Below are 114247 nucleotides of genomic sequence, written 5' to 3'. Positions count from 1 at the left end.
CTCCTGCTCGCGCCGGGCCTTCGCGGCTTCGGCGGCGGCACGTTCCTGCTCCGCCCGGCCGACCGAGACCTCGACGTGTGCGAGCAGCTGGCGCGCACCGGCGGCGACGGCCTCCGCGACCGCCGCCTCGTGGCGCAGCCGGGCCCGGCGCTGTTCGGCACGCGCGCGTGCGTCGCGTTCCGCGCGGGCGGCCCGGTCGAGGGAGTCGGCGCGGCCGGCGAGCCCCTTGACCCGCTCCTCATGGGTACGGACCTGGAGGCGGGCCTCCATCTCGGTCTGGCGGGCGTTGGCGCCGTCTGCGGCCAGGCGGTCCCGCACCGAGGTGTCGGGCTCCTCCTCGACGGGCATCTCCTCGGCCACGGCGAGCCGCTCGGCCAGGATCTCGACCTCTTCCAGGGCCTTGTCGAGGGAGTCCTGGGCACGGGCGGCGGCGGCCGTGGAACGTTCCGCCTCGCCTGCCGCGCCGCGGGCCTGTCCGGCGAGGCGGCCGAGCTGCTGGGCCACGGCCGACTTCTCGCGGTCGGCGGCACGACGCCGCTCCCCCAGTTCCTCGACGAGGGCCGCGCACTCCTTGCGCCGCTCCCCTGCCCCGTGCTGTGCCTCGGACAGCTCCTCGCAGCGGACGGCGAGCTCTTCCAGCTCGGCGGCGGCCTCGTCCACGGAGGCCTGCACTTCGAGCAGGCTGGGTGCGCCGGCGGAGCCGCCGTGCGCGAAGTGGGCGCCGAGGAGGTCGCCTTCGGCGGTCACGGCGGTGAGGTGGGGGTGGCGGTAGACGAGGTCCTCGGCGGCCTCGAGGGTGTCGATGACGACGATGTCCCTGAGGAGCCGTCGTACGGCGGGCATCAGGTCGGACGGGCCTCGCACCAGGTCGGCTGCGAAGTGCCCTGACGGGGGTGCCGTGGGGGGTCGTCGGTCGGGTGCGGCGCCGTCGTGGCCGGTCGCGCCGTTCCCCGCGCCCCTATGGGGCGCCGCCCCGGCGGCGTTTTCAGCCGCGGGTGCTTCGTGGCCGGTCGCGCCGTTCCCCGCGCCCCTTTGGGGCGCTTCAAACCGGGGCGCTTGAGGCAGGGGGGGTTCGGACGGAGGCGCTTCGGGGGCTCCCGCCAGCAGCAGTGCTGCCCTGCCGCCGTCCTGTTTGCGCAGTAGGCGGATCGCGTCGGCCGCCGAGGACGGGGTCGTCACCGCGATCGCGTCCGCCGCTGTGCCGAAGGCCGCGGCCAGGGCGACCTCGTGGCCCGGGGTCACCGTGAGCAGTTCCGCCGCCGGGCCCAGGACTCCGGTGAGGCGGTCGCGGGCACCGAGCAGTATTCCTGTGCCGTCCTTGCGGCGCAGGCCCAGTGCCAGCGCCTCGTGGCGGGCCTGGGTCGCGGCGCGCCTGCGTTCCACTGCCGTGACCGCCTCGCGGGCCGCGGTGAGGGCGGCCTCCGCCTCGGCGAGCCGGTGCTTGGCGTGGTCGTGCTGCGCGGCCAGTTCCTCGTCGCCGGCGTCGAGGCCGTCGACCTCGGCCTTGAGCACCTCGTACTCCTCCTGCGCCGAGACCGCCCGCTCCTGGGCCTCGTCACGGGCGGCGGCCAGCCTGTCGATCTCGGCCTGGGCGGACGCGGCGCGTGAACGGGCTGCGCCCACCTGGCCGTTCAGCCGGGCCAGGCTTTCGCGGCGGTCGGCGATGGACCGGGCCACGTCCTTCAGGCGCCGCTCTTCGAGGGCGAGTTCGCGCTCCAGCTCGGCCCGGTGGGCGACGGTGTCGTCCAGGGCGTGCTGGGCCGCCTCCAGGGAGGCTTCGAGTTCGGCCTCCTGCTCACGGATGCGGTGGGCCTCGCGCTCCATGTCCTCGGGGTCGCGGCCGCGCCGTTCCTCGGGAGGCGTGGAGGTGGCGCTCTTCACCCGGGCGTCGGCCAGCGAGATGGTGCCGCGGACGCGTTCGGCGAGCTGGGAGAGCTCGTACCAGGTCTGCTGGGCCCGCTGCAGGCGCGGGGTGAGCTGCCGTACCTCGTCCTCCAGGAGCGCCTCCCGCTGGAGGGCCTTCTTCAGCTCCTGCTCGGCGGCTTCCTTGCGTTCCTTGAGGGCGGCCTCGTCGGCGACCTCGGTCTGGAGTGCCTGGCGCAGTCGCACGAGATCGTCGGCCAACAGCCTCAACCTCGCATCCCGCAGATCCGCCTGGATGACGGCGGCCCTGCGGGCGACCGCGGCCTGGCGGCCGAGGGGCTTGAGCTGGCGGCGGAGTTCGTCGGTCAGGTCCTGCACGCGCGCGAGGTTGGCCTGCATCGCGTCCAGCTTGCGCAGCGCCTTCTCCTTGCGCTTGCGGTGCTTGAGGACGCCGGCCGCCTCCTCGATGAAGGCGCGGCGGCCCATCGGGTCCGCGTGCAGGACGGAGTCGAGCTGGCCCTGGCCGACGATGACGTGCATCTCGCGGCCGATGCCGGAGTCGGAGAGGAGTTCCTGGATGTCCAGGAGGCGGCAGGTGTCGCCGTTGATCTGGTACTCGCTGCCACCGTTGCGGAACATGATCCGCGTGATGGTGACCTCGGCGTACTCGATGGGCAGGGCGCCGTCGGAGTTGTCGATGGTCAGGGACACCTCGGCGCGGCCCAGCGGGGGGCGGCCGGTGGTGCCGGCGAAGATGACGTCCTCCATCTTGCCGCCGCGCAGCGACTTGGCACTGTGCTCGCCCATGACCCAGGTGAGTGCGTCCACGACATTGGACTTGCCCGAGCCGTTCGGACCGACGACGCACGTGATCCCCGGCTCGAACCGGAGCGTGGTCGCCGAGGCGAACGACTTGAACCCGCGAAGGGTCAGGGCCTTGAGGTGCACGCCGTCGGACTTTACCCGGCGCCGCTACCGCACTCCACGACCCCTCGCAACCTCGCGGTTTCGCGCATGAACATGCAGGGCACACCAGACGTTAAAGAAGGTGAAAGGATGCGCGGGGCTGGAAGGGCCGGGCTCGGGGGCAGGTCGGGGGCAAGAAAGAAGGGACGCCGGGGCGTCCCTTGCAAATCTTGACAACTTAAGCGGTTGAAAGGGCTGCCCAACCGCCGCATGTGCTGTTGTGGAGCGATGCAGCGATCAGGTGAGCGCAGGCTCCGCCTGGTGTGCGTCGATGCTCTCCATGATCCTGTCGGGAGAAGCGGCAGCCGTCAGCTCGTCGTTCTCGGCCTGAATCCGTACCAGCTCGGATTCGAGGTCCTGGACTCGCTGCTGGAGCCGTCGCATCTCGGCGAGGAGTCGCGGGTCGGAGCCGCCGACGTAACCGAGAAGCGCCTTTGCCATGATGGATGGTCCTCCACACTGAGTGACCGACCGAAGCGGTGTGGGTCGTGAGGGATTCGCACCCGCGGTGCTTGACACATCCGAGTGTTGCTCGACTGTTGCGCCATGCCAAACAGCTAAGGTGCGCGGGGCTTTCAGCGTCTCACCAAAAAGTTTGACGGTCAACACGATCACGCCCTGTATTGGCGGGCGAACCCGGGATCGGGCGACCCTGGACGGGCGGCGCTGCGACTCCTGCGGGGCCCTCAGGGCGTGGCGATCATCTGTAAGTGCGGAGCCTGCCACGACACGCACTTCTTGGCAACCACCAGGCCATTTCTGCTCGGGGCACATGCCGGTGGCAGATCGCTCCGCTTCCGCCTGCTCGCTTCACAGAGCGGTCTCAGCGGATGGCGAAGCCGTCGTAGCCACCCCTGGGTGTGTCCCAGATCTCGGTGACACCCTCCACCCGCCCGGGCGTGTCATCGCCCTGGAGCCAGTCGAGCAGCCCTTCGCAACCCGCCCGGGAGCCCTCCGCGACCACCTGGACGCGACCGTCGCCCAGATTGAGAGCAAAACCACTCAGGCCCCCGATCTCCAGCGCCTTGGCCCGCGTGAACCAGCGAAATCCCACGCCCTGCACGCGTCCACGGACCCAGGCGACCAGTCGCACATCCTCGCTCATGCGTGCAACCTAACCGGCCAATGTCACTCGGGACACTTCCTCCCTCAGCGGCATGGGGTACCGTCCCCACCCAATGAATCTCATATGAAACTCACTCGATCGAGTGAGTCTGGTTGACCAGAAGGAGTCATTGGCCACACCGGCCCCTGGTCGACCCCGACCGCGAGGACGAGGGAAGAAGGCAAGGACATGGGACGCCACCGACGCCACGCCGCCGGCCGCGCCGCCACGGGCCACGCCACGGGGGTCACTGAGAACGACGGCCCGTACCCGGGCGGCCACGACCCGCAGGACTCGTACGCGGGCCTCCGCTACGGCACGGGCACGGCGGCCTACCTGCGCCAGGAGGAGTACGCCGACACCAACGCGCGCAGCTCGGCCTACCTGTTCGCGACCGAGGGCGACTACGCCCGCTTCATGAACACCGCCGACTTCCCGGCCGAGGAGTTCGCCCCGGCCGGCAGCTCCCCCTCGGGCGGCGGGCACCGGCGCCGGAAGAAGGCGGGGCGGCCCGTGGCCACCGGGCTGCTCGGGGTCTCCGCCGCGGTCGCCATCGGCACGGTGGCGGTGGCCACCGGCATGGTGCCGGGCCTGGAGAACTACAAGCTCGGCGGCAGCAGCAGCACGACCGGCGGCGAGCGGGTGCAGGCCGACGGCGCGCCCAGCAACACGGCCAGCGAGCAGGGCGGCACCTCCGGCAGCGCCGAGAGCCGCGGCACCGGCTCCTCGACCAGCCGGGACACCCAGCGCTCCGCCTCGCCGACCCCGACGGCGTCCACCTCGAAGTCCGCGTCGGCGTCCGCGTCCACCTCCGCCTCCGCGTCGCCCACCCCGACGAAGACGGCGACCGAGAAGCCCACGCCCACCGCCACGCCGTCCAAGAAGGCGACGGCCACCCCGAGCAGGACGGCCACCAAGGCGCCGGTGAAGACCGCCGCGCCGATCACCTCGTCCGAGGAGGCCGTCGTCGAGGCCGAGGTGCTGAAGCTGGTGAACGAGGAGCGGGCCAAGGTCGGCTGCAGCGCACTGTCGGCGAACTCCTCGCTGACCAAGCTGGCCGAGGGGTTCAGTGACGACATGGCCGCGCGGGACTTCTTCGACCACACCGACCCGGACGGCAAGACGCCGTGGGACCGGGCCGCGGCGGCCGGCATATCCAACCTCGGCGGCGAGAACATAGCCCGCGGCCAGGCCACCGCCCAGGCCGTCATGGACGCCTGGATGAACAGCGAGGGCCACCGCGCCAACATCCTGAACTGCGACTTCAAGACCCTCGGGGTCGGGGTGCACTTCGGTTCGGGCGGCCCCTGGTGGACGCAGGACTTCGGCTACTGAGGTCTCTTCGGACGACAGGGTGCGCTAACCAATAGTTAGCGCACCCTGTCGGTTAGCGCTGTGCTCCCGTACTCTTGACGCATGACCATCACCCAGGACAGCGTCGCGGAGCCGCAGCCTCCGTACGACGTCTTCGCCCGGGCCTGTCCCTCGCGCACCACCCTCGAGCACGTGATGGGCCGCTGGGGCGGGCTCACGCTGAGCGCGCTGCACGAGGGGTCGTTCCGGTTCAACGAACTGCGCCGGCGCGTGGACGGCGTCAGCGAGAAGATGCTCTCCCAGACGCTCCAGGCCCTGGAGCGCGACGGCCTGGTGCACCGCGAGGCGCAGCCGACCAACCCGCCGCGCGTCGACTACGAACTCACCCCGCTCGGCCGCGGGGTCGCCGAGCACCTGCTGGCCGTCGTCCACTTCGTGGAGAGCCGGATGGGCGAGGTGCTGGCCGCCCGCGAGCGCTACGACGACTCGCGCGGCGCCCGCTGACACTTCGGGCAGAAGTAGCTGGACCGGTTCATCCAGGGCCGCCTGCGCATCGGCGTACCGCACCGGCGACAGGGCAGCCCTTCCCTGCCGTAGGCGTCCAGCGAGCGGTCGAAGTACCCCGACTCGCCGTTGACGTTGACGTACAGGCTGTCGAAGCTGGTGCCGCCGACGGCCAGGGCCGCGTTCATCACGTCCCGTACATGGCCGAGGAGTTCGGCGGTGCGCGGGCGGGTGAAGCCGGCGGTCGGCCGCTCGTAGTGGATGCGGGCACGCCAGAGGGCCTCGTCCGCGTAGATGTTGCCGACTCCGCTGATCAGCGACTGGTCGAGCAGTGCCCTCTTGATGGTGGACCGCTTCCGGCGCAGCGCCTGGTGGAAGGCCTCGTCGTCGAACAGCGGGTCGAGGGGGTCACGGGCGATGTGCGCGATGACGTCCGGCAGTCCGTCGGGGGTGTTGTCGTGCAACGACAGTCCGCCGAAGGTGCGTTGGTCGACGAAGCGGAGTTCCGTGCCGCCGGCCGCGATGGGGGTCCCCCCGCGCGAGCCGCATTCGAGCGTGGGGGAGGCTGATGTCAGCGTGTCGGCGAACCGGACCCGGATCCGCAGGTGCTTCTCGTCCGGTGCCTCGTGTGGTTGGACCAGCAGCTGGCCGCTCATGCCGAGGTGGGCGAGGATCGACTGGTCGGTGTCCTCCAGCGGCAGCCACAGGTACTTGCCGCGCCGGCTCGGGGTGCCGATGCGATGGCCCTTGAGCCGGTGCGTGAAGTCGTCGGCGCCGGCGAGGTGCCGTCGTACGGCACGTGGGTGCAGGACCTCGGCCTCGGCCACGACGCGATGGGCGACCCATCGCTCCAGGCCGCGCCGTACGACCTCCACCTCGGGCAATTCAGGCATCGGGACTCCCGGGAAGGACCGTGGACGATCCGAGCGCCCGCCTCCGTGGAAAGGTGGCGGGCGCTCGGGCTGCGCTGTTCGTCAGGCGGAGGCGGCGGACGACGGCGGGCCGTCGTCCTCCTCGGCTTCGGCCTGGGCTGCCTGTTCGGCTGCCCTGGCCTCGGCTCGCTCGTCCGCCGCGGCGCGGATGGCGCGCCAGGCGGACTCGGCGGCTTGCTGCTCCGCCTCCTTCTTGCTGCGGCCGGTGCCGGTGCCGTACGAGACGCCTCCGACGCGGGCGGCAGCAGTGAAGGTCTTCTCGTGGTCGGGGCCGGTCTCCGTGACCAGGTACTCGGGCACGCCGAGGCCCTCCGTCGCGGTGAGCTCCTGGAGACTGGTCTTCCAGTCCAGGCCGGCTCCGAGGTTCGAGGACTTCTCGATCAGCGGGTCGAAGAGCCGGTGCACCAGCTCGGACGCCGAGTCGAGGCCCTGATCGAGATAGACCGCGCCGATCACCGCTTCAAGGGTGTCGGCGAGGATGGACGCCTTGTCCCGGCCGCCCGTGCCCTCTTCACCGCGGCCGAGCCGGATGAAGGAGCCCAGGTCGAGACCGCGACCCACTTCCGCGAGCGCACGCGAGTTCACCACCGCGGCCCGGAGCTTGGCCAGCTGGCCCTCGGGCAGATCGGGGTGGGTGTTGTACAGCGTGTCCGTGACGACGAGGCCGAGGACGGAGTCACCGAGGAACTCCAGCCGCTCGTTCGTCGGCAGGCCGCCGTTCTCGTACGCGAAGGAACGGTGGGTCAGCGCACGCACCAGAAGGGCGGACTCGAGCTTGTAGCCGAGCCGCCCTTCCAGAAGCGTGTGGGACGAGGCCGTGCTGTCCGCCTTCTTCTTGGCGGTTGGGTCCGCCTTGGGCTCTTCGCCCTTCTTGGGACTGGACACAGTGCCTCTCACCTGGCCGCTCAGACTTCGAGGACCTGGCGCTTGTTGTAGGTGCCGCAAGACGGGCACGCGATGTGCTGCAGCTTGGGCTCGTGGCAGCGCTCGCACGCAACCAGGGTGGGGACCGCAGCCTTCCACTGCGACCGGCGGTGGCGCGTGTTGCTGCGCGACATCTTCCGCTTCGGAACAGCCACGGCTACTTCTCCTGCTTCTCGTCGACGCCCGCTTCCGCGTCAGCGCCGCTCATCTCGTCCTTCTCGCCGTCCTTGGTGGAACTGGCGAGTCCCTGCAAAGCCGCCCAACGGATGTCGACGGCGTCGTGGTGGTGGTCCGGGTCGTCCGTGAGCCGGGCTCCGCATTCGGAACACAGGCCCAGGCAGTCGTCCTGGCACACCGGCTGCATCGGCAGTGCGAGCACCACCGCATCACGCAGCACTGGCTCGAGGTCGAACAGGCCGTCCTCGATGAAGAACCTGTCCTCGTCGTCCTCGGCGTCGTCGCCCGGTTCCGCGATCACGCGGCCCCGGTCGTCGGCGTCAGGGTACGAGAACAGTTCCTGGAAGTCCGCTTCGAGCTCCTGCTCGACCGGCTCCAGACACCTTACGCACTCCCCCTCGGCCTGTGCACGGGCGGTGCCTGTGACGAGCACACCTTCCATGACCGACTCGAGCCGGAGTTCGAGCTCCACCGGGGCGCCTTCCGGCACTCCGATGACCCCCTTGATACCGAAGTCCTGGGGAGCGTCGATCATGCGGGTCAGGCGCTGGAGCGCGCCAGGACGCCGCCCCAGCTCGTGCGTGTCGAACACGAACGGGTTGCGGTGGTCAAGGCGCGCGTGAGGAGCCATTCCTGCTTTCGATCTTCGAGCTCAGAGGGACGCTGTCCTGAGGTTTCTCCGGGCAGCGTGGATCGCGGACGTAGACGCGACCGAAGAGCCAGGATACTGGACCTTTCGCTGTCGGCCCAATCCGCCTGCTTTCCGGCTGCCTTCCGCCGGGTTTCTACAGGCCCCGGCCCTGTTCGTACGCCCGCAGCTGCTCCGGCGTGATCATGCCGGTGTCGAAGAGGCTGGTCTCGTCGAGGGCGTACGACTGGTGCGGCTGGTGCTGGGCCGCCGGCTGCTGCTGAGGGTCGTAGACGGGCTGCTGGCCGGTGTCGTAGCCCTGGTAGGCGGCGGCGTACGGATCGGCCTGCTGGTAGCCGTAGGGGTCCTGCTGGTAGCCGTACGCGTCCTGCTGGGCGTAGACGGGCTGCTGCTGGGGGTAGCCGTACGGATCCTGCGCCACGGGCTGCTGCGCGGGCTGCTGGTCGTACTGCGGCTGCTGCTGGGGCTGCTCGGCCGGGGCCGTCTGCGCCTGTGCCGCCTGGGCGTCCCGGTCGGCGAGGGCCGCGAGGTCGGCGAGGTAGTCGGCGTCGCTGGAGTGCTGGAAGGTCGTGTCGTCGTCGGCGAGGGCGCCGAGGGCGTCGGAGGCGATCCGGCCGTGCAGCTTGGCACGGCCCTTACCGACCGCCTCCAGGGTCTTGGCGAGGACCGCCTCGAAGGCGCCGAGCTTGACGTCCACGTAGGCGTCGGCGTCCCGGCGCAGGGTCTCGGGGTCGTGGCTGCGCTCGGGGGCGTCCTCGTCCTCGTAGCCCTGCTCGTCGAGGCCGGGGCCGGTGCCGAGCAGCTTCTCGCGGCCGCGGCCGACCGAGCCGAGGGTCTTGGTGAGGACGACCTCGAAGTTCGCGAGCTTGGAGTCGACGTAGTCGTCGGCGTCGGCGCGGACCTCCTCGGCCTCCTGGCGGGCCTCGGCGAGGATCCGGTCGGCCTCGGCCTGGGAGCGGCGGGCCACCTCGGTGTCGGAGATCAGCGAGCCGCGCTCGGCGTGCGCGGTCTCGATGATCCGCTCGGCCTCCATGCGGGCCTGCTCGACCATCTGGTCCCGGCCGCCGATCAGCTCCTCGGCCTGTGCGAGCGAGCCGGGCAGCGCCTGGCGCAGCTCTTCGAGCATCGCGAGCAGGTCGGCGCGGTTGACCACGCACGACGCCGACATGGGCATGGACCGGGCGCCGGTGACCGAGGTCACGATCTCGTCGAGCTTCTTCTGCACGTCCACCTGTGCTCGCCACTCTCTACAGCTGGGTTGGAGACGGACGGGACGACTGTAGCCCCATCAGTCCCTGCCGAGACGCTTGTTGAGGGCCTCCAGAACGGCCGGCGGAACCAGGTGGGCGATGTCGCCGCCCCACTGGGCCACCTCCTTGACCAACGAGGAGGAGAGGAAACTGTAGGTCGGGTTGGTCGGCACGAAAAGCGTCTCGACACCCGACAGACCGTTGTTCATCTGGGCCATCTGCAGCTCGTAGTCGAAGTCGCTGACGGCCCGCAGGCCCTTGACGATGGCCGGGATGTCACGCTGCTTGCAGAAGTCGACGAGGAGGCCGTGGAAGGCCTCGACCCGGACGTTTCCGTAGTCGGAGGTGACCGTGCGGATCAGGTCGATCCGCTCGTCGATCTCGAACAGGCCCTTCTTGGACTTGTTGATCATCACCGCGACGTAGACCTCGTCGTAGAGACGGGACGCGCGGGCAATGATGTCGAGGTGTCCGTTGGTGATCGGGTCGAACGACCCGGGACAGACGGCGCGGCGCACTTGTGATCCCTCGCTCTCCGGTCCGGTCATCGTGCGTCTTCGCACGTAGAGGCGGCGCGACCGTACCAAAACGTTCCCTCGCCGTAGCGACGGGACCGGAGGGCCTCGAAGCCGGTCGGCCAGTGGAAATCGCCGCCTCTGGTGCTGCGCTCCACGGTGACGAGAGCATCGGGCGTGAGCCAGCCCTCCGAGCGGAGTGTGAGGAGAATCTCCCGAAGATCGTCGTCCGTGACGGCGTACGGAGGGTCGAGGAACACCAGGTCGTACGGCTGTGCCGGGGGCGGTGTCCTGATGATCTGTTCCGCTTTGCCGGCCCTGACCTCGGCACCGGGGAGGCCGAGGTTCTTCACGTTCTCCCGTACGACGCGGGCGGCTCTCGGGTCGGCCTCGACGAGAAGGGTGTGGGCCGCGCCCCGGGAGAGGGCCTCCAGGCCCACCGCGCCGGAACCGGCGTAGAGGTCGAGGACGCGTTCGCCGTCCAGGGGGCCGCCCAGGAGGGACTGCCAGGTGGAGAAGAGGCCTTCGCGTGCGCGGTCCGAAGTGGGCCGGGTTCCTGTGCCGGGCGGCACCGAAAGGCGCCGTCCGCCTGCCTGGCCGGCGATCACGCGGGTCATGGGGGGTCCTTCTTCGGGGGCGGCTTTACGGCTTCAGTCTGGCAGGCCTACAGGGGTGGGTGCCTAGTCTGCGACGGCGGCTGCCGGTCCGACGTGGCTTGTCGCGCCCGCGCGGCGCCAGCCGCATATCGATACAGCCCCGCGCCCCTGACGGGGCGCTTCGGCTCAGCCCTTTTCCAAGTACTGCTCCCTCTCCTCGTCCAAGAGGGCGTCCAGGGCCGTGCGGAGACCGGTCAGGTTGGTGAGCTCCGGGTCCTCGGCCACCAGCGCCGTCGCCTCCTCCCTCGCCTCCGCGATGATCTCCTCGTCCTCGATCACCGCGAGGACGCGGAGGCTGGAGCGGGCTCCCGACTGGGCCTGGCCCAGGACATCGCCCTCTCTGCGCTGTTCGAGGTCGATGCGGGAGAGCTCGAAGCCGTCCAGAGTGGAGGCGACCGCCGTGAGGCGCTGGCGGGCCGCGCTCGCCTCCGGCATCTCCGTGACCAGGAGGCAGAGGCCGGCGGCCGACCCCCGGCCCACCCGGCCGCGCAGCTGGTGGAGCTGGGAGACGCCGAAGCGGTCGGCGTCCATGATCACCATGGCGGTGGCGTTGGGGACGTTCACGCCGACCTCGATGACTGTCGTGGCGACCAGGACGTCCGTGTCGCCCGCGGCGAAGCGGCGCATCACCGCGTCCTTGTCGTCGGGGTGCATGCGGCCGTGGAGGACCTCGACCCCGAGGCCGTTCAGCGGGCCCTTGGCGAGGTGGCCGGCCACGTCCAGGACGGCGAGCGGGGGGCGCTTCTCCGCCTCGTCCTCCGCGGACTTCTTCGCCTTCTTGGGGTCGTCCTCCTCGTCGCCGATGCGGGGACAGACGACGTAGGCCTGATGGCCGTTCCCGACTTCCTCTCTGACCCGTTCCCAGGCGCGGGCCAGGAAGTGGGGCTTGTCGGCGGCGGGGACGACGTGGGTGGCGATCGGGGAGCGGCCGGCCGGGAGCTGGTCCAGGACCGAGGTCTCCAGGTCGCCGAAGACCGTCATCGCGACCGTGCGGGGGATGGGGGTCGCGGTCATGACGAGGAGGTGGGGTGGCTGCTTGCCCTTGCCTCGGAGGGCGTCCCGCTGTTCGACGCCGAAGCGGTGCTGTTCGTCCACCACCACCAGGCCCAGGTCGTGGAACTGGACCTTGTCCTCGATCAGCGCGTGCGTGCCGATCACGATCCCCGCCTCGCCCGTGACCAGGTCCAGCATCGCCTGGCGGCGGGCCGCGGTGCCCATCGAGCCGGTGAGGAGGACGACCTTGGTGGCGTGGTCCGCGCCGCCGAGCATGCCGCCCTCGGCCAGCTCGCCCATCATCTCGGTGATCGAGCGGTGGTGCTGCTGGGCCAGCACCTCGGTGGGGGCGAGCATGGCGGCCTGACCGCCCGCGTCGACGACGGCGAGCATGGCGCGGAGGGCGACCAGCGTCTTGCCGCTGCCCACCTCCCCCTGGAGGAGCCGGTGCATCGGGTGTTCCGTCGCCAGGTCGTCGAAGATCTCCTTCGAGACCTTCTGCTGGCCGTCCGTGAGGGTGAAGGGGAGGCGGTCGTCGAAGGCCGTCAGGAGGCCGTCGGGGGCCGGTTTGCGGGCCACCGCGGGGAGCAGGGCGTCCGCGTGGCGGCGGCGGGCCAGGGCCACCTGGAGGACGAAGGCCTCGTCCCACTTGAGGCGGTCACGGGCCGCCGCGATGTCCGCCTTGGTGTGCGGGCCGTGGATCTTGAGGAGGGCTTCGGGGAGGGGGAGGAGACCGCGTCCTTCGCGGAGGGCCGGGGTGAGGGGGTCAAGGGCCTCCTGGGCGCCGGGCAGGACCGTCTGGATCGCCTTGCCGATCTTCCAGGACTCCAGCTTGGCGGTGGCCGGGTAGAGCGGGATCAGGGCGCCCGCCCAGGTTTCCACGGATTCGGCCGGGTCGTCGCCGCGTAGCAGTTCATAGGCCGGGTGCGCCAGTTGGAGGCGGCGGTTGAAGACCGTGACCTTGCCGGCGAACATCGCGCGGGTGCCCGGCAGGAGTTCCTTGTGGGGTTTGTGCACGCCGTTGCCGAAGAAGACGAGTTGGAGCCGGCCGCTGCCGTCGGTGATCGTGACCTCCAGGCGCTGGCCCTTGCCGCGGGGCGCCTTGGCGGAGGCGAACGTGTGCAGGCGGGCGTCGGCGACCATGGCGACCACCGTCACGTGTTCGTCCATGGGCAGGTCGGCGAGGTGGGTGAGCTGGCCGCGCTCCTCGTATCTGCGGGGGTAGTGGTGCAGGAGGTCGCCGACGGTGTGCAGGCCGAGATGCTCGGCCATCACCTTGGCGGTGGCTGGGCCGAGCACCTTCTTCAGTGGTTCTTCCAGTGCGGGCACGAGATCCATTGCACACCACACCACTGACAATGCCGTATATGTCTCGGGAAACCCCTGGTCAGGCGGCCGTTTTGAGTCATAGGATGGCGCGCTCCGGCCATCCTTCCGCGGTCACCACCCCACCAGGGACCGCCCGACCCCGCGCCGACCACGTCTTCCCCCCTCCGGCGCAGCGACGATGGACTCCCAGACCTCACAGTCATCCCAGGCATCACAGTCACCTCATACGTTCCAGGTCGACCTGCGTGGTTTGGTGGACCTGCTCTCCCATCACCTGTACTCCAGCCCCAAGGTCTACCTGCGCGAACTGCTGCAGAACGCCGTGGACGCGATCACCGCGAGACGGGCCGAACAGCCCGACGCCCCGGCGCGGGTGCGGCTGTACGCCGACGGCAGTGCCCTTCGGGTGGAGGACAGCGGCGTCGGGCTCACCGAGTCGGACGTGCACAGCCTGCTCGCGACCATCGGGCGCAGCTCCAAGCGGGGAGACGGGCTGCAGGAGGCCCGTTCCGACTTCCTGGGCCAGTTCGGCATCGGGCTGCTGGCCTGTTTCGTGGTAGCCGAGCGGATCCGGGTGGTCAGCCGCAGCGCCCGGACGCCGGACGCGCCGCCCGTGGAGTGGACGGCCCGCGACGACGGGTCGTACACCGTACGGACGTTGGCGCCCGAGGCCCGTCCCGAGCCCGGTACCACCGTGCATCTGGTGGCGCGGGCGGGTGCGGCGGAGTGGCTGGACGAGCGGCGGGTGCTCGCGCTGGCGCGGGACTTCGGTTCGCTGCTGCCGTACGACGTCCGGGTGGGCGACGAGGCGGTCACCGATCTGCCGGCGCCCTGGGACCGGCCGTACCCCTCCCCCACCACCCGGCGGGTGGCGCTGGCCCGGCACTGTCACGAGCTGTTCGGGTTCACACCGTTGGACTCGATCGCGCTGGACGTGCCGCTGGCCGGGATCCGGGGCGTGGCGTACGTGCTGCCGTCGGCGGTGAGTCCGGCGCAGCGGGCCACGCATCGTGTGCACCTCAAGGGCATGCTGCTCACGGAGCGGGCCGAACAGCTGCTGCCGGACTGGGCGTTCTTCGTGCGCTGTGTCCTGGACACGGACAGTCTGCGGCCGACCGCCTCGCGCGAGTCGCTGTACGAGGACGAGACGCTGGCCGCGGTACGGGAGGCGCTCGGCGAAAGGATTCGGTCCTGGCTGACCGGGCTGGCGGCCGGTGATCCGGAACGCCTTGCCGCGTTCCTGTCCGTGCATCACCTCGGTGTGAAGTCGCTGGCGCGGCACGACAAGGAGATGCTGCGGACCATGCTGCCGTGGCTCCCCTTCGAGACCACCGACGGGCAGCTGTCCCTGGAGGAGTTCGCGCAGCGGCACCCGGTGGTGCACTTCACGCGGACGGTCGAGGAGTACCGGCAGGTCGCGCCGATCGCCTCCGCGCAGGGCGTCGGGGTGATCAACGGCGGTTACACGTACGACAGTGAGCTGGTCGAGGCGCTGCCGTCGGTGCGGCCCGGGACGGTGGTCGCGGAGCTGGACGCGGACACCGTGACCGCGCATCTCGATGCCGTGGATCCGGCGGAGGAGCTGGCGGTGGCGGGGTTCCTGGGGGTGGCGCGGACGAAGCTGGACCCACTGCAATGTGACATTGTACTGAGAGCGTTCCACCCCCTCTCGGTCCCCGCCCTCCACCTCGACGACCGCGCCGCCCGTCACGAACAGGCCCGTGCGGAGGCCGAGGAGCAGGCCGACGACCTGTGGGCGGGCATCCTGGGCTCGCTGCGCGGCAGCACGCCCCGCGCCCGTCTGGTGCTCAACCACCTCAACCCGCTGATCCGGCGGATCAGTGCCCTCAAGGACCCGGAGCTGATCGGCACCGCGACCGAATCGCTCTACGGTCAGGCGCTGCTGATGGCCCAGCGCCCGCTGCGGCCGGCCGACTCGGCGCTGCTCAACCGCTCGTTCATCGGCCTCCTGGAGTGGGCCACGCATGGGGAAGGCGATCGCTGATGGAGATTGCTGACTTCGACTCGCTGCGCCGGGCGATGGCGGAGAACTCCGAGGAGCCGGAGGGGCCCGCCCGCAACGCGCGCGCGGAGCAGCTGCTGGTGGAGGCCGAGAAGCTGAACATCCCGCTCGCCGTGATCGAGGCGCTCGGGCACCAGCTGAAGGTCTACAACTACAGCTCCGAGAAGGACAAGATGTTCGTCCCGTTCGCGCGGCTGCTGCGGATGTGGGACGAGCGGCCCGAGGACTTCGACGAGTACGAGACGCATTCGCTGCACTGGGTCTTCAAGTGGATGTCGGCCGGCATGCTCGACCAGCCGCACATCCCGCTCGCCTCCATCGAGAAGTGGCTGGGCGAGATGGAGCACCGTTACCGGCTGGCCGGGCACTCCGAGCGGGCGGTGCGCAGCGCCGAGTTCAGTGTCGCCGGGCACATCGGTGACCTACCGCGCGCGGAGCGGGCGTACGCGGCCTGGCTGGCGGCGGACCGGGACCGGATGGCCGACTGTCATGCGTGCGAGCTGCACGGGCAGGGCGGCTGGCACCTGAGGAACGGCCGGGACGCGGAGGCCCTGGAGGTGTGGGGACCGGTGCTGGACGGGGAGTACAGCTGCGCCCACGAGCCGCACACGGTGCTGGCTTCCTCGTTGGTGCCGCTGCTGCGCCTCGGCCGCGTCGAGGAGGCCCGCGCGCATCATCTGCGCGGTTTCCGTCTCGTCCGCCCGATGGAGAGCATGCGGGGCGCCTACGCGGACCACGTCGAGTTCTGCGCGCTGACGGGCAACGAGGCGCGCGGTCTTGAGCTGCTGGCGGAACGTCCCGCCTACTTCACGGACACCGGGCAGCCGCGCAGCCGGATGGACTTCCTGGCGGTGGTGGCGCTGCTGATGGACCGGCTGACCGGGCTGGGGCTCGGCGGGCAGCGGGTGCCGGGGCCCGCCGGACGGGCGTGGACCGCCGGGGAACTCGCCGGGCACGCGCGCGCGGAGGTCCTGGAGCTGGCCGCGCGGTTCGACGCCCGCAACGGCACCTCCTACATCGGCGACCAGCTGCGCGAACGGATGGTGCGGCAACCGCTGGCGGACCGGCTGCCGCTGGGCGTGCGGGGGGCCCGGACGGCGCCCGCCGGTGCCGTCACGCCGGTCGCCCCGGCGCCCGCGCCGGAGCAGCCGTCGCTGCCCGCGCTGCTGGCCGAGGCACGGCGGCTGTCGGACACGCTCCAGCCGCACGCGCTGGAGGCCTGGGCAGCGGTCGCGGAGGCCGCCGAGGAGACCGAGGTGGACACGTACGTCCGCGCGGAGATCGCCGACCACACGGCGATGGGACGCGGCCCCGAGGGCGTCGAGCTGTTCGAGCGGGCGGCGGAGCTGTACGCGGAGGCGGGTGACGAGGGCGAGGCGATCGCGGCACGCGCGCGTGCCGCGTACGTGCGTGCGTTGTCCGGGGAGCTGGACGAGGCGCTGGCCGGGATCGGCGAGCCGTACGACCGGATCCTCGCGCTGTACGCGGAGGACGCGACCGGGGTGCGGCAGACGGCGTCCGTACTGATGAGCCGGGCGCGGATCCTGATGCGGCGGGTGCACGAGCGGTCCGCGGGCGCCGGGGACGCCGGGGACGCCGTGCGGGAGCTGCTGGCGCTGGTCGGCGGACGCGGCGGCTCCGACGTGCGGCTGGTGTCCCGGGCGGCCGAGGGGCGGGCGATGCTCGCCGAACTGGCCGAGCACGCCGGGGACGCAGAGCGGGCCGGCGAGCTGTTCCGGCAGGCGACGGCGCAGTTCGTGGGCGCCGAGCTGCCGTGGTTCGCGGTCGAGTACGAGGTGCGGGTGGCCGCGCTCGCCCATGAGCAGGGCGACCCGGCGGAGGCGGAGCGGGCGCTGCGCGCGGCGCTGGAGCACGGCGGGCCGTACGTGGAGCCGGTCGGGCGGGCGCAGCTGCATCTCCAGCTCGCGGAGGTCGTCGGCGGCCGCGGGGCGGCCGAGGAGGCCGCCGAGCACGCCCTGGAGGCCGCGCACTGGGCCGACGAGGCCGGGGAGAGCGGCACGCTGGGCGCGTGGGCCCGGCACCAGCTGGGCGGCTTCCTGTTGCGGCAGGGGCGGTTCGCGGAGGCCGCCGAGGTGCTGGAGTCGGCGCTGGCCGACCTGAGCGCCGAGACGCACGGCGACGGCGCGGTCGTCCAGACCCAGTGGTGGCTCGGGGACTGTCTGAGCGAGCTGGGCGAGCACCATGCGGCGGCCGAACGGCGGCTGCAGGCGGCCGAGATCGCCCGGCACTGGCCCGAGCAGCACGACCACGCCACCCTGGCCCACCTGGCCGCCGAGTCGCTGGCCAACGCGGGGCTGCCCGCCGAGGCGGACCAGGCGTACACGCGCGCGGGCGAGTTGTGGCGGGCGATGGGCAATGTGCACTTCCTGGTGCGTTCGCAGCGTGCCCGCGCGTGGCTGGCGCTGCGGACGGAGGCGGGCACGGAGGGCGCGCGGAAACTGATGGCGGACGCGGTCCGGGAGTGCGAGTCGGCGCTGGAGGCCGTCGGGGACCCGGCCGCCGCGGAGCGGCTCGCCGGTGAGCTCGGGCACACCCACCGGCAGTTCGGTGACCTGCTGGCCCGTTCCGTGCCGGAGGACGCCGACGACCCGGCGATCCAGGAGGCGTTCGAGGCGGCGCTCGCGGAGATGTCGGCGGCGATCTCGGTGTTCGCCGCGCTGGGCGAGGAGGGGATGCACGGCCGTACCGGCGCCGAACTGGCCGCGGGCTGGCTGGAGGCGGACCTGAGCCGGCCGGCGGACGCGGCGGCACGCGCGCGTGCGGTACTGGACGCCTACGAGGGCGCCGACCCGGCCGACGAGACGGTCCGGGCCCGGCGGGCGGAGGCCCGGCAGCTGCTGGAGCCCACGGAGGAGTGAAAGAGGTCGGGAAAGGGGCTCACTCGACGCCGATGAGGAGCGGAGCCCCCTGCCGGCCGCCCCGGTAGACCACCGTGTCGACGGCGAGGTACGCCTCGCGTACGCGTGCCTCCAGGCGGTCGGCGACGCCGTCGGGGGCCTCGTCGCCGAGGACGAGGGTGACCAGTTCGCCGCCGGCCTGGAGCATGCGGTCCAGGACGGTCTCGGCGGTGGCCGTGACGTCCGAGCCGATCACCGCCACGTCGCCGTCTATCAGGCCCAGCACGTCCCCGGCCTGGCAGATCCCGGCCATGGTCCAGGACTGCCGCTCCGCGACCACGACCTCGGCGTAGCGGGTGGCACCGGCCGCCGAGGTCATCTGGACGACGTCCTCGTCGAAGCGGCGGTCCGGCTGGTGCACCGCGAGCGCGGAGATGCCCTGGACCGCCGATCGGGTCGGGATGAGGGCGACCCGGATGCCCTCCGCGCGGGCCTGCTCGGCCGCGGCGGCCGCCGTGTGCCGCAGGTCGGCATCGTTGGGCAGCAGCACCACCTCGCGCGCGTGGGCGCGCCGTACGGCGTCCACCAGCTCTCCGCTGGCGGGCGGTTCCCCGGGGCGGGCGAGCACGGTGGTCGCGCCGGCCTCGGTGTAGAGCCCGGCCAGCCCCTCCCCCGGTACGACGGCCACCACGGCCCGCTGCACCCGCTCGCGCGGCGGCCGTTCCCCGCCGGTGTGCACGTCCCCGGCGCCGAAGTGCGTGATCCGGATCCGGTAAGGGCGTCCGGCCTCCACACCCGCCTCGACGGCGGCGCCCGCGTCGTCGACGTGCACATGGACGTTCCACAGGCCGTCGCCGCCGACCACCACCAGGGAGTCGCCGAGGGCGTCGAGCCGGGCCCGCAGCCGGTCCACGGAGGCGTCCTCGGCCTCCAGGAGGTAGATGACCTCGAAGGCGGGTCCGCCGGCCGGCTCGGCGCAGCCGGCGTCCCGGGCGTCGGAAACGGCGTCCACGCGTGCGTGCCCGACCGGGCCCGCCATGGGCGCGTACACGTCGAATGCCGTCGGCGTCTCCCCGGTGAACGCCTCGACCAGCGCCCCGAGCACCGCGACCAGGCCCCGCCCGCCGGCGTCCACGACCCCGGCCCGCTCCAGCGCGGCCAGTTGTCCCGGAGTCGCCGCGAGTGCCTTGCACGCACCCTCGTAGGCGGCCCGCGCGATCGCCCCGCAGTCGCCCTCTCCCTCGGCCGCGTCCGCGGCGTCCGCCGCGGCCGCCGCGACCGACAGCACCGTGCCCTCCACGGGGTGGGCGACGGCCTGGCGGGCGGCGTCGGCGGCGTGCCGCAGGGCGAGCCGAAGCGCATCGGCGTCGATGTGAGTCGCGTCACCCTCGGTGAGGACGTGGGCCATGCCGCGCAGCAGCTGCGCCAGGATCGTGCCGGAGTTGCCGCGCGCGCCTATGAGCGCGCCGTGCGCCATCGCGCGGACGGCGTCGGCCAGGGTCGGCACCTCCTCGCCCAGCTCGTAGCCGGCGAAGACGGCCTCCACGGCCCCCGCGGCCGACTCCACCGTCATGTAGAGGTTGGTACCGGTGTCGCCGTCGGCCACCGGGTAGACGTTGATCGCGTCGATCTCCTCGCGCGCCCGGCCGAGCGCCCCCAGCGCCAGTCCGCACCAGGTGCGTACCGCGAGAGCATCGAAGAATGTCTGCGGCACCTGCGCCACCTGCGCCTCCCTGAGCCGGCCGAACGTGGACGCAGCGTAGACCCCGGAGGGGTGTCTGCCGGAAGAGGGCCGGGGCGGGCCCCTGAGCTGCCATGCTAGTTTCGTCTAACGGACGCAGCCGTTGTATGCTGCTCCGGTTGCCCGATCTGATCGGGCCGTTCCCCTGGCAACGCCACTCAAGATCTTCGTTCCGTAGGATCTCGATCCCGGCACGCCGGGATCCAACCGTAAGTGCATCTGAAGTCTTTGGAGTGACCCGTGGCTGCCAACTGCGACGTCTGCGGCAAGGGGCCGGGCTTCGGCAACAACATCTCGCACTCGCACCGCCGTACGTCCCGCCGCTGGAACCCGAACATCCAGCGTGTGCGTACCGTGGTCGGCGGGACGCCGAAGCGCGTGAACGCTTGCACCTCGTGCATCAAGGCCGGCAAGGTCTCGCGCTGACGCACTGTCGCTGAGCGCGCGGCCAACGCTGGTTCGCTGCACAGAGCCGGTCCACCTCACGGTGGGCCGGCTTTTTGCCATGCCCGGCACCAGGCCTGACAAGCTGATCCCATGCGCTTCGGCATCCTGGGCCCCCTGGACGTACGCACCGACGACGGCACCCCTCTCGATCCCGGCGGCCCCCGCCCCCGCGCCCTGCTCACCCTGCTGCTCCTGGACGCCGGCCGGTCGGTCTCCACCCGGCGCCTCACCGACGGGCTGTACGGCAGCGAGCCGCCCGCCGGGGCGGCCAACGCGCTCCAGTCGCAGATCTCCCGGCTGCGCAGGCGGCTGGCCCCGCACACGGAGATCGAGGCCACCGCGACCGGGTACCGGGTCGCCGTCGCCCCCGACACCGTGGACGCACACCAGTTCGAAGCCTGGTCCGCGGCCGGACGCGCCGCCCTCGCCGCCGGCGACCACGGGAGGGCTGCGGCCCGGCTCCGCGAGGCGCTCGCCCTGTGGCGCGGCCCCGCACTCCCCGACCTCCCGGACGCACAGGCGGAGGCCGGGCGGCTCGAAGAGCTGCGGCTGGCCGCCGTACAGGACCGGATCGAGGCGGACCTGTCGCTCGGCGGCGGCTCGGAGCTGGTGCCGGAGCTGCGGGCGCTGCTGGCGGCCAGGCCGCTGAGCGAGCGGCTGTACGGGCAGCTGATGCGGGCCCTGCACGCCGGCGGGCGGCCCGCCGAGGCCCTCACGGTGTACGAGGAGGCCCGCCGCACGCTCGCCGACCAGTTGGGCGCCGATCCCTCCCCCGAGCTGTCCGCGCTCCATCTGGAGCTGCTGCGGGGCGCGGCACCCGAGCGGCCCCGCCTGCCGGTCCAGCTCACCCGCTTCGTCGGCCGCGAACCCGAACTCGCCCGGATCGCCGCCGACCTCGCCGAGTCCCGGCTGCTCACCCTGACCGGCCCGGGCGGCGCCGGCAAGACACGGCTCGCGATCGAGGCCGCCCAGCAACGCCCCGCCGCCTGCTTCGTGGAACTCGCGCCCCTCACCGACGGCTCCCGGATCCCGTACGCCGTCCTGGCCGCCCTCGGCGTCCGCGAGGGCCTGCGCAGTCCCGCCGCCGACACCACGGACCGGCTGCTGGCCGCCCTGGAGGAGCGCGAGCTGCTGCTCGTCCTGGACAACTGCGAACACCTGGTCGAGGAGGCCGCCAGGGTCTGCGCCCTGCTCCTCGCCGCCTGCCCGGGGGTGCGCGTGCTCGCCACCAGCCGGGAGTCGCTGGGCATCACGGGAGAGATCCTGGTCCCGGTGCCCCCGCTGCCGCCGGAACCCGCGATGCGGCTCTTCCTGGACCGGGCCCGCGCGGTACGCCCCGGATTCGCCGGCCACGCGCGCGTGGCCGGCATCTGCACCGCCCTGGACGGGCTGCCCCTGGCCATCGAGCTGGCCACGGCCCGGCTGCGCACCCTCACCCCCGACGAACTGGCCGACCGACTCGACGACCGTCTCGGCGACCGTTTCCGCCTGCTGTCCCGCGGCGACCGTTCCAAGGCGCCCCGGCACCGCACCCTGCGCGCGGTCGTGGAGTGGAGCTGGGGCCTGCTGGACGAGGAGGAGCGGGAGCTGGCGCGGCGGCTGACGGTGTTCTCCGGGGGCGCGACCCTCGCGGCGGTCGAGGCGGTGTGCGGACTGCCGTACCCCGAGGACGTGCTGGCCTCACTGGTCGAGAAGTCGTTCCTGGAGGTGTCGGAGGGCCGCTACCGGATGCTGGAGACGATCCGGGCCTTCGCCGCCGAGAGCCTGCCGGACCCCGAGGATCTCGGGGACGCCCACGCCGGCTACTTCCTGCGGCTGGCCGAGGAGGCCGAGCCGCGGCTGCGCGGCGGCGGGCAGCTGCCCTGGCTGGCCCGGCTGGCCGCCGAGCAGGCCAACCTGGACGCGGCCCTGCGCCACCTCGTGCGCCGCGACACCGGCGGAGCGCTGCGCCTCATGGGCCCCCTCTCCTGGTTCTGGCGGCTGCGCGGAGTGCACGGCGAACGGGTCGCGACGGCACGCGAGCTGCTGACCGCCGTCGGGGACGCGCCGCCCTCCGGGCTGGAGGAGGAGTACGTGCTGTGCGCGGTCAACGCGCTCTCCGGTGAGGGCGACGAACCGGAGCTCGTCGCGCGCGTGGACGCCGTCCTGGACGCGTACCGGGGGCCGTTGCGGCTGCCGTACATCCTCGTGCTGTGGGCGGTCGCGGCCGGGCCGCGGCCCGCCACCGACGCGCACGCGCTCACCCTGGCCGGCGGCTCCCCCTGGGCGTGTGCCCTGCTCGACGTGGGCCTCGGCTTCCGTGCGCAGTTCGCGGGCCGCCCGGGGGAGGCCGAGGAGTGCTTCGCCCGGGCCCTGGCCGGATACCGGGTCACCGGTGACCGCTGGGGCATGGCCAACTGCCTCGACCCGCTCGGCATGCTCGCCCACACCCGCGGTGAGTCCGGGCGCGCCCTGGAACTGCTCGACGAGGGACTGGCACACGTGCGGGAACTGGCCGCACCGGAGGAGACCGCCGACCTGCTGCGCACCCGGGCCACCGTGCTGCTGCACCGGGGCGACACGGCCGCCGCCGTGGCCCACTTCGACGAGGCGCTGGCACTCGCGCGGGGCGCCGGGCTCCCCGACAAGGTGGCGGCCGCCCGGCGTGGCCTCGGCGACGCGGCCCGGCTGTCCGGGAACACGGCACACGCGCGCGTGCACTACGAGAACGCCGTCCGGGAGTGCGCCGCCAACTGGTTCAGCATCGGCGAGACCGTCCGCAGCCTCATCGGGCTCGGCCGCACGGCCGCCGCCGAGGGGCACCCCGAGGAGGCCCGCGACTGGTTCCGGCAGGCCGCCGAGCTGGCCGTGGAGGGGCCCGGCGACCTGGAACTCGCCGACGCGGCCGAGGCGCTGGCGTCCGCCGCCCGCTCCGCCGAGCGGGCCGCGGTGCTGCTGGGCGCGGCGACGGGCCTGCGGGGCGGCCGCACCGAGGGGGACCCGGACGTCGTACGCGTCGAGCGGGAGGTACGGGCGAAGCTGTCCGCCGAGGCGTACGAGCAGGCCTTCGAGCAGGGCCGACGGCAACGGTCAGCGGCGGTCAGCGAACGGTAGGGGGACGGTCAGCGCCCTCGCCGAAGCTCACCGCATGACGAAGAACACGACACGGAACACGACGGACAACCCGCCGAAGAACCCGGTGCAGAACCCGGTGCAGAAGCCGGTGCAGAAGCCGGTGCAGAATCTCGCGCACCTCAGCATCCTGATCTCCGGCGCCAGCGTCGCCGGACCGGCCCTCGCCCTCAACCTCGCCCGGCTCGGCGCCCGCGTCACCGTCGTCGAGAGGGCCCCGGACCTGCGCGGGGGCGGCTTCGCGGTCGACTTCCGCGGCCATGTCCACCGCACCGTCCTGACCTCCATGGGCATCTGGGACGACATCCACGCCCGCCAGACCCACATGGGCCGCCAGACGGTCGTCGACGCCGACGGCACCCCGCGCGTGGACCTGCCCGCCGAGCTGATGAGCGGTGACGTGGAGATCTTCCGCGGCGACCTCGCCCAGATCATGTACGAGCGCACCAGGAACGACGTCGAGTACGTCTTCGGCGACTCGATCGCCTCCGTCGAGGAGGACCCGCAGGGCGTCGACGTCACCTTCGAGCAGGGCGCGCCCCGCCGCTTCGACCTGGTCGTCGGCGCCGACGGGCTGCACTCCGACACCCGCCGGCTCGTCTTCGGCGACGAGTCCCGCTACCTGCGCTTCTTCGACCACTACGTGGCCGGCTTCGACGTCCCCAACCACCTGGGCCTGGACCGCACCGGCCGCGTCTACAGCGAGCCCGGCCGCGCGTTCGTCATCGGCAACTACGACGGGGACCCGGACCGCGCCGGCGCGCTGCTGGTCTTCCGGTCCGAGGAGCTGTCGTACGACCGCAGGGACGTCACGGCGATCAAGCGGATTCTGACGGACCGCTTCGCCGGGATGGGCTGGGAGACCCCGGCCGTCCTCAGGGCCCTCGAAGACGCCGACGACCTGTACTTCGACGCGATCGCCCAGATCCACGTCGACCGCCTCGTCAAGGGGCGGGTGGCGCTGCTCGGGGACGCCGGGTACGGGGCGACGATGGGCGGGATGGGGACCGGCGTCGCGATCGTCGGCGCGTATGTCCTCGCCGGTGAACTGGCGCTCGCCGGCGGTGACTTCCGCACCGCCTTCGCGGAGTACGAGTGCCGGATCCGGGACTTCGCCAAGGGCTGCCAGAAGATCTCCGGGAACGCGGGCCCGTTCTTCGCCCCGCCGACCGAACGGCGCATCCGCAGCCGGGACCGGATGTACCGGGTGCTCGCCTCGCGCCCGCTGGCCCGGTTCTTCAAGAAGATGACCGAGAAGGCGGCCACGGACATCAGGCTGCGGGAGTACCCGGCGCTGTCCGCGGCCTGAGGGCCCAGCCGTGGTCCACGGGCCCGATCCCGGCGCCCAGCGCGAACCCGGCGGCGATCGCGCCGGTGACGTACTCCTTGGCCGCCGTCACCGCCTCCGGCACGGACTGCCCCTTCGCGAGCTGCGACGCGATCGCGGAGGCGAGGGTGCAGCCGGTGCCGTGGGTGTGCCGGTTGTCGTGCCGGGGCGCGCGCAGCAGGAGCTCGTCCGTGCCGTCCGTGAGCAGGTCGACGGCCTCGCCGGGCAGGTGCCCGCCCTTGATCAGCACCCAGGTCGGGCCGTACGACAGCACCGCCGCCGCGGCTCGGCGCAGATCCGTCTCCGACTCGACCCGCACCCCGGTGAGTTGGGCCACCTCGTCGAGGTTCGGGGTGGCGACGGTGGCCAGCGGGAGGAGCTTGGTGCGGACCGGGTCGAGGGCGGCGGCGGCGAGGAGCGAGTCGCCGTGCTTGGAGATCCCGACCGGGTCGACGACCACGGGGACGTCGGTACCGGCGAGCAACTCCGCGACCGTCTCGACGAGTTCGGCCGAACCGAGCATCCCGGTCTTCACCGCGTCCACGCCGATGTCGTCGACCACGCTCCGGTACTGGGCGCGGACGGCCGCCACCGGCAGCTCCCAAGCCCCCTGCACACCCACCGAGTTCTGCGCGGTCACCGCCGTGAGCACGCTCATGCCGTGCACGCCGAGCGCGAGCATGGTCTTCAGGTCGGCCTGGATGCCGGCCCCGCCGCCCGAGTCGGAGCCCGCGACGGTCAGTACGCGCGGCAGGCTCACGACTCGATGTCCCCGAAGTGGTCCCAGCCGCCCTTGCTGGTCCAGGGCGCCCCGTCGACGGTCACCTGGGGCAGCGCGGACGGGTTGAGGACCTCGCCGATGACCTTCCAGCGGGCGGGCAGCTTCACGTCCGGCGGGAAGGTGGCCACGATCGCGTGGTCCTCTCCCCCGGTCAGCACCCACTGGATCGGATCGACGCCGACGGCCTGGCCGATGTCGTTCATCTGGGTCGGGATGTCGATCGCGCCGGAGCGGATGTCGATCCGCACCTTGCTGGCCTCGGCGATGTGCCCGAGGTCGGCGATCAGCCCGTCGCTCACGTCGCACATCGCGGTCGCACCGAGGGCGGCCGCGGCCGGGCCCGCGTGGTACGGCGGCTCGGGGCGCCGGTGTGCCTCCACGAACGCCCGCGGTGAGCGGAAGCCGCGGGAGAGCACCGCGTAGCCGGCCGCGGACCAGCCCAGCCAGCCCGTGACGGCGATCAGGTCGCCGGGCTGGGCGCCGGCCCGGGTGACCGGCTCCTGGTTGCGCAGATCGCCGAGCGCGGTGATCGACACCATGATCGTGTCGCCGCGGACCACGTCGCCGCCGACCACCGAGGCGCCGGCCACCTGGCACTCGTCGCGCAGGCCGTCCATCAGCTCGCTGGGCCAGGTCACCGGGAGCTCGGCGGGCACCACCAGGCCGAGCAGCAGGGCGGTCGGCACGGCGCCCATGGCGGCGATGTCCGCGAGGTTCTGCGCGGCCGCCTTGCGGCCGACGTCGTAGGCCGTGGACCAGTCCCGGCGGAAGTGCCGGCCCTCCAGCAGGATGTCGGTGCTCGCCACCACCCGGCGGTCGGGCGCGGCGACCACCGCGGCGTCGTCGCCGGGACCGACCCGGACCGCCGGAGTGGTGGTGAGACGGGAGGTGAGCTCCCTGATGAGCCCGAACTCCCCCAGCTCACCAACAGTGCCCTTCATTGCCCTTACGCCCCTTCTCTGCCTTGCCGTGCCCGCTCGCGCGTCACCGTGGTCGTGGATACGGTCGAGGTGACCGTCAACATCTGTCGTGCCTGCACCCCGGCGCGCAAGCCCCTGTCCGCGCAGGTCTCCCCGCGGTGAGCGGCGACGCGATACCGTGGCGTTCCTTTTCCCCACATGATCCTCGTGGCCGCCCTGGAGGTTCCGTGGTACAGGCGTACATCCTGATCCAGACGGAGGTCGGCAAAGCGTCGACCGTCGCCGAGACGATCAGCAAGATCCCCGGCGTCATCCAGGCCGAGGATGTGACAGGACCGTACGACGTCATCGTGCGCGCGCAAGCCGAAACCGTCGATGAACTCGGTCGCATGGTGGTCGCGAAGGTCCAGCAAGTGGACGGCATCACGCGCACCCTGACCTGCCCGGTCGTCCATCTGTAGCCCCCGTCTACCCTTGGCCGGTGAACTTCTTCCGTCACCGGCCATCCGGTCTGCCCGTGCTCGCCGCGCTGATGGTCGCGGCAGCGGGCTGCTCATCAGCAGACGATGCCCCGTCGGCGGCGGTTCCCAGTCCGGGCGGGGCGGTTGCGAAGCTCTGCGATCGCCTGGACCGGGTGCTGCCGACGAAGGTCGACAAGCTGGGCCGACGGGATCCGGAACCGGCCTCTCCGCTGACCGCCGGTTGGGGCGGCGACCCGGCGATCATACTGCGGTGCGGGGTTTCGCGACCCGCGAAGATGGCCGACCCGGAAGCCGACGGGGTGGAGGTGAACGGGGTGGGGTGGCTGCTGGAGCAGCGGGCCGACAAATCGTTTCGGTTCACGACGACGTTGCGGAAGGCGTATGTCGAGGTGACGATTCCCGCGGGGCGGACCGGGGATGGCATGGCGCCGTTGGTGAGTCTGGCGCCTGCCATCAAGAAGGCGGTTCCGGAGGGGATTGCCGACTAGGCGCCGTGCGTGGAGCCGTTGTGTGTCGAGTGCCGGTGCGCTGTGGCTTGTCGCGCAGTTCCCCGCGCCCCTAAAAGGGGCGCTTCAGCTCGGGGCGTTTTCTAGCGAAGCCCTGTCGAACGGTTCAGGGCTGCCTGGATCAGGCGGTCGATCAGGTCCGGGTAGGCGATGCCGGTCGCCTGCCACATCTGGGGGTACATCGAGATCGGGGTGAAGCCCGGCATGGTGTTGATCTCGTTGATGACGAAGTCGCCGTCCTCCGTGAGGAAGAAGTCGGCGCGGACCAGGCCCTCGCAGGACGCGGCCTCGAAGGCGTCCACCGCGAGTTTCTGGACCTCGGCGGTCTCCTCGGGGGTGAGGGGGGCCGGGACGATGCCGGGGGTGGAGTCGATGTACTTGGCGTCGAAGTCGTAGTACGCGTGCTCGGAGGGCGGCGGGATCTCGGCCGGGACCGAGGCGCGCGGGCCGTCCTCGAACTCCAGGACGCCGACCTCGATCTCACGGCCGCGGATGCCCGCCTCGACGAGGATCTTCGGGTCGTGGGACTGGGCCTCGGCGATCGCCTCGTCCAGGCCGGACAGGTCGTCGACCTTGGTGATGCCGATCGACGAACCCGCGCGCGCGGGCTTCACGAACAGCGGCCAGCCGTGCTCGCCGGCGAAGTCGACGATCCGCTTGCGGGCGGCGGACTCCTCCTGCTGCCACTCGCGGGGGCGGATCACCAGGTACGGGCCGACGGCGAGACCGAAGGAGGTGAACACCCGCTTCATGTACTCCTTGTCCTGGCCGACGGCCGAGGCGAGCACGCCCGAGCCGACGTACGGGACACCGGAGAGCTCCAGGAGGCCCTGCAGGGTGCCGTCCTCGCCGTACGGGCCGTGCAGCATCGGGAAGACCACGTCGACCTCGCCGAGCGCCTTGGGCACCGAGCCGGGCTCGCTGTAGACGACCTCGCGGCTGGCGGGGTCGACGGGGAGCACCACGCCGCCCTCGGTCGACTCGGCGAGGTCGCCGACCTCGGGGGTGCGTCGCTCGGCGATGGCCATGCGTTCGGGCTCGTCGGCCGTGAGCACCCAGCGGCCTTCCCTGGTGATGCCGATCGGCAGGACGTCGTACTTCGTCCGGTCGATGGCGCTCAGGACGGCTCCGGCGGTGACCGTGGAGATCCCGTGCTCGGAGCTGCGGCCGCCGAAGACGACGGCCACGCGCGGCTTGCGAGCGGGCTGCTCAGGGCTCTGGGGGAGGTTCTGGGTGCTCATATCGCGTTGAGAGTACCCGGTGGTAGGGCCCCGAGGCAGCGTCGGCAGGGCGGGTTCGCTCAGCGTCGCTCGGGCTTCGCGCTGCGCGACATCAGCTCCTTGAGGGCGACCACCGGCGGCTTGCCCTCGTGCACGATGTCGACGACCGTCTCGGTGATCGGCATCTCCACGCCGTGCCGGCGGGCCAGATCGGCCACCGACTCGCAGGACTTGACGCCCTCGGCGGTCTGCTTGGTGACCGCGATGGTCTCCTCCAGGGTCATGCCCTTGCCGAGGTTGGTGCCGAAGGTGTGGTTGCGGGAGAGCGGGGAGGAGCAGGTGGCCACCAGGTCGCCGAGCCCGGCGAGTCCCGAGAAGGTCAGCGGGTCGGCGCCGAGGGCGATGCCGAGCCGCGCGGTCTCCGCGAGACCGCGCGTGATGAGCGAACCCTTGGCGTTGTCCCCGAGCCCCATGCCGTCGGCGATGCCCACGGCGAGGCCGATGACGTTCTTCACCGAGCCGCCCAGCTCGCACCCGACCACGTCGGTCTCGGTGTACGGCCGGAAGTACGGCGTGTGGCAGGCGGCCTGGAGCCGCTGGGCGACCGTCTCGTCGGTACAGGCGACCACGGCGGCGGCCGGCATGCGGGCCGCGATCTCCCGGGCGAGGTTGGGGCCGGTGACGACGGCGACGCGGTCCGCGCCGACCTTGGTGACGTCCTGGATGACCTCGCTCATCCGCATGACGGTGCCGAGTTCGACACCCTTCATGAGGGACACGAGGACCGTCTCGGGCGCGAGCAGCGGCGTCCATTCGGCGAGGTTGGCCCGCATCGTCTGGGAGGGCACCGACAGGAACGTGAAGTCGGCGCCGGCGGCCGCCTCGGCGGGGTCGGTCGTGGCCCGCAGGTTCTCGGGGAGTTCCACGCCCGGCAGATAGTCGGGGTTGGTACGGCCGGAGTTGACGGCCTCGGCCACCTCCGCCCGCCGCGCCCACAGGGTGACCTCGCACCCCGCGTCGGCGAGCACCATCCCGAAGGCCGTACCCCACGAACCCGCGCTGAAGACCGCCGCCTTGGCAGGCTTGCTCACTTGCCGCTCTCCTCTTCCAGACCGCTCTGCGCACGCGTCCGGCGCCGCTGCTCGATCCGCACCTGGCGTGGATCGTAGGGGGTCTCGGGAGCCTTCTCGCCGCGGATCTCCTCCAGCTGGCGGGTGATGGCCGCCATGATGACCTCGGTCGCCTCCTTGAGGACGTCCTGGGTCATCTCCTTGTCGTAGAAGCGGGTGAGATCGACCGGCGGGCCCGCGAGCACGTGGTGCGTCTTGCGGGGCAGCAGGCTCAGCTTCTTCGCGTACGGCGGGAGCACCTCGTTGGCGCCCCACTGGGCGACCGGGATCACCGGGCACTTGGTCTGCAGGGCGACCCGGGCGGCACCGGTCTTGGCGGTCATGGGCCACTGGTCCGGGTCGCGGGTGATCGTTCCCTCAGGGTAGAAGGCGACGCACTCGCCGCGCTCCACGGCGTCGATCGCGGCACGGAAGGCGCTGAGCGCGTCGGTGGACTCGCGGTAGACGGGGATCTGGCCGGTGCCCCGCATGGCGGCACCGATGAATCCCTTCTTGAAAAGCCCGCTCTTCGCGAGGAATCTCGGAACGCGGCCGGTGTTGTACTGATAGTGGGCGTACGCGAAGGGGTCGATGTGGGAATTGTGGTTCACCGCGGTGATAAATCCGCCCTCGGCCGGAATGTTCTCCATTCCGCGCCAGTCCCGCTTGATCAGAACCACCAGCGGAGGTTTGCAGAGAACCGCAGCGAAGCGGTACCAGAAGCCGATTCTCCGGCGGGGCACGCGGACACCTTCCTCTAGGACTTCTTCCCGGCCTGGGATCGGGAAGAAGTGTGGCCCCGGCCCGCCGGCCTGTCGAGAACACCGTACGCCTCGGCATCGCGACCACCCCGTGAGCCCGGGTGACAATGAGGCAACAAGGGAGGGACGGTACGACGGTGCAGTGGACCTTGGTCATACCCCTCAAGCCGCTGGCTCGGGCCAAGAGCAGGCTCGCGGACACCGCGGCGGACGGTTTGCGTCCGTCACTGGCTCTCGCCTTCGCCCAGGACACCGTGGCCGCGGCGCTGGCCTGCCAGGCCGTGAAGGATGTGGCGGTCGTCACGGACGACGAGCTGGCCGGGCGCGAGCTGTCGGCGCTGGGCGCGCGCATCGTCCCGGACACGCCGGCGAGCGGCCTGAACGCGGCGCTGCGGCACGGCGTGGCGGCCGTCCGGGCATCGCGTCCGGAAAGCCCCGTGGCGGCCCTGAACGCCGACCTGCCGGCGGTGCGCCCGCTGGAATTGGCCCGGGTGCTCGATGCGGCCGCGGAATTCCCGCGCGCTTTTCTCCCGGACGCGGCGGCAATCGGCACCACCCTGTTGGCGGCGACCCCCGGTCATGAATTGGCGCCCGCATTCGGCCTGGATTCCCGCGCCCGCCACGCCGCCTCGGGCGCCGAGGAACTGCGACTGGTGGGCGTGGATTCGGTACGCCAGGACGTGGACACCGGCGCCGACCTGCGAGCGGCCCTGGCCCTGGGCGTGGGCCCCCGCACGGCCACGGTGGCGGCCCGCCTGCTGATCCCGGACCAGTAGGCTGCGCTCATGCAGGCGACCGCATACACGTACGACCCCGAGACCCGCAGTGGCCAGGTGCTGCTGGACGACGGGACCCCGGTGCCCTTCGACGGCCCGGCGTTCGAGGCGGGGGGCCTGAGGCTGCTGCGCCCCGGACAACGGGTACGGATCGAAACGGAGGGGACCGGGGACAACCTCCGGATCACCCTGGTGACGTTGCAGACGCTCTGAGGTCGGAAACTCAGGGGCGCGGGGAACTGCGCGACCAGCCCCCACCGACCGGCACCCGAAACACAACGCATCTCCTGAACACACCGCGGGCCGGACTCCCCCAAGGGAATCCGGCCCGTCGCGTGAGTACCTCGACGCTCCCCGCGTCAGCGAGCCGTGGCCTTCTTGGCGGGAGCCTTACGCGCCGTCGACTTCTTGGCCGGCGCCTTCTTGGCGGTGACCTTCTTGGCCGGCGCCTTCTTCGCGGCCGTCTTCTTCGCCGTCGCCGTGGTCTTCTTCGCGGTGGTCTTCTTCGCCGCCGCCGTGGTCTTCTTCGCGGCAGCGGTGGTGGTCTTCTTCGCCACCGTCTTCTTCACGGCGGTCTTCTTCGCCACCGCAGCCGTCTTCCTGGCAGTGGTCTTCTTCGCCGCCGCCTTCTTGACCGTCGCCGAAGCGCCGCCGGTCAGGCTGCCCTTGGGCGCCTTCTTGACCGCGACCTCACCGCCGCGCGGCAGCTTCTTGGAGCCGCTCACCAGGTCCTTGAAGCCCTGACCGGCACGGAAGCGCGGCACGGAGGTCTTCTTGACCCGAACCCGCTCGCCCGTCTGGGGGTTGCGGGCGTAGCGGGCGGGGCGGTCCACCTTCTCGAAGGACCCGAAGCCGGTGACCGAGACCCGCTCACCCGCGACGACCGCGCGGACGATGGCGTCCAGGACATGGTCGACAGCCTCGGCGGCCTGCTGGCGGCCGCCCATCTTGTCGGCAATCGCTTCTACGAGCTGCGCCTTGTTCACGTCTTCCCCTTCGGAGACATCGCCAGAACGAATGTGTTCAAGCTTTTTCGCACGTTAGGCAGATATATACCGCAAATCAAACACGAAACGGGCTTATCACCCTTGTGCCGCAACGGACTCGGCCTGCTCGTACGGTCCGGTCAGCGGTCCTCTTCGGGGATTCGACCCGCGTCGAGGTCCGCGTTGAACCGTTCGAGCCGCCTTGCCGCGTCGGCGACGTCGTGTTTGGCCGCGGCCGTAATGACCAGCAGCTTCCGGGTCAGCGCCATCCGTACGCCCTCCGGGACTTGCAGTGCGCGCACTCTTGTGTGCGCTTCCTTGAGTTGGCCCGCGACCGCCGCATAGAGCTGGAGTTGGCCGTCGTGTTCCATGCACAGATTGTGCCATCTGGGGCGAGTTGTCGCCTGCGCAGGGTGCAACTGGCGCCTCAAATGGCCTTCCGGGCACTTGCGGAAGCCACGGACACAGCACTCACGTACCCCGACAACATCCGCCCTAACGTGGGAAGTTGGCAAGACCTGCGACAACGCGAGCGCCCGTTCGGGTGCAGACATGGCTGTACCCCCAATCGTGGCGATCGGGGGTACAGGCGGGGCGTTGCGGTGGCTGAAACCAGCCGTATTCAGATGTGCCGATCATGCCCGAAGCGGGCTCGGGATCAGACCTGGAGCGTCCGCGGCTTGTACGACGGCCGCTTGGCCTCGTACTCGGCGATGTCCGCCTCGTTCCGGAGGGTGATGGAGATGTCGTCCAGGCCGTTCAGCAGCCGCCAGCGGGAGTTCTCGTCCAGCTCGAAGGAGGCGGTGACGCCCTCGGCGCGCACCTCGCGGGCCTCCAGGTCGACCGTGATCTCGGCCTGCGGGTCGTTCTCCGACAGCTCCTGCAGCGCCTCCACGATCTTCTGGTCCAGGACCACCGTGAGCAGGCCGTTCTTCAGCGAGTTGCCCCGGAAGATGTCGGCGAAGCGGGAGGAGATCACGGTCTTGAAGCCGTAGTTCTGCAGCGCCCAGACGGCGTGCTCACGGGAGGAGCCGGTGCCGAAGTCGGGGCCGGCGACCAGGACGGTCGCGCCCTGCCGCTCGGGGCGGTTGAGGATGAAGTTCTCGTCCTTGCGCCAGGCCTCGAACAGACCGTCCTCGAAGCCGTCCCTGGTGACCTTCTTGAGCCAGTGAGCAGGGATGATCTGGTCGGTGTCGACGTTGGAGCGGCGCAGCGGGACGGCCCGGCCGGTGTGCGTGGTGAATGCTTCCATGGCTGATCAGACTCCAGCGGGCGTGCGGACGTCGGCGTCGGACAGGTCGGCGGGCGAGGCCAGGTGGCCCAGGACGGCCGTGGCGGCCGCGACCTGCGGGGACACCAGATGGGTACGGCCGCCCTTGCCCTGCCGCCCCTCGAAGTTGCGGTTGGAGGTGGACGCGGAGCGCTCGCCCGGGGCCAGCTGGTCGGGGTTCATGCCCAGGCACATCGAGCAGCCCGCGTGCCGCCATTCGGCGCCGGCGTCCTTGAAGACCACGTCCAGGCCCTCGGAGACGGCCTGCAGGCCGACCCGCGCGGAGCCGGGGACGACCAGCATCCGTACGCCGTCGGCGACTTTGCGGTCCTTGAGGATCTCGGCGGCGGCGCGCAGGTCCTCGATCCGGCCGTTGGTGCAGGAGCCTACGAAGACGGTGTCCACGTTGATCGAGCGCAGCGGCTGGCCGGCCTCCAACCCCATGTACTCCAGGGCCTTTTCGGCGGCGAAGCGCTCCGAAGCGTCTTCGTACGAAGCCGGGTCGGGGACGTCCGCCGAAAGCGGCGCACCCTGCCCCGGGTTGGTGCCCCAGGTGACGAACGGCGAGAGCGCGGCGGCGTCGATGTGCACCTCGGCGTCGAATTCCGCGTCCGCGTCCGTCTTCAGGGTCTTCCAGTACGCGACCGCCGCGTCCCAGTCCTCGCCCTCGGGGGCGTGGGCACGGCCCTTGAGGTACGCGAAGGTGGTCTCGTCCGGGGCGATCATGCCCGCGCGGGCGCCGGCCTCGATCGACATGTTGCAGATGGTCATCCGGGCCTCCATCGAGAGCTTCTCGATGGCGGAGCCGCGGTACTCCAGGATGTAGCCCTGGCCGCCGCCGGTACCGATCTTGGCGATGATCGCCAGGATCAGGTCCTTGGCGGTGACGCCGTCGGGCAGCTCGCCGTCGACCGTGATGGCCATGGTCTTCGGGCGGGCCAGCGGCAGCGTCTGGGTGGCCAGCACGTGCTCCACCTGGGAGGTGCCGATGCCGAACGCCAGCGCGCCGAAGGCGCCGTGCGTGGAGGTGTGCGAGTCGCCGCAGACGACGGTCGTGCCGGGCTGGGTCAGGCCCAGCTGCGGGCCGACGACGTGCACGACGCCCTGCTCGACGTCGCCCAGCGGGTGCAGGCGCACCCCGAACTCGGCGCAGTTCTTGCGCAGCGTCTCCAGCTGGGCGCGGGAGACCGGGTCCGCGATGGGCTTGTCGATGTCGAGGGTCGGGGTGTTGTGGTCCTCGGTCGCGATGGTGAGGTCGAGGCGGCGCACCTGGCGGCCGTTCTGGCGCAGCCCGTCGAAGGCCTGCGGGCTGGTCACCTCGTGCAGCAGGTGCAGATCGATGAAGAGGAGGTCGGGCTCGCCCTCGGCGCGCCGGACGACGTGGTCGTCCCAGACCTTCTCCGCGAGTGTCCTACCCATCGCTTTCCCTCCGGCCGGCAGACGTGCACCGGCCCAACTAGAGATCTTGAGGAAGCGGCTGCCCGTGTACCGGGCCCCTGAAGTCGTGGTTCCGGGCGTCCGCCGCCGGGCCCGTTGGTCTGCGGGCCACTGTGTGATTCCAGGGTGGCGCGTTCCACGGAAAATTGAACTTGCGTTTCACAGAGTGAGACGTGAGTATCGTTGCATGGACAACAGTAGCGGCGTCGGCGTTCTGGACAAGGCGGCCCTTGTCCTGAGCGCTCTGGAGTCCGGTCCGGCCACCCTCGCGGGTCTGGTCGGGGCCACCGGACTGGCACGGCCCACGGCCCACCGGCTGGCCGTGGCTCTGGAACACCACCGCATGGTGGCACGCGACATGCAGGGCCGTTTCATTCTCGGTCCGCGACTCGCGGAACTGGCCGCGGCGGCCGGCGAGGACCGCCTGCTCGCGACGGCGGGCCCGGTGCTGACGCACCTCCGTGACATCACCGGGGAGAGTGCGCAGCTGTATCGCCGCCAGGGCGACATGCGGATCTGCGTGGCCGCCGCGGAGCGGCTGTCCGGCCTTCGGGACACGGTCCCGGTCGGCTCGACGCTCACGATGAAGGCCGGTTCCTCGGCGCAGATCCTGATGGCCTGGGAGGAGCCGGAGCGGCTGCACCGTGGCCTCCAGGGCGCGCGCTTCACAGCGACGGCCCTCTCGGGTGTCCGCCGCCGCGGCTGGGCCCAGTCCATCGGCGAGCGGGAGCCGGGCGTGGCGTCGGTGTCGGCGCCGGTGCGGGGGCCGTCCAACCGCGTGGTGGCGGCCGTCTCCGTCTCCGGCCCCATCGAGCGCCTGACCCGCCACCCCGGACGCATGCACGCCCAGGCCGTGATCGACGCGGCGGCCCGCCTGTCGGAGGCGCTGCGCCGCACGGGCTGACGCTCCCGTCGGAAGGGGCCCGCCTCAACGCCGCGGCAGGCCCTTTCTTCAAGGAGGGTGAAGCCTTCTCCGTGGGGGACTGTCCCCACCCAGGGGCGCGGGGAACTGCGCGACCAGCCACGCACTGCCCGCACCCGCCCAGTGACCGCAGCTCCCACGGCGCAGCGTCTGCCACCACCGGCCGTCTGCCGTCCGCGACGCCGTCGTGGCTGATCGCGCAGTTCCCCGCGCCCCTAGGTAAGTCAGCTCCCGGAGCGATAAGCGAACCGGTCCTTCCCGTAGCGCCCCCGGCGTTCCAGCGGCAGCACTCCGCTCGCCGCGCCCATCCCGAACTCCGGCATGTCGAAGTAGATCGACTCGTACGCGCCCTCGGGCGCCACGTAGGTCTCGTGCCAGAGGCCCACATGACCGCGGACCTTCCCCGCCCGCTCCTTGCGGTTCACGATGCTCCACATCCCGTGGTGGAGCATCTCCGGCGAACTCGCGTACGCGTACAGCTTCTCCTTCGACTCCCAGTACTGGACGACGTAGTACGTCCGCGGCGAAGCCGTCAGCAGGACGCGGCCGAGCAGCCCCCGGCCGGGGTCCCGCGCGAGCTCTTTCAGCATGCGGAACATCGACAGCATGACCGGGAGCCACTGGTGGACCGCCCAGAAGTGGTTGATGCGCATGCCGATGAGCAGGACCACCGCGTCACCCTCGCGGGCAGCGGTCGTACGGCCCGGAATCGGTTTGGTGAACATGAGGAACGACACCCCCGGAACCCTGTCGGATAGCGTCACTATCCTTCTGTCAGTGTTTGGATAGTGGCACTTACCAAGGAGGCGCGCAAGACATGCGGCTTGCCCAGTTGAGCGAGCGCAGCGGGGTGTCCGCCGCGACGATCAAGTACTACCTGCGCGAGGGACTGTTGCCGCCGGGCCGCCAGGTCAACGCCACGACCGCGGAGTACGACGAGGAGCACCTGCGGCGGCTGCGGCTGGTGCGGGCGATGATCCAGGTGGGGCGGATTCCCGTGGCGACGGTCCGCGAGGTGCTCGGGCATGTCGACGACGACTCGCTGGGCCGCACGATCCGGGTGGGCGCCGCCCTGTGGGCACTCCCCCAGCTGCCGGAGCCGGACGAGGACGACGAGTACGTGCGGGCCGCACACCGGGAGGCCGACGCCCTCCTTGACGCCCTCGGCTGGGAGAACGCCAAGCAGCTGACGACGATCTCCCCCGCGTACCGCCGACTGGTGGTCGCACTGGCCGCGTTCCGCCGGCTCGGCTACGACTGGGACGCCGAACTCCTCCTACCGCGCGCGAAGTTGATGTACCAGGCAGCCGTCGCCGACCTGGACTTCCTGGAGACGCATCCGTCGGAGGAGGAGAAGGTGGAGGCCGCGGTGGCCAGCGCGGTGCTGGTGGAGCCGATGCTCCAGGCGCTGCACCGGCTGGCCCAGGAGGAGGAGACGGCCCGGCGCTACGGCTTCGAGTAGGGCGCCGTACGCTCCTCGCCGTACGCCACGACAAAGGCCCTCCGCCGAAGCGAAGGGCCTTCTGTGTGTACCCCCGACCGGATTCGAACCGGCGCTACCGCCTTGAGAGGGCGGCGTGCTAGGCCGCTACACAACGGGGGCGAAGACCTGCGTTTCCGCAGGTCCGAGCTGGTCTACCTGGACTCGAACCAAGACTAACTGAACCAGAATCAGTCGTGCTGCCAATTACACCATAGACCAATGTGGTTTAGACCAGTTCGTACCCCCGACCGGATTCGAACCGGCGCTACCGCCTTGAGAGGGCGGCGTGCTAGGCCGCTACACAACGGGGGCCCTAGCGATCATCCGTGGAAGATCTCCGTACCCCCGACCGGATTCGAACCGGCGCTACTGCCTTGAGAGGGCAGCGTGCTAGGCCGCTACACAACGGGGGCTTTGCAGATGAGCTCTGCGAGCTGGCCTACCTGGACTCGAACCAAGACTAACTGAACCAGAATCAGTCGTGCTGCCAATTACACCATAGGCCACTGGAACGCAAACCCCTGAGGGGATCTTGTTCTAGTTTCGCGCCTCCGGTTCCGGCCTTTCGGCCCGCTCCCCGGCGGCGCAGGAAGAACATTACCTGAAGGTGGACGGGGCTCCAAAACGGGTATCGGCGCGGAGGATCGCGGGCAGTTCGGCGAGGGAGGCGATCCGGTGCGCACCGGCGGGGGCGTCGGCCCTGGTGGCCGGTGCGATGAACGGTGCGGCGGCCGGTCCGTGGCGGTCGATCCACACCGACAGCAGCCCGGCGTCGGCGGCGCCGCGCCCGTCGATCTCCGGGTGGTCGCCGACGTACGCGACCTGGTGCGGGGCGAGTTCCAGCGCCTCGCAGGCTGCCAGGAAGGCGCCGGCCGCGGGCTTGGAGACGCCCAGTTCGGCGGCGCACAGGACGGCCTCGAAGCGGTCGTGCACCCCGAGCGTGCGCAGCTTGTGGTCCTGGACGTGCAGGCTGGAGTTGGACAGCACGGCGTGCCGGTAGCCGGCCGCGAGGGCGTCCAGGGCGGGCAGGACGTCCGGGAAGAGGGTCCAGACGGCCTCGTAGTGCGTCCGGTAACGGCGAAACCAGTCGTCGGCCTGGGCGTCGGTCAGCTCCGTCTCCAGGAACACCCGCACCCGGTCGCGGCGCTGGTCCTCGAAGGAGACCTCGCCCGCCGAGAACCGCGCCCACTGCCGGTCGGTGATCTCCCGCCACCGCACCAGCGCCGCCTCCGGGCTCTCCCACCCCGCGAGCAGCCCCTCCGTCGTCAGATGCGCCCGCATGCCCTCGCGGTCGGCGCTCGTGTAGTCGAAGAGAGTGTCGTCCACGTCCCAGACCACGGCCCTGATCGTCATGACACCGACCGTACCCCGCGGGCGCCGTCAGCCCAGCGTCATCGTGCCGGTCAGGGTCAGGGTCCGGCCCTGGCCGTCGCGGGGACGGGCGGTGAGCTTCCAGGTGTACGTGCCGGTCGCGGCGGCGCCGCCGCTGACGGTCGTGCCGTCCCAGGCCGGGCGGACGGCCGCGCCCGTGGAGGTGCCGGTCAGGGTGCGCCGGACCGTGCCCGACGGCGTGGCGAGCGTCAGGGTCCAGGTGGACGGTTTGTTCAGCTGCCACACCGGCGACCACGGTGTCGACCTGGTGATGACGGACGGCGAGTAGACCTGCGCGTCCATCTGGGCGAGCGGCGAGGCGGGGACGCCGCTGGGGACGATCCACACCTTTTTGTAATAGTCGAGGTAGGCGATCTGGCCGCCGAACCGGTCCACGGCCCAACGGCCGTTGCTGGTGCCCGTGTTCTGGTCGGTCGTGGGCAGCACGGCCACGACCCGGGTCTTCGCGGTGCCGGTGTGGACGTCGGTGAGCAGCAGTTCGTGGGTGGTCCGGTTCTCCCGCACCAGGAAGCCGTCGCCGAGGCGGGCCGGGGAGGGACCGGCGGGCACCGGGATGTTCCGCCCGGCCGCCCGGTCGTAGACCCCGGCCGGGCCGGAGGCGCCGCAGCTCCAGTAGAGGCGGCTGTTGACGGCCTGGATGTCGGTGGGGGTGCAGCGGGCGCCGGTGGTGACCGTGGTCGTGGTCCTGCCGGTCTTCAGGTCGTGGCCGGTGATCGACCCCTTGGTGCTGCCGGGCGTCCACAGGACCGTGCCCCACAGGGCCGCCGTGGTGCGGCTACGGCTGAGCGCGACCCTGCCGGACGTGGCGCCGCGCGGGAAGTCGACGATCTTCTGGACGCCGGGCGTACCGCCGTTGTAGAGCACGTAGCGGCCGGTGGCACCGGCGATGCGGCCGCCGGAGTCGCCGGTCTGCACGTTCTGCAGGGAGGCGGTGTCGAGGCCGGTCTCGATCACGTACTCCCGGCCGGAGGAGTCGGTGAAGAGGTGGACGACGTGTCCGTCGCCGAGTGCCTCCAGCTGGGGGCAGGCGGCGTCGCCCGGAAGGCAGGTGGGGTCGGCCAGGACGGGGCTGCGCCGGGTCTGGGGCCCGACCGGCACGCCGGCGGCGTCGAGCGCGAAGCTGGAGATCAGGTGGCCGTTGCCCTGCCTGCCGTCCAGGAACAGCTCGCCGCCGGCCATGGCCAGCCCCTCGGCCCGTATCGGGTCGGCCGGGATCTGGGCCACCTTCCGGGTGGCGGTGCCGCCGTCCGCGGTGGGGGTGATGCGGTGGACGTTCCAGTCGAAGCTGGAGGTGCCGGCGGTGGCGAGCGCGCCGCCGTCCGGGGTCGGGGTCATCCCCCCGGAGGAGTTCGCGAGGACGGTGCTGGTCTCGCCGGTGGTCAGCGAGCGGGCCGTCAGCGCGGGCTTGGCGCCGCCCAGGACGAAGGCCGGGTTGCCGGTGAGGAGCTGGTCACCGACGACGGCCACCAACTCGGCGCCCCAGGGCGTCATACCGGTGGGCTGGGTGCCCGGGGCCGCGTCGACGCGGATGTACCTCCAGTCGGCGACCAGCCAGCGGTCGTTGAAGCGGACCGGCGGATCGGCGGCCACTCCCGTGACGTAGCTGCGGAAAGTGCCGTCGCTCAGGTCCACGAGACCCACGGAGGTGGTGCCGTCCAGGGTGTAGACGATCGCGGCGCGGCGGACCGAGCCGCCGGGGACGTAACCGGTGGGCCGGGCACCCGCGGGGAGTCCGGCCACGGGGAGGTCGGTGGTGGAGCCGTCGGCCGCGGCGCGCAGGACGTGCGGGGTGCCGGAGGTGTCCTGGGTGAGCACGCTCCAGCCGGACGAGGCCTTGTAGGTCTGGCCCCCGGGGATGGTGACGGTGGCCGTCACGCCGGTGGAACGGTGCTGCTGTGTCACCTTGGCACCCTCGTCCCAGGTGCTGACCACGTCGGTGCCGGTGGCCAGGTCGTCCGGACCGGCGTGCGCGGGCGGGACGAAGTCCGGGTAGCCGACCCAGGTGCCGGGGCCGATGGAGGTCCGGGGTTCCCACTGGAACCCGGACGCTCCCGCCCACATGTAGTACACATGGGTCGGCTCCCACGACCTGAGTGTGACGAACCCGACCGGCAGGGGGGCCGCGGGCCCGGCCTGCGCGGGTGAGGACGCTGCGACGCAGGTCAGAGCCGCTGCTCCGGCGACGACGGCCGTGGCCAGTCTGCGCGAACGGATCACTTCGTGCCGTGAACGGGTCACGTCCCCCACCCCCTGTACCGGATGCGCATGCACACCATGCACACAGGAAACATCCAACGTCCGCCCAGGAAGCGGGAGTCGGCCGTAGGGGTTAACTCCCGGAGACGGATCGGGGACGGGTGGGGGCGGATCGGGGACGGGTGAGGGCGGATCGGGGACGGGTGAGGGGCGGCGCCCGGAGTCCCCCGGCGCCGCCCCTCACCTACGTCCGCGTGTTACGCGGTCAGCTTCGCCAGTGCCGTGTCGATCCGCGCCAGCGTCTTCTCCTTGCCCAGGATCTCCAGGGACTCGAAGAGCGGCAGGCCGACCGTGCGGCCGGTGACGGCCACCCGGACCGGGGCCTGGGCCTTGCCGAGCTTGAGGCCGTGGGCCTCGCCGGCGGCCAGGACGGCCTCCTTCAGGGACTCCGGGGAGGTCCAGTCGGCCGACTCCAGCTTCTCGCGGGCCGTGGTCAGGAGGGCGTCGCTGCCCTCCTTCATCGCCTTGGTCCAGGACGCCTCGTCCTCGACCGGCTCCGCCAGGAACAGGAAGTCGACGTTCTCGGTGATCTCCGAGAGCACCTTCAGACGGGTCTGGGCGTGCGGGGCGATCGCCTCCCACTTCGCCTCGTCGAAGTCCTCCGGGGCCCAGGGGGCGAAGGGGGCCTTCAGCCAGGGCGCGCAGCGCTCCGTGAAGTCCTTCACATCCAGCATGCGGATGTGGTCGGCGTTGATCGCCTCGCACTTCTTCAGGTCGAAGCGGGCCGGGTTGGGGTTCACGTCGCCGATGTCGAAGGCCGCGACCATCTCGCCGATCGAGAAGATGTCCTGGTCGGCGGAGAGCGACCAGCCCAGCAGCGAGAGGTAGTTGAGCAGACCCTCGGGCAGGAAGCCCTGCTCGCGATAGAGGTTGAGGGACGCCTGCGGGTCGCGCTTCGACAGCTTCTTGTTGCCCTCGCCCATGACATAGGGGAGGTGGCCGAAGGCCGGGACCTGCTTGGCGATGCCGAGGTCGATCAGCGCCTTGTAGAGGGCGACCTGGCGCGGGGTGGAGGAGAGCAGGTCCTCGCCGCGCAGGACGTGGGTGATCTCCATCAGGGCGTCGTCGACCGGGTTGACCAGCGTGTACAGCGGGGCGCCGTTCGCACGGACGATGCCGTAGTCCGGGACGTTCTCCGGGGTGAAGGTCAGCTCGCCGCGGACCAGGTCGGTGAAGGTGATCGTCTCGTCGGGCATCCGGAAGCGGACGATCGGGGTGCGGCCCTGCGCCCTGTACTCCGCCACCTGCTCCTCGGTGAGGTCGCGGCAGTGGCCGTCGTAGCCGGACGGCCTGCCGGCGGCGCGGGCGGCCTCGCGGCGGCTGTCCAGCTCCTCCTGGGAGCAGTAGCAGTGGTAGGCGTGACCGGCGTCGAGCAGCTTCTCGGCGACGTCGGCGTAGATGTCCATCCGCTGCGACTGGCGGTACGGCGCGTGCGGGCCGCCGACCTCGGGGCCCTCGTCCCAGTCGAAGCCCAGCCAGCGCATCGCGTCGAGCAGCTGGTTGTACGACTCCTCGGAGTCGCGGGCCGCGTCGGTGTCCTCGATGCGGAAGACCAGGGTGCCCTGGTGGTGCCGGGCGAACGCCCAGTTGAACAAGGCGGTGCGGACCAGGCCCACGTGGGGGTTACCGGTGGGGGACGGACAGAAACGTACGCGAACGGGAGTGCCGGGTGCGCTAGCCACGCTTGACAACCTTGTTGGTGAGAGTGCCGATGCCTTCGATGGTGACGGCGACCTCGTCGCCGACGCTGAGGGGGCCGACCCCTGCCGGGGTGCCGGTGAGGATGACGTCGCCGGGCAGCAGCGTCATGGCCTCGGTGATGTTGACGATCAGGTCAGCGATGGAGTGGATCATCTCGCTCGTACGGCCGAGCTGGCGCTGTTCGCCGTTGACCGTGAGCTGGATCGTCAGGTCGGACGCGGTGGCGAGATCCAGGTCCGTCTCCACCCAGGGGCCGAGCGGGCAGGAGGTGTCGAAGCCCTTGGCCCGGGCCCACTGCTTCTCGCGCTTCTGGACGTCGCGGGCGGTGACGTCGTTGGCACAGGTGTAGCCGAGGATCACGTCCGCCACGCGCTCGCGCGGGACCTCGCGGCACATGCGGCCGATCACCACGGCCAGTTCGGCCTCGTGGTGGAGGTCCTGGGAGAAGGAGGGGTACTGGATGTCGTCGCCGGGGCCGATCACCGAGGTCGACGGCTTGAAGAAGGCGAAGGGGGCGTCCGGGACCTCGTTGCCCAGCTCCTTCGCGTGCTCCGCGTAGTTGCGGCCGTACGCGACGACCTTGTTGGGGAGCACCGGCGGGAGCAGGCGGACCTTGCTCAGCGGGACCTTCGTACCGGAGAGCTCGAAGTCCGCGAACGGAATGCCCTTGATGATGTCGAGGACGAGTTCGTCCTGCTTGTCACCCTCGACGGCGCCGAAGGCGACGTTCCCGTCGATGGAGAACCTGGCGATGCGCACGGGATCCTTGCGCCCCTCACTGAGCCGGCTGGAGTCTGACGCTCCAGGCTAACGCGGTAAGGGGTGGCCGCCGTGGAATAACCCGGTGACCGGGTGGGTGAGTGAACGGCGGCCGGGTCCCGTACTACTCCGCGACCGAGGTCCCGGCCGGGATCTCCATGAGGATGGTGCGCCGCGGGTTGGCGGTCTGGGCGGGGAGGTCGAGGGAGTGCTCGGGCAGCTCGGGGGTCTGCAGTTCCTCGGCGTCCTTGAGGTGGGCGAGGGTGGTGCGCCGGGGGTTGGCTATGTTACGGAACATCATCGTCGTCTTCACGGTTGCAGTGGACCCCGTCGTGTGTGGGTTGGCAGAGACTTCCCTCTTGTAAAGCGCCAGGCTAAACATCGAATTCCCGGCCGAAGCCGCCAAGAGGCCTGGATCCACATGTGAGTTTGCTCACGGCACCATGGGCAAAGCGGTCATATCCGGCCGGTAAGTCACCGCAACGAAACGGACATTGACGAACTGAACCTGTCATTCCGCTCCTGATCATGGCGACTGGGACACGGCCCGCACACCGGCGACTGACAGGGATACGCCCTTTATGTACGCGATCGGCTTCCACATCTCGTAACGTGTCACTCACACGCTGTCACGGAGGTCACAGCTCGGTCCACGGCCCTTGTTGGAGATCCGGCACTGTGCTGGAATTCCACGGAACCGCCGCAGGATCGAGCCGGCGCGCAGGGGGCGCAACGCAGCGCCGAGTGGCGGCGAGACAGGGGGAGCCAGCGCCGGTCACACTCACGACCAACAGGGGGCGCATTCAGGGCGCTCCCCGTACAACGCCGACACCGTGTCCTTCCCTTCCCGGAAGGGCGCCTGGTCCAGAGGTTGCGACGCTAGTGCAGGGACGTTTCAAGAGGGATGGCAGCGCTCCGGCGGAGCCGGAGGCGCACGGCGGGACCGACCGCGGTTCCTCGCCCCAGCACGCCCAGAACCCGGGCCCGACCCCGGTCGGCGGTGGTGGTGACGGCGGTGAGCGCTCCGGGCGCCCCGCCGTGTCGGCGTCTTCGGGCCCCCAGCCGGCCACCACACCGACTCCGACGATCAAGCCCGCGAGGGGTACGTCCAACCCGGGCTCGCGCATAGCCCTGCGCAACTGGCGCATTTCGACGCGCCTGGTGTCGCTGCTCGCGCTCCCCGTGGTGGCGGCGACGACGCTGGGCGCGGTGCGCATCAACCAGTCGCTCGACTCCATCCAGCAGCTCGACAACATGCAGCTGCTGACGGACATGACCACGCAGGCGACCGAGCTGGCCACCGCGCTCCAGGCCGAGCGCGACAAGACGGCCGGTCCGCTGGCGCACGGCGGGTCGGCCACGAGCCCCGCGGTCACCGGCCTCGAGGCCGACACCGACCGCGCCCGCGACAACTTCCTCAACGCCTCCGAGGAAATCGACACCGCGAGCAAGAACGGTCAGCTCCAGGGCGTCCGCGACAGCCTCGTCGGTCTGGCCGGCCAGCTGGACGACCTGGCGAAGATCCGCAAGGACGCCTATCAGCAGAAGGAGAACTCGACCCAGACGGTCGAGGCCTACCACCGGCTGATCACCCAGCTGATCGACCTCTCCCAGGACATGGCGCAGGCCTCCAGCAACCCGGAGATGATCCAGCGCACCCGCGCCCTGGCGGCGTTCTCCACCGCCAAGGAGTACGCGTCCGTGCAGCGCGCCGTCATCGCCGCGGCCCTGCCCGCCAACGGCACGAGCGCCGGCGACCTCTCCGAGAACGACCGCCTGTACGGTGAGTCCGCCCAGGAGAGCGAGACCTCCGAGCTGACGATCTTCCGGAAGATCTACGCCGGCAACGCGGCCGACCTGCTCAGCCCGATCGACGGGAACAACCCGACGATCGAGGCCGCGGACACCTACGCCAAGCGTGCCCTCGGCGCCCAGAACGGTCTGAACGAGCTCAGCAAGCGCTCGTACCTCGACTGGGTCGACGACAGCTCGACCAAGATCGAGCAGATGCAGAAGATCGAGCACACGCTGCTCGAGGACATGGAGCAGAAGGCCCGCGAGCTGCGTGCCTCCTCCGAGCAGTCCGCGATCATCTCCGGTGCGCTGATCCTGCTGGTCCTCGGTGTGTCGCTGGTCGGCGCCTTCATCGTGGCCCGCTCCATGATCCGCTCGCTGCGCCGCCTCCAGGAGACCGCCACCAAGGTCGCCCAGGACCGGCTGCCCGAGCTGGTCAAGCAGCTGTCCGAGTCCGACCCGCAGGACGTCGACACGTCCGTGGAGTCGGTCGGTGTGCACTCCCGGGACGAGATCGGCCAGGTGGCCGCGGCCTTCGACGACGTGCACCGCGAGGCGGTCCGCCTCGCCGCCGAGCAGGCCCTGCTGCGGGGCAACGTCAACGCGATGTTCACCAACCTCTCGCGCCGTTCCCAGGGCCTCATCCAGCGTCAGCTCTCGCTCATCTCCGAGCTGGAGTCCCGCGAGGCCGACCCGGACCAGCTGTCCTCCCTCTTCAAGCTCGACCACCTCGCGACCCGTATGCGCCGGAACGGTGAGAACCTTCTGGTCCTCGCCGGTGAAGAGCCCGGCCGCCGCTGGACCCGCCCGGTCCCGCTGGTCGACGTGCTCCGCGCCGCCGCGTCCGAGGTGGAGCAGTACGAGCGCATCGAACTGGCCGCCGTGCCGACCACCGAAGTGGCCGGCCGCGTGGTCAACGACCTCGTGCACCTGCTCGCCGAGCTCCTTGAGAACGCCACCTCGTTCTCCTCGCCGCAGACCAAGGTCAAGGTGACCGGTCACGCGCTGCCCGACGGGCGCGTGCTGATCGAGATCCACGACACCGGTATCGGCCTCTCCCCCGAGGACCTCGCGGCGATCAACGAGCGGCTCGCCTCGCCGCCCACCGTGGACGTCTCCGTCTCCCGCCGCATGGGCCTCTTCGTGGTCGGCCGGCTGTCGCAGCGCCACGGCATCCGCATCCAGCTGCGCCCGTCCGACTCCGGTGGTACGACCGCGCTGGTCATGCTGCCGGTCGACGTCGCCCAGGGCGGCAAGAAGCCCGCTCCCGGCAAGCCCGGCGCCCCGGCGCAGTCCGGCGGTCCGGCCGCCGCGCAGGCCGCGGCCCGGCGGGGCAACGGCCAGGGCGGCGGTGCCGGTTCGCTCGGCGCGGGTGCCCCCGCCCCGGCGCTCGGCGGCGGTGCCGGCGCGGCCGGCGGACGCGGTGGTGCCCTCGGTTCCGGCGCTCCCTCCGGCGGCGGGCTGCTCGGCGCCGGTGCGGGTCCGCGCGGCCAGGTCAGCGGCGGCCAGGGTCCCCGGGCCGCGCTGCCCGGCGCGGGCCAGAACGGCGGCCGTCCCGGTGCGCCGGGCGGCACGCGCGGCCAGCAGGGCCGGCCGAACCCGGGTGCCGGTGCCTTCGGCAACCAGGACGCGTTCGGCAACCCGCAGGACTCCTTCGGCGGCCAGGACGCCTTCGGCAACCGCGGCCCGGTCCCGCCGCAGCGCTCCGCGAACCCCTCCGACCAGGGCCGTCAGCCCCAGCTGCCGCCGCGCGGTGGCCCGCGGGCCGAGCTGCCCGGCGGCAACCCGCCGGCGGGCCGGCCCAGCTGGAGCGACGACAACGCCCAGCCGCCGCTCTCCCGTGCCTCGCTGGACACCCCGCGCGGCCATGACGAGCAGGACCCGACCCACACGGCGCCGATGCCCCGCATCGACGACCGGCAGGGCCTCGGCGCCACCTCGCAGATGCCGGCGATCCCCCAGGCTCCGTCGACCGGCGAGTTCCCGCGCCCGGACTTCAACGCGCCGAACGGCGTGCAGAGCACGGGCTCGTTCCCGCGGCCGGGTACCACCGGCCCGCAGGACACCGGCTCGTTCCCCCGCCCGAACGCCAACGGCCAGCACGACACCGGCTCGTTCCCGCGGCCGGGTACGACCGGCCCGCAGGACACCGGGTCGTTCCCCCGCCCGAACGTGAACGGCCAGCAGGACAACGGCCAGTTCGTGCGCTCCGATGTCTTCGGCGGGCCGACCGCGCCGCAGAACGGCTCCCAGAGCACCGGGCAGTTCGCGGCCCCGCAGGCCTACGACAACGGCTCCACCGGCCAGTTCGCCGCACCGTCCTACGACGGCGGCTCCACCGGGCAGCACTCCCTGCCCGGCCGCCAGAACGGCTACCCGGGCAACGGCCAGAACGGCAACGGCCAGTACGGCACGGGCCAGTTCGAGCGTCCGGGGACCAACGGCCGCGGCATGGACTTCGGTGCGCCGCAGCGTCCGCCGGTCCCGTCCGCGCCGCCGGTCCGCCAGGAGCCGGAGGCGCTGCCGCCGGCCACCGGTCCCGGTGACGGTCGTACCCCGCTGTACGACACGCTGGAGACCAACTGGTTCCACGGCGGTCAGCAGCAGGAACAGCAGCGCCCGCAGAGCAACGGCAACGGTTCGGCGGCGTCGGTTCCGCCGATCCCGCCGGTGCCCTCCCAGCCGCCGGCCCCGGCCGCCGCGGCCCCCCAGCGTCCCGCCCAGGCAGCCTGGCGCACCTCTCCGAACGACGACCTCGTCCGGCAGGCGGAGCGTGTACGGCAGCCGGCGGCGGGCGGTGTCACCACCTCCGGTCTGCCGCGCCGGGTACCCCGGGCGAACCTCGTTCCGGGCACGGCCCAGCAGCAACAGCACCACACCGGTCCGCAGGTCTCGCGTGCGCCTGATGACGTACGCGGCCGGCTGACCAATCTCCGTCGGGGTATCGCGCAGGGTCGGCAGGCCAGTCCTGGCCCGCAGACCGGCAGCTTCCCGAGCCCCACTCACCAGCAGGAGCGTTAGTTGAGTCCGATGAGCCAGGCGGCACAGAACCTCAACTGGTTGATCACCAACTTCGTGGACAACACCCCAGGTGTGTCCCACACCGTCGTCGTGTCCGCCGACGGTCTCCTTCTGGCGATGTCCGAAGGCTTCCCGCGTGACCGTGCCGACCAGCTGGCGGCCGTCGCGTCCGGGCTCACCTCGCTGACGGCCGGGGCCTCCCGGATCTTCGAGGGCGGCAACGTGGCGCAGACGGTCGTCGAGATGGAACGCGGCTTTCTCTTCCTGATGTCCGTCTCCGACGGTTCGTCCCTCGCCGTTCTGGCCCACCCTGAGTGCGACATCGGCCTCGTCGGCTACGAGATGGCACTGCTGGTCGACCGCGCGGGCGCGGTGCTCACGCCCGACCTGCGCGCCGAACTGCAAGGCAGTCTGCTCCACTGACCGCCTGGATCCAACCCACCTCACCAAATCACCGTCCGGCCGCCACAATCCCCCCACCGGCCACGTCCGACGGCACGACTGACCGACTTGCTGTCCCGCCCGGAGGAACGATGACCCCGCCCACCGCCTCTCATGATCCGTACGCGGAGCCGTACGGGGACGAGGGCGACCAGCCGCTGGTACGTCCTTACGCGATGACCGGCGGCCGGACCCGGCCGCGCTATCAGCTCGCCATCGAGGCGCTGATCAGCACGACGGCCGACCCGGCAGCGCTCATGGGGCTGCTCCCGGAGCACCAGCGCATCTGCCACCTGTGCCGCGAGGTGAAGTCGGTGGCCGAGGTCTCGGCGCTGCTCGCCATGCCGCTCGGTGTGGCCCGGATCCTGGTGGCCGACCTCGCCGAGGCCGGCCTGGTCGCCATCCACCAGCCGGGCGGCGACGAGAACAACGGTGGCGCACCTGACGTGACGCTGCTCGAAAGGGTGCTCAGTGGACTTCGCAAGCTCTGACGGAGGCCGGGCCACGACCTCCGCGAAGATCGTGGTGGCGGGCGGCTTCGGCGTCGGCAAGACCACGTTCGTGGGAGCGGTCTCCGAGATCAACCCGCTGCGCACGGAGGCCGTGATGACGTCCGCCTCGGCGGGCATCGACGACCTGACCCACACCGGGGACAAGACCACCACCACGGTGGCCATGGACTTCGGCCGTATCACGCTCGACCAGGACCTGATCCTGTACCTGTTCGGCACACCCGGTCAGGACCGTTTCTGGTTCATGTGGGACGACCTGGTCAGGGGTGCCATCGGCGCGGTGGTGCTCGTGGACACCCGGCGCCTGGCCGACTGTTTCCCGGCGGTGGACTACTTCGAGAACAGCGGTCTGCCGTTCGTCATAGCTCTCAACGGCTTCGACGGGCACCAGCCCTACACACCCGAAGAGGTGCGCGAGGCGCTGCAGATCGGACCGGACGCGCCGATCATCACGACCGACGCCCGGCACCGCGCCGATGCGAAGAGCGCGCTGATCACGCTGGTGGAGCACGCCCTCATGGCGCGCCTGCGGTAGCTACGAAGCCGTACCCAAGTCCGTCGTCGGGTACGGCAGTTGTCGTATGGAAACCGGAGCCGACTGTGGCCTTTGACACGGTCGGCTCCGGTGTTCATAACGTTTCGGCAGAGGAATCCAGTGGTATCGCCACGCGTCGCGGTCGCGCGGTGCCGCTGCGCTCACAATAGCCCCGCCTTTTGGCGGGGCTCGCTCTTTATGACCGTTTTATCTGGGGCTTACATCATCGCTCTCTGCCCCAATGGACTGTTTGGAAGTGCACCGGACCACGTGCTGGAATGCCTGAACTGCCCAATAGTCAACGACGTACTGAGTAGTGGTCTGAGACACACCGGGCTCTGAGAGACTGCGGCACGACGATAGGTGCCCGCCGCCGAGAGGTTGTTGGTCGAGTGAGGCGAAGCAAGAACGGTCCCGAGCCGTCGGCACGGGGCAACTTCACCCCGCCGCCGCGCGCTGCGGCGCCCACCCCTGTGCCAGCCGCGGAACCACCGGCCGCGCCCGCGAAGAGCGGCGGCCGTTTCTCCCCGCGGAACTGGCGTGTGCCGACCAGGCTGAACGCGATCCTGCTCATACCCGTGGTCGTCGGCCTGGTCATGGGCGGCTTCCAGGTGAAGAGCTCCATCGACACCTGGCAGGAGGCCCGGGACGCGGAGAACACCGCGCGCCTGGTCCGCGCCGCCCTCACCTACGGCGACGCCCTCTACAACGAGCGTGACGTCAGCGCGGCACCACTGCTCCTGGACAAGAACAAGGCGACGGTCACCCAGGCGCGTGCCGCGACCGACAAGGCCGCCGACGCCTTCGACGCCGCCGCGCAGAACATGCCGCAGAAGCCGGGCCTGGAGCGCCGCCTGAAGCTGTTCCGCGAGGCGGAGCCCACCCTCACGAACCTGCGCGCCGCCGCCTACACCAGCAAGCTCGGCGGTGTGAAGACGGAAGAGGGTTACACCCAGGTCGCCCACCCGCTGATGGAGTTCGCCAACGAGCTCGGTCTGGGCACCGGAAACATCACCTCCTACGGCCGTACCGTCTACGCGATCTCGCTCACCAAGGCCGCCCTGTCGCTGGAGCGGTCGATCGGCATGCACCTGCTGGTCAAGCCCGGCCCGGACGCCGGCAACCTGGCCACCCAGCGGGTCGCCCTCTCCTCGTACGCCTACCTCGAAGGCATCGCCGTCGAGGAGTACGTCGGCGGTGGTACCGAGGCCGACGCGCAGAAGCTGACCGACCTCGAGAAGAAGATCAGGACCGACGGCGCGACGCTGGTCCAGCAGGCCAAGGCCAAGGACCCGAACTACGTGGCCCCGCCGTCCAAGGACAACGCGATGGTCTCGGCGCTGGCGACGCTGCCGAACACCGACGCGAGCACCCGCCAGGCGCTGGCCACCGAGGGCATCACCGCCGAGAACTGGTGGACGGTCAACACCCTCAAGTACCAGGCCTACCGCACGATCGAGTCGGACATGGCCGACAAGGCGGTGAGCGAGGCCTCCGACATCGCCGACAGCGCCAAGACGGACGCGTTCATCACCGCCGCCGCGGTCATGGTCGCGCTGCTCGCCGCGTTCATCCTGGCCGGCATGGTGGCCCGCCAGATGTCCCGCTCGATGCGCCAGCTGCGCAACGCCGCCTTCGGCATCGCCGAGCAGCGCCTGCCGATGCTGGTCGACCAGCTCTCCCGCACCGACCCCGGCCGGGTCGACACCCGGGTGGCGCCGATCCCGATCACCTCGACCGACGAGATCGGCGAAGTCGCCCGCGCGTTCGACCAGGTCCACCGCGAGGCCGTCCGGCTCGCCGCCGAGCAGGCCCTGCTGCGGGGCAACATCAACGCGATCTTCACCAACCTGTCGCGCCGCAACCAGTCGCTGATCGAGGGCCAGCTGACCCTGATCACCGACCTGGAGAACAACGAGGCCGACCCGGACCAGCTGGAGAACCTCTTCAAGCTGGACCACCTCGCGACCCGTATGCGCCGCAACGGCGAGAACCTCCTGGTCCTCGCCGGCGAGGAGCCCGGCCGCCGCTGGGACCAGCCGGTCCCGCTGGTCGACGTGCTGCGCGCCGCCTCCTCCGAGGTGGAGCAGTACGAGCGCGTCGAGCTCTCCGGCGTCCCGGAGGCCGAGATCCACGGCCGCGCGGTCACCGACCTCGTGCACCTGCTCGCCGAGCTCCTGGAGAACGCCACCACGTTCTCCTCGCCGCAGACCAAGGTCCGCGTCACCGCGACCCGTCTCCCCGACGGCCGCGTCATGATCGAGATCCACGACAAGGGCATCGGCCTCACCGCCGAGGACTTCGCGGACATCAACCACAAGCTGGCCAACCCGCCGACCGTGGACGCCGCGATCTCCCAGCGCATGGGCCTGTTCGTGGTCGGCCGGCTGTCCGACCGGCACGGCATCCGCGTCCAGCTGCGCCCCTCCGGCGAGCAGGCCGGCACCACCTCGCTGGTCATGCTGCCGGACGCGATCACCCACGGTGGTGGTGGCGAACAGCAGCTGGACCGCGACGAGTTCACGGTCTCGCAGATCATCCCGGAGCAGCAGTTCCAGGCCGAGAGCTTCAGTCAGCCGCAGCTCCAGCCGATGCGTACGGCGGCCGAGCTCGGCTTCGACGACAGCCGCTACATCGAGGTTCCCGACGACATCCGTGACCTCGACCCCGTGGGCCGCTCCCTGATGCGCGAGGAGCGCCGTGCGGCCCTGGAGGCCCAGGCGCAGCCCCTGCAGGGCACAGAGCTCCCGCAGGCCCCGCAGGAGACCGCGGAGATCCCGGCGTACGTCGACGAGTTCGACAGCGGCCGGCAGGGCTACGGCACGAACGGTACGGGTTTCCAGGAGCAGCCCACGGGCTACGACGGGCAGCCGGCGTACCAGGAGCAGCCGCAGAGCACGTACGACGAGCAGTACTACGCGCCGAACGGCGGCCTGCCGCAGAACGACACGTTCTCGCCCGACGCGTTCTCCGTCAACGGCGGCTACCCGGAGCCCGTTTATCCGGAGCAGGTCCAGGAGGAGCCCGCGGCCGCGCAGGCCACGGCCGCCGAGGCGTTCGCGGCCTTCGGCGAGCAGCCCTACCAGGACGACTGGCCGCAGCAGGACGGTTACACGAACGGCTACCCGGCCCAGTACGCTCCGGAAGCGGAGTCGGCGCAGGCCGGTGACGTGGCCGAGCGGAACCGCGTAGGCTTCGACCGTCCGGGAGCGGCCCCCTCCGCGGGCCACCAGCTGACCGACGCCGGGCTGCCCCGCCGGGGCTCCACCGGCGGCGCGAACGGCGCGGGTCCCGGGCAGCAGACCTCGGCACCGGCGGCTCCGGCTCCGGCACCGGCGTCCTCCGCTCCGGAGCCGGTCGGCGACAGCTCCTGGCGTTCGCAGAACGACGAGCGCTGGCAGCAGGCCTCGGCGCTGCGCAAGCCCAAGGCGGGCGGGGTCACCTCCTCCGGCCTGCCGAGGCGGGTACCCAAGGCCAACCTGGTCGAGGGAGCCGCCGAGAGCACCCCTCAGGGAGGCCCACAGGTCTCCCGCGCCCCGGAGGACATCCGGGGCAGGCTGAGCAACCTGCGTCGCGGCGTCGAGCGCGGGCGCAACGCAGGCAGTGAAACGAACGGCCAGGGCTTCGGTCCTGACAGCACCTACAACCAGGAGCGTTAGTGTGAGCCCGATGAGCCAGGCGGCACAGAACCTGAACTGGTTGATCACCAACTTCGTGGACAACACCCCGGGGGTGTCCCACACGGTGGTGGTCTCCGCCGACGGACTCCTTCTGGCGATGTCCGAAGGCTTCCCCCGCGACCGCGCCGACCAGCTCGCGGCCGTTGCTTCCGGTCTGACGTCCCTGACGGCAGGCGCCTCCCGGATCTTCGAGGGTGGCAGCGTGAATCAGACGGTTGTGGAGATGGAGCGGGGATTCCTGTTCATCATGTCCGTTTCCGATGGATCATCGCTGGCGGTCCTGGCCCACCCGGAGGCCGACATCGGTCTGATTGGGTACGAGATGGCCCTTTTGGTGGACCGCGCAGGCACGGTACTTACCCCGGATCTGCGCCAGGAACTCCAAGGAAGCCTTCTCAACTAACAGTCAGGCGGTGCGTTTTGGTGTCCCGGGGCCGTAAGGTTTCGGGACGCGGCTCCACAAGGATGGGTGCCCGGTGCACGGTCGGAGGAGGAGAGAAAGTGGCAACACCCCCAGGCGGTTCTAATAACGGCAACTGGTCGTACGGGCCTGCGCAGGGCCAGGGCGACGGTTCCGGGAACCGGTACAACTTCCCCTCCTCGCCGAGCCACCGGCAGCCGTACGCACCGCAGGGCCCCGGTCCCTCGCCGTACGACCAGCCGCCGGCGCCGCGCATCCAGCCGGTACAGCCGCAGCGCCGCCCCGAGCCGGCGCCGGCCTCGGGGTCCAACAACCCCCTGGTGCGTCCGTACGCCATGACCGGTGGCCGGACCCGCCCGCGGTACCAGCTCGCCATCGAGGCACTGGTGCACACCACCGCGCAGCCGCACCAGATGCAGGGCCAGCTGCCCGAGCATCAGCGGATCTGCAACCTCTGCCGGGAGATCAAGTCGGTGGCCGAAGTCTCGGCCCTGCTGTCGATCCCTCTCGGCGTGGCCAGGATCCTCGTCGCCGACTTGGCGGAGGCGGGCCTGGTCGCCATCCATCAGCCCGGCGGCGACGAGAACGCCGGTGGCCAGCCAGACGTGACACTGCTCGAAAGGGTGCTCAGTGGACTTCGCAAGCTCTAGCGGCGGTCCTTCCCGCTCCACCACCTCCGCGAAGATCGTGGTGGCGGGCGGCTTCGGCGTGGGCAAGACCACGTTCGTCGGTGCCGTCTCGGAGATCAACCCGCTGCGCACAGAGGCCGTGATGACGTCCGCGTCTGCCGGCATCGACGACCTCACCCATACCGGGGACAAGACGACCACCACGGTCGCCATGGACTTCGGCCGTATCACCCTGGACCAGGACCTGATCCTGTACCTGTTCGGCACCCCCGGTCAGGACCGCTTCTGGTTCATGTGGGACGACCTGGTACGAGGCGCGATCGGCGCGATCGTCCTTGTCGACACCCGCCGCCTCGCCGACTGCTTCCCCGCGGTCGACTACTTCGAGAACTCGGGCCTGCCGTTCGTCGTCGCCCTCAACGGCTTCGACGGCAGCCAGCCCTACAACCCCGAAGAGGTCCGCGAGGCCCTGCAGATCGGCCCGGACACGCCGATCATCACGACCGACGCCCGCCACCGCGCGGACGCGAAGTCGGCGCTGATCACCCTCGTGGAGCACGCCCTGATGGCTCGGCTCCGTTAGGTTCGGCTGTTGGGCTGCCACGGCTGGTCGTACGCCGACTGCGGGTGGTTCGTGGCTTGTCGCGCCCACGCGGCGGAGCCGCACATGGATTGAGTCCCGCGCCCCTTCGGGGGCGCGTTGCTGGGCCCCTTCTTTGAAGGGGCCCTCGGTTTTTGTCAGGAGCAGGTTGCCGTCACCATGTCGGCGACCACTCCCCGGCCACCCGCGGGGCCCGTGTTGGTCAGGGTCAGGTCGATGGTGCCGGTGTGGAAGGAATAGGTGCGGGTGGTGTACCAGCCGCCCGCGTCGTAGGTGTGCTGGTCGAAGGTGAAGGCGTACTTGTAGTCGGCCTGGCCGTCGACGGTGCTGTCCACGTCGTAGACCTTGTAGTGGGCCGTGGTGGCCCAGGTGCCCGTCGCCACGTGGATGCGGAAGCTGCACGCGTCGACCTCGGTGCCGGGGGTGAAGACCCAGTCGGCGTTGGCGGTCCAGCCGTCGTCGTTGTCGTTGTAGAGGTTGATGTACTCGGCCGCGTCGCAGCCGTGAAGGTAGGCGCCGCCCGTGGTCTGCTTCCACTCGCCGTCCTTGGCGTAGAAGCTGGTCTCCGCCGCACCGGGGGAGGCACAGTGGGTGCCCGCGTAGCCGGTCCAGGTGACCGTCGGGGTCTGGCTGGTGGCGACGCCCGGGGCGCTCGGGGAGGGCGACGTCGTCCGCGTACCGGCGGCGCCCTGGCCCGAAAGGTCGGCCCCGGAGGCCGAGCGGCCGGGAGTGGCCGAGTGCCGGGCGCCGGGTGACGGCGTGCCGGGCGGGCTCGCGGCGGCCGAGGCCGAGGCCGTGGGGCCGCCGGTCTCCGGTGGGGTGGTGGTGAGCGTGGAGGTCCCGGAGCGGCCGACGGTCAGGGCCACGGCGACGGCGATGCCGGTGGCGAGGACGAGGGGTACGGCAGTGAGCCGGACGCGGACCACGGTACGGCGGGTGGCGGCCCTGGCGAGGGTGTCGTCGACCTCCTTCCGTCGGGCGGCCAGCCGGGCGGCGGCGGCCGTGGGCAGCCAGGCCAGCTCCTCCGGGCGGTCGGCGCCGCACAGCGCGACGATCTCCTCGGGCGTCGGGCGGCGCCCGGGATCCTTGTCCAGGCAACGCCCGATCAGCTCCCGCAGCCGGTCGTCACCGCAGTCGAGGGCGGCCGGGTCGGGATCGGCGTGCGCGATGCGGTACAGCACCTCACCACTGGTGCCGTCGCCGAACGGCGGCACGCCGGTGGCCGCGTAGGCGAGCACACAGCCCAGGGCGAACACGTCGGAGGCCGCGGTGACCGCCCGCCCGTCGGCCTGCTCGGGCGCCATGAACGGCACCGTGCCCACGCGGACACCGGTCCGGGTCAGCCGGGCGGCGTCCGCGGCGCGGGCCACCCCGAAGTCGACGACCTTGGGGCCGTCGTCGTCCAGGACGACGTTGCCGGGCGTCAGGTCGCGGTGCAGCACACCGGCGCCGTGGATGGCGGCCAGGGCCTCGGCGATGCCGGCGGCCAGGCCCAGCACGACCGCGGCGGGCAGCGCGCCGGCGGACCCCACGGCCTCCGCCACGGTCGGTCCGGGCAGGTACTCGGTGGCCAGCCAGGGCCGTTCGGCCTTCGTGTCGGCCTCCAGCACGGCCGCGGTGTAGGGCCCCGACACCCGGCGGGCCGCCGCCACCTCCGCGGTGAACCGCTCCCGGAAGTGCGGGTCCTCGGCCAGGTCCGCCCGCACCACCTTCACGGCGACCGGCCGCCCGGCCCGGGACACCCCCAGGTACACCACGCCCATCGAACCAGCCCCGAGACGCCGGAGAAGGCGGTAAGGGCCCGCCTTCGCGGGGTCGGAGGGGGAGAGGGGGGTGACGGGCGGGGCGGGGGCGGAGGCGGAGGCGAGGACGGGGGCCGCGAGCTCCGGTCCGGGTTCCGGGGCGTCTGTCGTAAAAACGTCCGTCGCAGCGGCGGCGGCCAGGAGCTCCGGGGCGTGGCCGCTGCGCAGCCGGGTGTCCAGTTCTCGCCACCGGTCCTGCCAGCGCCGCACGTCACCGCCGCAGGCGGTCACGAACGCGGCGGTGACCTCCCACGAGGGCAGCCGGCGTCCGGACGCGGCGTCCGACAGGGCGGAGGACGAGTAGCGGGCGCGGGCCGCCAGTTCCCGGTAGGTCGGCGAGCCGGGTGCCTGCGCCCGCAGCTCACGCAGCCCCTCGGCGAAGTCCTTCAACGGACCGTCCGGAACCGCAGCTTCCCGTCTGCCCATCGCGCCGCCCCTCAGCCCCACGGGTACCACCGCCCGGTCATATTAGTGCTCGGCCGGTGCGGTAGCCGTCGTGATCCGGCCATGACGGGCGGTCAGCCGCCGGTGCCGGCGGTCGTGGCGACCTGGTGCAGGACGGCGCGGTTGGCGTCGGTGATGTCACTGGTGAACACGAGGATGAGGACGGGGTGTTCGGCCACGGCGGCCCGCAGGTCGTCGGCCAGGTTGTCGCCGGTGTCACCCGTCGCGCCGCGCATCTCGGCGATGACGGGCGTCCGTCCCCACGGCGCGGACAGGGTACGGCCGGGGACGACGCCGTTGTCCTGGAGCCAGATCCCCTTGGCCACCGCATAGTTCACGATCTTGTTCTCGTCGTAGCCGTCGCTGCCCCCGATGAACGTCTTGTCCGGCATCAGCGCCAGCGGGGTGCGGTGGAAGACGTTCGTGTACGTACCGATGGTGTGCTGGGCGTACCCCCACCACAGCTCGTCGGTGTAGCCGACGGCCTGCCACAGCGAGAGCAGGTCCGGGTTCTTCTCGCTGTCGGCCTTGCTCTCCCCGCCGACGCCGAGGGAGATGTCCACGGCGGAGACGGCCGCGTCGCCGTCGTAGCGGGCGGCGAAGGCGGCCAGAAACGTGTCGAGGTCGCTCTCGAAGGTCTGGTTCCAGTACTCCGGCATGACCGCGCCGTCCTGCTCGGTCACCGACTTCACGCCCTGGGCGTAGACCCAGGCCGGGGTGCCGTGCGCGGAGTCGGCGGCGGTGTCCCACTTCGCCCAGCCGGCCGCGGACACCCGCAGCACGACCTTCTTGCCCGCGGCCACCCAGGGCTTCATGTCCTGGTCGATGAGGTTCCAGCAGTACTGGCCCTGCCGCGGCTCCAGTTGGGCCCAGTAGTAGACGAGCGACCGTCCGGCCACGTCCGGGTCGGTGGCGAGGTCCGAGGTGTTGCCGCCGCTGAAGGCGTAGACGCCGCGGAAGGAGGGAGCGGCCGACGTCGTCGCGGAGGGCGTGGCGGAGGTGACGCCGGAGGGCGTGGCGGAGGTGACGCCGGAGGGCGTGGCGGAGGTGACGCCGGAGGGCGTGGCGGAGGCGGAGGGCGTGGCCGGTTCGATGTCCGGGCTGGTCAGGGGGCCGGCCGAGGGCGTTCCCGGCGTCGGCGCCGACGACGTGCCGCAGGGCGCCGACGCCGTGCCGGAGCCGGTGGACGGTGTCGGCGAGTCGCCGGCCGGTGTCGCCGAGCCTGCGGACGGTACCGACGAGGCGGCCGCGTCGGCGATCCGGGCCTGGTACGGGGCGTCTGCCGGTCCGGGCAGCGCGTACAGCGCCGCTCCGGTCAGTACCGCCGCCAGGGCTCCGGCGCCGTACGCGACGGCTCTGCGGAACGCGGGCGGCAGATGCGAGCTCTGCATGGGGACCTCTCTTCGTCTCGGTGTCCTGCTTCCAGTCCACGCATGGGCTCGCCGCTCAACCAGCGCTGTTTGTTGATCGGTTGACTCCGGACATCGGCTGCCGCACCGGGCCCCGTTCGCCGTCAATCGGTCAACAAAAGCTGCTGGTGCGTCAATTCGCCGGGCCGTGAAGTGGAGTCATCGCCTCTTTCCCCCCGCTCTCCGGGAGACCCCGCCATGACCGCCGTCCGCCTGACCCGCGTCCCGTTCCTCGCCGTCCTCCTGGCTCTCGTCCTCTCGCTGACCGGCGCCTCCGCGGCGGCGCACGGCACCGCCACGACTGCGCACGGCCCGCACGCGCCCACCGCCTCCCCTGACACCGCCGGACCCGCTCCGCGCCCGGCCGCGAGACGGCACTCCCCCGCCCGGGCAGCCGCCCGTACCGTCCTGTTGCGCCCGGGAGACACCCTCTGGGGCCTGGCCCACCGGTACGGCACCACGGTCGCCGCCCTGCAACGCGCCAACCGCCTGGGCACCTCCACCCTGATCCGGGCCGGCGACCGCCTGACGATCCCCGCGTCCGGCGCCGGGAGCGGTCACCGGTCGACGGCGCACACCACCCCGGCCCCGGCCCGGGACCCGGCGGGCAGCGTCGCGGTGGCGTTCGCCCGCGGCCGGCTCGGCACCCCGTACCGCTGGGGCGGCACCGGGAACGGCGGCTACGACTGCTCGGGGCTGGTCCAAGCCGCCTGGAACGCGGCCGGTGTCCGGCTGCCGCGCACGGCCGCCGCCCAGGCCCGCACCGGATCCCGTACGAGCCGGGCCGAACTCCGGCCGGGGGACCTGGTCTTCACCTACTCCTTCGGCCACGTCCTGCTGTACGCGGGCGGCGGCCGGGTCATCGAGGCCGCCCACACCGGCACCCGGGTCCGGTACGCGCCCCTGCCGGCCGCGGCCGCGGTCGACGCGTACGTCCGCGTCCACGCCCCGGCCGGCACGCAGGCCGCCCGCACCACCGCGACACCGGCCTCCGCGGCGGCGCCTTCGGGCGGCTCGGCACGCCACGCCGCGGTCGCCGTCTTCGGCGGTCAGTACGGCTGCGCCGCCGAGATCATCACCCGCGAGTCCGGCTGGCGTACCACCGCCACCAATCCCACGTCCGGCGCCTACGGCCTCGCGCAGGCCGTGCCCGGTTCGAAGATGGCCCGCTACGGCGGTGACTGGCGTACGGATCCCGCCACCCAGCTGCGCTGGATGCGCTCCTACGTCACCGCCCGGTACGGCAGCGCCTGCGCCGCCTGGGCCTTCTGGCAGACCCACCACTGGTACTGACAACCCAAGGAGAAACCATGTTCGACTACCTGTCCCGGCGCCTGTCCTTCCTGCCCAGGCGCCCCTCCCTGCGCGTCACCGCCGCCCTCCTCACCGCCACGGTGATCGTCGGCACGGGCGTCGGCCTCAGGACCTCCGGCGCCCTGCCCGAGCTCGCCGGCCGGCACTCCTCCGCCACGAAGATCGGCTCCGTCGCCGACGCGGTGGTCTGCGCGCCGGGCACGGGCACCGTCGTGAACCCGGGGACCGGCACCGTCGGCCTCGGCGGCACCGGGACGTCCGACTGCTCGCAGGGATCCGGGACTTCCGCGGGTGCGCCCATCGGCGGCGACACCGTGCGGTCGTGCTGGCTGGCGACGTCGGGCGAGGACGCGTTCAAGGAGTTCATGAAGGGCTGGATCAGCAACAACAGCCAGCGCTGGGCGGGCGAGCTGCAGAACTCGGGCGTGGACCCCGCGACCGCGACGCCCAGCAGTCCGCGCGTGGACAAGGCGTTCACCCAGATGGAGCAGTCGTTCTACGACTCCTCCAGCGCCTTCGCCCAGGCACTGGCCAGCGTGGCACAGAACGACAACGAGCATGTCTCCAGCTGCACGGCCAGTGACGACGGTCCGGAGCCCAACTGGATGGACGAGGCGTTCGGCCAGGCGGTGGACCTGCAGAACGACACGCCGTGGTGGCTGGAGCAGGCCGAGCAGGCCCTGGTGCAGGCGGTGGCCCAGACCGCCTGCGACAACGCCGGCGGCAGCTGCTGACGGCCGTACACGCCGTCGGCCCCGCCACCCGAAAGGGTGACGGGGCCGACAGTCGTCGCACCAAAGCGCCGTACTACGGGCTCAGTGCCAGCTGTGCGGGGCGCGGAAGCCGTTCTCGCGCTCCAGGCGGCGCCAGCCTGCCTTGGCGCGGCCTCGGTGGGTCTGCTCGGTGTCGGCGGTCGGCCGGGCGGCCGCGCGGGCCAGGAGGACCGCCGTGATGGCGGCGACTTCCTCCGGGTCGGCGTTGCCCTTCTCGACGCGGATGTCAGGCACGTTCATGGGTGTCAGTCTCCGTGAGAGAGGTTTCCGCAGGATTACTGCGGGGGGTTGCCGTGCTTACGGGACGGCAGGTCGGCGTGCTTGGTGTGCAGCATCGCCAGGGACTTGGCCAGTACCTCACGGGTCTCGGCCGGGTCGATGACGTCGTCGACCAGGCCGCGCTCGGCCGCGTAGTAGGGGTGCATCAGCTCGGACTTGTACTCCTTGACCATGCGGGCCCGCATGGCCTCGGGGTCCTCGGCCGAGGCGATCTGCCGGCGGAAGATCACGTTGGCGGCACCCTCGGCGCCCATGACCGCGATCTCGTTGGTCGGCCAGGCGTACGTGAGGTCGGCGCCGATCGACTGGGAGTCCATGACGATGTAGGCACCTCCGTACGCCTTGCGCAGGATCAGGGAGATCCGGGGCACGGTCGCGTTGCAGTAGGCGTAGAGGAGCTTCGCGCCGTGGCGGATGATCCCGCCGTGCTCCTGGTCGACACCGGGGAGGAAGCCCGGTACGTCCAGGAATGTGACGATCGGAACATTGAAAGCGTCACACATCTGAACAAAGCGCGCAGCTTTTTCGCTCGCCTCGATGTCCAGGACGCCCGCCAGCACCTGCGGCTGGTTGGCGACGATGCCCACCACCTGGCCGTCGATCCGGGCCAGCGCGCAGATGATGTTCCGCGCCCAGCGCTCGTGGACCTCCAGGTACTCGCCGTCGTCGACGATCTCCTCGATGACCTTGGCCATGTCGTAAGGCCGGTTGCCGTCGGCCGGGACCAGGTCGAGGAGCGTGTCGCTGCGGCGGTCGATCGGGTCCGTGGACTCGACGCGCGGCGGGTTCTCGCGGTTGTTCTGCGGGAGGAGGGAGAGGAGGTAGCGGACCTCCGCGATGCAGGTCTCCTCGTCGTCGTACGCGAAGTGGCAGACGCCGGAGGTCTCCGCGTGGACGTCGGCGCCGCCGAGCCCGTTCTGGGTGATCTCCTCGCCGGTGACCGCCTTGACGACGTCCGGTCCCGTGATGAACATCTGCGAGGTCTCGCGGACCATGAAGACGAAGTCGGTGAGGGCGGGGCTGTAGGCCGCGCCGCCCGCGCACGGGCCGAGCATCACGGAGATCTGCGGGATGACACCCGACGCCTTCGTGTTGCGCTGGAAGATGCCGCCGTAGCCGGCGAGGGCGGAGACACCCTCCTGAATGCGGGCGCCGGCGCCGTCGTTCAGCGACACCAGCGGGGCGCCGGCCGCGATGGCCATGTCCATGATCTTGTGGATCTTGGTGGCGTGGGCCTCGCCCAGTGCGCCGCCGAAGATCCGGAAGTCATGGGCGTAGACGAAGACGGTACGGCCCTCGACCGTGCCCCAGCCGGTGATGACACCATCGGTGTACGGCTTCTTGGCCTCCAGGCCGAAGCCGACCGCGCGGTGCCGGCGCAGCTGCTCGACCTCCTGGAAGGAACCCGGGTCCAGGAGCAGCTCGATGCGCTCCCGGGCCGTCAGCTTGCCCTTGGCGCGCTGTGCCTCGGTCGCCTTCTCGCTGGGTCCCGCCACGGCCGCCGCACGGATCTCGTGCAGCTCGGCGACCCGCCCGCGCGCGTCCGTCGGCTCGCCGGTGGGCTCGCCCGTCGTCTCTTCCAAAACGGTCATGTAGCGACCTTACGAAGGACACCAAGGAATGCGAGACGTCGACTCCGTACAGTCTCCGACGCGTTTTCCTGGAACCACTGAACAGAACCAGAGCGGCATGCAGCCGTTCCGACTGCTCAGGGGGCCCCGCCGTTGTAGGGGTACCACAAAGGCCCCGGCTGAGACGCGCCTCACATTCCCCGACAGCCCGTACCACCCGCGGAGTGACACAGGACTCCGGACGGCGGTTCACCCACACAGAGCCTAGCCGCCCCCTCCAGCGGGTCCCGTCGCCCGTTTCGGGCGGCGCGACGTTACGTTGAGTAATGAATGCGACACGCGTGTCGATGATGTTGAAGGTTGAATGGAATAGGTCTACGGTGTCTCTCGTTGAGTTCGTTGAACGTTAAACATCAAGTCCGCGCCTTCCGCATCCACCGCTTCGAAGCCGCGACCCGTCCCCCAAGGAGCACCTCATGGGCATCTTCGGCCGCAAGAACGACGAAACGACCGCCGCCGGCACCGGCGCCGACACGGCCGCGCTGACCGGCGACTACACGGTCGACCCGGCGCACACCACGCTCGGCTTCGTGGCCCGCCACGCGATGGTCACGAACGTCAAGGGCAGCTTCCAGGAGTTCGAGGGCACCCTGCACCTGGACGGCGAGAACCCGTCGAAGTCCACGGCCTCGCTCGACATCAAGATGGACAGCATCACCACCGGCAGCCCCGACCGTGACGGTCACCTGAAGTCGGCGGACTTCTTCAAGATCGACGAGTTCCCGACGATGACCTTCCGCTCCACCGAGGCGGAGGCCCTCGGCGGCGAGGACTACCGCATCACCGGCGACCTCACGATCCTCGGCGTCACCCGGCCGGTCACCATCGACCTGGAGTTCAACGGCGCCGCCAAGGACCCGTTCGGCAACGAGCGCGTCGGCTTCGAGGGCAAGGCCGAGATCAAGCGCTCCGACTGGGGCGTCACCTGGAACGCGGCGCTGGAGACCGGTGGCGTCCTCGTCTCCGACAAGATCAAGCTGAACTTCGACATCTCGGCGATCAAGAACGCGTGAGCCCGCGGCGCCGGACCGCCGGCCCCGATCACGCCCGCTGAGCGCCGCCCTCCACTCCCCTGAGGGCGGCACTCGGCCATGTCCGGGCGTCCTGCGCGTGCCCTAGTAGTCGATGGTCGGGTACCAGTCGCCGCGCCCCCGCGGGGTGAGGTCGAGGAGGTGCCAGACGGACGCCAGCAGGTCGATACCGCGCTCCTGGATGTCGTCGGCCATGCGCGGATGGGCGGAGTAGGTGTGCCGGACGGTGCCGTCGCCCGCACGGGTGAAGACAGAGACCGTGGAGTCCTGCGCGCCGTCCTTGTCCTCACTGCCCAGGTCGTACTTGAACGTGCTGTTACCACAGCTGAGCAGCCGCAGCCGGTGCCAGCCGCGATCGCGGGCGTACTGGCGGAGGGCGGGCAGGTCGGCGGCCGCGGCGATGACGAAGTCCGCGTTCCGGGCCACGTGGTGGGCGATGCCGTTGTAGCCGTCGATCCACATCGTGCACATCGGGCAGGCGCCGGTCTGGAGCTTGCCGTACATGAAGTGATAGACGATCAGCGGCCGTTCGGGTCCGGAGAACAGCTCGCTCAACGCGACCTCGCGAACCGGGGTGTCCCCGGCGTCGAGGTCGCCGGGCCCCTCCAGGAAGACGTAGTCGTCGACGGCCGGCCCCTGCGGGAGCGCCCGCCGCAGCGCCGCGACCTCCTCCCGGCGCCGCATCAGCTCGATCTCGGCCAGCCGCAGCTCCTCACGGGCACCGAGATACTCCTCGGACTCCCCGACCAGCCTCGTCTGCCGCACCATCGCGTCCTCCTGGGGTGGGGTCCCCCCCCCTCATGACAGTCCTTCGAGTCTAGATCCAGGTCCTCGCTCACTCCCCCTCGTAGAGGCGCGCCAGGTCGACCAGCACCACCTCTCCTCGGTCCGCCGCGGCCCGGAGGTCGTCGGTGAACCCGGCTCCGCTGTAGCAGGCGAGCCGGACCGCGGACGTGTCGACTCCGCGTCCGGCCAGCAGCCTGGCGGCGTGACGCAGCCGTTCCAGGTGCCCCGGACCCATGACCTGATCCCACTTGGCCTCGCCCAGGGACAGTAGGACTCCGCTGTCCTGGCCCACAGCCCCTCGGACGACCACGTCGATCTCGTATCCGGTGCGCTCCGCCTGGTCCGGGACGGTCCCGTACGAGACATCGATCGGCATACCTCCGAAAGTCTCCGGAGCGGCGAAGTGGGCGACCCATTCGCGACAGATCTGTTCGAAGTGCGGTCCCACGACGGCGGAGAGGAACCGGGAACGAGAGCTCTCCCAGACCTGTTCCGCCAAGCCCCGGTCCAGCAAGGGGAGTTTGGGCCGGGAGATGGCATGGTCAAAGGCGATGAGCGGTTCGCCGACGCGGTAGACGCTGCGATTCCTGCGGAAGGCGTCCGTCTCCCGGCGTACCAGCCCGCAGTCCTGGAGGACCGTGAGGGGATGGGTGATGTCGCTGGTGGGCCGCTCCAGGCAGCCGGCGATCCGCCCCGCCGTGGCGTTGCCGGTCGCGAGCGCCGCGAGGACGGAGTGATACAGGGCCCGGTCCCGTAGGTCGGACTCGTCCGCCAGGAGGTAGCGGGCTTCACGGTAGAGCGGAGAGCGGGGCGAGAGCGCGGTACGACAGACCCAGGCGTCGAAGTCGGCCAGGTCGACAGGGGTGTCGTCGCGCACGAACTCCTTGCGATAGGCGGGAGTTCCGCCGACGACGCTGTGGACGAGGAGCGCGAGCCGGTGGTCGTCGATGCCCCAGAAAGCGGCGGCCTGGCGGAAGTCGAGCGGATGGACGACGAGTTCGAGACCGGCGCGGCCGCGAAGCGGCGAAGTGCCGCTGAGCAGCTTGCCCATGAAGGAGAGGGAGCTTCCGCAGAGAAGGAGGCGGGTACGGGAGTCGAGTCGCTCCGGCCGCCGCGGGCCGTACGCCACCTGGACGATCGAGGGCAGTGCGGGGGTCGCTCTGGCCAGGTACGGGAACTCGTCGATGACGACGGGCAGTGGCCGCTCCTTGCCCAGGGCGAGAAGCGCGTCGACGGCGTGTTCCCAGCGCTCGAACCGCATGGGCGCGATGCTCCCGCTGTACTGGCCGAGTTCCTCACCGAAGCGGCGCAGCGACTCGGCCTCCGTCGCCTCGTACGCACAGAAGTAGAAGCCTCCGGCGGCCCGGGCGAGCGAGTCGAGGAGGAAGGACTTTCCCTGGCGGCGCCGCCCGGAGACGACAGCCATGGTGGCCTCAGGCCCCTCGTCGGCCGCGAAGGCGGTGAGCTCACTCCACTCCCAGTCGCGGGCGAACATGTCGGGGGGTTTCGGGAGGTGGGGGAGAGGGCGGCGGGGCATGGGGGCTCCCTGGCGGCAAAGGTTTAGGGAAGTACATTTCCCGGAAGTACGCTTCCCTTAACGAGGCCTCATCGAGGAAGTCACGTCGGATCAGGCATGGGACCAGAATGGCCTGGGTCACACGGTCGAAGGGACGGGGGCGGACCGATGGGTGACGGGGACTACTTCGACTTCAGGGGCGGTGTCTTCCACGGTCCGGTCACCGGTGTAGGCGCGGCGACCGCCCCGTCGTCGGGCGGGGTGTCCAACCTGTTGGGCGCGCCCGCTGTCTTCACCGGGCGGGACGAGGAGACTCAGCAACTGCTGAACGTGCTCGATCCGACCTGTACGAGTGGCCATACGACTGTCTCCGCCGTCTCCGGGCTGCCCGGCGTCGGCAAGACGGCTCTCGCGATGCACGTCTCGCATGTGGCGCGGGATCAGAAGTGGTTCCCCGGGGGAGCGCTTTTCGTCGACCTTCACGGGTACGACGAAACGCCGGGCACGGCCGATGGCGCGGTGCTGTCGCTGCTCCGACAACTCGGTGTGCACGACGCCGACACGCTGCCGGTACCGGCCGATGACCTGTATGCACGGTACCGGCGCGAACTCGCGGCGCGCGAACCGGTGCTGATCATCCTCGACAACGCCAAGGACCCGGCACACATCACGCCTCTCCTGCCAGGTGAGGGCACCGGACATCGCGTCCTCATCACTTCAAGGGACGTGCAGGACTCCCTCCTGGTACGGCAGTTCACCATCGATGCCCTGACTCCTGACGCCGCCTGCCTCCTCCTCGACCGGTCACTGCGCGGGCGCGATCCCGACGACCACCGCGTCCTGGAGGAGCCCGACGCGGCACGCGAACTGACCGAACTCTGCGGGCGCCTGCCACTCGCCCTGCTGATCGCCGTAGCGCTGTTACGACGCCGCGGACAACGCCCGATCGTCACGCTGACCGCCGAGCTGCGAGACGCGGCCGACCGGGTGCGGGCGCTGCGGTTCGACGGTGTGGACCAGTACCGGCGGGAGCTCACCTTGCATCCGGTCTTCGACGTCATGTACCAGCACCTGGATCCCGAACTCGCAAGGATTTTCCGCCTGTTGGGGCAGGCGCCCACTCCTCACATCTGGCAGGCAACGGCCGCGGCGCTCGCGGACCTGGCCCCGAACGACGTGGCGCTCTTGCTGGACGATCTGGCAGCCGCATCTCTCGTCACCGTGGATCCCCCGGGCAGTTACGTCCGGATGCACGACCTGGTGCACTTGTACGCCCACAGCCTTTCGGCTGAAGATCCTGAACTCCGGCATGAGGCAGCCGGGGCTCGACGACGACTCCTCGGCCTGTACGACACCTACGTGCTGGCCGCCGACCAGTGCATACGGCAGGTGTCCTATGGCGAGATCCCCGACGTTTTCTCGGGCAGCGACCAGCTCGCACTGCAATGGCTCTCCCAGGAGCGTCAGTCACTCCTCAGTGCCGTGTCCTGGACCTCCGCCGACGATCCCGACGAGTCGGGACGAGCCATGTCCCTGGCTCTCAACCTCTGTGGATACCTTATCCAGTGGTACTACTTCTCCGACGGACTCGAAGCGGCTCAGGCCGCCCATGCCGCCGCGCTTGCCCTGAACAGGGACGAGTGGATCGCCCAAGCGTGCAACGCGTTGGGAGCATGCCTACGAGGTCTGGGCCGAGGCGAAGAAGCGCTTGAGTACCTTTACCGCGCCCAGCGTGCTTTCGCCGCGTTGAACGAACCGGGCCAGGAGGCCGGAGCGTGGGACATCATCGGGAGCACTCTGGTCGGGCTGGAACGGTTCGCCGAAGCCGTCCAAGCCCACAAACGAAGCCTCCACGTCTACGCAGCGTTGGGCGATCGACGCATGGAAGCCAATGCCCGGGTCAACTACTGCGCCACGCTTATACAGCTGGGACGATGGGATGAGGCGCAAGAGGCCCTTGTCGGAGCCCTCGACATCCACGTCGCCATCGGCCACAAGGTCGGAGAGGCGGCCGCTCGCGCCTACCTGGGTGCCGCACTGCAAAAGGCGGATCGCGCCGAGGAAGCCTTGGAGCAATTCCTGAAGGCGGCAGCCCTGTACGGCGAACTCGGCAATGTGCACGGCCAAGTCGCAGTGTGGTTCCCTGCAGCGGAAATCCTGTACGAATTTGAGCAATTCGAATCAGCACTCGCCATAGGAGTGTACTTGCAGCAGACCAGCATCTCGCTGGGGGATCGTGGCGGTGAGGCGAGAGCCTCCCTCCACATCGGCCACTCGCTCCTGCAACTTGGACACTTCTCAGAAGCACTGGCAGCACATCGGTGCGCCCATACCCTCTATGAGGCACGCAACGACTGGCTCGGAGTGGGACAGGCCCTGCTGGGCATCGCGACCGACCACAAGAACCTGGGCGATGACGCGGCAGCCCTAGAGGCCGCTGCGGGAGCCGCCGAGGCGTACGAGCGCGCCGGCAACGATGCGGAGGCCACGCGGATCCGCAGCTTGATCGGGTAATCACCGGCAGAGACCGAACTCGCACCACACCACCTTCCCCGGCTCCCGCTCCCCCACCCCCCATTTGTCCGCGAGCAGGGTGACGATCAGCAGGCCCCGGCCGTGTTCCGACTCCGGAGACATGTCACCGAAGCGGAGTTCACCCGGGCCGCTGTCGTGGACCTCGGTGCGGAGGACTCCGTCGGGGTGCAGGGCCAGCCGGAGGCGGAAGCCCCGGCCCGGGGGCACTCCGTGGAGCACCGCGTTGGTGGTCAGTTCGCTCACGCAGAGCAGTACGTCGTCCGCTCGCGGGCCGACCCCCCAGCCGGCCAGGGCCGTGCGCGTGAAGTCGCGTGCCATGCACGTGGCGAGGAAGCCCAAGAAGGTCGGTTCGTGGCACGCGGTCGGTGCACTCGTCGCCCACTACCGGAAACAGGCGCGGCTCACGCAGGAGCGGTTCGCCGAGCTCGCGAACCTGCACGTCGACACAGTGGGCTCCGTCGAGCAGGGGCGGCTTGCCCTTCAGCCGGATCGGGCGGACCAGTTCGACGAACTGCTTGGAACGGGCGGGGCGTTGGCCGTCCTGGTAACGAAGATGCCGGTGCGGGAGCGGATTGTTCAGTTCGCGCAGGGGCTGGTCGACCACGAGCAGGAGGCGGTCGGCATCCTGTCGTACGAGACCCAGGTTGCACCCGGGCTGCTGCAGACCAGGGACTACTCCCGCGCTGTGTTCGGCCCGCCACCTGGACCGCCTTCCTCGGGCATACGGCCAAGTGACCGTCGCCCGACTGTGCGGCTGAGGACCCAAGGCGCTGGGCGAGGATGCCACCGACCGGAAGGCGGTTATGCCCGCCATAGCCCAGAGTCGACGGGCGTATGCCCTCGATCTTCGCGGTCACGGCCGAAGCGACCGGCCGGGGGACGAGTAAGTCCGAAGGCTCCGGCGCGGCGTGGCATCCAGGCGCTCCGAGTCCCGGCCCAGACCCGCCTGCGTCGTGCAGGTGAACCGCCGCTCGGACTCAGGGAACACCCGGGCCCGCAGCATTGTCGGCCGCACGGCCTGGCTACTCTTCACTGCCATGCACATACCAATCGCACAGCGGACACTCAGGATTCACCTGTCGGTCGGACTCACCCTGGGATTACTCCTGCTCATGCTGGCGAGAGCACAGCCGGCCGCGGCGGCCAGCACCCTGGACCCGATATCCGACCCCGGCAGGATGACCCTCACAGCCGGGGACTTCGCGTCTCGCTGGCGCGCCATCGACGCCGTCGAGGCGAGCGGCAAGGTGACTGCGTACGACTCGCTGGCGCCCCTGCTCAGCGGGAACGGGCACAGCGGCCGCCCGTACCTGTGCCACGGCAACCAGAACCTCAACACGTCCTACCGCGTCGACGGCTTCTGCTGGGAGCAGGCGGACGACACCACCGGCGGCTGGGTGCCCCAGGGCATCACCGGATCGCATGACGCCCAGCCCGACGGCAAGTGGCTCGGCAAGTACGTCTACATCGCGTCCTGGCACAGCAGGAACACCGGCAGCGACGAGTTCGCCCGGATCTCCGTCGTGGACAACGACGGCGGAGACCACACGATCTACAACCACATCATGCTGGTCGATCCCTATATGGAGACCCAGACCACAGGGAACTTCCAGGCCGTGGGCGCCGCCGGCAGCCCGTTCGCCGGTCACGCCGACGGTATCGCCTGGTACGGCAACAGGCTGTTCGTGGCGAGCGGACACCAGATCCAGGTCTACGACCTGCGCCACCTGTGGCAGATGTCGGACAACACGCGCGAGTCCGTCGGGATCAGCGACGGCAAGTCCTCCGCCCGCTGGCACAACTGGGCCCTGCCCATGATCGGTTTCTACGACAACGGAACCAAGGGCGATCCCTGCACGGACCTCGACCCGTGCATGACCTCCCTCAGCCTCGACCGCACCGGTACCGACGGGCTCATCACGTCCGAGTTCCGCCGTTCGGCAGGCGGTGCCCCGGTCGTGCGCTGGCCGCTGAACGCCGCAGACACGCTGCTCGACACGGACGGCACGACCAATTACGAGGGCACCGTCCACGCCACAGCCGGCTACCGGACCCCGGTCTGGGGGGTGCAGGGAGCGGCGACCGACGGCACATACTTCTACTTCAGCGGCACCTGCCCGGAATACGCGGACCGGGACCCCAACGACCAGGCGACCGCCGACCTTCCGTACTGCATCCACTGGGCGAAGCCCGGCAGCGCGCCGCACGTGCTCACGTACGGCCCTCCGCTCATCCAGAACCTCTCCTGGGCCCCCTCATCCGGCCGCTTGTGGGGCATCAATGAACGCATAGCCCCAGCGCCGGGGGTCCGTTCGGTGTTCTCCCTCGACCCGCCCAACTGAAATCCGTCCGACGGCCCTCGGTCCGAAAACCGGGGGCCGCCACCCTCACCCGGGTTGGTCCCCGCGTGCCCCATCCCGGAGTTCTGGTGACAACAAGGCTGCCTCGGTGACAGCTGTCGCGCTTCGGCTCAACCGGTCGGGCCGCTGCCGTGCCTCGGGGCGTGCCGTCGCCCTTCTGTGCGGCACCGGCAGCAGCCACCACGCCGAGGCCACCGCGAGGACCGCACCCACCGCGATGGCCGCCAGGCGGGTCGGCAGCAGGGATTCCGCGTTCTGGCCGAAGTAGCCGAGGAGGAGGGAGAGGGCCGTGGTCATGCCGGCCGCCCAGTAGGCGTAGTTGAGGGGGCGCAGCCACAGGGCGACGGCCAGGACGGCGAACATCAGGACCACCGAGAGGCGGCCCGTGACGCCCGCCTCCGCCACCGCCGTCGCCAGGAGTGTGCCCACGCACGCCCCGGCCAGGCGTTCGATCCCCTTGCGCAGGACGTCGGTCCGGCCCCGGTTGCCGCTCGCTGCGACGTACGCGGTCAGGACGGCCCACGGCCAGTGGTTGCCGAAGAGGAAACGGCCCAGTACGAAGGCGGTTGCCATGGCCGCCGCCATCTGCAGGGCCATGCGGGTGCTCGGGCGTGGGTGGAGGCGGGAGCGGCGTGGGGGCGCGTCGGGGGTCGGGGTCGCGTGCCGGGGGCCGTAGCGGTCGCCCAGGGCCTGTACCAGCCACACCGAGCAGCACGCCATGAACCCGATCAGCGCGGACCAGCCCCAGGTCACAAGGCCGTTCTGCGCCGCGGCCGGCAGTGCGGGACCGGGGACCACCAGCAGGGCCACCAGGGGGAGGGCCAGCAGCGTGCCCGCCTTGGTGGCGGCCGGGCCGTAGCGGCGGATCCAGATGGCCAGTGCCATCCCGGCCGTGTAGACGGCCGCGCCCGCCGCGTAGTGCGAGGCGAGCAGCCGCCCGACGAAGATCGAGGCGGCGGCGGTCACGGGCAGCAGCACCAGCGCCGTCAGCCGTCGGCGGGTGTCGGCGGTGCGCTGGCTGGAGGCGAGGGTCAGGGTCAGGGCGACCGCGAGGACCAGCACGTCGGTGTGCAGCCCGGCAGCCCCCTCCAGCACCAGCGCGGCTCCCCAGGAGAGCAGAACGGCAGTCATCGTCAGCCCGGCTTCGTACGCGTTGCGTATGAGTTTGGCGGTCACATGGCCGATGGTACGGGCAATCAAGCAGTAGATAGTAAGTAATCGCGTACGATCTGGCTTATGGAACACCTCGCCGAAGCAGCCCGTATCCGCCGTGCCGTCCTCCGGTTCAACCGTCGGCTGCGGCAGGAGCGCGGAGACGGGAGCCTCAGTGCCAATCAGCTGACGGTGCTCGGCCATCTGTACCGGCACGGGCCGTCCACGCCCGGCGAGGTCGCGGCGGCCGAGCGGCAGCGGCCGCAGTCGCTGACCCGGGTCTTCGCGGAGCTGGAGGCGGAGGGGCTGGTCGGACGGGCACCGGACCCGTCCGACCGGCGGCAGTCCGTGCTGAGCCTGACCGGGGCGGGGCGGGGCGCGCTGGAGGCCGACATGGCCCAGCGGGACGCCTGGCTGGCCGAGGCGTTCGGGACGTTGGGCGAGACCGAACGCGGGGTGCTGCTGCTCGCCGCCGGTGTGCTGGAGCGGCTGGGGGACCTGGCGTAGCCGGCGCGGCTCAGAAACCGCCGCCGAAGTCCCCGCCGTCCCCGCCCCCGCCGCCGAAGTCGCCGCCTCCGCCGAAGTCCCCGAAGTCCCCGGGGTCGAAGTCCGCGCCCGACACGTCGCCGCCCTGGTAGCCGCCGGCGCCGAAGTCGCCGTATCCGGTGCCGTAGTCGGCCGCGTAGGCGGGCGCGGACATCCAGCCGCCCAGGGCGGTGCCGAGGAGGAGGCCGGGGAGGATGCCGCCGCCGAAGTAGCCGCCCGCCCAGGGGCCGTAGGCCGGGCCCGCGTCCCAGTAGGGGCGGCGGCCCTGGCCGGTGTCGACCTCGCGGACCACCGGGTCGCGGCCGTCGGCCAGGCGGGTGGCGTCGGCCGCGCAGACCGGGACCTCACGGGGCGCGCCGCCGGGCGGGGTCCAGGTGGCGTCCGTGACCGAGGGGCCGTGCCGGGGGTCGAAGAAGCAGGGCGGGCGGCGCTCCGGGAGCGGGCGGCGCTCGCGGCGGGCGGCCAGCTGGGCGAGCGAGAAGCGGCCGTCCTCCAGTGCCTGGGTGACCCCGCGGACGTCCTCCGGTCTGCGGGCGCCGGCCATGGCGGACTTCGCCTGGTCGTAGGCGTTCAGCGCGCGCTCGTAGTCGGCGCGCATCGCGTCGTCGGCGCCCGGCTCGGCCGGGTGGAAGTCGAGGCGGTCCAGTTCCTCGCCGAACGCGGTGATGTCCTCGTCGACGACCACCCGGAGCCGGTCCAGAGCCGCCCGCTGCTCCTCCTCGTGGCGCCGGCGGTTGCGGCGGACCAGGGCGTACCCGCCCGCCCCGCCCGCCACCACCACGGCTCCGATCGCGATCAGCGCCGTACTGGAGACTCCCGAGCCGCCCGTGCTGCCGCCGCCCCAGGACGAGGGCGCTTTGCCGCCCATGTTGGTCAGGGCGCGGTCGGTGAAGTCGGTCAGCTGGGTCTTGGCGCTCTCGCCCTGGACGCTGGTGACCAGGTTCTGCACGGCCGTCCGGGACAGCACCGACGAGTCGGCGCGGGCGTCGAAGCGGTCGCCGAGGCGGATCGCGTAGAGGCCGGTGATGCCGGTGGCGGTGCGCAGGTTCGTGAAGAGGTTCTGGGTGGGGTAGTCGGATGGCAGGACGGCGATGAACAAGGGCTTGTTCGCGTCCTTGATCTGCCGGGCCAGCCTGTCGGCGTCGGCCGTGGGGAGCTGGGCCGCGGCCGCCGGGTCGACGTACACCGGGTTCTTGCGGAGGGCGTCCGCGATCGCCGAGACGCCGGTGACCGCGGTCGCCCGCGGGGCGGACGCGGTCAGGGCGACCAGCGCCAGCGCGAACGCCAGGAACAGCAGCCCCGGGAGGCTTCGGGTGGTCCGTCGCACCGCCTTCATGCTTCGAAACTACCCCGAAGCCCCCCGAGGAGCGCGGTCCTCCTACGCTGCCCGGTACGCCTCCGTCAGCTTCTCCACCGCCGCCGCGTACTTGCCGGTCAGCAGCAGGTGGTCCGCGTCGGCGAAGGGCTTGGAGACGGCGGCCGTGATGGACTGCCCGATCTTCGCCTGGACCAGCAGCCGCGCCCTGGCGACCAGCTTCCGGCCGGCCGCGTCGGCGCCCGCCCGTTCAGCCGCCCCGGCCGCCACGCCGAGCGACTTCAGGGTGGCCTCGCCGCCCTTGGGAGCCTTGGTCAGGGTGGTCAGACCCCAGCCGTAGGGGTACTGCGGGTCGTACGACGCGTCGCCCACGTTGATCGGCAGCTGCGTCTCGGACTTCGGCCAGGTGACCGGGAGCTGCCCGGTGAAGGCCTTCTTTCCGTAGAGGACGTCGGCCACGCCGTCGCCCTCGGTGCCCGGCAGCCAGGACGCCACCAGGGAGTCGATCTCGCCGAGCCGGTCGCCGATCAGCTGCGGGCGCCCGGAGACGATCAGCACCGCGCACTTCATGGCCGCGCACACCTTGTCCACGGCGGCCTGGTCGGCCGGGGTCAGTGCCAGGTCGTTTCCGTTGCCGACGTCTCCGACGCCCTCGGCGTACGGGGTCTCGCCGACCACGACCACCCCCACGTCGTAGCCGCTCGTCGGCGCCGAGGCGTCCTTGGAGTAGGTGACGTCTCCCCCGGCGTTCTTCATGCCCTGGAGGATGGTGGTGCCGGTGGTGTGGGTGCCGGAGGCGCCCTGCCAGGTGAGGGTCCAGCCGCCGGTCTGGTTGCCGAGGTCGTCGGCGTTGGACCCGGCGACGTACACCTTCTGCGACTCCTTCAGGGGCAGGACGCTGTCGGAGTTCTTCAGCAGCACCTGCGACTCGGCGGCCGCCTGCCGGGCCACGGCCCGGTGCTTGGCGGAGCCGATCTGCGCGGCGCCGGAGGTGTCGGCGTACGGGTGCTCGAAGAGGCCCAGCTTGAACTTCTGGGTGAGGATGCGGGAGACCGCGTCGTCGATGCGCTGCTCGCTGACGGTGCCCGCCTTGACCTGGTCGGTCAGGCTCGCCGTGAAGTCCTTGTAGCCGTACGGGACCATCATCATGTCGACGCCCGCGTTGACGGCCGTGCGCACGTGGGCGGCGTAGTCGCCGGGGAGCTGGTCCATGGCGTTCCAGTCGCTGATCACGAAGCCCTGGAAGCCCATCTGCCCCTTGAGCACCCCGTTGATCATGTCGGCGCGGGCGTGCATCTTCACCGGGCCCTGGCCGTCGCCGACGATGTCCAGCGAGGAGTAGGAGGGCATGACGGTGCCGATGCCCCGGTCCACGGCGGTCTGGAACGGTGCCAGGTGGACGGCCTCCAGCTGCTGCCGGGTGACCGTGGTGACGCCCTGGTCGATCGTGTACGACCCGGTCGTGGACGAGCCGTAGGCGGTGCCGCCGTCGCCGACGAAGTGCTTGGCGGTGGCGAGGACCTTGTCGTCGTCCTTGAGGTCGCGTCCGTCGGCGCGGCCCTGGAGGCCCTGGATGATGGTCTCCATGGACTTCACCAGGGCCGGGTCCTCGCCGAAGGACTCGTAGGAGCGGCCCCAGCGTTCGTCACGGCTGACGCAGAGGCAGGGCGCGAAGTCCCAGGGGATGCCGGTGGCGCGGACCTCGGAGGCCGTCACCGCGCCGGTCTTCTCGGCGAGCCCGGGGTCGCGGGTGGCGCCGATGCCGATGTTGTGCGGCATGATCGTGGCGCCGGCCAGGTTGTTGTGCCCGTGCACCGCGTCGACGCCGTAGATCAGCGGGATCTGGTAGCGGGTGGCCTGTGCCCGGAGCTGGAAGGAGTCGATCATCTGCGCCCACGCCGCGGCCGTGTTGGGCGTGGGGGTCGAGCCGCCGCCGGAGAGCAGCGAGCCGAGGTCGTAGGCGGAGACGTCACCGCCGGTCCCCACCGCGCCGCGTTCGGCCTGGGTCATCTGGCCGACCTTCTCCTCCAGGGACATCCTGGAGAGGAGATCGGCGACCCGCTTCTTCACGGGCAACTTGCTGTCCAGGTACGGCAGTCCATGGGCGTCGATGACCACCTGCGGGGTCTCGGCCGGGGCCTTGGCGCCGGTGACCGTGAGCTTCAGCGGGATGGTCTCCGCCGACTCGGCCGAACGGTCCTTCAGCGTCGGCACCTTGATGGTCTGCGTGGCCCCGGAGGCCGTGCCCGCCGGGAAGGTGAGGGTGCCGGAGACCGCCTGGTAGTCCTTGCCGGCGTCGGCGGTCCCGCCGGACGTCGCGTAGGCGACGGTGACCGGGTCGTCGATGGGGGCGGAGCCGGTGGTCGCGACGGTGACCTTCACGGTCGCCGTGCCACCCTCCTTGACCGGGTAGACGGCCGCGTCGGTGGTGACGGAGGCCCGCAGGGCCTGGTCGGCCTTGCCGTACAGCTCCACGTCGTCCATGGCGAACTGGCCCTTGACCCCGACGGGGAGGGTGACCGCGTAGCCCCACATCTGGGTCAGGCCGAGGACGTGGTCGATGCCGCCGACGGGCTGGTAGTCGGTCCGGTAGACGAAGTCCGTGAACGGGATCTCGATCTGCTTCCAGCCGGTGAAGTCGTCGGTGAAGGACGTCGTCCACAGCTCGGAGGCCTCGCCGTTGGTGCCGCCGTCCTTGATCTCGAAGGCGATCTTCTTGCCGTTGTCCTGGCCGTCCCACCAGAAGCGGATGCCCTTGTGGGCGGACCAGTCGTGGGCGGGCTCGGCTGCGGCGTAGTCGTGGGTGAAGCCGCCGTAGCCGCTGATGTCGTACGTCCCCGCGAGGACCTTGGCGCCCTCGGGGGCGTCGGCGCGGTCGGCGAACTGGAGTGCGGGCGGGTCGTCGCTGTCGCTTCCCCAGGTGAAGATGCCCTCGGCGGGCTGGGAGGCGAACGGGACCTCGCCCTCGAAGCGGTCGACGGGAGTGGGGGCCGGGTCGTCGGCGGCGCTGGCGGCCGACAAAGGGATCAGGGCTGCGAGTAGGGCGGTGGAGACGAGCAGGGCGGCTCTTGGCATGGACCTTCCCTCGACTCTCTGGTTCACTCGGGGCTCTCACAGTTCACTCATGGCTTAGATCACGTCGTGAGTTAACTAACGGCTCGCACACCCGTCAAGACGTCCCGTCAGGAAGGGCGATGTGCCCATGAGAAGCACCCCCCACATGCCGACGAGAAGAACACCCCGCAGTCTGCGGCTGCTCCTGGCCGGACTGCTCACCGCGGCCGGTTTCAGCGCCGTCGTGCCGCCGGCGCACGCGGCCGGTGAGCAGGTCACCGCGTACCTCACCACCACCGACGACTCCGCCGGACGCCATGTCACCCGCGCTCTCCAGGCGCAGACGCCGTTCGCCTTCTCCTCCGGAACCGGCGGCAGCGGCACGAACATCACCGTCGACGAGAACACCCGCTACCAGACCTTCACCGGCGGCGGCGCGTCCTTCACGGACACCGCGGCCTGGCTGATGAACAGCAGCGGGGCGCTGTCCCAGGCCACCCGGGACGCCACCATGCAGAAGCTGTTCTCGCCGACGAACGGGATCGGGCTGTCGTTCCTGCGCAATCCGATGGGCGCCTCCGACCTGGCGCGGTACGGGTACACGTACGACGACGTGGCCGCCGGGCAGACCGACCCGAACCTCAACAGCTTCTCCATCTCGCACGACCTCGCGGACGTCGTGCCGCTGACCAAGCAGGCGCTCCAGCTGAACCCCTCTCTGACTGTCATGGCCTCGCCATGGACGGCGCCGGCCTGGATGAAGGACAGCGGCTCGCTGAACGGGGGCTGGCTCAAGTCGGAGGACTACGCCGCCTACGCCGCGTACTTCGTGAAGTACCTCCAGGCGTACCAGGCGCAGGGCGTCAACGTCTCCTACGTCACCCCGCAGAACGAGCCCACCTGCTGTTCCGGCTACCCGTCGATGAGCTGGAACGCGTCCGGGCTGCAGTACTTCCTCAAGAACGACCTGCTGCCGCAGCTCCAGTCGGCCGGCCTGTCCACCAAGGTCCTCGCGCACGACTGGAACTGGGACGTGTACGACTCCTACGCGGCCGCGCTCGTCAACGACTCGACGATCCGCAACCACCCCAACTTCGGCGGGATCGCCTGGCACGGCTACGGCGGTGACGTCTCCGAGCAGACCACCGTGCACAACCAGTACCCCACGCTGGACGCCTTCGGCACCGAGCACTCCGGCGGCACCTGGGTCGCCAACCAGCAGAAGGAGGACATGTCCAACATCATCGACTACACCCGTAACTGGGCGAAGTCGGTGACCAAGTGGTCGCTGGCCGTGGACCAGAACATGGGCCCGCACAACGGCGGCTGCGGCACCTGCACCGGCCTGATCACCGTGCACAACGGGGACGGCGCCAGCGGGACGGTCGACTACACCGTCGAGTACTACGACATGGGCCACCTGACCAAGTTCGTACGGCCGGGCGCGCAGCGGATCGCCTCCACCGCGTCCACCGCCGTACCGAACGTGGCCTGGCGCAACCCGGACGGCTCGAAGGCGCTGATCGCCTACAACGACTCGTCGAGCGCACAGACGGTGACCATCAACTGGGGTACCCAGCACGCCACTTACTCGCTCCCCGGCAAGACCTCGGCGACCTTCACCTGGTCCGGCACCCAGTCGGGCGGCTCCGGCCAGACCGGCGCCTTCGTGGGGCTGGCGAGCAAGTGCCTGGACGTGGCGGGCGGTTCGACCACCAACGGCACGGCCGTCCAGCTCTACGACTGCAACGGCTCCACCGCCCAGCAGTGGACCGTGCAGTCCGACGGGACGGTCCGGGCGCTCGGCAAGTGCCTCGACGTGACGTCGGCCTCGACGGCGGACGGGGCCAAGGTGCAGTTGTACGACTGCAACGGAACCGGTGCGCAACAGTGGTCGTACAACTCTTCGACCGGTGATGTGGTGAACACGGCGGCGAACAAGTGCCTGGACGTCACCGGCAACTCGTCGGCGAACGGGACCCGGGCACAGATCTGGTCGTGCACGGGCGCCGCCAACCAGAAGTGGCACCTGCAGTAGGAGCGCCATGAGACGTACCACGGGGGCGGCGGCCGTGCTGGGCACGGCCGCCGGTGCGTTGCTGTTGAGCGGGTGCGGGGCGGTCGAGCTGCCGCTGGCCGCGGTGCGGGTGGGGGCGAACGGGATGCCGCACGCGATCATCCGGCCGTGCGGTGACGACCGGATCGAGGGGCTGTCGCTGACCGGCACCCGGGCCCGGGACGGCTCCGGGCGCGACCTGTCCGGTTGGCGGGTCGACGACACGCTGCGGACCGGTGACGCGAGCTTCCCGCTCTTCGACCCGCCGGCCGACTGGCACGCCCGGCACGCCGGGACGCAGCGCACGGTGGCCGCGTACACCTATCAACTCGGCTTCATGAAAGGCGAGTTCAACTACGACTACAGCACGACGCTGACGTTCCGCACGACCGACCTGGCGAAGCTGAAGCCCGGCCAGGTCTGGGCCGACGGCCGGGTGATGAGCCTCGGCGAGTTCGAGAAGCTCGCCGAGGACTCCTGCTGAACCGGGGGCCTACTCCGCCGGTTCGACGCCGGCGCGCAGCAGGCCGTACGTGTACGCGTCCTCCAGGGCCTGCCAGGAGGCGGCGATGACGTTCTCCGCGACGCCGACCGTCGACCACTCGGCGCTGCCGTCGGAGGTGGAGATCAGCACGCGGGTCGTGGACTCGGTGCCGTGCTTGCCCTCCAGGATGCGGACCTTGTAGTCGACCAGGTCCAGCTTGGCGAGCTGCGGGTAGATCTTTTCGAGGCCCACGCGCAGGGCGCGGTCGAGGGCGTTGACCGGGCCGTTGCCCTCGGCCGTGGCGACGATGCGCTCGCTCTTGGCCCAGAGCTTGACCGTGGCCTCGTTGGCGTGGGTGCCGTCGGGGCGGTCCTCGACGATGGCCCGCCAGGACTCGACGCGGAAGTACGAGCGCGGCCCGCCCTCGACCTCGGCGCGCAGCAGGAGCTCGAAGGAGGCGTCGGCGGCCTCGTAGGTGTAGCCCTGGAGCTCACGCTCCTTGACCCGCTCGACGACGCGGCCGACCAGTTCGCGGTCGCCGCCGAGGTCGACGCCGAGTTCCTTGCCCTTGAGCTCCACCGAGGCGCGGCCGGCCATGTCGGAGACCAGCATGCGCATGGTGTTGCCGACCAGCTCGGGGTCGATGTGCTGGTACAGGTCCGGGTCGACCTTGATCGCGGAGGCGTGCAGACCGGCCTTGTGGGCGAAGGCGGAGACACCCACGTAGGGCTGGTGGGTGGAGGGCGTGAGGTTGACGACCTCGGCGATGGCGTGCGAGATACGGGTCATCTCGCGGAGCCGGCCCTCCGGCAGCACCTTCTTGCCGTACTTCAGCTCCAGGGCGGCGGCCACCGGGAACAGGTTGGCGTTGCCGACCCGCTCGCCGTAGCCGTTCGCCGTGCACTGGACGTGGGTGGCACCGGCGTCCACGGCGGCCAGGGTGTTGGCGACCGCGCAGCCGGTGTCGTCCTGGGCGTGGATGCCGAGCCGGGCGCCGGTGTCCGCGAGGACGGTGGAGACGACGGCGTTGACCTGCGCGGGGAGCATGCCGCCGTTGGTGTCGCAGAGGACGACCACGTCGGCGCCCGCCTCGGAGGCGGCCCGCACGACGGCCTTGGCGTACTCGGGGTTGGCGCGGTAGCCGTCGAAGAAGTGCTCGCAGTCGACGAAGACCCGGCGGCCCTGGTCCTTCAGGAAGGACACCGTGTCGCGGACCATCTCCAGGTTCTCGTCGAGGGTGGTGCGCAGCGCCAGCTCGACATGCCGGTCGTGGGACTTGGCGACCAGTGTGATCACCGGGGCGCCGGACTCCAGCAGCGCCCTGACCTGGGGGTCCTCGGCCGCCTTGGCGTTCGCCCGGCGGGTGGCGCCGAAGGCGACCAGCTGGGCGTGCTTGAAGTCGATCTCCTGCTGGGCGCGGGCGAAGAACTCGGTGTCCCGGGGGTTGGCGCCCGGCCAGCCGCCCTCGATGAAGCCCACGCCGAAGTCGTCCAGGTGCCGTGCGATGGCCAGCTTGTCCGCGACGGTGAGGTTGATGCCCTCGCGCTGCGCGCCGTCGCGCAGCGTGGTGTCGAAGACGTGGAACGAGTCGTCCAGCTCGTGGGTTTCCGTCTCGGTCATGGTCCCTAGGCTCCTGATGTCTTTTCTCGGTCGTACCGGAATGACCGGCTCCACCGTCCCTCAATGGTCCCTCGCGCCTCGCCGTCCGGCTGTAGGTGGGCCGGAAAACGAAAAAACCCCTCGCGGGTGCGAGAGGTCTGCGCGCGGGTCGAGGACGACGATGGCCACCCGTACCTGGTCGTACGTGGTGGTCACTGCGGACCGGCGCGCCTGCTGCCAATAATCATGGCGAACGAGAGCACGGAGGCAGTCTGGCACAGCCCTGCCCCCGGCTCACTCACCGTCTCAGGATGCGGTCGTCACAGACGGTGACATACGCCACAGGCGATACGGTCCGCTACCGCAGATGCCTTACGAACGCGTCCTGTTCGCCGTTGCCGTCCCCGCGCGGGTTGAGCGTGCCGTCGTAGGAGGTGAAGGCGACACGGCCGGTCGTGACAGCGCCGGGGGCCACGTGCCCTTCGGGGGCCACCAGGGTGCGGGTGCCGGTCCGCAGGTCCCGCACGTAGACCGGGTAGGCGGCACCCTCGTGGGTGGTGAGGGTGACGAGCCGGCCGTCCGCGCTCACCGCCGCGTCCCGTCCGTAGCCCTGGATACGGTCGTTGACGCCCGTGGCAATGTGGTGCACGAACACGTTCCAGCTGTTGTCGGTGTCACCCGGAACCAGGTGGGTGTCGGCCGATTCGAAGACGACGGTGCGGCCGTCGGCGCTCAGGGCGGGGTTCAGGGACTCACGGGTGGTGGGCGAGCCGTCGGTGGAGCGGTCGATCTGGGTGTACCGGCCGGTGGAGCGGTCGTAGAGCCGGATGTCGCTCCAGTCGTCGCCGCGCGGGCCGTTGGAGTAGGTGTACTGGTAGACGATCCGGCGGCCGTCGTCGCTGACGGTGGGGGCGGCGGCGCTGCGCGGCTCCCAGGTGGGCCTGGGCCGGCTGATCCGTTCGGTGGTGTGCTTGTCGCGGTCGCGGAGGAAGACGACCGGGCCGTCCGCGTCGCCGGTGGCGGTGAAGACGATGTAGCGGGCGGTGCCGCTGAGGTAGGCGTGGCTGCCGGGGCCGAAGCCCGCCGGGAGGCCGGTGTCGAGGCGCTCGGTGCGGCCGGTGCGGCGGTCCAGCAGACGCAGGCCCTGGGACGCGGTGGTGTAGGCGAGGTAGCGGCCGTCGGCGCTGAGCGACGGGTCGGTGCCGTCGGCCGCGTGGGTCAGCTTTCCGGTGCGCAGGTCTCGGACGAGGACTCCGCCGTGCGGGGCGCCGGGGAGGAGGTCGGTGGCGGTCGAGGCGAAGGCGGCGTAGCGGCCGTCCCGGCTGATGACGGCTCCGGTGGCGGGGCCGTTGCCCGCCTTGCCGGAGGGCGTGACACTGATCGGTTCGGTGCGCGGGGCGGCGGCGGGTGCGGCGGCGGCCGTCGCCCCGGTCGCGGCCAGGGTGACGGCGGCGACCAGGGCGAGGGCGGCGCGGGTGCGGACGGTCAAGGTGCTGATCCCCCGTGGTGTGCTGGCGAGTCGGAGAGGAAGAACCCCTGCGGGATCCCTCCACCGGGACGAACGCGCAGGCGGGGCCGGCGGACACGGCTCAGCGGTGCAGGGAGCGCACGAAGACGTCGGCCACGGCGTCCCGGTCGCCGCGGACCAGGTTGCCGCCGGCCGGCACGAACGGCACGTAGCGGCCGTCGGCGCTCAGCGCGGGTGCGGTGGGGGCGGGGTCGGCCTGCCGGCCGTCCGGTCCCACGCCGACCCTGGTGGTGGCGGGACGCGAGGCCGCGGCGGCGGAAGGTCACGCGGCCGCGAGGAGATCCGCTTCCAGGAACTCGCGCACATGGCCGAGAACCTGCGCCCGGTCCGTGCCGCGCAGCCCGATCGCCACATGGATGGAGAAACCGTCGAGCAGGGCGCGCAGGCGGGCGGCGCACCGGTCGGGGTCGACGGACCGGAACTCGCCGCGCGAGATGCCCTCCGCGACCAGCGCCACCAGGTCGCGGTGCCAGGCGCCCTCGATGGCGGCCTGCCGGTCACGGGCCGCCTCGTCGGCGTTCTGCGAGCGGTTCCAGACCTCCAGCCAGAGCGTCCAGTGCGGGTCCCGGTGGCCCTCGGGCACGTACAGGTCGACGTAGGCGTCGAGGCGCTCGCGGGCGGTGCCGCGCCGGGTGAGCAGCCGGCCGCGCTCGGCGCCCAGCCGGCCCTCGCTCCACTCCAGGGTCTGGAGCAGCAGTTCGTCCTTGGAGTGGAAGTAGTAGAGGAGGTGGCCGCTGCTCATCCCGACCTCGCGGCCGAGCGCGGCCATGGTGAGCTTCTCCAGGCCCCGTTCGGCGATCATCGTCATGGCGGCGGCGAGCACCTCCTCGCGGGGCGGGGCCTGTCTGCGCCCACCGGCCATCTTCGGCTCCTCGAAGTACGACTAGAACCAGATCTTCCAGAACTAGATCTTCGGCTGCTGCTGGGTGATGCAGTGGATACCGCCACCACCCGCGAAGATCGTACGGGCGTCCACCAGCGTCACCGTCCGCTCGGGGAACAGGCGGCGGAAGATCCCGGCGGCGATCTCGTCACGCGGGTCGTCGAAGCCGCACAGCACGACCCCGCCGTTGCAGAGGTAGTGGTTGATGTAGGAGTAGTCGGCCCAGTGGCCGTCGGCCTCCAGGACGGTCGGAGCCGGCACCTCGACGACCTCCAGGGTCCGGCCGCGCGCGTCGGTCTGGGACCGCAGCAGGCCGATGACCTCCTTGGTCACCTCGTGGTCCGGGTGCGCGGGGTCCGGCTGGGAGTGCGCCACCACGACTCCCGGGCGGGCGAAGGCGGCGACGATGTCGACGTGCCCGAGGGTGCCGAAGCCGTACGGGGGGTAGTCGCCGGTGAGGCCGCGGGGCAGCCATATCGCCTTGCGGGTGCCGAGCATCCCGTGGATCTCCGCCTCGACCTCCTCCCTCGTCCAGCCCGGGTTGCGCTCGGGGCCCAGCTGCACGGTCTCGGTCAGCAGGACGGTCCCCTCGCCGTCGACGTGGATCGCACCGCCCTCGTTCACCAGCTTCGAGGCGTACGTCCGCGCGCCCGCGAGGTCCGAGACATACGCGGCGATCTTCGCGTCGTGCTCCCAGCGGGCCCAGTGCTGGGCGCCCCAGCCGTTGAACGTCCAGTCCACGGCGGCCAGTTCGCGTCCGTTGGTGAGGAAGGTGGGGCCGATGTCCCGCATCCAGGCGTCGTCCAGGTCACGCTCGACGGTGTCGACGCCCGGTCCGAGCAGCGTCTGCGCCTGTGCCGACTGACCGGGGCCGCACACCACCGTCACCGGTTCGAAGCGGAGGATCGCGCGGGCCACCGACGCCCAGGCCGTCCGGGCGGCGATGAGGTCGTCGGCGTCGTCGAAGGTGGGGTTGGGGCCCGGCCACGCCATCCAGGTGCGCTCGTGCGGGGTCCACTCGGCGGGCATCCGGAAGCCGTCGGAGGCAGCCTTGTTCATGGGGGTCCTTAGAGGCTTTGACATTTACAGGAAGTACAGGCGGTTGAGGGAGACGGAGTCGGCCGGCTCCGAGCTGAGCGGCTCGCCGTCGAGGGTCACCAGGCCGGTGCGCCGGTCGACGTCGACGGCTCCGGTACGGGAGTTGAGCCGCAGGTCGGCCGGGCCGATGCCGCGGGTGCCGCGGACGGCGACCCGGCGGCGCCGGGTGGGCATGGTGTCGTGGCCCTGGTCGAGGGCGGCCTGTGCCACGAACGCGACGGAGATGTCGGCGGGGGTGGCGCCGTGCGCCCCGAACTGCGGCCCCAGGACGAGGGGTTCGCAGGTGTCGGTGGCCGCGTTGGGATCGCCGGTGACGCCGAACGCCGGGAAGCCGGCCTTCAGCACCAGCTGCGGCTTGGCCCCGAAGTACTCCGGCGCCCACAGCACGATGTCGGCGAGCTTGCCCACCTCGATCGAGCCGACCTCGTGGGCGAGGCCGTGGGCGATCGCGGGGTTGATGGTCAGCTTGGCCATGTACCGCAGCACGCGCTCGTTGTCGTGGCCGTCGTCCGGGGCGCCGAGCTCGGCCTTCATCTTGCCGGCCATGGCGAAGGTACGGCGGACGGTCTCCCCCGCCCGGCCCATGCCCTGGGCGTCGGACGAGGTGATGCCGATCGCGCCCAGGTCGTGCAGGACGTCCTCGGCTCCCATGGTCCCGGCGCGGATGCGGTCGCGGGCCATGGCGGCGTCGCCGGGCAGGTCGGTCTTCAGGTCGTGGACGGAGACGATCATCCCGTAGTGCTCGGCGACCGCGTCCCGGCCGAACGGCAGGGTGGGGTTGGTGGAGGAGCCGATGACGTTGGGGACACCGGCCATCTTCAGGACGTTGGGCACGTGCCCGCCGCCACAGCCCTCGATGTGGAAGGCGTGGATGGTGCGGCCCTCAAGGACCCGCAGGGTGTCCTCGACCGACAGGCACTCGTTCAGCCCGTCGCTGTGCAGGGCGACCTGGACGTCGTGCTCCTCGGCGACCCGCAGGGCCGTGTCCAGGGCGCGGGTGTGGGCGCCCATGTCCTCGTGCACCTTGAAGCCGGAGGCTCCCCCCTCGGCCAGCGCCTCGACCAGCGGAGCCGCGTGTGAGGACGAACCCCGCCCGAGGAAGCCGATGTTGACCGGCCAGGCGTCGAAGGCGCTGAACGCGTGCTTGAGTGCCCAGGGCGAGTTGACGCCGACACCCCACACCGGCCCGAACTCCTGGCCGATGATCGTGGTCACGCCGGAGGCCAGCGAGGCCTCCATGATGCGCGGCGACAGCAGGTGGACGTGCGTGTCGACGGCCCCGGCGGTGGCGATGAGTCCCTCGCCGGACACGATCGAGGTACCGGTGCCGACCACGACGTCCACCCCGTCGAGGGTGTCGGGGTTCCCGGCCCGCCCGATCGCGCAGATCCGCCCCTCGCGGATCCCGATGGACACCTTCCGGATCCCCAGCACGGCGTCGATGACGACGACATTGCTGACGACGACGTCACAGGTCTCGCGGACGGCGGCGGCCTTGAGGTGCAGCCCGTCCCTGGCCGTCTTGCCGAAGCCGGCCAGGAACTCGTCGCCGTAGCGCTGGGAGTCGGACTCGACGCGGATCACGAGCCCCGAGTCCCCGAGGCGGACGCGGTCGCCGGCGCGGGGGCCGTGGGTGGCCGCGTACTCGTGCGGGGTGAGGCGGCGGGCCTCGGCGGGGTGCCCTCCGGGACGGCTCATCGCTCGGCCTCCTCTGCCTCTCGTACGCCCAGGTATCCGCAGGCGGCGGCGCGGCGCAACGCCTCCGCGCGGGCGCCGGGCGCGTCCAGCGGCCCGTCGACCAGCCCGGCGAAGCCGATGGCGACCCGGCCGCCGCCGATCGGTACCAGGCCGACCTCCAGCGACTCCCCCGGCCCGAACCGCACGGACGACCCGGCGGGCACGGCGAGCCGCAGGCCGTAGGCCGCGGCGCGGTCGAAGTCGAGGCGCGGGTTGGCCTCGAAGAAGTGGAAGTGCGAGGTGACGGAGACGGGCACGGTCGCGGTGTTGGTGACGGTCAGCCGTACGACCGCCTCCGGGTCGGCGTGCTCGGGCCCCGGCAGCAGCGCGCCGGGCGCGTCCTCGCCCAGTCCCCCGCCCCCGATCGGGTCGGTGACGACGGCGAGCCTCGACCCGTCGTCGAAGACGGCCTCGACGTGCACCTCGGTGACGATGTCGGCGACGCCGGGCAGCACGTCGGCCGGGCCGAGGACGGAGCGGGCCGCCTCGATCGCCTCGGCGAGCCGCCGGCCGTCCCGGGCGGCCTCGCAGACGGTGTCCGCGATCAGCGCGGTGGCCTCCGGCACGTTGAGCCTGAGGCCCCGCGCGCGGCGGGCACGGGCCAGCTCGGCGGCTCCGAAGAGCAGCAGCCGGTCACGTTCCGTGGGGGTCAGTCGCACGTTCGGGTACCTCCTTCGCTTCCTCGACTTAGAACACCACTCTAAATGTCGGATCACGAGAAGGGAACCATTGACATCGACTTGCGAGTCGCCCACATTGAACCCGCATTGAACGTTGCTCTAACTCTCAGCCCGGATGTCCCCGATGGCCGTCGAAGGAGACCAGCCATGCCGATAGAACAGCGCGGAGTCGACACCATCCCGGACGGGATGGGGGTACCTCCCGCGCTCGAACGCAGTTGAGAGCGTGGGGGAGCACCAGCGGGCCGAAGGACCTGGTCTCGATCCTGCTCGGCTCCAACCTCTGCCTGGGCGTGATCATCTTCGGCTGGCTGCCGCCGTCCTTCGGGCTCGGCTGGTGGGCGTCGGTGACCGCGATCGTGGCACGGGCGGCGGCGGACTACGCCGGCCCGCTGGTGTCGGCCTCCCCCGCCTGGTACCTGGTCCCGCTCCTGCTCTCCGCCTCCGCCGGTTCGGTCGGCAACGCGGGCCTGATGCTGTACTCGATGGGCCTGGACCTGGACGCGATCCTGCCCCGCGCGTCCCGCGCCCGCGCCACCTACACGGTCGCGATCGTCGCCACCGCCTGCGTCTTCGCCGGCCTCCCCAAACGCTCGGCTTCGCTCGCGCCCGGGGGGACCCCCATCGCCTGGAACGCGCAGTCCGCGATGACGTCCTTCGTCCTGCTGCTCACCGCCATCGGCACCGCGTGGGCGGTCATCACCCTGATCGGCTTCGCCCGCTGCCGTGGCGTGTACGACGCGGACGCCCTGCAGGTCTTCAACCGGCGCTCCCGGGGCGGAATCTACTGGTACCGGGCCGGCTGGAACGTACCGGCCGCGGTGTCCTGGGAGCTGGGCGCGAGCATCGGACTCCTGGCGGTGTCACTCCCGTCGTACGAGGGTCCGCTGCTGACGCTGACGGGCGGGGTGGACTGCAGCTTCCTGCTGTCGGGGCTGGTGGGCGGCGCGGTCTATCTGCTGCTGCAACTCCGGAGCAACGGCAGCCCGGTCCAGGTTCCCTCAGCCCGTCTGGGCGTACCCCCTCTCGGGGAGTCTGAGGACGAAGGCCGGACAGAACCACTCACCAGCCCGTCCGGCGTCTGAGGACGAAGGCCGGACAGAACCACTCACCAGCCCGTCCGGCGTCTGAGGACGAAGGCCGGACAGAACCACTCACCAGCCCGTCCGGCGTCTGAGGACGAAGGCCCGGCAGAACCACTCTCCAGCCCGTCCGGCGTTTGAGGACGAGGCCGTTCAGGCCGAAGGGGGGTCCGGGGGCGCAGCCCCCGATAGCGCCGCCACCCCCACGGCGCCGGCACCCGTCAGGAACCCAGGTGATCGTCGAGGAAGCCGAGCAGCTGGTCGACGACCTTCCGGGTGGTCCAGGGCTCGGTCATCGAGGCGGGCATCCCTATGGCCCCGTCTCCGTGACCGGCGCCCGTTGACCGAGACCCGGCGGCTCGACGGTTTCGTCAGCGACCTGCTGCGGCTCGCCCGCCTCGAAGCGGACGACTTCCGCCTCGACATCCGGCGCACCGACCTGGGCGCCCTGGTCGAGGAGGCCGCGGAAACCTGGTCGCGGTTGTGCGCACGCCACCACGTCGGCTTCCGCCTGGAGCGCCCGAACTCCCCGGTCCTCGCCGACACGGACGGGTTCCGCGTCCGGCAGATCGCCGACGGGCTGTTGGAGCACGCCCTGCGCATGACCCCGGAAGGCAGCCCCCTCGTCCTGGCGCTGCGCGCCGAAGGCGGCCACGCCGTCATCCAGGTCCGCGACGGCGGGCCCGGCCTGTCCGACGACGACGCCGCGGTCGCGTTCGAGCGGGGCGTGCTCCGCGACCGCTACCGGGACATCCGCCCCGTCGGCAGCGGCCTCGGCCTGGCCATCGCCCATCGCCTCACCACCCGGCTGGGCGGCACCATCGCCGCCGGCGGCCGGGGACCCGAGGGCGGCGCCTGCTTCACCGTCTCGCTGCCGGGCGGCACAGCGGGCTGATCGGACCGCCCCGCCGAAACCCGGGGCGCAGTCTCCAGCGGTCGCCGGAATACAGTCGTCAGCTGCGCAGCAGACCGACGCCCGACATACTCGCCAGGATCACCCCCATCGACGCCACGAAGCAGGCCAGGGCGATCGGCACGGTCTCGGAAAGCGGGGTACCCGTTCTCGTCTTGACGATCACTGCGGCGAGCGCGGCCACGACGGACAGTGACATTGCGACGATCAAGGAAAGCCAGGCCACCGCGGCCGTGGGCTGAGACGACAAGGTGTTCATGTCAGCCCGCCTCCAGCCCCGGCAGGAACCGGCTCGCCCCGAACGCGGGTTTCAGGTCGGTGAACCAGGTCGCCCCCTCGTCGTACGCGGCGAAGAAAGGGCGGCCGACCAGGTCCGGGTCGCGGGCCTGGATCAGGTGGAGCGCGAAGACCTTCTCTCCGGCCACCTCGGTGACGCCGTCCACGCAGACCTTGCCGGGCATCGCCGACATGACCGGGCCGCGGACCGTGCGGGCGAGGCCGGAGACGCGGGCGTAGGCGTCGCGGAAGATGGCGTGGCCGCGGGCCAGCGGGACGCCGAAGTAGCCCTGGGGACCGGTGTCCCGCTCCACGAACTGGTAGTACGGCACCGCGCCGAGCGTGGTCGTCTCCTCCCATAGCTCGGCCCAGGCGTCCGCGCTGTCGTTGATCCCGGCCACCAGCGGGCCCTGGCAGCGGATCACGGCCCCGGTGTCGCGGACCCGCCGCATCGCCTCCCGGACGACGGGCGGGCGCAGCTCCTGCGGGTGGGTGAAGTGGGCCATCAGGGCGAGGTGCCGGCCGCTCGCCACCACCTCCTCGAAGAGGCGCAGCAGGTCGTCGGCATCGCGGTCGGTGGTGAAGCGGTACGGCCAGAAGGCGAGGGACTTGGTGCCGACGCGGATCGAGCGGACGGTGTCGATCCGCAGCAACGGCTCGATGTAGCGGCGCAGCACCTGCGTGCTCATCACCAGGGGGTCGCCCCCCGTGACCAGGATGCTGGCGACCTCGGGGTGGGCGCGCAGATAGGAGCCGGTGGCCGCGATGTCGTCGGTCGCGATGCGCAGGTCCGCCTCGCCGACGAACTGCGGCCAGCGGAAGCAGTAGGTGCAGTAGGCGTGGCAGGTCTGGCCCTGGCGCGGGAAGACCAGCAGCGTCTCCGGGTACTTGTGCTGGAGTCCGGTCAGCCGCTGCCCCTCGTGCACGGGGACGTTGGCGTCGAGCTGGCCGGAGGGGTGCGGGTTGAGCCGCATCCGGATCTCGTGCGCGGCGCGCTGGATCTCGGCGCGTGGGGCGTCCCGGCCCAGCAGGTCGGCCATCCGGCGGACGTCGGACGCGGGCAGCATGCCGGTCTGCGGGAAGGTCAGCCGGAAGACGGGGTCCTCGGGCACCGCCGACCAGTCGATCAGCTCGTCGACGACATACGCGTTGGTACGGAACGGCAGTACCGAGGAGACCGCCCGCAGCGCCAGCCGCTGGTCGTCCGTCAGGGGCATGCGCCGCAGCAGACCGTCCAGATCACGGGGCGTGAAGGCGCGAAAGCGGGGGTGGTGCGCTGAGCTCATGTGTGGCGGGGCCCTCTGTTCATTCCGTGACCAGGACCGTGGACGGCCGCAACTCCACGAAGGCGGCCGCCTGCGCATCGTACTTCTCCCCGAAGTGCTGGATGAGCCGCCGATGCAGCTCGCTCTCGTCGTCGACGACGATGACGTCGTGCGCGCCTGACCCGCTCAGCGCCTCGCTGAAGGCGCTGAGTTGGTCGAGCCGGTGGCGGGCCAGGTAGGTGACGAGGTCGGGGGCGGCGACGTACAGGCGGTCGTCGAGGAAGACGAAGTGGCAGACGAACTCCCGTCGCCCGTCCGTGGCGTCGACGAGGGTGACGGGGAGGCGGGTGAACCGTTCCATCGGCTTGCCCTGCTGCCAGAGTTCGTCGAAGCGCTGCTCCACGAAGGTGCCCAGCGGGGAGCGGACCGCGACCTCCAGCTGGACGCCCTCGCCGGAGAGCCGGCCGACGGTCAGGAAGGAGACCAGGCAGCGCTCGTCCCAGCGGTAGAGGGTGACACCGGGAGAGGTGGAGCACAGCCGTACCTCAAGGAGCTGCCGGGAGGTGGCGTCGAGGCGGCGGGCGAACGCGTCCAGGGTGCGCAGGTTGCGCATGATGTCGCGGCGGATGTCGGCGCTCTGCTCGCCCAGTTCACGGCCGCGCAGGATGACCGCGAGGGAGTCGGGGTCCAGGAGCAGGATCTGCACCCGGGCGCCGCTCGTGGTGGCGGATCTGACGCCCCGGAACAGGCGCTCGGAGAACTGCGGTCCGAACAGGTTGGAGAAGGTGTCCAGGACCTTCACGTTGGAGGTCGAGCCGTACACCTGCGCGGCGAACCACTCGTAGTCCAGCCGGGTGTGCTCGCGGACCCGGCCCTCCTGGGCCCGGGATATCAGCGGGCCGATGACGAACACGGTGACGACCACGCCGACGATGTCGGTGCCGAGGTTGAGGGCGAGGTTCTGCCCGTAGTTGTCCATCGTCGAGGCCCGCCACAGCAGCAGCGCCGCGACGGCCGTGAGCAGGGCGAGCACGGTGAGGCTCTGCGGGCGGCGCGGTGTGCGTAACGTGCGCATCAGCCAGCGCAGCCGCGGCATCGGCGATCGTCCGCTCACGCGTGCTCCCTCCCCCGTGGACTCAGGAGATACCCGTACGGGGGAGGTGATACGCGTCGAACGTACAGCCGAAGATCGCCCGACGGTGCGACCGACGGGACGACCGGCGGCGCGACCGGTGGTGTGACGGCGCGACCGGTGGTGTGACCGGCCGGATCAGCCGAGCCGGTGCATCCAGCCGTGCTTGTCCTCCACCGTGCCGCGCTGGATGTCGAGAAGCGCCTCGCGGAGCTTGAGGGTGACCTCGCCGGGCTCGCCGCCCGACTGCTGCCACTCGGCGTTCGTGCGCTTGACCGTGCCGACCGGGGTGATCACCGCGGCGGTACCGCAGGCGAAGACCTCGGTGAGGGTGCCGTTCTCGGAGTCGCGCTGCCACTGCTCGATGGAGACGCGGGCCTCCTCCGACTCGTAGCCGAGGTCGCGGGCGACGGTGAGGAGGGAGTCGCGGGTGACGCCTTCGAGGATCGAACCGGTGAGGGTCGGGGTGACGATCTTGTCTCCGTACACGAAGTACAGGTTCATGCCGCCGAGCTCCTCGACCCACTTGTGCTCGACCGCGTCGAGGTAGCAGACCTGGTCGCAGCCCTGGGCGGCGGCCTCGGCCTGGGCGAGCAGGGAGGCCGCGTAGTTGCCGCCGGTCTTGGCGTCGCCCATGCCGCCGGGGACGGCGCGGACGCGGTCCTCGGAGGCCCAGATGGAGACCGGCCTGACCCCGCCGGGGAAGTAGGCGCCGGCCGGGGAGGCGATGACCAGGAAGAGGTACTCGTTGGCCGGCTTGACGCCCAGGCCGACCTCGGTGGCGATCATGAAGGGGCGCAGGTAGAGGGATTCCTCGCCACCGTGGGCCGGGACCCACTCCTTGTCCTGCTGGACCAGCAGGTCACAGGCCTCGATGAAGGTCTCCACCGGCAGCTCGGGCATGGCGAGCCGGCGGGCGGAACGCTGGAAACGCTTGGCGTTCTGGTCGGGGCGGAAGGTGGCCACCGAGCCGTCGGGGCCGCGGTAGGCCTTCAGGCCCTCGAAGATCTCCTGGGCGTAGTGCAGGACGTTGGTGGCCGGGTCGAGGGGGATCGGCGCGTACGGAACGAGCTGGCCGTCGTGCCAGCCGCGGCCCTCGGTCCACTTGATCGTCACCATGTGGTCGGTGAAGTGGCGGCCGAATCCGGGGTTGGCCAGGATCGCCTGCCGCTCCGCGGCGGGCAGCGGGTGCGCGGACGGCTTGAGCTCGATCGTGGGCGTCGTCATGAGTAGGTGTCCTTCACCGGTTGTAGTGATGGGCCGCGCTCACACCCTTGTCCTAGGACGTCCGAGCATTCCCTCATGGCGGCTCCGCGTTCGATTATCGCGCGGGGGCCGGGGTGGAAGGAATCGGGGTGAATGCGGACCGGGGTAGATGGTGGCACCCGGCGGCAGGCATGGGGAAGCCACCGGGTGCGTGTGCGACCCGGCGGCTTCGAAGTACTTCGAGTGGCTCGGCGGGTCAGCCGGCTACTCGTACGGCGAGCGCGTCGCCGATCTCCGAGGTGGAGCGGGCGGGCTTGCCCTGGCGCTCGGTGAGGTCGGCGGTGACGGCCTCGTCGATACGGGCGGCCTCGGCCTCGTAGCCGAGGTGGCGGAGCAGCAGGGCGACGGACAGGACCGTGGCGGTGGGGTCGGCCTTGCCCTGGCCGGCGATGTCGGGCGCGGAACCGTGCACCGGCTCGAACATGGACGGGAACTCACCGCTCGGGTTGATGTTCCCGCTCGCCGCGACGCCGATGCCGCCGGAGACGGCCGCGGCGAGGTCGGTGATGATGTCGCCGAAGAGGTTGTCGGTGACGATGACGTCGAAGCGACCGGGGTCGGTGACGAGGTAGATCGTCGCCGCGTCGACGTGGATGTAGTCCGTCGCGACCTCGGGGAAGTCCGCGGCGACCTTGTTGAAGGTGTTCGTCCACAGGTGCCCGGCGAAGGTCAGCACGTTGTTCTTGTGGACCAGCGTGAGCTTCTTGCGCGGGCGGGCCTGGGCGCGGGCGAAGGCGTCCCGGACAACGCGCTCGACACCGAAGGCCGTGTTCACGGACACCTCGGTGGCGACCTCGTGCTCGGTGCCCTTGCGGATGGTGCCCCCGTTGCCGGTGTACGGGCCCTCGGTGCCCTCGCGGACGACGACGAAGTCGATCTGCGGCTCGCCGGCCAGCGGGGTGGCGACACCCGGGAGCAGCTTCGACGGACGCAGGTTGACGTGGTGGTCGAAGGCGAAGCGGAGCTTCAGCAGAAAGCCGCGCTCCAGGACGCCGGAGGGGACGCTCGGGTCGCCGATGGCGCCCAGCAGGATGACGTCGTGCTGCTTCAGCGCGTCGAGGTCGGCGTCGGTGAGGGTCTCACCGGTGGCGTGGTAACGCTTGGCGCCGAAGTCGTACTCCTTGGTCTCCAGCTTCACGTCCTCCGGGAGGACGGCGGAGAGGACCTTGAGGCCTTCGGCCACGACTTCCTGCCCGATGCCGTCACCGGGAATCACTGCGAGATCAATGCTGCGAGACATGTCGGCACCCTACTCCTCGTCCCATGGAATGACATGGAGTGTCCGGCATACGGACACGGCACGTCGTCCCGTCGACCGGCGTTCACCCGTATGTGTGGCTGGTGTTGGCCTGCGCTGGGCAGCTTTTCGATTATGGACATCCCCGACTTCGGCATCCCGCCGCGGCTGGCCGCCCGGATGAGCATGGCCGAGCAGTACGAGTACCTGCGCGCCCGGCTGGTGAGCCGCCGCACCCTGGTGACGGCGGGCGCGGTGGCGGGCGGCGGGCTGGTCACCGGCTGCTCCAGGACATCGGCGAAGTCGGCGAGCCCGGCACCGGCGACCTCGGCGGTGCACGGCGCGGCGGTCGTGCCGTTCGGCCGCCATCTCGCCTTCGGCGCCGACCCGCGGACGCAGATGCGGATCTCCTGGCAGGTGCCGTTCGCGGTGAAGAAACCGTTCGTACGGATCGGGACGCGCCCGGACGAGCTGGGCACACGCGTCGGCGCGGAGATCCGGCATCTGCACACGCCCGGGGTGCAGGGGGTGCGCCCGGTGGTCGAGCAGTACTACGTCCACGCGGCCCTGGACGGCCTCACCCCCGGCAGGACCTACTACTACGGCGTCGGCCACGACGGCTGGGACCCGGCCGCCCCGAACCACCGCGCCACCATCACCCCGTTCCGCACCGCGCCCGCGAGTCCGGAGAAGTTCGTGTTCACGGCCTTCGGCGACCAGGGCGTCAGCCAGGCCGGGAAGGCCAGTGACAACGCGCTGCTGAAGCAGAACCCCGCCTTCCACCTGCACGCCGGCGACATCTGCTACGCGGACGGCAACGGCGCCGGGAAGACCTCGGACGGCTACGACGCCCGTGAGTGGGACCGGTTCCTGACGCAGAACGACCCGGTGGCTCGGTCCGTCCCGTGGATGGTGACGACCGGCAACCACGACATGGAGGCCTGGTACTCCCCCGACGGCTACGGCGGCCAGTACGCCCGCTTCGCCCTCCCGGACAACGGCTTCGACCCGCACGGCGCACCGGGCGTGTACGCGTTCACCTACGGCAACGTCGGCTTCGTGGCGCTGGACGCGAACGACGTGTCGTACGAGATCCCCGCCAACCTCGGCTACAGCGGCGGGCGGCAGACCGGGTGGCTGGAGAAGAAGCTGAAGGAGCTGCGGGCGGCGAAGGGCGTGGACTTCGTCGTCGTCTTCTTCCACCACTGCGCGTACTCGACGTCCTCGCACGCCTCCGACGGCGGGATCCGGGCGGCCTGGCTGCCGCTGTTCACCAAGTACCAGGTGGACCTGGTGATCAACGGGCACAACCACGTCTACGAGCGCACGGACGCGGTGCGGGGCGGCGGGGTCGGCCGCGCGGTCCCGGTCGGCGGCTCGACCGACCCGGCCCGGGACGGGATCGTCTACGTCACGGCGGGCGGCGGCGGGCGGAACCTGTACGGGTTCCCCTCGGGGGCCAGGGACAGCTACGAGGGGCACGTCACCCGGCACGACGCGGTGGACAGCTTCCACTGGGCCAAGGGGCAGCACAACGTGGCGGAGACGGTGGAGTGGTCGCGGGTGCGGTACACCGGCTTCTCCTTCCTCAAGGTCGAGGCGGAGGCGGGTACGGCCCCGAGGCTGAAGGTGTCGGCGCTGGCGCAGAGCGGTGCGCGGATCGACCACTTCGAGGTACGGCGCGGGCAGTGATCCGCAGGGTACGGCGCGGCTGTCCCGGCCGCGCCGTACCCCGTGCGGGTGCGGCTCCCGTCGAGGGAGGTGTTACACGTGTTACCGGCGTGGGTGCCGTGTGCTCGGCGGCCGATCAGTGGCCGGTCTCGCCGCCGTTGTCGCGGCGGTCGAGGGCGCGCTGGAGGGCGGCGGCGGCGTTCTTGCGGTCGGACTCGCTCGTGCGGGACACGTGGCGGACTCGGCGGCGGACGGTCGTCTCGGCCATGGGAATCGACTCCTTCGACGTACATGGAGTACGGCAGGGGGGATACGAGACGCCGGAAGGGGCGGGGAGCGGTGCCGCAGGGGTTGCCTGCACGGGGCCCGGCTCACGACCGCCATTCGCTTGATCGAGCGAGACGTTCGGCTCCTACAAAAATAAGGGAGCGGCCCGCTTCTGTCTGCACAATTACTCGGACTTCCTACTATCTGAGACGGCGAAGCCGGTCACCCGGCTGTGAGCTGGGGATTTGACGGTTGAGACGGATGGGGCGAACGGGTTACATGACGTCGCCGTCCCGCCAGTCGAAGATCAGCTCGTGGGCGGGGTCGAGGACGTCCCCGGCGAGGCCGGGCCACACGTACACGTCCCCCTCCTCGTCCGCGAGCCGCACGATCCCCTCCTCCGGGGACACGGCACAGACCCGGCCGTCCCACCGCCGCCAGCCCCGGGCGGTGTAGAGCCGGGCCCCGTCCTCGCTGGCGGACAGCGCACCGAGGTCGTACGCCCGGTCGACGACCCCCTCCAGCGCCGCCAGCACCTGCCCGCCGAGGCCCCGGCGGCGGGCGTCGGGACGTACGCCCACCGCCTCGACGTAGCCGACGCGCAGCCAGCGGCCCCGGTGCCGGGCGCGGCGCATGACGACGGAGCCGTGGGCGGCGAGCCCGGCCTCGTCGTGGACGAGGGCGTGCAGGCCGCCCAGGCCGTGCTCCCAGTCGGTGTCGGCGAAGTCCCCGCCGAACGCCTCGTGCAGCAGGGCGCGGGCGGCGCGCAGGTCGGCGGGGGCGAGGTCGGCGGTGTGGGCGATGCGCAGAGACATGGCCCCAGTGTCGTACGGGACCACCGGGCGACGGGGCCGTACGGACTACCAGGCGACAGGGCCGTGGCGGTCGACGAAGCGGCCCGTGCCGGCGCCGGACGGCTCGGTGGCGAGGCGGACGATCGCGTCGGTGCCCTCGGCGACGGTCTGCGGACCGCTGTGGGCGTTGAGGTCGGTCGCCGTGTACCCGGGGTCGACGGCGTTGACGCGGATGTCCTTGAAGGCCTTGGCGTACTGGGTGGTGAGCATGACGAGGGCCGCCTTGGAGGAGTTGTAGAGCGGCGCCACGACCGTGGACTCGACGCGGGCCGGGTCATGGGTGACGGCGACCGACCCCAGTCCGCTGCTGACGTTGACGACGACGGGGCCCGCCGACCGGCGCAGCAGTGGCAGGAACGCGGTGGTCGTGCGGATGACGCCGAAGAGGTTGACGTCGAAGACGGCGAGGGCGTCGGCGGCGGTGAGCTCGCCCGGGTCGCCGTGCGGGCCTGCCACGCCGGCGTTGTTGATCAGTACGTCGATCCGGCCCTCGTGGGCGGCGACGTCGGCGGCCGCGGCGGCGACCGAGGCGTCGTCGGTGACGTCGATCCGGACGAACCGCGCGCCTAGCGCGTCGGCGGCCGCCGCGCCCCGCTCCGGGTCGCGGGCACCGACGAGCACGGTGTGGCCGAGTCCGGCGAGGCGGCGGGCGGTCTCACGGCCGAGGCCCTTGTTGGCCCCGGTGATGAAGGTGATGGTCATGCGTCGATCGTCTGCCCGGCGCGGAGCCGCTGCCAGGGACGCCCGGACCGTAGGAACGGCATTACCAGGATCACCGGGTTGGGGCAGGATGGAGGTCATGGCCAGGAAAGAGGAAGCCGGTCTGGGCCCGACGATCCGGGCCTGGCGGGAGCGGCTGTCGCCGGCCGCCGTGGGGGTGCCGGAGACCGGCCGGGCCCGCCGTGCGACAGGGCTGCGCCGCGAGGAACTCGCAGAGCTGGCCGGGGTGTCGGTGGACTACGTCGTACGTCTGGAGCAGGGCCGGGCCACGGCGCCGTCCGGGCAGGTGGTCGCCGCCCTGTCCCGTGCCCTGCGGCTGACCGCCGACGAGCGCGAGCACCTCTACCGCATGGCAGGCCTGGTCCCGCCGGACGGCGGTCCGATCCCCGACGACCTCCCGCCGAGTGTGTGCCGCGTGCTCGGCCGGCTCGGGGACGTCGCGGTCGCCGTGTTCACCGCGCACTGGCAACTGCTCTGCTGGAACGCCCGCTGGGCCGCGCTCCTCGGTGATCCGTCGGCCACACCGCCGGAGCTGCGCAACTTCGCCCGGGAGCGGTTCCCGGTCGGCACCGCGGACGCCCGTGTCACCTGGTGGCCGGTGCACGTCGACGACGTGGACGGCTCGGACCTCGCCGTCGTCTCCGACCTGCGCCGCGCGACCGGCCGCTTTCCGCGGGACGCCCGGCTGGCGGAGCTGATCAGGGAACTGTCCCAGGGCAACGAGCGGTTCGCCCGGATGTGGGCGAGCGGCACGGTGGCAGCCCACCGCGAGGACCGCAAGACGGTCGAGCATCCGAGGGCGGGGCCGGTTCCGGTGGACTGCGACGTCCTGACGGACGGCGACTCGGAGCTGAAGATCGTGATCCTGTCGGCGGCGCCGGACACCGGGGCCGAGGCCGGGTTCAGGGACGCGACGACGCCCACGGACTGACTGCGGCGGGCGGCACGGACCGGATCCGCCCATGGGAACGGGCCGGGAAGCCTGCTCGTGGGTCAGGCTTCCCGGCCCGTGCTCGGGGAGGGGCTGAGGCTCAGCCCATGTGCGGGTACGCGTAGTCGGTCGGCGCGACCAGCGTCTCCTTGATCGCACGGGTCAGGGTCCAGCGCAGCAGGTTCTGCGGGGCGCCGGCCTTGTCGTTGGTGCCGGAGGAGCGGCCGCCGCCGAAGGGCTGCTGGCCGACGACGGCGCCGGTCGACTTGTCGTTGATGTAGAAGTTGCCGGCCGCGTAGCGCAGCTTCTCCATCGTGTAGGCCGCCGCCGCGCGGTCGTTGGCCACGACCGAGCCGGTGAGCGCGTAGTCCGACACCGACTCCATCTGGGTCAGCATCTCGTCGTACTTGTCGTCCTCGTAGACGTGCACGGCGAGGAACGGGCCGAAGTACTCGGTGCGGAAGACCTCGTTCTCCGGGTCGCTGCAGACCACGACCGTCGGGCGGACGAAGTAGCCGACCGAGTCGTCGTAGGAGCCGCCCGCGACGATCTCGCAGGACGGGTCGGTCTTCGCACGGTCGATCGCGGCCTTGTTCTTGGCGAAGGCGCGGTCGTCGATCACGGCGCCGATGAAGTTCGACAGGTCGGTGACGTCACCCATGGTCAGGTAGTCGACCTCGGCGGCGAACTCCTCGCGGAAACCGTCGTTCCAGATGGACGCGGGAATGTACGCCCGGGAGGTCGCCGAGCACTTCTGGCCCTGGTATTCGAAGGCACCGCGGGTGAGCGCCGTCTTGAGCACGGCCCGGTCGGCGCTCGGGTGGGCGACGAGGAAGTCCTTGCCGCCGGTCTCGCCCACCAGACGCGGGTAGGAGCGGTACTTCTCGATGTTGTTGCCGACCGTCTTCCACAGGTACTGGAAGGTCCTGGTGGAACCGGTGAAGTGGATGCCGGCCAGGTCGCGGTGTTCGAGGGCGACCTCGGAGACCTCGATGCCGTCACCGGTGACGAGGTTGATGACGCCCTCGGGGAGACCCGCCTCCTCCAGCAGCTGCATGAGCAGCACGGCCGCGTGGGTCTGGGTCGGGGACGGCTTCCAGACCACGACGTTGCCCATCAGCGCGGGCGCGGTGGGCAGGTTGCCGGCGATCGCGCTGAAGTTGAACGGCGTGATCGCGTAGACGAAGCCCTCCAGCGGGCGGTGGTCGAGGCGGTTCCAGACGCCCGGGGAGTTGGCCGGGGGCTGCTCGGCCAGGATCTGGCGGGCGTAGTGGACGTTGAACCGCCAGAAGTCGACCAGCTCGCAGGGGCTGTCGATCTCGGCCTGCTGGGCGGTCTTGGACTGGCCGAGCATGGTGGAGGCGGCGATGGTCTCGCGCCAGGGGCCGGCCAGCAGTTCGGCGGCGCGCAGGATGATCGCGGCGCGGTCGTCGAAGGACATCGCGCGCCAGGCGGGCGCGGCGGCGAGGGCCGCGTCGATCGCGTCCCGGGCGTCCTGCTGGGTGGCGTGGTGCCCGGTGCCGATGACGGCCTTGTGGTGGTGCGGCTGCACGACCTGGAAGGGCTCGCCGCCGCCGAGCCGCTTCTCGCCGCCGATGGTCATCGGCAGCTCGATCGGGTTCTCGGCGAGCTCCTTGAGCTTCGCCTCAAGGCGGGTGCGCTCGGGCGAGCCGGGGGCGTAGCCGTGCACCGGCTCGTTGACGGGGGTGGGGACCTGGGTCACAGCGTCCATGGGATCCGTAACTCCTTGTACGTGAGCGGGTGTTGCAGGGCGGCGGGCGGGAGGGCGGCGCCTCAGCCCTTGCTGAGCATGGAGCGGACGAAGAAGCGCAGGTTCGCCGGCTTCTCCGCCAGCCTGCGCATGAAGTAGCCGTACCAGTCGGTGCCGTAGGCGGTGTAGACGCGCATCCGGTGACCCTCGGCGGCGAGGCGCAGGTGTTCGTCGCTGCGGATGCCGTACAGCATCTGGAACTCGTACTCGTCGGGCTTGCGGCCGGCGCGCCGGGCGAGCTCCTGGGCGATGGAGATGAGGCGCGGGTCGTGGGAGCCGACCATCGGGTACCCCTCGCCCTCCATCAGGGTCCGCAGGATCCGCACGTACGCCTTGTCGATCTCGTGCTTCTGCTGGTAGGCGACCTCGGCGGGCTCCTTGTAGGCGCCCTTGACCAGGCGGACGCGGCTGCCGGCCTCGGCGAGGCGGCGGGCGTCGGCCTCGGTGCGGAAGAGGTAGGCCTGGATGACGCAGCCGGTCTGCGGGAAGTCCCGGCGCAGCTCCTCGTGGATGGCGAACATCGAGTCGAGGGTGGTGTGGTCCTCGGCGTCGAGGGTGACGGTCGTACCGATGGCGGCGGCGGCCTCGACGACCGGGCGGACGTTGGCAAGGGCCAGTTCGTGGCCCCCGTCCAGGGCCTGGCCGAACATCGACAGCTTCACCGACATCTCGACGCGCTCGCCGAGGCCGAGGTCCTTCAGCCGCTCGACGAGCGCGAGGTAGGCGTCCCGGGCGGCGGTGGCCTGCTCCGGGGTGGTGATGTCCTCGCCGACGACGTCCATCGTCAGCTCCAGGCCGCGGCCCGTCAGCTCCTCGATGACCGGGACGATGTCGGCGACCGACTCGCCGGGGATGAAGCGGTCGACGACCTGCTTCGTCACCGGGGCCGCCGAGATCAGACGTCGCATCCGGTCGCTGCGCGACGCGGCCAGAATCACGGGACCCAGCACGGGGCACCTCCACAACACATGCCGACAGGCCGCGATCCGACGATTTGGATACGGCACGGGGAACCACCGTGATAGTCAAGGATCCCTCCGATCGTGGGCCATCGACAGCTGTCACGCATCCGTGCCGCAGATCTCAGACAGATGTATGAAGGCGGTCGGGAATTGCGGGAGAATGCCCGGGTGACGTCGGAATTCAAGGGTGACTACCAGGAGCTGGTCGACGAGATCTCGGAGCTGCTGGGCGTCCCGGCGACCCTGGAGAACCGCGACTTCGAGCTGATCGCCTTCGGGGCGTACGACAGTGAGGGCGACCTCGATCCGTCGGCGCTGGACCCGGTCCGCACCCGCTCGATCCTGACCCGGCGCTCCACGGCGGCGGTCCGCACCTGGTTCGAGGGCTTCGGCATCACCCGCGCGACCGGACCGGTCCGGATCCCGCCGACCCCGGAGGCCGGGGTGTACCGGGGGCGGATCTGTCTGCCGGTACGCCATCGGGGTGTCGTCCTCGGCTACGTCTGGCTCCTCGACGACGATCCGGGCCCGACGGACGCCCAGCTGGCCGCGGCCATGGGGGTGGCCGGGCGGATCGGGGCGCTGCTCGCGGACGAGGCGCAGGCGGGGGCGGGCCTCGGCCGGGAGCTCCGGGCGGTGCTGGTCGCGGAGAGCGGCTGGCAGCGGGACATGGCGGTGGCCGAGCTCCGTACGGCCCTCGGCGCCCGCGCGGACGGCCCGCACACGCTGGTCTGTGTCGCGCCCTGGCCGTCCGCCGACCCGGACGACGCCCCGTCCCCGCGCACGGTCCCGCACGCCACCGCGCTGTGCGCGCTGCCCTGGGGGGCCACCGGTCACAGCCTGGCCGTGCTGGTCCGGCTGCGCAGTACGGACACGGCCACCCCGGCCCTGACGGCCGCCGCCCGTCTGCTCAAGGAGGCGGAGGAGGCCAGGTCGGCGGCGGCGCGCGGCGCCGGGGCGCGGACGGCGGCGGCCGTGGCCGCGGGACTCGCCGGGCCGGTCCCGGCCGCGCAGCACTGCGCCGCGGGCGTGGGCGAGGCCCGGACCGGGCTGGCCGAGCTGGGCGCGGTCTGGCAGGAGGCGTCGGCGGCCGCCCGGGCCGCGCTGGCGGAGCCGCGGTTCGGGCCGGTCGCGCAGTGGGCGGACATCGGCCCGTACCGCCTGCTGACCGCGCTGCCACCGGAGGCGTCCCGCGACCGGGCCGTCGCCCCCCTTCTCGCCCCGGCCCACCACGAACTGGCCCGCACCGCCGAGGTCTACCTCGACCACGCGGGCCAGGCGGGCCGCACGGCCACCGTGCTCGGCATCCACCGGCAGACCCTGTACTACCGCCTGTCCCGCGTCGAGCAGCTCACCGGCCTCGACCTGGACGACGGTGAGGACCGCCTGCTGCTGCACATGGCGCTGAAGGGGGCCCGGCTGGCCTGAAGTCCGCCCCGTCGGGCGCGGTGGAAACGGTGGGGTGGCGCGGATGCCGGTCGGCGTATGCTCCGCGTGTTCACATCAAGAATCATCAGGAATGTCGGCGGGGGCGGGCATGGGCGATCCGGGTCCGGACATACGGCACGGCGAGGCGGCAGCTCCGCCGCCGGCGGCGGAGGGCGGCGCGGGCGAGCGGCCCCGGCCGGGCCGTCGGTCGGCCGCCCTGGGGATCGCGGGGCTCGCCCTGACGGGGCTCGCCGCCGGAGCCGTCTGGCTCTTCCGGGACGACCTGCCCCACCCGCTCGGCGACGAACGGGCCTGCGCCGGAAGCGACCAGCGGCTGCCGGACCGGATCCTCGTCCACGGCACGCCGATTCCCTCCGACGCCTCCGACGTCCACTACTTCACCCGGAACGGCAGTGCCGTCCTGTCCTTCCGGAGCGGTCTGCTCTCGGACTACCTGCGCAGCGCGGGCATCGTGCCGGCGGGCGCGGACCTCTTCGAGAAGAGCCATGGCAGCGTCGGCGTGGCCGGCGAGCCGTACCGGCTTCCGGACGGCCTGTGCGGGCCCGCCCTGCAGAGCCCCGTCTGGTACTACGACTCCGCCGGCGGCGTCCGGGTCACCGTCGAGCGCTCCCCGCTGTACGGAGACGCGCTCCGGTTCCCGGCCCGAGCCGTGGTGACGTACCCGCTCGGCTGACCCGGCGCACCGGCGCCACACGGCTGTCGACGCATCCGCCGCGTCAACTCCGGGTCGCGGCCTCGACGATCTGGCGCAGCCCCTCGGCGAGCGCGTCGCCGTCGGGCGCGGTCTTCGGGTCGAAGGTCCACTGCGAGATGAGGCCGGACATCAGGGTCATGTAGAAGCGGCCGAGGGTGTCGGCGGTCTCGTCGGAGACCTCCTCCTCCGGTACGCCCATCAGCAGCGAGGTCAGCCCCCGGCCGCCCTCGCGCTGGGCGCGCGCCAACTGGTCGCGCACCTCCGGCATCTGATCGCCCATCGTCACGATCTCCACGCTGAGCCGCCACATCGAGCCGGGCCCGCGCATGCTGTCGACGATGTTCGACCACACCTCCCGGAACCGTTCGAGGGAGCCGGGCGCTCCGGTCAGCCTCCCGTCGCCGCCGTCGAAGGACATCTCCTCCACCAGTGCGATGTAGGCCTGCGCGAGCAGCGCGTCCTTGGAGCCGTAGTGGTAGCCGATCGAGGCGAGGTTGGTCCCCGACTCCCTGACGACGTCGCGCGCCGTCGTCCGCGCGAACCCCTTCTCCAGCAGGCAGCGCTTGGCGCCTTCCAGCAGATCCTCACGGTGTCCCATGCGAACCACCCTATCCGGGATCCATACAACCGTCCTAGACGCATGAATTATACAAGCGTTCTAGACAAGCGTTTAAGACGCTCGTATATTCCCTGGCATGACGAACCCGACGAGCACCACCGCACCACCGACCGCCGCCTCTCTGGCCGGGCGCCGCTGGGGGTCCCCCCTCTGGGGGAGGACCGCGCTCGGCGTGCTGATGCTTCCGCTGCTCCTGGTCTCGATGGACGTCTCGGTCCTCTACTTCGCCCTCCCGGCGATCGGCGCGGACCTGCGGCCGACCGGCACCCAGCAGCTGTGGATCCTCGACATCTACGGCTTCGTCCTGGCCGGCCTGCTGATGACGATGGGCGCACTGGGCGACCGCATCGGCCGCCGTCGCCTCCTCCTCGTGGGAGCCGCGGCCTTCGGCGGCGCCTCGCTGCTCGCCGCGTACGCGGACAGCGCCGGGACCCTGATCGCCGCCCGCGCGGTCCTCGGCATCGGCGGGGCGACCCTGATGCCGTCGACGATGGCCCTGCTGCGCACGATGTTCACCGACCCCGGCCAGCGCGCGAAGGCGATCGGCCTGTGGTCCGGGGTGATGACCAGCGGGATCGCGCTCGGCTCGGTGATGAGCGGGATCCTCGTCGAGCACTTCTGGTGGGGCTCGGTCTTCCTGGTGAACCTCCCGGCGATGGCGCTGCTCCTGCTCCTCGGCCCGGTCCTGCTCCCGGAGTCCAGGAACCCCTCCCCCGGCCGCTTCGACTGGCTGAGCGTCCCGCTCTCGATGGCCGCCGTGCTCCCAGTGGTCTACGGCGTCAAGGAGATCCCCTCCGAGGGCTGGCACCCGCTCTACGTCGTCTCGATCACCGTCGGCCTGCTCTTCGCCGCCCTCTTCGTGCACCGTCAGCGCACCACCGGCTCCCCGCTGATCCCGCCGGCCCTGCTGAAGGGCCGTGGTTTCACCCCGGCGCTGGTCCTGAACCTCGTCGCCTCGCTCGCCATGCTGGGCTCGGCGATCTTCACCACGCAGTACATCCAGTCGGTCCTCGGCATGAGCCCGCTCGCGGCGGCGCTGTGGAGTCTGCTGCCCTCGGTGTTCATCGGGGTCGCGGGGCCGCTCACGGCACAGCTGGTGCAGCGGGGCGCCGACCGGGGGTACGTCGTCGCCGGCGGCTTCGCGGCCATGGCGGCCGGGTTCGTGCTGCTCGCCCTGGTCGGCACCGACTCACTGTGGCTGGTGCTGACCGGGGCCGGTGTCCTCGCCTGCGGGATGGTCGCGATCGTGTCCCAGCTGACCGACCTCGCGCTGACCGGCGCGCCGGTGGAGCGGGCCGGGACGGCGTCCTCGCTGCTTGAGACGGCCGCGGAGCTCGGCGGTGCGCTCGGCATGGCCGTGCTTGGCTCGATCGGTACGGCGGTCTACCGCCACGAGATGCCGGCCACGGCCCCGGCCGGGGCCCGCGAGACGCTGGGCGGCGCGCTGGCGACGGCGGCCCGGCTGCCGGGGCCCGCGGGAGAGGCCCTGACCCGCTCCGCCCGGGAGGCGTTCACCAGCGGGATGCAGGGGGCGGCGATCGCGGGGGCGGTGCTGCTGACGCTGACGGCGGTGGGGGCGGCGGTGACGCTGCGCAGGAGGTGACCATACAGCTGCGCAGGAGGTGACCATGCAAACGCCGGACGGGCTGATCTACTCAGCCCGTCCGGCGTTTGAGGACATGACGCGAGCCTTCCAGCCCACCGAGTCGGGTGGGCGGATGGGCAGAAAAATCAGACCAGGTTCACCGAACGAGCCGACGTCGCCCCGATCTCCGCTTCCACCTCGGCCAGCACGCCGGAGGCCACCGTGTCGTCGACGGTGAGAACGGCGAGCGCCTCGCCGCCCGCCACCGCGCGGGACACCTGCATACCGGCGATGTTGATCCCGGCCTCCCCCAGAATGCGGCCGACGGTGCCGACAACACCGGGCCGGTCCTCGTACCGCAGCACCAGCAGGTGGTCGGCGATCGCGAGGTCGACGTCGTAGTCGCCGACCGCGACGATCTTCTGGAGGTTCTTCGGGCCGGACAGCGTGCCGGAGACCGAGACCTCCTCGCCGTTGCCGAGGGTGCCGCGCACGGTGACGACGTTGCGGTGGTCGGCCGACTCCGAGCTGGTGGTGAGGCGGACCTCGACGCCGCGCTCCTGCGCGAACAGCGGCGCGTTGACGTACGACACCGTCTCGTCGACGACGTCCTCGAAGACACCCTTGAGCGCGGACAGCTCCAGCACCTTCACGTCGTGCTGGGTGATCTCGCCGTAGACCTCGACGTCGAGGCGGACCGCGACCTCGCCGGCGAGCGCGGTGAAGATGCGGCCGAGGCGCTCTGCAAGGGGCAGGCCCGGCTTGACGTCCTCGGCGATGACCCCGCCCTGGACGTTGACCGCGTCCGGGACCAGTTCGCCGGCGAGGGCGAGGCGGACGGACCTGGCGACCGCGATGCCCGCCTTCTCCTGGGCCTCGTCGGTGGAGGCACCGAGGTGCGGGGTGCAGACGACCTGGTCGAGCTCGAACAGCGGGGAGTCGGTGCACGGCTCCTTGGTGTAGACGTCGAGGCCGGCGCCGGCGACCCGGCCCTCCTTGAGCGCCGCGTACAGCGCCTCCTCGTCGACGATGCCACCGCGCGCGGCGTTGACGATCCGCACCGACGGCTTGACCTTGCGCAGCGCCTCGTCGCCGATCAGACCGACCGTCTCGGGGGTCTTCGGAAGGTGCACGGTGATGAAGTCGGCGACTTCGAGCAGCTCGTCCAGGGACAGCACCTTGACGCCCATCTGGGCGGCGCGGGCGGGCTGGATGTAGGGGTCGTAGGCGACGACCTTCATGCCGAAGGCGGACATGCGCTGCGCGACCAGGGCGCCGATGCGGCCGAGGCCGACGACACCGAGGGTCTTCTCGGCGAGCTCGACGCCGGTGTACTTGCTGCGCTTCCACTCGCCGTTCTTCAGCGCCGAGTTGGCCTGCGGGATGTGGCGGGCGCTGGAGATCAGCAGACCGCAGGCCAGCTCGGCGGCGGTCACGATGTTGGAGGTAGGGGCGTTGACGACCATCACGCCGGCCTTGGTGGCGGCGGAGACGTCGACGTTGTCCAGGCCGACGCCGGCTCGTGCGACGACCTTCAGCTTCTTGGCCGCGGCGATGGCCTCGGCGTCGACCTTGGTGGCGGAGCGGATCAGGATCGCGTCCACGTCGGCGATGGCGGGGAGCAGCTCGGCTCGGTCTGCTCCGTTGGTGTGCCGGATCTCGAAGTCCGGGCCCAGCGCGTCGACGGTGGCGGGCGACAGCTCTTCAGCGATGAGTACGACAGGTTTCGAGCTCACGTGAGTCCTCACAGGTCCAATGCGGACGGCCGTCCCGACGGCCGCAGGCGGTGGAGGTTGGCTAGCCGCGTGGAGACGCACGACGCTGTGGGCCTGACGCGTATGTAGTACGGCAGTGTAGTGCCGTGGCGGAGGGCGTCCTGCGCCTCTGCGGAAGGATCACCCGTCCGAGATTCGACGGGGCGGACAACAGGGCCGGGGCAGCTCGCCCCGGCCCTGTCACCTGGGGCTCACGCGTCTTCGTTCACCCAGGACATCAGCTTGCGCAGCTGCTTGCCGGTGGTCTCCAGCAGGTGCTCGGAGTCCTGCTTCTTGTACTCGTTGTACTTCTTCAGACCGCCGTGGTACTCGTCCATCCAGTTGTTGGCGAAGGTGCCGTCCTGGATCTCGGCGAGGATCTGCTTCATCTCGGCCTTGGTGGCGTCGGTGATGATCCGCGGGCCGGTGACGTAGTCGCCCCACTCGGCGGTCTCGGAGACCGACCAGCGCATCTTCTCCAGGCCGCCCTCGTACATCAGGTCGACGATGAGCTTCAGCTCGTGGAGGCACTCGAAGTAGGCGATCTCCGGCTGGTAACCGGCCTCGACGAGGGTCTCGAAACCGGCCTTGACCAGGGCGGAGGTACCACCGCAGAGGACGGCCTGCTCGCCGAACAGGTCGGTCTCGGTCTCCTCGGTGAAGGTCGTCTTGATGACGCCGGCGCGGGTGCCGCCGATGCCCTTGGCGTACGACAGGGCGAGCGCGAAGCCGTTGCCGGTGGCGTCCTGCTCGACGGCCACGATGCAGGGCACGCCGCGGCCTTCCTCGTACTGGCGGCGGACCAGGTGGCCCGGGCCCTTGGGGGCGACCATGCAGACGTCGACGCCGGCCGGGGGCTTGATGAAGCCGAAGCGGATGTTCAGGCCGTGGCCGAAGAACAGCGCGTCGCCGTCGTTCAGGTTGGGGGCGATGGACTCCTCGTAGACCTGGGCCTGGATCGGGTCCGGGACCAGGATCATGATGACGTCGGCCTCGGCGGCGGCCTCGGCCGGGGTCACCACGCGCAGGCCCTGCTCCTCGGCCTTCGCCTTGGACTTGGAGCCCTCGTGCAGACCGACACGCACGTCGACACCCGAGTCGCGCAGCGACAGGGCGTGGGCGTGACCCTGGCTGCCGTAGCCGATGACCGCGACCTTGCGGCCCTGGATGATGGACAGGTCGGCGTCGGCGTCGTAGAACAGCTCGGCCACTTTGGGTTCTCTCCTTGGTGTGCAGGTGTTGCGTCCCACCGTATGACGGCGGGCGGAAGGGAAGTCTCGGGGTCTCGGTATACGGGCGGTCGGCGCGCCGCGAACGACCGTCGGCCGCCCGTGTCAAGCCTTGCTCAAGCCTTACGCAGATCGGTCGAGGGCGCGCAGCGACCGGTCGGTGATCGAACGGGCCCCGCGCCCGATCGCGATGGTGCCGGACTGCACCAGCTCCTTGATGCCGAACGGCTCCAGCATCTTGAGCATGGCGGTCAGCTTCTCGCTGCTGCCGGTGGCCTCGATGGTGACGGCCTCCGGGGAGACGTCGACGGTCTTGGCGCGGAACAGCTGGACGATCTCGACGATCTGGGAGCGCGTCTCGTTGTCGGCGCGCACCTTCACCAGAACGAGTTCCCGCTGAACGGCCGAACCCGGCTCCAGTTCGACGATCTTGAGCACCTCGACGAGCTTGTTGAGCTGCTTGGTGACCTGCTCCAGCGGCAGGGCTTCGACGCTCACCACGATCGTGATGCGGGAGATGTCGGCGTGCTCGGTGACCCCGACGGCGAGCGAGTCGATGTTGAAGCCGCGGCGGGAGAACAGCGCCGCGATCCGGGCGAGGATGCCCGGCTTGTTCTCCACCAGGACGGAGAGCGTGTGCTTGGACATTTTCTTCTACGTCTCTCTCTCAGCGTCTCTCTTAGCGTCTCTCGCTCAGTCGTCTTCGTTGTCGCCGAAGTCGGGGCGGACGTCCCGGGCGGCCAGGATCTCGTCGTTGGAGGTGCCGGCGGCGACCATCGGCCACACCATGGCGTCCTCGTGGACGATGAAGTCGACGACGACCGGGCGGTCGTTGATGGAGTTCGCCTCTTCGATGACCTTGTCGAGGTCGTCCGGGGACTCGCAGCGGATGGAGTAGCAGCCCATGGCCTCCGACAGCTTGACGAAGTCGGGGACCCGGGTGCCGCGGGCGTCCGGATTGACGTCGTCCGGCCCGGAGTGCAGCACCGTGTTGGAGTACCGCTGGTTGTAGAAGAGGGTCTGCCACTGGCGGACCATCCCGAGAGCGCCGTTGTTGATGATGGCGACCTTGATCGGGATGTTGTTCAGGGCGCAGGTGGTCAGTTCCTGGTTGGTCATCTGGAAGCAGCCGTCGCCGTCGATCGCCCACACGGTCTGGCCCGGCCGGCCGGCCTTGGCGCCCATCGCGGCCGGGACCGCGTAGCCCATGGTTCCGGCGCCGCCGGAGTTCAGCCAGGTGGCGGGCTTCTCGTACTGCACGTAGTGCGCGGCCCACATCTGGTGCTGGCCGACGCCCGCCGCGAAGATGGTGTCCTCCGGGGCGAGCTGCCCGATGCGCTCGATGACCTGCTGCGGCGAGAGCGAACCGTTGTCGGGCAGGTCGTAGCCCAGCGGGTAGGTCTCACGCCAGCGGTTGAGGTCCTTCCACCAGGCCGCGTACCTCGACTTGGCGGCCTCGCCCTGCTGGCCCTCGCTGTGCTCCTTCTGCACCGCCTGGATCAGGTCGGCGATGACCTCGCGGGCGTCACCGACGATGGGCACGTCGGCGGCGCGGTTCTTGCCGATCTCCGCGGGGTCGATATCGGCGTGGACGATCTTCGCGTACGGGGCGAAGCTGTCCAGCTTGCCGGTGACGCGGTCGTCGAAACGGGCTCCGAGGGCGACGATCAGGTCGGCCTTCTGCAGCGCGGTGACGGCGGTGACCGCACCGTGCATGCCCGGCATTCCCACGTGCAGCGGGTGGCTGTCGGGGAACGCGCCGAGCGCCATCAGGGTGGTGGTGACGGGCGCTCCGGTGAGCTCGGCGAGGACCTTGAGCTCGGCGGTGGCGTGCGCCTTGATGACGCCGCCGCCGACGTAGAGGACCGGCCGCTTCGCGGACGTGATCAGCCTGGCGGCCTCACGGATCTGCTTGGCGTGCGGCTTGGTCACCGGACGGTAGCCGGGCAGGTCCATCACCGGCGGCCAGGAGAAGGTGGTCTTCGCCTGGAGGGCGTCCTTGGCGATGTCGACCAGGACCGGACCCGGGCGGCCGGTGGAGGCGATGTGGAACGCCTGCGCGATCACCCGGGGGATGTCCTCGGCCTTGGTGACCAGGAAGTTGTGCTTGGTGATCGGCATGGTGATGCCGACGATGTCCGCCTCCTGGAAGGCGTCCGTGCCGATCGAGGAGGACGCGACCTGCCCGGTGATCGCCACGAGCGGCACCGAGTCCATGTGCGCGTCCGCGATCGGCGTCACCAGGTTGGTGGCGCCCGGTCCCGAGGTCGCCATGCAGACGCCGACCTTGCCGGTGGCCTGCGCGTAGCCGGTGGCCGCGTGCCCGGCGCCCTGCTCGTGCCGGCACAGGACGTGGCGCACCCGGGTGGAGTCCATCAGCGGGTCGTAGGCCGGCAGGATCGCGCCGCCGGGGATGCCGAATACCGTGTCAGCGCCGACCTCCTCAAGGGAGCGGATGAGGGACTTCGCACCCGTGACGTGCTCGACGGGCGCGGACTGCTGTCCTCCGGAACGGGGCCGCGGCTGCGGATGGTGGGCCCCCGGGGCCTGCTCGGTCATCGGCATTCTCTTCTCGATGCTGAGGGTTTTTGCGAGGTTCGTACGGATTTCTACTGCCGTACGTCTGGTGCTGGTGCAACAAAAAACCCCTCGTGCCAAAAGGCAAGCGAGGGGAGCGCGCCGGTGTGGTCGCTGGGGATTCCGGATCGTCCTCCGGTGGGTCCCAGCTCAGCCGACGCGCTGTCCAAGTACGAGAATTCGGGTGCGCATGGGACTGACCCTCCCTCTGACGCGCACCACGTGTCAAGTGGGTGGGACGGGAGTCTCATTATGTGAGCGTAGGCCACTTCCGCCTCCGAGTACGGCGGGTACACCGGCAGGCACACCACTGGTGTACACCCCGGAGCCGCCCCCCGCGAACGCCGGCTCGGCCGCCGGTGCGTGCGGGACCGGATAGTGGCCGGAACCGAGCGCCCGGCGCAGCCGGTACTCGTCCACCGGGCCGGAGAACGCCATGCCCATCCCGTGGGTGCACCCCATCGCGCGGAGCGCCGTGACCTGCTCGGGCAGGTCCACGCCCTCGGCCACCGACTGGAGGCCGAGATCGCAGGCGATCCGCAGCAGCCCGCTGGTGATCTTGTGCAGGCGGGCCGACTCGACGACCCCCTCCACCAGACCGCGGTCGAGCTTGAGCACGTCGACGGGGAGCTTCCTCAGGGCCGTGATCGCCGCGTAGCCGCTGCCGAAGCCGTCCAGCGCGACCCGGACACCGTGCCGGCTGAGCGCGGTCAGCCGCCGCTCCAGCTCGTCCAGCGGGACCCTGGGGTCGGTGTCGGACAGCTCCAGGACCAGCGCCCCCGAGGGCAGCCCGTGCCGGGTGAGCAGGGCCTCCAGGGAGCCGAGCGGCGAGGACCGGTCGAGCAGCCGCCGGGCGGACATCCGGACGGCGACCGGCACCACGAGCCCGCCCGCGGCCCGCTCGGCGGCCTGCTCGACCGCCTCCTGGAGGATCCAGCGGTCCAGCTCGGAGGTCTTGTCGCTGTCCTCGGCGACCCGCAGGAACTCGGCAGGCGTGAACAGCACCCCCTGCGAGGAACGCCAGCGCGCCTGCGCGGAGACCGATTCGATCCGGCCGTTCTCCAGGCACACCACGGGCTGGTGCAGCAGCGCGAACTCGCCGTCGTGCAGGGCGGCCCGCAGCCGGGTGGCCAGTTCCGCCTTGCGTACGACGTCCTGCTGCATCTGCGGCTTGTACAGCTTGACGCGGCCCTTTCCGGCCGACTTGGCCCGGTACATCGCCAGGTCGGCGTTGCGCAGCAGCTCACCCGCGCCGAGGCCCGGTTCGGCGAAGGCGACACCGATGGACGCGTTGACACGGACATCGTTGCCGTCAATGGCGTACGGCTGGGAGAGGGTCGTCCTGAGGCGGTCGGCGAGCTCCAGGATGTGCCGCTCCCGGGCACTGCGGTCACGGGTGCCGTCACCGACGATCAGCGCCGCGAACTCGTCGCCGCCCAGCCGGGACGCGGTGTCGCCGTGGCGGACCGTGCCCTGGAGCCTGCGCGCGGCCTGGACGAGCAGTTCGTCGCCGGCCTGGTGCCCGATCGTGTCGTTGACCGCCTTGAACCCGTCCAGGTCGATGAAGAGCACCGCCGTGTTCCGCAGGGCCGGGCCCCGGTCGGAGGAGCGGCGGCCGGACAGGGCCTGCTGGACGCGCCGGGTGAACAGGGCGCGGTTGGGCAGGTCGGTGAGCGGGTCGTGCTCGGCGTTGTGCTGGAGCTGCGCCTGCAGGCGCACTCTTTCGGTCACGTCCCGGCTGTTGAAGATGAGGCCGCCGTGGTGGCGCTTGACGGTGGACTCGACGTTGAGCCAGCCGCCCTCGCCGGAGCGGAACCGGCACTCGATGCGGGTGGTGGGTTCCTCCAGGGAGCTGGCGGCGAGGAAGCGGCGCACCTCGTGCACCACGCAGCCCAGGTCCTCCGGGTGGATGAGGTTGGCCAGTTCCGAACCCACGATGTCCTCGGCCGGGCGTCCGTAGACCCCGGCGGCGGCCGGGGAGACGTACCGGAGGATGCCGTTGGGTGCGGCGATCATGATGACGTCGCTGGAGCCCTGCACCAGGGAGCGGAAGTGGTTCTCCTGCTGCGCCAGTTCCTGGGTGAGGGTGATGTTGTCGAGCAGCATGATGCCCTGCCGCACGACGAGCGCCAGGACCACACAGCCGGCGGTGATCAGGACGACGTGGTCCGGACTGCGGCCGTTCAGCACGTTGTAGAGGATGCCCAGGGTGCACACGGCGGCAGCCAGGTACGGGGTGAGCGCGGCCAGCGAGCCGGTGATCGGCCGGCCCGCCGGGTACCGGCTGTGATCGCCTCCCGGGACGGGCGCGGGCGGCTGCTTGGGCGCCGTGGCCCGGCCGCCGGGCACGTGCTCGTGGACCACGCGCGTGTGCCCGTCGGGATCCTGGGCGCCCGTCGCCCTGGGTGCGGCCCAGGGGGCGTACGCGAGCAGCAGCGAGCCGGCGAACCAGCCCGCGTCCAACAGCTGGCCGGAGCGGTAACTGCTGTGCAGCAGCGGCGAGGTGAACAGGGCGTCGCACATCACGGTCAGGGCGAGGGCGCCGATCGCGGTGTTCACCGCGGTGCGGTTGCCCGGCGAGCGCCGGAAGTGCAGCGCGAGCACCATGCTCACCAGGGCGATGTCCAGCAGCGGGTACGCCAGCGAGAGCGCGGTGTGCGCGACGCTGGGCCCGTCGAACCGGGCGGCCTGGGCGAGCGCGAGGCTCCACGACAGGGTGAGCAGCGAGCCGCCGATCAGCCAGGCGTCCAGGCCCAGGCAGATCCACCCCGCCTTCGTCACCGGCCGCTTGGCCAGCACCAGCAGGCCGACGATGGCGGGCGGCGCGAAGCACAGGAAGAACAGGTCGGCGTAGCTGGGGCTGGGCACGGGCCGCTGGAGCACGACCTCGTACCACCCCCAG

95 protein-coding genes, 5 tRNA genes and 2 pseudogenes (2 of these 102 running past the window's edge) are annotated in these 114247 nt (G+C 71.0%); 37 read left to right on the top strand and 65 right to left on the bottom strand.

Annotated elements, in window-relative coordinates; all coding sequences use genetic code 11:
* The 3 genes from ACFWPS_RS13430 to ACFWPS_RS13420 all read right to left on the bottom strand — a co-directional run.
* Positions 1 to 2811, bottom strand: the 5' portion of a protein-coding gene (locus tag ACFWPS_RS13430; RefSeq protein ID WP_383704301.1) for an AAA family ATPase. The gene continues 915 nt to the left of window position 1, outside the view; the window shows 2811 of its 3726 coding nt (coding positions 1–2811); it begins with the start codon at positions 2809 to 2811; the stop codon falls past the left edge of the window.
* A 255-nt stretch (positions 2812 to 3066) separates the two neighbouring features.
* On the bottom strand, positions 3067 to 3270 hold the full coding sequence (locus ACFWPS_RS13425; RefSeq protein WP_089099736.1) for a hypothetical protein: 204 nt from the start codon (positions 3268 to 3270) through the stop codon (positions 3067 to 3069).
* A gap of 382 nt (positions 3271 to 3652) precedes the next feature.
* Complete coding sequence (locus ACFWPS_RS13420) at positions 3653 to 3934, bottom strand: acylphosphatase (protein WP_352219379.1); 282 nt, start codon at positions 3932 to 3934, stop codon at positions 3653 to 3655.
* A gap of 189 nt (positions 3935 to 4123) precedes the next feature.
* Between ACFWPS_RS13420 and ACFWPS_RS13415 the strand changes: the two genes are divergently transcribed.
* Together ACFWPS_RS13415 and ACFWPS_RS13410 are read left to right on the top strand one after the other, a co-directional pair.
* Positions 4124 to 5269: a CAP domain-containing protein gene (locus ACFWPS_RS13415; protein ID WP_383704299.1), complete on the top strand. Its 1146-nt coding sequence runs from the start codon at positions 4124 to 4126 to the stop codon at positions 5267 to 5269.
* An 81-nt stretch (positions 5270 to 5350) separates the two neighbouring features.
* On the top strand, positions 5351 to 5752 hold the full coding sequence (locus ACFWPS_RS13410; RefSeq protein ID WP_383704297.1) for a winged helix-turn-helix transcriptional regulator: 402 nt from the start codon (positions 5351 to 5353) through the stop codon (positions 5750 to 5752).
* Here the strand turns inward: ACFWPS_RS13410 and mutM are convergent.
* The 8 genes from mutM to recG form a co-directional block, all read right to left on the bottom strand.
* On the bottom strand, positions 5725 to 6645 hold the full coding sequence (mutM, locus tag ACFWPS_RS13405) for a bifunctional DNA-formamidopyrimidine glycosylase/DNA-(apurinic or apyrimidinic site) lyase (RefSeq protein WP_383704295.1): 921 nt from the start codon (positions 6643 to 6645) through the stop codon (positions 5725 to 5727). The genes ACFWPS_RS13410 and mutM overlap by 28 nt on opposite strands.
* 81 nt (positions 6646 to 6726) lie before the next feature.
* Positions 6727 to 7581 carry a ribonuclease III gene (rnc, locus tag ACFWPS_RS13400; RefSeq protein ID WP_383704293.1) on the bottom strand — a complete coding sequence of 285 codons (855 nt, stop codon included), beginning with the start codon at positions 7579 to 7581 and terminating at the stop codon, positions 6727 to 6729.
* 8 nt (positions 7582 to 7589) lie between these two features.
* On the bottom strand, positions 7590 to 7763 hold the full coding sequence (rpmF, locus tag ACFWPS_RS13395; RefSeq protein WP_007493396.1) for a 50S ribosomal protein L32: 174 nt from the start codon (positions 7761 to 7763) through the stop codon (positions 7590 to 7592).
* Positions 7764 to 7765: 2 nt separating this feature from the next.
* Complete coding sequence (locus tag ACFWPS_RS13390) at positions 7766 to 8416, bottom strand: YceD family protein (RefSeq protein ID WP_383704291.1); 651 nt, start codon at positions 8414 to 8416, stop codon at positions 7766 to 7768.
* A 154-nt stretch (positions 8417 to 8570) separates the two neighbouring features.
* Positions 8571 to 9665 (bottom strand): ATP synthase F0 subunit B, encoded by a 1095-nt coding sequence (locus tag ACFWPS_RS13385; RefSeq protein WP_383704289.1) that lies wholly within the window; start codon positions 9663 to 9665, stop codon positions 8571 to 8573.
* Between the two features lie 57 nt (positions 9666 to 9722).
* Positions 9723 to 10202 (bottom strand): pantetheine-phosphate adenylyltransferase, encoded by a 480-nt coding sequence (coaD, locus tag ACFWPS_RS13380; protein ID WP_383704326.1) that lies wholly within the window; start codon positions 10200 to 10202, stop codon positions 9723 to 9725.
* A gap of 26 nt (positions 10203 to 10228) precedes the next feature.
* The gene (gene rsmD, locus ACFWPS_RS13375; RefSeq protein WP_383704287.1) at positions 10229 to 10816 is read right to left on the bottom strand and encodes a 16S rRNA (guanine(966)-N(2))-methyltransferase RsmD; all 588 of its coding nucleotides are present in this window, start codon (positions 10814 to 10816) and stop codon (positions 10229 to 10231) included.
* A gap of 165 nt (positions 10817 to 10981) precedes the next feature.
* Positions 10982 to 13186 (bottom strand): ATP-dependent DNA helicase RecG, encoded by a 2205-nt coding sequence (gene recG, locus ACFWPS_RS13370; RefSeq protein WP_383704285.1) that lies wholly within the window; start codon positions 13184 to 13186, stop codon positions 10982 to 10984.
* Between the two features lie 169 nt (positions 13187 to 13355).
* Between recG and ACFWPS_RS13365 the strand changes: the two genes are divergently transcribed.
* Together ACFWPS_RS13365 and ACFWPS_RS13360 are read left to right on the top strand one after the other, a co-directional pair.
* Positions 13356 to 15182, top strand: a complete 1827-nt coding sequence (locus tag ACFWPS_RS13365; RefSeq protein WP_383704283.1) for an HSP90 family protein — start codon at positions 13356 to 13358, stop codon at positions 15180 to 15182.
* A complete protein-coding gene (locus tag ACFWPS_RS13360; RefSeq protein ID WP_383704324.1) occupies positions 15179 to 18079 on the top strand; it encodes a tetratricopeptide repeat protein in 2901 nt (966 codons plus the stop codon). The genes ACFWPS_RS13365 and ACFWPS_RS13360 overlap by 4 nt, the downstream gene beginning before the upstream one ends.
* 19 nt (positions 18080 to 18098) lie before the next feature.
* On the opposite strand, the gene ACFWPS_RS13355 is transcribed toward ACFWPS_RS13360, so the two are convergent.
* Positions 18099 to 19781, bottom strand: a complete 1683-nt coding sequence (locus ACFWPS_RS13355; protein ID WP_383704281.1) for a DAK2 domain-containing protein — start codon at positions 19779 to 19781, stop codon at positions 18099 to 18101.
* Positions 19782 to 20039: 258 nt separating this feature from the next.
* Here ACFWPS_RS13355 and rpmB point away from each other — a divergent pair, with 258 nt between their 5' ends.
* The 3 genes from rpmB (at position 20040) to ACFWPS_RS13340 (ending at position 24666) form a co-directional block, all read left to right on the top strand.
* Entirely contained in the window at positions 20040 to 20225 is a 186-nt protein-coding gene (gene rpmB / locus ACFWPS_RS13350; protein ID WP_003993230.1) for a 50S ribosomal protein L28, read from the top strand.
* Between the two features lie 111 nt (positions 20226 to 20336).
* Positions 20337 to 23339, top strand: a complete 3003-nt coding sequence (locus ACFWPS_RS13345) for an ATP-binding protein (protein WP_383704278.1) — start codon at positions 20337 to 20339, stop codon at positions 23337 to 23339.
* Positions 23340 to 23373: 34 nt separating this feature from the next.
* Positions 23374 to 24666: an FAD-dependent monooxygenase gene (locus ACFWPS_RS13340; protein ID WP_383704276.1), complete on the top strand. Its 1293-nt coding sequence runs from the start codon at positions 23374 to 23376 to the stop codon at positions 24664 to 24666.
* Here the strand turns inward: ACFWPS_RS13340 and thiD are convergent.
* Positions 24629 to 25444, bottom strand: coding sequence for a bifunctional hydroxymethylpyrimidine kinase/phosphomethylpyrimidine kinase (thiD, locus tag ACFWPS_RS13335; protein WP_383704274.1), 816 nt, complete (start codon positions 25442 to 25444; stop codon positions 24629 to 24631). The genes ACFWPS_RS13340 and thiD overlap by 38 nt on opposite strands.
* Entirely contained in the window at positions 25441 to 26406 is a 966-nt protein-coding gene (locus ACFWPS_RS13330; RefSeq protein ID WP_089098531.1) for a thiamine-phosphate kinase, read from the bottom strand. The genes thiD and ACFWPS_RS13330 overlap by 4 nt, the downstream gene beginning before the upstream one ends.
* Before the next feature lie 206 nt (positions 26407 to 26612).
* Between ACFWPS_RS13330 and ACFWPS_RS13325 the strand changes: the two genes are divergently transcribed.
* Positions 26613 to 26846, top strand: coding sequence for an Lrp/AsnC ligand binding domain-containing protein (locus tag ACFWPS_RS13325; protein ID WP_101400883.1), 234 nt, complete (start codon positions 26613 to 26615; stop codon positions 26844 to 26846).
* Between the two features lie 20 nt (positions 26847 to 26866).
* Positions 26867 to 27355, top strand: coding sequence for a DUF3515 domain-containing protein (locus tag ACFWPS_RS13320; protein WP_383704271.1), 489 nt, complete (start codon positions 26867 to 26869; stop codon positions 27353 to 27355).
* Positions 27356 to 27456: 101 nt separating this feature from the next.
* Here ACFWPS_RS13320 and ACFWPS_RS13315 read toward each other — a convergent pair whose 3' ends face one another.
* Genes ACFWPS_RS13315 through ACFWPS_RS13305 form a run of 3 tightly spaced genes read right to left on the bottom strand, consistent with a single transcriptional unit; the run spans position 27457 to position 30445 of the window.
* A complete protein-coding gene (locus ACFWPS_RS13315; RefSeq protein ID WP_383704269.1) occupies positions 27457 to 28614 on the bottom strand; it encodes a D-alanine--D-alanine ligase family protein in 1158 nt (385 codons plus the stop codon).
* 59 nt (positions 28615 to 28673) lie between these two features.
* On the bottom strand, positions 28674 to 29684 hold the full coding sequence (locus tag ACFWPS_RS13310; protein WP_383704267.1) for an NAD(P)H-dependent glycerol-3-phosphate dehydrogenase: 1011 nt from the start codon (positions 29682 to 29684) through the stop codon (positions 28674 to 28676).
* Positions 29681 to 30445: a lysophospholipid acyltransferase family protein gene (locus ACFWPS_RS13305; protein ID WP_383704265.1), complete on the bottom strand. Its 765-nt coding sequence runs from the start codon at positions 30443 to 30445 to the stop codon at positions 29681 to 29683. Before ACFWPS_RS13305 ends, ACFWPS_RS13310 begins: the two co-directional genes overlap by 4 nt.
* 155 nt (positions 30446 to 30600) lie before the next feature.
* Between ACFWPS_RS13305 and cofC the strand changes: the two genes are divergently transcribed.
* Positions 30601 to 31239, top strand: coding sequence for a 2-phospho-L-lactate guanylyltransferase (gene cofC / locus ACFWPS_RS13300; protein ID WP_383704263.1), 639 nt, complete (start codon positions 30601 to 30603; stop codon positions 31237 to 31239).
* Positions 31240 to 31248: 9 nt separating this feature from the next.
* Positions 31249 to 31452 carry a hypothetical protein gene (locus tag ACFWPS_RS13295; RefSeq protein WP_383704261.1) on the top strand — a complete coding sequence of 68 codons (204 nt, stop codon included), beginning with the start codon at positions 31249 to 31251 and terminating at the stop codon, positions 31450 to 31452.
* 146 nt (positions 31453 to 31598) lie between these two features.
* Here ACFWPS_RS13295 and ACFWPS_RS13290 read toward each other — a convergent pair whose 3' ends face one another.
* The 4 genes from ACFWPS_RS13290 to leuC all read right to left on the bottom strand — a co-directional run bounded on the left by ACFWPS_RS13290 (position 31599) and on the right by leuC (position 34914).
* A complete protein-coding gene (locus tag ACFWPS_RS13290) occupies positions 31599 to 32225 on the bottom strand; it encodes an HU family DNA-binding protein (protein WP_383704259.1) in 627 nt (208 codons plus the stop codon).
* Positions 32226 to 32365: 140 nt separating this feature from the next.
* Positions 32366 to 32596 carry a hypothetical protein gene (locus ACFWPS_RS13285; RefSeq protein WP_089098538.1) on the bottom strand — a complete coding sequence of 77 codons (231 nt, stop codon included), beginning with the start codon at positions 32594 to 32596 and terminating at the stop codon, positions 32366 to 32368.
* 287 nt (positions 32597 to 32883) lie between these two features.
* Entirely contained in the window at positions 32884 to 33477 is a 594-nt protein-coding gene (leuD, locus tag ACFWPS_RS13280; RefSeq protein WP_383704257.1) for a 3-isopropylmalate dehydratase small subunit, read from the bottom strand.
* Positions 33478 to 33483: 6 nt separating this feature from the next.
* Positions 33484 to 34914 (bottom strand): 3-isopropylmalate dehydratase large subunit, encoded by a 1431-nt coding sequence (gene leuC, locus ACFWPS_RS13275; protein ID WP_089098540.1) that lies wholly within the window; start codon positions 34912 to 34914, stop codon positions 33484 to 33486.
* A 205-nt stretch (positions 34915 to 35119) separates the two neighbouring features.
* Here leuC and ndgR point away from each other — a divergent pair, with 205 nt between their 5' ends.
* Positions 35120 to 35836, top strand: a complete 717-nt coding sequence (gene ndgR / locus ACFWPS_RS13270; protein WP_089098541.1) for an IclR family transcriptional regulator NdgR — start codon at positions 35120 to 35122, stop codon at positions 35834 to 35836.
* A 242-nt stretch (positions 35837 to 36078) separates the two neighbouring features.
* Here ndgR and ACFWPS_RS13265 read toward each other — a convergent pair whose 3' ends face one another.
* On the bottom strand, positions 36079 to 36579 hold the full coding sequence (locus tag ACFWPS_RS13265) for a DUF4188 domain-containing protein (protein ID WP_383704255.1): 501 nt from the start codon (positions 36577 to 36579) through the stop codon (positions 36079 to 36081).
* A 92-nt stretch (positions 36580 to 36671) separates the two neighbouring features.
* Between ACFWPS_RS13265 and ACFWPS_RS13260 the strand changes: the two genes are divergently transcribed.
* Positions 36672 to 37316, top strand: coding sequence for a MerR family transcriptional regulator (locus ACFWPS_RS13260; RefSeq protein WP_217547515.1), 645 nt, complete (start codon positions 36672 to 36674; stop codon positions 37314 to 37316).
* Positions 37317 to 37384: 68 nt separating this feature from the next.
* Here the strand turns inward: ACFWPS_RS13260 and ACFWPS_RS13255 are convergent.
* From ACFWPS_RS13255 to ACFWPS_RS13210, 10 genes are all read right to left on the bottom strand, one after another.
* Positions 37385 to 37457 (bottom strand) — tRNA-Glu (locus tag ACFWPS_RS13255).
* A gap of 27 nt (positions 37458 to 37484) precedes the next feature.
* Positions 37485 to 37556, bottom strand: a tRNA-Gln gene (locus ACFWPS_RS13250).
* A 20-nt stretch (positions 37557 to 37576) separates the two neighbouring features.
* Positions 37577 to 37649 (bottom strand) — tRNA-Glu (locus tag ACFWPS_RS13245).
* A gap of 28 nt (positions 37650 to 37677) precedes the next feature.
* Positions 37678 to 37750, bottom strand: a tRNA-Glu gene (locus tag ACFWPS_RS13240).
* A 21-nt stretch (positions 37751 to 37771) separates the two neighbouring features.
* Positions 37772 to 37843 (bottom strand) — tRNA-Gln (locus tag ACFWPS_RS13235).
* Positions 37844 to 37934: 91 nt separating this feature from the next.
* The gene (locus tag ACFWPS_RS13230; RefSeq protein ID WP_383704253.1) at positions 37935 to 38690 is read right to left on the bottom strand and encodes an HAD family hydrolase; all 756 of its coding nucleotides are present in this window, start codon (positions 38688 to 38690) and stop codon (positions 37935 to 37937) included.
* Positions 38691 to 38717: 27 nt separating this feature from the next.
* Positions 38718 to 40967 (bottom strand): hypothetical protein, encoded by a 2250-nt coding sequence (locus ACFWPS_RS13225; protein ID WP_383704251.1) that lies wholly within the window; start codon positions 40965 to 40967, stop codon positions 38718 to 38720.
* A gap of 215 nt (positions 40968 to 41182) precedes the next feature.
* Positions 41183 to 42667, bottom strand: coding sequence for a glutamate--tRNA ligase (gene gltX / locus ACFWPS_RS13220; RefSeq protein WP_383704249.1), 1485 nt, complete (start codon positions 42665 to 42667; stop codon positions 41183 to 41185).
* A complete protein-coding gene (locus tag ACFWPS_RS13215) occupies positions 42660 to 43445 on the bottom strand; it encodes a fumarylacetoacetate hydrolase family protein (RefSeq protein WP_383704247.1) in 786 nt (261 codons plus the stop codon). The genes gltX and ACFWPS_RS13215 overlap by 8 nt, the downstream gene beginning before the upstream one ends.
* A 124-nt stretch (positions 43446 to 43569) precedes the next feature.
* Positions 43570 to 43758 carry a hypothetical protein gene (locus ACFWPS_RS13210; protein ID WP_217547523.1) on the bottom strand — a complete coding sequence of 63 codons (189 nt, stop codon included), beginning with the start codon at positions 43756 to 43758 and terminating at the stop codon, positions 43570 to 43572.
* A 569-nt stretch (positions 43759 to 44327) separates the two neighbouring features.
* Here ACFWPS_RS13210 and ACFWPS_RS13205 point away from each other — a divergent pair.
* The 8 genes from ACFWPS_RS13205 (at position 44328) to ACFWPS_RS13170 (ending at position 55061) form a co-directional block, all read left to right on the top strand.
* Positions 44328 to 48260 carry a nitrate- and nitrite sensing domain-containing protein gene (locus tag ACFWPS_RS13205; protein WP_383704245.1) on the top strand — a complete coding sequence of 1311 codons (3933 nt, stop codon included), beginning with the start codon at positions 44328 to 44330 and terminating at the stop codon, positions 48258 to 48260.
* 9 nt (positions 48261 to 48269) lie between these two features.
* On the top strand, positions 48270 to 48683 hold the full coding sequence (locus ACFWPS_RS13200) for a roadblock/LC7 domain-containing protein (RefSeq protein ID WP_003973453.1): 414 nt from the start codon (positions 48270 to 48272) through the stop codon (positions 48681 to 48683).
* A 110-nt stretch (positions 48684 to 48793) separates the two neighbouring features.
* On the top strand, positions 48794 to 49192 hold the full coding sequence (locus tag ACFWPS_RS13195) for a DUF742 domain-containing protein (protein ID WP_019058642.1): 399 nt from the start codon (positions 48794 to 48796) through the stop codon (positions 49190 to 49192).
* Positions 49173 to 49748, top strand: a complete 576-nt coding sequence (locus ACFWPS_RS13190) for an ATP/GTP-binding protein (protein WP_046729249.1) — start codon at positions 49173 to 49175, stop codon at positions 49746 to 49748. The genes ACFWPS_RS13195 and ACFWPS_RS13190 overlap by 20 nt, the downstream gene beginning before the upstream one ends.
* Before the next feature lie 392 nt (positions 49749 to 50140).
* Positions 50141 to 53407 (top strand): nitrate- and nitrite sensing domain-containing protein, encoded by a 3267-nt coding sequence (locus tag ACFWPS_RS13185; protein WP_383704243.1) that lies wholly within the window; start codon positions 50141 to 50143, stop codon positions 53405 to 53407.
* A 10-nt stretch (positions 53408 to 53417) separates the two neighbouring features.
* Entirely contained in the window at positions 53418 to 53831 is a 414-nt protein-coding gene (locus tag ACFWPS_RS13180; protein ID WP_093825739.1) for a roadblock/LC7 domain-containing protein, read from the top strand.
* 98 nt (positions 53832 to 53929) lie between these two features.
* On the top strand, positions 53930 to 54499 hold the full coding sequence (locus ACFWPS_RS13175; protein WP_383704241.1) for a DUF742 domain-containing protein: 570 nt from the start codon (positions 53930 to 53932) through the stop codon (positions 54497 to 54499).
* Positions 54480 to 55061, top strand: a complete 582-nt coding sequence (locus ACFWPS_RS13170; RefSeq protein ID WP_123973912.1) for an ATP/GTP-binding protein — start codon at positions 54480 to 54482, stop codon at positions 55059 to 55061. Before ACFWPS_RS13175 ends, ACFWPS_RS13170 begins: the two co-directional genes overlap by 20 nt.
* Positions 55062 to 55216: 155 nt before the next feature.
* Here the strand turns inward: ACFWPS_RS13170 and ACFWPS_RS13165 are convergent, their stop codons facing one another.
* On the bottom strand, positions 55217 to 57307 hold the full coding sequence (locus tag ACFWPS_RS13165; RefSeq protein WP_383704239.1) for a protein kinase: 2091 nt from the start codon (positions 57305 to 57307) through the stop codon (positions 55217 to 55219).
* A 92-nt stretch (positions 57308 to 57399) separates the two neighbouring features.
* Complete coding sequence (locus ACFWPS_RS13160) at positions 57400 to 58716, bottom strand: hypothetical protein (RefSeq protein ID WP_383704237.1); 1317 nt, start codon at positions 58714 to 58716, stop codon at positions 57400 to 57402.
* Positions 58717 to 58932: 216 nt separating this feature from the next.
* Between ACFWPS_RS13160 and ACFWPS_RS13155 the strand changes: the two genes are divergently transcribed.
* Entirely contained in the window at positions 58933 to 60027 is a 1095-nt protein-coding gene (locus ACFWPS_RS13155) for an NlpC/P60 family protein (RefSeq protein WP_383704235.1), read from the top strand.
* A gap of 17 nt (positions 60028 to 60044) precedes the next feature.
* A complete protein-coding gene (locus ACFWPS_RS13150) occupies positions 60045 to 60782 on the top strand; it encodes a hypothetical protein (RefSeq protein WP_383704233.1) in 738 nt (245 codons plus the stop codon).
* A gap of 81 nt (positions 60783 to 60863) precedes the next feature.
* On the opposite strand, the gene ACFWPS_RS13145 is transcribed toward ACFWPS_RS13150, so the two are convergent.
* Complete coding sequence (locus ACFWPS_RS13145) at positions 60864 to 61061, bottom strand: acyl-CoA carboxylase subunit epsilon (RefSeq protein WP_089098553.1); 198 nt, start codon at positions 61059 to 61061, stop codon at positions 60864 to 60866.
* A gap of 35 nt (positions 61062 to 61096) precedes the next feature.
* On the bottom strand, positions 61097 to 62692 hold the full coding sequence (locus ACFWPS_RS13140; RefSeq protein WP_383704230.1) for an acyl-CoA carboxylase subunit beta: 1596 nt from the start codon (positions 62690 to 62692) through the stop codon (positions 61097 to 61099).
* A 455-nt stretch (positions 62693 to 63147) separates the two neighbouring features.
* On the opposite strand from ACFWPS_RS13140, the gene ACFWPS_RS13135 reads away from it, so the two are divergent.
* A complete protein-coding gene (locus ACFWPS_RS13135) occupies positions 63148 to 63744 on the top strand; it encodes a YceI family protein (RefSeq protein WP_383704228.1) in 597 nt (198 codons plus the stop codon).
* 102 nt (positions 63745 to 63846) lie between these two features.
* On the opposite strand, the gene ACFWPS_RS13130 is transcribed toward ACFWPS_RS13135, so the two are convergent.
* Both ACFWPS_RS13130 and ACFWPS_RS13125 read right to left on the bottom strand, forming a co-directional pair.
* Complete coding sequence (locus ACFWPS_RS13130) at positions 63847 to 64530, bottom strand: DUF899 family protein (RefSeq protein WP_383704226.1); 684 nt, start codon at positions 64528 to 64530, stop codon at positions 63847 to 63849.
* Positions 64531 to 64597: 67 nt separating this feature from the next.
* The gene (locus ACFWPS_RS13125; protein ID WP_383704224.1) at positions 64598 to 66085 is read right to left on the bottom strand and encodes an ATP-binding protein; all 1488 of its coding nucleotides are present in this window, start codon (positions 66083 to 66085) and stop codon (positions 64598 to 64600) included.
* A 147-nt stretch (positions 66086 to 66232) separates the two neighbouring features.
* On the opposite strand from ACFWPS_RS13125, the gene ACFWPS_RS13120 reads away from it, so the two are divergent.
* Entirely contained in the window at positions 66233 to 68578 is a 2346-nt protein-coding gene (locus tag ACFWPS_RS13120) for a tetratricopeptide repeat protein (protein WP_383704222.1), read from the top strand.
* Here the strand turns inward: ACFWPS_RS13120 and ACFWPS_RS13115 are convergent, their stop codons facing one another.
* The gene (locus tag ACFWPS_RS13115; RefSeq protein WP_383704220.1) at positions 68579 to 68917 is read right to left on the bottom strand and encodes an ATP-binding protein; all 339 of its coding nucleotides are present in this window, start codon (positions 68915 to 68917) and stop codon (positions 68579 to 68581) included.
* On the opposite strand from ACFWPS_RS13115, the pseudogene ACFWPS_RS13110 reads away from it, so the two are divergent.
* Together ACFWPS_RS13110 and ACFWPS_RS13105 are read left to right on the top strand one after the other, a co-directional pair.
* Positions 68916 to 69350, top strand: a pseudogene (locus ACFWPS_RS13110) (Scr1 family TA system antitoxin-like transcriptional regulator); the annotation flags it as partial. The gene ACFWPS_RS13115 and the pseudogene ACFWPS_RS13110 sit on opposite strands and share 2 nt — an antisense overlap.
* Before the next feature lie 286 nt (positions 69351 to 69636).
* Positions 69637 to 70941 (top strand): hypothetical protein, encoded by a 1305-nt coding sequence (locus tag ACFWPS_RS13105; RefSeq protein ID WP_383704322.1) that lies wholly within the window; start codon positions 69637 to 69639, stop codon positions 70939 to 70941.
* A gap of 45 nt (positions 70942 to 70986) precedes the next feature.
* Here the strand turns inward: ACFWPS_RS13105 and ACFWPS_RS13100 are convergent, their stop codons facing one another.
* Positions 70987 to 72135: an FUSC family protein gene (locus ACFWPS_RS13100; RefSeq protein WP_383704218.1), complete on the bottom strand. Its 1149-nt coding sequence runs from the start codon at positions 72133 to 72135 to the stop codon at positions 70987 to 70989.
* A gap of 60 nt (positions 72136 to 72195) precedes the next feature.
* Between ACFWPS_RS13100 and ACFWPS_RS13095 the strand changes: the two genes are divergently transcribed.
* Positions 72196 to 72618 (top strand): MarR family winged helix-turn-helix transcriptional regulator, encoded by a 423-nt coding sequence (locus ACFWPS_RS13095; RefSeq protein ID WP_383704216.1) that lies wholly within the window; start codon positions 72196 to 72198, stop codon positions 72616 to 72618.
* A gap of 10 nt (positions 72619 to 72628) precedes the next feature.
* On the opposite strand, the gene ACFWPS_RS13090 is transcribed toward ACFWPS_RS13095, so the two are convergent.
* Together ACFWPS_RS13090 and ACFWPS_RS13085 are read right to left on the bottom strand one after the other, a co-directional pair.
* On the bottom strand, positions 72629 to 73993 hold the full coding sequence (locus tag ACFWPS_RS13090) for a hypothetical protein (protein WP_383704214.1): 1365 nt from the start codon (positions 73991 to 73993) through the stop codon (positions 72629 to 72631).
* Between the two features lie 42 nt (positions 73994 to 74035).
* Complete coding sequence (locus ACFWPS_RS13085; RefSeq protein ID WP_383704212.1) at positions 74036 to 77047, bottom strand: glycoside hydrolase family 3 N-terminal domain-containing protein; 3012 nt, start codon at positions 77045 to 77047, stop codon at positions 74036 to 74038.
* Between the two features lie 145 nt (positions 77048 to 77192).
* On the opposite strand from ACFWPS_RS13085, the gene ACFWPS_RS13080 reads away from it, so the two are divergent.
* Together ACFWPS_RS13080 and ACFWPS_RS13075 are read left to right on the top strand one after the other, a co-directional pair.
* Entirely contained in the window at positions 77193 to 79064 is a 1872-nt protein-coding gene (locus ACFWPS_RS13080) for a ricin-type beta-trefoil lectin domain protein (protein ID WP_383704210.1), read from the top strand.
* A 7-nt stretch (positions 79065 to 79071) separates the two neighbouring features.
* Complete coding sequence (locus ACFWPS_RS13075; RefSeq protein WP_383704208.1) at positions 79072 to 79566, top strand: hypothetical protein; 495 nt, start codon at positions 79072 to 79074, stop codon at positions 79564 to 79566.
* Between the two features lie 9 nt (positions 79567 to 79575).
* Here ACFWPS_RS13075 and cimA read toward each other — a convergent pair whose 3' ends face one another.
* The 7 genes from cimA to ureA form a co-directional block, all read right to left on the bottom strand.
* The gene (cimA, locus tag ACFWPS_RS13070; RefSeq protein ID WP_383704206.1) at positions 79576 to 81186 is read right to left on the bottom strand and encodes a citramalate synthase; all 1611 of its coding nucleotides are present in this window, start codon (positions 81184 to 81186) and stop codon (positions 79576 to 79578) included.
* Between the two features lie 337 nt (positions 81187 to 81523).
* Positions 81524 to 82654, bottom strand: coding sequence for a hypothetical protein (locus ACFWPS_RS13065; RefSeq protein ID WP_383704204.1), 1131 nt, complete (start codon positions 82652 to 82654; stop codon positions 81524 to 81526).
* A 100-nt stretch (positions 82655 to 82754) separates the two neighbouring features.
* On the bottom strand, positions 82755 to 82910 hold the full coding sequence (locus ACFWPS_RS13060) for a hypothetical protein (RefSeq protein ID WP_383704202.1): 156 nt from the start codon (positions 82908 to 82910) through the stop codon (positions 82755 to 82757).
* A 45-nt stretch (positions 82911 to 82955) separates the two neighbouring features.
* Positions 82956 to 83555, bottom strand: a complete 600-nt coding sequence (locus ACFWPS_RS13055) for a TetR/AcrR family transcriptional regulator (protein ID WP_383704200.1) — start codon at positions 83553 to 83555, stop codon at positions 82956 to 82958.
* 42 nt (positions 83556 to 83597) lie between these two features.
* On the bottom strand, positions 83598 to 84635 hold the full coding sequence (locus tag ACFWPS_RS13050) for an agmatine/peptidylarginine deiminase (RefSeq protein WP_383704198.1): 1038 nt from the start codon (positions 84633 to 84635) through the stop codon (positions 83598 to 83600).
* A gap of 24 nt (positions 84636 to 84659) precedes the next feature.
* A complete protein-coding gene (locus tag ACFWPS_RS13045) occupies positions 84660 to 86372 on the bottom strand; it encodes an urease subunit alpha (protein ID WP_383704196.1) in 1713 nt (570 codons plus the stop codon).
* Positions 86369 to 87070 carry an urease subunit gamma gene (gene ureA / locus ACFWPS_RS13040; protein WP_383704194.1) on the bottom strand — a complete coding sequence of 234 codons (702 nt, stop codon included), beginning with the start codon at positions 87068 to 87070 and terminating at the stop codon, positions 86369 to 86371. Before ureA ends, ACFWPS_RS13045 begins: the two co-directional genes overlap by 4 nt.
* 308 nt (positions 87071 to 87378) lie before the next feature.
* Here ureA and ACFWPS_RS13035 point away from each other — a divergent pair.
* Both ACFWPS_RS13035 and ACFWPS_RS13030 read left to right on the top strand, forming a co-directional pair.
* Positions 87379 to 88176, top strand: a pseudogene (locus tag ACFWPS_RS13035) (cytosine permease); the annotation flags it as partial.
* A gap of 337 nt (positions 88177 to 88513) precedes the next feature.
* Positions 88514 to 89068: a sensor histidine kinase gene (locus tag ACFWPS_RS13030; protein WP_383704192.1), complete on the top strand. Its 555-nt coding sequence runs from the start codon at positions 88514 to 88516 to the stop codon at positions 89066 to 89068.
* A gap of 58 nt (positions 89069 to 89126) precedes the next feature.
* On the opposite strand, the gene ACFWPS_RS13025 is transcribed toward ACFWPS_RS13030, so the two are convergent.
* From ACFWPS_RS13025 to ACFWPS_RS13005, 5 genes are all read right to left on the bottom strand, one after another.
* Entirely contained in the window at positions 89127 to 89345 is a 219-nt protein-coding gene (locus ACFWPS_RS13025; protein ID WP_383704190.1) for a hypothetical protein, read from the bottom strand.
* A gap of 1 nt (position 89346) precedes the next feature.
* Positions 89347 to 90648, bottom strand: a complete 1302-nt coding sequence (locus tag ACFWPS_RS13020; protein ID WP_383704188.1) for a KamA family radical SAM protein — start codon at positions 90646 to 90648, stop codon at positions 89347 to 89349.
* Positions 90649 to 90667: 19 nt separating this feature from the next.
* A complete protein-coding gene (locus ACFWPS_RS13015; RefSeq protein ID WP_383704186.1) occupies positions 90668 to 91741 on the bottom strand; it encodes a hypothetical protein in 1074 nt (357 codons plus the stop codon).
* 156 nt (positions 91742 to 91897) lie between these two features.
* On the bottom strand, positions 91898 to 92986 hold the full coding sequence (locus tag ACFWPS_RS13010; protein ID WP_383704184.1) for a branched-chain amino acid aminotransferase: 1089 nt from the start codon (positions 92984 to 92986) through the stop codon (positions 91898 to 91900).
* Positions 92987 to 93221: 235 nt separating this feature from the next.
* A complete protein-coding gene (locus ACFWPS_RS13005; RefSeq protein WP_383704182.1) occupies positions 93222 to 94265 on the bottom strand; it encodes a 3-isopropylmalate dehydrogenase in 1044 nt (347 codons plus the stop codon).
* A 132-nt stretch (positions 94266 to 94397) separates the two neighbouring features.
* Here ACFWPS_RS13005 and ACFWPS_RS13000 point away from each other — a divergent pair, with 132 nt between their 5' ends.
* Positions 94398 to 95954 carry a purple acid phosphatase family protein gene (locus ACFWPS_RS13000; protein WP_383704180.1) on the top strand — a complete coding sequence of 519 codons (1557 nt, stop codon included), beginning with the start codon at positions 94398 to 94400 and terminating at the stop codon, positions 95952 to 95954.
* A 115-nt stretch (positions 95955 to 96069) separates the two neighbouring features.
* Here ACFWPS_RS13000 and ACFWPS_RS12995 read toward each other — a convergent pair whose 3' ends face one another.
* The 3 genes from ACFWPS_RS12995 to ACFWPS_RS12985 form a co-directional block, all read right to left on the bottom strand.
* Positions 96070 to 96201 (bottom strand): hypothetical protein, encoded by a 132-nt coding sequence (locus ACFWPS_RS12995; RefSeq protein WP_015493350.1) that lies wholly within the window; start codon positions 96199 to 96201, stop codon positions 96070 to 96072.
* 274 nt (positions 96202 to 96475) lie between these two features.
* Complete coding sequence (locus tag ACFWPS_RS12990) at positions 96476 to 97015, bottom strand: GNAT family N-acetyltransferase (protein WP_383704178.1); 540 nt, start codon at positions 97013 to 97015, stop codon at positions 96476 to 96478.
* 45 nt (positions 97016 to 97060) lie between these two features.
* The gene (locus ACFWPS_RS12985; protein WP_383704176.1) at positions 97061 to 97756 is read right to left on the bottom strand and encodes an SDR family NAD(P)-dependent oxidoreductase; all 696 of its coding nucleotides are present in this window, start codon (positions 97754 to 97756) and stop codon (positions 97061 to 97063) included.
* An 88-nt stretch (positions 97757 to 97844) separates the two neighbouring features.
* Between ACFWPS_RS12985 and ACFWPS_RS12980 the strand changes: the two genes are divergently transcribed.
* Positions 97845 to 98705 carry a helix-turn-helix transcriptional regulator gene (locus tag ACFWPS_RS12980; protein WP_383704174.1) on the top strand — a complete coding sequence of 287 codons (861 nt, stop codon included), beginning with the start codon at positions 97845 to 97847 and terminating at the stop codon, positions 98703 to 98705.
* A gap of 100 nt (positions 98706 to 98805) precedes the next feature.
* Here the strand turns inward: ACFWPS_RS12980 and pruA are convergent, their stop codons facing one another.
* Both pruA and ACFWPS_RS12970 read right to left on the bottom strand, forming a co-directional pair.
* Positions 98806 to 100437 carry an L-glutamate gamma-semialdehyde dehydrogenase gene (gene pruA / locus ACFWPS_RS12975; protein ID WP_383704172.1) on the bottom strand — a complete coding sequence of 544 codons (1632 nt, stop codon included), beginning with the start codon at positions 100435 to 100437 and terminating at the stop codon, positions 98806 to 98808.
* A 62-nt stretch (positions 100438 to 100499) separates the two neighbouring features.
* Complete coding sequence (locus tag ACFWPS_RS12970) at positions 100500 to 101426, bottom strand: proline dehydrogenase family protein (RefSeq protein WP_383704170.1); 927 nt, start codon at positions 101424 to 101426, stop codon at positions 100500 to 100502.
* Positions 101427 to 101567: 141 nt separating this feature from the next.
* On the opposite strand from ACFWPS_RS12970, the gene ACFWPS_RS12965 reads away from it, so the two are divergent.
* Both ACFWPS_RS12965 and ACFWPS_RS12960 read left to right on the top strand, forming a co-directional pair.
* Entirely contained in the window at positions 101568 to 102866 is a 1299-nt protein-coding gene (locus ACFWPS_RS12965) for a PucR family transcriptional regulator (protein ID WP_383704168.1), read from the top strand.
* A gap of 109 nt (positions 102867 to 102975) precedes the next feature.
* Positions 102976 to 103560, top strand: a complete 585-nt coding sequence (locus ACFWPS_RS12960; protein WP_383704166.1) for a hypothetical protein — start codon at positions 102976 to 102978, stop codon at positions 103558 to 103560.
* A 43-nt stretch (positions 103561 to 103603) separates the two neighbouring features.
* Here the strand turns inward: ACFWPS_RS12960 and ACFWPS_RS12955 are convergent, their stop codons facing one another.
* Positions 103604 to 104179 carry a TetR/AcrR family transcriptional regulator gene (locus tag ACFWPS_RS12955; protein ID WP_383704164.1) on the bottom strand — a complete coding sequence of 192 codons (576 nt, stop codon included), beginning with the start codon at positions 104177 to 104179 and terminating at the stop codon, positions 103604 to 103606.
* Positions 104180 to 104276: 97 nt separating this feature from the next.
* Between ACFWPS_RS12955 and ACFWPS_RS12950 the strand changes: the two genes are divergently transcribed.
* Positions 104277 to 105803: an MFS transporter gene (locus tag ACFWPS_RS12950; protein ID WP_383704162.1), complete on the top strand. Its 1527-nt coding sequence runs from the start codon at positions 104277 to 104279 to the stop codon at positions 105801 to 105803.
* Positions 105804 to 105931: 128 nt separating this feature from the next.
* On the opposite strand, the gene serA is transcribed toward ACFWPS_RS12950, so the two are convergent.
* The 5 genes from serA to ACFWPS_RS12925 all read right to left on the bottom strand — a co-directional run.
* Positions 105932 to 107521 carry a phosphoglycerate dehydrogenase gene (serA, locus tag ACFWPS_RS12945; RefSeq protein WP_350786784.1) on the bottom strand — a complete coding sequence of 530 codons (1590 nt, stop codon included), beginning with the start codon at positions 107519 to 107521 and terminating at the stop codon, positions 105932 to 105934.
* Between the two features lie 230 nt (positions 107522 to 107751).
* On the bottom strand, positions 107752 to 108750 hold the full coding sequence (ilvC, locus tag ACFWPS_RS12940) for a ketol-acid reductoisomerase (protein WP_089098583.1): 999 nt from the start codon (positions 108748 to 108750) through the stop codon (positions 107752 to 107754).
* A 141-nt stretch (positions 108751 to 108891) separates the two neighbouring features.
* Entirely contained in the window at positions 108892 to 109416 is a 525-nt protein-coding gene (ilvN, locus tag ACFWPS_RS12935; protein WP_046726929.1) for an acetolactate synthase small subunit, read from the bottom strand.
* Positions 109417 to 109461: 45 nt separating this feature from the next.
* Positions 109462 to 111327: an acetolactate synthase large subunit gene (locus ACFWPS_RS12930; RefSeq protein WP_383704160.1), complete on the bottom strand. Its 1866-nt coding sequence runs from the start codon at positions 111325 to 111327 to the stop codon at positions 109462 to 109464.
* A gap of 243 nt (positions 111328 to 111570) precedes the next feature.
* A protein-coding gene (locus tag ACFWPS_RS12925) for a putative bifunctional diguanylate cyclase/phosphodiesterase (protein WP_383704319.1) crosses the window boundary here: on the bottom strand, positions 111571 to 114247 show its 3' portion. The gene runs 275 nt beyond the window's last position; the window shows 2677 of its 2952 coding nt (coding positions 276–2952); the start codon falls outside the window, past its right edge; its stop codon occupies positions 111571 to 111573.

This window comes from Streptomyces sp. NPDC058457, assembly GCF_042720695.1.
Lineage (GTDB): Bacteria > Actinomycetota > Actinomycetes > Streptomycetales > Streptomycetaceae > Streptomyces.
Note: the sequence above shows the minus strand (reverse complement) of the source record. Positions and strands in the feature narration are given on the sequence as shown.

Bases quoted from the DNA above. Each gene is read 5' to 3' on its own strand.
- ACFWPS_RS13425 (WP_089099736.1), bottom strand. From the start codon at position 3,270: ATGGCAAAGGCGCTTCTCGGTTACGTCGGCGGCTCCGACCCGCGACTC.
- ACFWPS_RS13420 (WP_352219379.1), bottom strand. From the start codon at position 3,934: ATGAGCGAGGATGTGCGACTGGTCGCCTGGGTCCGTGGACGCGTGCAG.
- ACFWPS_RS13415 (WP_383704299.1), top strand. From the start codon at position 4,124: ATGGGACGCCACCGACGCCACGCCGCCGGCCGCGCCGCCACGGGCCAC.
- ACFWPS_RS13410 (WP_383704297.1), top strand. From the start codon at position 5,351: ATGACCATCACCCAGGACAGCGTCGCGGAGCCGCAGCCTCCGTACGAC.
- mutM (WP_383704295.1), bottom strand. From the start codon at position 6,645: ATGCCTGAATTGCCCGAGGTGGAGGTCGTACGGCGCGGCCTGGAGCGA.
- ACFWPS_RS13390 (WP_383704291.1), bottom strand. From the start codon at position 8,416: ATGGCTCCTCACGCGCGCCTTGACCACCGCAACCCGTTCGTGTTCGAC.
- rsmD (WP_383704287.1), bottom strand. From the start codon at position 10,816: ATGACCCGCGTGATCGCCGGCCAGGCAGGCGGACGGCGCCTTTCGGTG.
- recG (WP_383704285.1), bottom strand. From the start codon at position 13,186: ATGGATCTCGTGCCCGCACTGGAAGAACCACTGAAGAAGGTGCTCGGC.
- ACFWPS_RS13365 (WP_383704283.1), top strand. From the start codon at position 13,356: ATGGACTCCCAGACCTCACAGTCATCCCAGGCATCACAGTCACCTCAT.
- ACFWPS_RS13345 (WP_383704278.1), top strand. From the start codon at position 20,337: ATGCGCTTCGGCATCCTGGGCCCCCTGGACGTACGCACCGACGACGGC.
- ACFWPS_RS13340 (WP_383704276.1), top strand. From the start codon at position 23,374: ATGACGAAGAACACGACACGGAACACGACGGACAACCCGCCGAAGAAC.
- ACFWPS_RS13330 (WP_089098531.1), bottom strand. From the start codon at position 26,406: ATGAAGGGCACTGTTGGTGAGCTGGGGGAGTTCGGGCTCATCAGGGAG.
- ACFWPS_RS13315 (WP_383704269.1), bottom strand. From the start codon at position 28,614: ATGAGCACCCAGAACCTCCCCCAGAGCCCTGAGCAGCCCGCTCGCAAG.
- ACFWPS_RS13295 (WP_383704261.1), top strand. From the start codon at position 31,249: ATGCAGGCGACCGCATACACGTACGACCCCGAGACCCGCAGTGGCCAG.
- ACFWPS_RS13285 (WP_089098538.1), bottom strand. From the start codon at position 32,596: ATGGAACACGACGGCCAACTCCAGCTCTATGCGGCGGTCGCGGGCCAA.
- leuD (WP_383704257.1), bottom strand. From the start codon at position 33,477: ATGGAAGCATTCACCACGCACACCGGCCGGGCCGTCCCGCTGCGCCGC.
- leuC (WP_089098540.1), bottom strand. From the start codon at position 34,914: ATGGGTAGGACACTCGCGGAGAAGGTCTGGGACGACCACGTCGTCCGG.
- ndgR (WP_089098541.1), top strand. From the start codon at position 35,120: ATGGACAACAGTAGCGGCGTCGGCGTTCTGGACAAGGCGGCCCTTGTC.
- ACFWPS_RS13265 (WP_383704255.1), bottom strand. From the start codon at position 36,579: ATGTTCACCAAACCGATTCCGGGCCGTACGACCGCTGCCCGCGAGGGT.
- ACFWPS_RS13260 (WP_217547515.1), top strand. From the start codon at position 36,672: ATGCGGCTTGCCCAGTTGAGCGAGCGCAGCGGGGTGTCCGCCGCGACG.
- ACFWPS_RS13230 (WP_383704253.1), bottom strand. From the start codon at position 38,690: ATGACGATCAGGGCCGTGGTCTGGGACGTGGACGACACTCTCTTCGAC.
- ACFWPS_RS13200 (WP_003973453.1), top strand. From the start codon at position 48,270: ATGAGCCAGGCGGCACAGAACCTCAACTGGTTGATCACCAACTTCGTG.
- ACFWPS_RS13195 (WP_019058642.1), top strand. From the start codon at position 48,794: ATGACCCCGCCCACCGCCTCTCATGATCCGTACGCGGAGCCGTACGGG.
- ACFWPS_RS13180 (WP_093825739.1), top strand. From the start codon at position 53,418: ATGAGCCAGGCGGCACAGAACCTGAACTGGTTGATCACCAACTTCGTG.
- ACFWPS_RS13165 (WP_383704239.1), bottom strand. From the start codon at position 57,307: ATGGGCAGACGGGAAGCTGCGGTTCCGGACGGTCCGTTGAAGGACTTC.
- ACFWPS_RS13160 (WP_383704237.1), bottom strand. From the start codon at position 58,716: ATGCAGAGCTCGCATCTGCCGCCCGCGTTCCGCAGAGCCGTCGCGTAC.
- ACFWPS_RS13155 (WP_383704235.1), top strand. From the start codon at position 58,933: ATGACCGCCGTCCGCCTGACCCGCGTCCCGTTCCTCGCCGTCCTCCTG.
- ACFWPS_RS13150 (WP_383704233.1), top strand. From the start codon at position 60,045: ATGTTCGACTACCTGTCCCGGCGCCTGTCCTTCCTGCCCAGGCGCCCC.
- ACFWPS_RS13145 (WP_089098553.1), bottom strand. From the start codon at position 61,061: ATGAACGTGCCTGACATCCGCGTCGAGAAGGGCAACGCCGACCCGGAG.
- ACFWPS_RS13140 (WP_383704230.1), bottom strand. From the start codon at position 62,692: ATGACCGTTTTGGAAGAGACGACGGGCGAGCCCACCGGCGAGCCGACG.
- ACFWPS_RS13135 (WP_383704228.1), top strand. From the start codon at position 63,148: ATGGGCATCTTCGGCCGCAAGAACGACGAAACGACCGCCGCCGGCACC.
- ACFWPS_RS13130 (WP_383704226.1), bottom strand. From the start codon at position 64,530: ATGGTGCGGCAGACGAGGCTGGTCGGGGAGTCCGAGGAGTATCTCGGT.
- ACFWPS_RS13125 (WP_383704224.1), bottom strand. From the start codon at position 66,085: ATGCCCCGCCGCCCTCTCCCCCACCTCCCGAAACCCCCCGACATGTTC.
- ACFWPS_RS13120 (WP_383704222.1), top strand. From the start codon at position 66,233: ATGGGTGACGGGGACTACTTCGACTTCAGGGGCGGTGTCTTCCACGGT.
- ACFWPS_RS13115 (WP_383704220.1), bottom strand. From the start codon at position 68,917: ATGGCACGCGACTTCACGCGCACGGCCCTGGCCGGCTGGGGGGTCGGC.
- ACFWPS_RS13105 (WP_383704322.1), top strand. From the start codon at position 69,637: ATGCACATACCAATCGCACAGCGGACACTCAGGATTCACCTGTCGGTC.
- ACFWPS_RS13095 (WP_383704216.1), top strand. From the start codon at position 72,196: ATGGAACACCTCGCCGAAGCAGCCCGTATCCGCCGTGCCGTCCTCCGG.
- ACFWPS_RS13090 (WP_383704214.1), bottom strand. From the start codon at position 73,993: ATGAAGGCGGTGCGACGGACCACCCGAAGCCTCCCGGGGCTGCTGTTC.
- ACFWPS_RS13085 (WP_383704212.1), bottom strand. From the start codon at position 77,047: ATGCCAAGAGCCGCCCTGCTCGTCTCCACCGCCCTACTCGCAGCCCTG.
- ACFWPS_RS13080 (WP_383704210.1), top strand. From the start codon at position 77,193: ATGCCGACGAGAAGAACACCCCGCAGTCTGCGGCTGCTCCTGGCCGGA.
- ACFWPS_RS13075 (WP_383704208.1), top strand. From the start codon at position 79,072: ATGAGACGTACCACGGGGGCGGCGGCCGTGCTGGGCACGGCCGCCGGT.
- cimA (WP_383704206.1), bottom strand. From the start codon at position 81,186: ATGACCGAGACGGAAACCCACGAGCTGGACGACTCGTTCCACGTCTTC.
- ACFWPS_RS13055 (WP_383704200.1), bottom strand. From the start codon at position 83,555: ATGGCCGGTGGGCGCAGACAGGCCCCGCCCCGCGAGGAGGTGCTCGCC.
- ACFWPS_RS13050 (WP_383704198.1), bottom strand. From the start codon at position 84,635: ATGAACAAGGCTGCCTCCGACGGCTTCCGGATGCCCGCCGAGTGGACC.
- ACFWPS_RS13045 (WP_383704196.1), bottom strand. From the start codon at position 86,372: ATGAGCCGTCCCGGAGGGCACCCCGCCGAGGCCCGCCGCCTCACCCCG.
- ACFWPS_RS13025 (WP_383704190.1), bottom strand. From the start codon at position 89,345: ATGAACACCTTGTCGTCTCAGCCCACGGCCGCGGTGGCCTGGCTTTCC.
- ACFWPS_RS13020 (WP_383704188.1), bottom strand. From the start codon at position 90,648: ATGAGCTCAGCGCACCACCCCCGCTTTCGCGCCTTCACGCCCCGTGAT.
- ACFWPS_RS13010 (WP_383704184.1), bottom strand. From the start codon at position 92,986: ATGACGACGCCCACGATCGAGCTCAAGCCGTCCGCGCACCCGCTGCCC.
- ACFWPS_RS13005 (WP_383704182.1), bottom strand. From the start codon at position 94,265: ATGTCTCGCAGCATTGATCTCGCAGTGATTCCCGGTGACGGCATCGGG.
- ACFWPS_RS13000 (WP_383704180.1), top strand. From the start codon at position 94,398: ATGGACATCCCCGACTTCGGCATCCCGCCGCGGCTGGCCGCCCGGATG.
- ACFWPS_RS12995 (WP_015493350.1), bottom strand. From the start codon at position 96,201: ATGGCCGAGACGACCGTCCGCCGCCGAGTCCGCCACGTGTCCCGCACG.
- ACFWPS_RS12990 (WP_383704178.1), bottom strand. From the start codon at position 97,015: ATGTCTCTGCGCATCGCCCACACCGCCGACCTCGCCCCCGCCGACCTG.
- ACFWPS_RS12985 (WP_383704176.1), bottom strand. From the start codon at position 97,756: ATGACCATCACCTTCATCACCGGGGCCAACAAGGGCCTCGGCCGTGAG.
- ACFWPS_RS12980 (WP_383704174.1), top strand. From the start codon at position 97,845: ATGGAGGTCATGGCCAGGAAAGAGGAAGCCGGTCTGGGCCCGACGATC.
- pruA (WP_383704172.1), bottom strand. From the start codon at position 100,437: ATGGACGCTGTGACCCAGGTCCCCACCCCCGTCAACGAGCCGGTGCAC.
- ACFWPS_RS12965 (WP_383704168.1), top strand. From the start codon at position 101,568: ATGTATGAAGGCGGTCGGGAATTGCGGGAGAATGCCCGGGTGACGTCG.
- ACFWPS_RS12960 (WP_383704166.1), top strand. From the start codon at position 102,976: ATGGGCGATCCGGGTCCGGACATACGGCACGGCGAGGCGGCAGCTCCG.
- ACFWPS_RS12955 (WP_383704164.1), bottom strand. From the start codon at position 104,179: ATGGGACACCGTGAGGATCTGCTGGAAGGCGCCAAGCGCTGCCTGCTG.
- ACFWPS_RS12950 (WP_383704162.1), top strand. From the start codon at position 104,277: ATGACGAACCCGACGAGCACCACCGCACCACCGACCGCCGCCTCTCTG.
- ilvN (WP_046726929.1), bottom strand. From the start codon at position 109,416: ATGTCCAAGCACACGCTCTCCGTCCTGGTGGAGAACAAGCCGGGCATC.
- ACFWPS_RS12930 (WP_383704160.1), bottom strand. From the start codon at position 111,327: ATGACCGAGCAGGCCCCGGGGGCCCACCATCCGCAGCCGCGGCCCCGT.